Source organism: Streptomyces herbicida (assembly GCF_032656585.1).
Taxonomy (GTDB): domain Bacteria; phylum Actinomycetota; class Actinomycetes; order Streptomycetales; family Streptomycetaceae; genus Streptomyces; species Streptomyces herbicida.
Window position 1 is genome coordinate 283,378 of record NZ_JAUYWJ010000008.1, and the last position, 94,653, is coordinate 378,030.

A 94,653-nucleotide genomic window follows, 5' to 3' on the forward strand; every position below is an offset into this window, starting at 1 on the left:
CAGCGCGCCCAGCGCCACGGCGGCGGCCATCGGCAGCCCCGGCACGATCGCCCCCGCGACGGCGGCCACACTCGCCGTTGTGACGAACACCAGGGCCACGGCCAGCAGGAAGATCGGCCGCTTGTTGGCCGCGAACTGCCGCCACGAGGTCCGTCTCACCGCCGCGTACAGCAGGGGCGGCAGCAGCAGCGGCAGGATCAGCTCGGGCGGGAAGTCGACGTTCGGCACGAAGTCGGCCACCGCGAGGGCGATGCCGAGCAGCGTCATGAGCACCGGAGCGGGCAGGCCCAGCCGGTCACCCACCGGGACGCTCACCAGGGCCCCCAGCAGCAACACGAACAACAGGGCCAACTGATCCACGGCCGGCGCTCCGGGAGTCGACGATCACACAGCAGGCCTCAAGCCTGCCACGGCCGCCTTCCCACCGGCCTGTCGGCGGCCCCGGCCGCTACAGGGAGCGCCGCATCGCCCGGTGCGGGATCCCCGCCTCCGGATACTCCGGGCCGTACGCCTCGTACCCGAGGCGCTCGTAGAAGCCCAGCGCGTGCGTCTGGGCGTGCAGGTCCATCGCGGTCAGCCCACGCGTGCGTGCCGCCTCCTCGATGGCCCGCACGAGCGCGACGCCGACGCCGAGCCCGCGTGCCTTCCGGGCGACGGCGAGCCGCCCCAGGGAGCCCACCGCCGGGTCGGCGCCGGTCTTCGAGGCGGCCGCCTCGCCGGACAGCAACCGACCGGTGCCGAGCGGCAGGCCGTCCTCCCGGACCGCCAGCACGTGCACGGCCACGGCGTCGTACTCGTCGTACTCGATGTCCTGCGGGACGCGCTGCTCGACGACGAAGACCTCCTTGCGCACCGCGAAGCACGCCTCGCGGTCGGCGAGGTCGTCGGCGATCCGCACCACGTAGGGCGCACTCATGCCCAGGTCTCCTCGCGGACCTGTTCCAGGGCCTGCTGAAGGTCCTCGGGATAGTCGCACTCGAACTCGACCCACTGCCCGTCCCCGGGGTGCTCGAAGCCGAGCCGGACGGCGTGCAGCCACTGGCGGGTGAGCCGGAGACGCCTGGCGAGGGTCGGGTCGGCGCCGTAGGTCAGGTCGCCGACGCACGGGTGGCGGTGGGCGGCCATGTGGACGCGGATCTGGTGGGTGCGGCCGGTCTCCAGCTTCACGTCGAGCAGGGAGGCGGCGCGGAAGGCCTCGATGAGGTCGTAGTGGGTCACGGAGGGCTTGCCCTCGGCCGTGACCGCCCACTTGTAGTCGTGGTGGGGGTGGCGGCCGATGGGCGCGTCGATGGTGCCGCTGGTCGGGTCGGGATGGCCCTGGACGAGCGTGTGGTAACGCTTGTCGACCGTGCGCTCCTTGAACTGGCGCTTGAGCGACGTGTACGCGTACTCGGACTTGGCGACCACCATCAGGCCGGAGGTGCCGACGTCGAGGCGGTGCACGATGCCCTGGCGCTCGGCGGCGCCCGAGGTGGAGATCCGGTAGCCGGCGGCGGCCAGGCCGCCGATCACGGTCGGCCCGCTCCAGCCCGGCGACGGGTGCGCGGCGACACCGACCGGCTTGACGATCACGACCACGTCATCGTCGTCGTGCACGATCTCCATGCCCTCGACCGGCTCGGCCACCACCTGCACCGGCGCGGGTGCCTGCGGCATCTCGACCTCGAGCCAGGCGCCGCCGTGCACCCGCTCGGACTTGCCGACCACCGAGCCGTCGACCTGCACCTTGCCTGCCGCGGCGAGCTCCGCCGCCTTCGTACGGGAGAAGCCGAACATGCGGGAGATGGCGGCGTCGACGCGCTCGCCCTCCAGGCCGTCGGGCACGGGCAGGGTACGGATCTCGGGAATCGTCCTCACCCGTCGAGTATGCCGGACGGGTGAGACAGCCCCGTACGAGAGTCCTGCGGCCTCAGTCCTTGTGGACGGTGCCGTCCGGGTCCAGACCGCGGAAGGACAGGAGCACGATCAGGATGCCGCCGCAGACGATCGCCGAGTCGGCCAGGTTGAAGACCGCGAAGCCCTTGGGCGCGATGAAGTCGACGACCTCGCCCTCGAAGAGTCCCGGTGAACGGAAGATCCGGTCGGTGAGGTTGCCGAGCGCACCGCCCAGCAGCAGACCCAGCGCGATCGCCCAGGGCAGGCTGTAGAGCTTGCGGGCGAGGCGGATGATCACCACGATCACGGCGGCCGCGATCACCGTGAAGATGATCGTGAAGGCCTGCCCGAAGCCGAAGGCCGCTCCGGGGTTGCGCAGGGCGTTGAGCTCCAGCCAGTCCCCGACGAGCTTGATCGGCGCGTGGTGCTCCAGCCTGGCGACCACGAACATCTTGCTGATCAGGTCGAGGGCGTACGCGAAGGCGGCCACCGCGAACAGCACGGCGATCCGGCGCTTGCCCCGGGGCCGCTCGGCCACGGCCCCCCGCTCGTCCGCGCCGGACGCACCCGAGACGCCGGGCGCGTCGGCCGCTGCCGCCTTCTCGCCTCCGTCGTCCGGGGTGTCCGGCGTACCGATGATGCGCTCCGCCTCTGCCACGTGAGTCCCTCAACCTAGGTGCCTGACTGAGGACGAGACTACGGCACGCCTCGGACGACCCCTGTGCTCAGTAGCGGCGTTCCTGCTTCTGCTTGCACTCCACGCACAGGGTGGCGCGCGGGAAGGCCTGCATCCGGGCCTTGCCGATGGGGTTGCCGCAGTTCTCGCACAGGCCGTAGGTGCCCGCGTCCAGGCGTTCCAGGGCGCGCTCGGTCTGGACGAGCATCTCGCGCGCGTTGGCGGCCAGGGCCATCTCGTGCTCGCGCGTGATGTTCTTGGTGCCGGTGTCCGCCTGGTCGTCGCCCGCGCCGTCCCCGGAGTCCCGCATCAGGCCGACGATGGACTCCTCGGAGGAGGTGATCTCCGCTCGTAGCCGCGCCTCCTCGGACAGCAGCTCGGCGCGTGCCTCCTCGACCTCCTCCTTCGTCCAGGGGTCCTCGCCCGGGCGCACCGCGAGCTCGCCGGGCTCCACCGCGGCAACCCGCGCCTTGGGGACGGCGGTCTTTGCCGCCGTGGCCGTGCCAGGAGTCTTCTTCGCAACCACCGTCGTGGCTCCCGTCTGCTTCGCGGCCCGCGCCGCGCCCGCTTTCTTGGCCGTGCTCTTCTTGGCCGCCCCCCTGGTGGAGGTGCTCTTCCGGGACGCGCCCTCCGCGCCGGCGCTCTCCGCGCCCCCCTTGGCGACAGCCTTTTTGGCGTCGGCGGCCTTCCCGGCATCCGCCTTCCCCGCGACCGTCTTCTTTCCGACGGCCTTCTCGGCGACCCCCTTCTCGGTGGCCTTCTTCTCGGTGGCCTTCTTCTCGGTGGCCCTCTTCTTCGAGGTGGCGGCCTTCTTGACTGCCGTCCTCGCGTCGGCGTCGGCGATCTCCTCAACAGCCGTCCGATCGGCAATCGACGTCTTCACGGTCACCTTCTTGGCAGCGGGCTTCTCGGCGGAGGGCTTCTTGGTCCCCGTCGCCTTGGCAGCCGACTCCTTGCCGGCCGATTTCTTCGGGGCGGCCTTCTTGGAGGCTGCTTTCTTGGAGGCGGCCTTCCTGCCCGCAGCCTGCTCGGTGACTGCCTTGCCGGCCGCCGTCGTCCCGGTTGCCGCCTTCTTGCCCGCGCGTCTCCGGCCCCCCTCCCCCTCGACCGCCTTCTTCGAAGGAGCCGCCCTCCCAGCGGTCGCCTTCTTCGCGACGGATTCCTCGGCATCGGCCGACCGCACCGTCTTCACCGGGTTCACGGAGTTCGCAGTCCGCCTAGCGGTGCCCTTCTGCGTGCTCTTCTTCCCCCCTATGCCCTTGGCCGTACCGCCGGAGGCATCCGCGCTGCCGGAGGCCGCCGCGCCCCTGGAACTGCTGGACGCCGACTGCTGTACGGCGGTCTGTTTCACCACCATGGCCGCGGCCCCTTCACATATTGTGATCTTGCACGCGAATCGTGCTGGGACGATAAATCGACTTGAGTCCCGCGGCAACGGGGCACGCCGCCCGATTCGCCCGCCCCGCGCCCCCCGCGCAGCAGGTCTGCATGCGTTGTGCCCAGCTCCCCGCCAGGTAATCCGCCGGGCCGGGCATCCCGGGATCCGAACACGCGTACCTCGCCATTCGGGTCATCTCGCCATCGGCCGGTGCCCCTGCCCGGCCTCCGCGCAGGGGCACCGTAAATCCGGTCGGCCGCTGTCCCCGCGGCGCCGTACACTGGGCGGAGCGAAAAGCGTGGATGGGGACGAGTAGCGACGTACGCAGCCCAGAGCGACCCGGGGACGGTGGAAGCCCGGGGGCGAGCGCGACGTGAAGATCACCCCGGAGCCGTCGGAAGAAAGCCCCAGCGCAGGCCCAGGGGCCGGTAGAACCGGCATCGCGACCCCAATGAGGGGGCTCACCGGCGCATACGGCGCACGGGGAGCCAAGGAGGGTGGTACCGCGGGAGCGCGCCGCACACGGCGTACGTAGCACATACGGCTCTCGTCCCTCCGACGGAAGGCAGCAAGTCCGTTGGAGGAAGCTCGCAGATGACAGCGCCGACGTACCGCCAGGTACCCGCCCAGGTCGACCTGCCCGCGCTCGAGCACGCGGTGCTCGACTTCTGGCGCGAGCAGAAGATCTTCGCCAAGAGCCTGGAGCAGTCCGAGGGCCGCCCCGAGTGGGTGTTCTACGAGGGCCCGCCCACCGCGAACGGCATGCCCGGCGCCCACCACATCGAGGCGCGCGTCTTCAAGGACGTCTTCCCCCGCTTCCGCACCATGCGCGGCTACCACGTGGCCCGCAAGGCCGGCTGGGACTGCCACGGCCTGCCCGTGGAGCTGGCTGTCGAGAAGGAGCTCGGCTTCTCCGGCAAGCAGGACATCGAGGCGTACGGCATCGCCGAGTTCAACGCCAGGTGCCGGGAGTCCGTGCTCCGGCACACCGACGCCTTCACCCAGCTCACGACCCGCATGGGCTACTGGGTCGACCTCGACGACGCCTACGTCACGATGGACCCCGAGTACATCGAATCGGTCTGGTGGTCGCTGAAGGAGATCTTCAACAAGGGCCTGCTGGTCCAGGACCACCGCGTCGCCCCCTGGTGCCCGCGCTGCGGCACCGGCCTGTCGGACCACGAGCTGGCGCAGGGCTACGAGACGGTCGTCGACCCGTCCGTGTATGTCCGTTTCCCGCTCACCTCCGGTCCGCTCGCCGGCCAGGCCGCGCTCCTGGTGTGGACGACCACCCCCTGGACCCTGGTGTCCAACACGGCGGTCGCCGCGCACCCCGAGGTCACCTATGTCGTCGCGACGAAGGGCCCGGACGGCGCAGAGAAGCTCGTCGTCGCCGAGCAGCTCGTCGAGAAGGCGCTCGGCGAGGGCTGGGAGCGCACGGGCCAGACCTTCACGGGCGCCGAGATGGAGCGCTGGACCTATCAACGTCCGTTCGAGCTCGTTGAGTTCCCGGAGCCGGCCCACTTCGTGGTGAACGCCGAATACGTCACGACCGAGGACGGTACGGGTCTGGTCCACCAGTCCCCCGCCTTCGGTGAGGACGACCTCAGGGTCTGCCGCGCCTACGGCCTGCCCGTGGTCAACCCGGTCCGCCCCGACGGCACCTTCGAGGAGGACGTCCCGCTGGTCGGCGGCGTCTTCTTCAAGAAGGCCGACGAAAAGCTCACCGAGGACCTGGGGGACCGCGGCCTGCTCTTCAAGCACCTGCCCTACGAGCACAGCTACCCGCACTGCTGGCGTTGCCACACCGCGCTGCTGTACTACGCGCAGCCGTCCTGGTACATCCGCACGACGGCCGTCAAGGACCGCCTCCTCGAAGAGAACGAGAAGACCAACTGGTTCCCGGAGACGGTCAAGCACGGCCGCTTCGGCGACTGGCTGAACAACAACATCGACTGGGCGCTCTCCCGCAACCGCTACTGGGGCACCCCGCTGCCCATCTGGCGCTGCGAGGACGACCACCTCACCGTCGTCGGCTCCCGCGCCGAGCTCAGCGAGCTGACCGGCACGGACCAGTCCCAGCTCGACCCGCACCGCCCGTTCATCGACGACGTCACCTTCGACTGCCCGCAGTGCGCCAGGCCGGCCACGCGCGTGCCCGAGGTCATCGACGCCTGGTACGACTCGGGCTCGATGCCGTTCGCGCAGTGGGGCTACCCGTACAAGAACAAGGAGCTGTTCGAGAGCCGCTACCCGGCGCAGTTCATCTCCGAGGCGATCGACCAGACCCGCGGCTGGTTCTACACACTGATGGCAGTTGGCACGCTGGTCTTCGACAAGTCGTCGTACGAGAACGTCGTATGCCTGGGCCACATCCTCGCCGAGGACGGCCGCAAGATGTCCAAGCACCTGGGCAACATCCTGCAGCCGATCCCGCTCATGGATCAGCACGGCGCGGACGCGGTGCGCTGGTTCATGGCGGCCGGCGGCTCCCCGTGGGCGGCGCGCCGAGTCGGTCACGGCACCATCCAGGAGGTCGTCCGCAAGACGCTCCTCACGTACTGGAACACGGTCGCCTTCCAGGCCCTGTACGCCCGTACGTCGAACTGGGCGCCCAGCGCGGCCGACCCGGCCCCGGCCGACCGCCCGGTGCTGGATCGCTGGCTGCTGTCCGAACTGCACGCGCTCACCGACCAGGTGACGCAGGCGCTCGAGGCGTACGACACCCAGCGCGCCGGCAAGCTGCTGTCGGCGTTCGTCGACGACCTGTCGAACTGGTACGTCCGCAGGTCGCGCCGCCGCTTCTGGCAGGGCGACAAGGCCGCGCTGCGCACCCTGCACGAGGTCGTCGAGACGGTCACCAAGCTGATGGCCCCGCTGACCCCGTTCATCACCGAGCGGGTCTGGCAGGACCTGGTCGTGCCGGTGACCCCGGGCGCCCCGGAGTCGGTGCACCTGGCGTCCTGGCCGCAGGCGGACCTGTCCGCGATCGACCCGGAGCTGTCGAAGCAGATGGTCCTGGTCCGGCGCCTGGTGGAACTGGGCCGCGCCACGCGCGCGGAGTCGGGCGTCAAGACCCGACAGCCGCTGTCCCGTGCCCTGGTGGCGGTCGCGGGCTTCGAGTCCCTCGACCGGGAGCTGCACACGCAGATCACCGAGGAGCTGAACGTCAGCTCCCTGGCCTCGCTGTCCGAGGTCGGCGGTTCCCTGGTGGACACCACCGCCAAGGCGAACTTCCGGGCCCTGGGCAAGCGCTTCGGCAAGCGGGTCCAGGACGTGGCCAAGGCCATCGCGAACGCCGACGCGGCGGCGCTGTCCCTCGCCCTGCGCGAGGGCACGGCGTCGGTGGAGGTCGACGGGGAGACGGTTACCCTCGCTCCAGACGAGGTGATCATCACCGAGACCCCGCGCGAGGGCTGGTCGGTCGCCTCCGACTCCGGCGCCACGGTCGCCCTCGACCTGGAGATCACGGAGGAGCTGCGGCAGGCGGGCCTCGCCCGTGACGCGATCCGGCTGATCCAGGAGGCCCGCAAGAACAGCGGCCTCGACGTGGCCGACCGCATCGCGCTGCGCTGGACCTCCACGGACCCGGCGGTCATCGGGGCCCTGAGCGAGCACGCCGAGCTGATCGCCGACGAGGTCCTGGCGACCGACTTCGCCCAGGGCGAGGCGGACGACACCTACGGCGAGCCGTTCACCGACGAGGGCCTGTCGCTCACGTTCCGCCTGCGCAAGGCCTGAGCCACGCGGCTGGTCGGGGCCCGGTCTTCCCATGGGGGCCGGGCCCCCACCCCCCTCGGGCCCGGGCACCGCACCGTCCGCTCGCTCGGGCTCTCACCGATCACGAACCCGGCGGTCATCGCGGCACCGGGCGAGCACACCGAGCCGAGCGCCGACGACGGCCCGACGCTCACCGTCCAACTGCCTTCCAACTGCGTAACGCACGCGCCTACTCGAAGCCCGGTCCCCCCACGGGAGCCGGACCCCGGCCCATGTCGGGCACCCCCGGGCAGCACGGCGCCTCCAGGCCCAACGACTCCAGCAACCGCCGACGCGGAGGGCCGATCACCCAGACCGCGCCCTCCGCGACATCGCTCGGGCTCTCACCGATCACGAACCCGGCGGTCATCGCGGCACCGGGCGAGCACACCGAGCCGAGCGCCGACGACGGCCCGACGCTCACCGTCCAACTGCCTTCCAACTGCGTAACGCACGCGCCTACTCGAAGCCCGGTCCCCCCACGGGAGCCGGACCCCGGCCCATGTCGGGCACCCCCGGGCAGCACGGCGCCTCCAGGCCCAACGACTCCAGCAACCGCCGACGCGGAGGGCCGATCACACAGACCGCGCCCTCCGCAAAATCGTTCGGGCTCTCACCGATCACGAAGCCGCCCGCGGTGAGGACGGCGCGGATCGCCTCCGTCATCGCCTCGTCGATCGCGCGTATGTGCCCGAGCACCGGGTCGTCGGACCGCTGCGCCATGGCACAGCGCATCGCGGCCACCCGGAGCACCGGCGCCGGGCGCCAGCTGACGTAGACCCCGCCCGCCTCGTCCGCTCCCGGGTCGACCTCCACGACGGCGCCCGCTCCCACGGCCGGGTCCAGTCCGTGCGGTTCCACGGGCAGCCCCGCCGCCGCCAGCTGCGTTCGGGCCTCGCTCGCCCATGCCTCCCAGCGCCGCAGCGTCTCGGCGTCGGCCTGCCGGTACCCGGAGAACTCCAGATCTTCCACGGTGCGCACGCTACAGCCCCCACCGACATCACCGTCAACACGCGTAAACAGGGCGGGGCCCCGGATCGAAATCCGGGGCCCCGCCCTGTTGAACGCCGCCGACGCCTAAGGCGTACTACTGACCGTGCCGGCCGTCAGTTGTCGTCCTCGTCGATCAGGAACCCGCGCATCGGCGAGGGAGCCTGGCCCATCGGGCCGGGGCCCTGCGGACGGACGGGAGCCATCGGCTGGGTCATCGCCGGGGACATCTGCTGCTGGCCGCCGTAGGACGGGGCAGCGGGCGCCGGGGGACCACCCATGGGCTGGTTGCCGCCGTAGGACGGGGCACTCGCGCCTGCCGGAGCCATGGAAGGCGCCGGGGACGGCGGGAGGGAGGCCGTGGCCGGGGCGCGCGGCGGGGCGAGCGAGTCGTCGGCCTGGGTCTCCAGCTGGCGCAGCTGCGACTCCAGGTACGACTTCAGGCGCGTGCGGTACTCGCGCTCGAAGCCACGCAGGTCCTCGACCTTGCGCTCCAGCGTGGCGCGGGCGGACTCCAGGGAGCCCATCGCGACGCGGTGCTTCTCCTGCGCGTCCCGCTCCAGGGCGTCTGCCTTGGCACGGGCGTCACGCTCCAGACCCTCGGCGCGGCTGCGGGCCTCGCCGACGATCTTGTTCGCCTCGGAGCGGGCCTCGGCGATCGCCTGGTCGGCGGTCTGCTGGGCCAGCGAGAGGACACGGGCGGCGCTGTCGCCACCGGGGGCCTGACCGGGGCCGCCCATCGGGCCGCCCATGGGGCCGCCCATCGGGCCGCCCATCTGCTGCATCGGGGGCTGACCGCCCATAGGACCCTGTCCCATGCCCGGGCCCATACCCTGACCCATGCCGGGGCCCTGGCCCATCGGACCCTGGCCCATCGGACCGGGACCCTGCGGACCGCCCTGGCCACTGGGACCGGCCGGCAGCTGCGGAGCACCGCTGGGCAGCTGGGGCGGGCCTCCCATGGGGCCACCCATCTGCTGCTGCGGCGGGCCCGATATGCCGGCGGGTACCGGAGCGCCGGGACCTCGCATCCCCTGCTGAGGCATGCCGGGAGGCCCATCCTGCTCCGGAGGCTTGCGCATGTTCTGCTGGTTCTGGGCAGCAGCACGCGTCGCCGCGGCCAGTTTGGCGCGCAGGTCCTCGTTCTCACGAAGCAGTCGGGTCAGCTCGGCTTCGACCTCGTCGAGGAAGGCATCGACCTCGTCCTCGTCATAGCCTTCTCGGAGGCGGACGGTCGTGAACTGCTTGTTCCGCACGTCCTCGGGGGTCAACGGCATCTCTTCACCTCAACGTAGTCGTCGGCATTCGGCAAGACGGTAGTTCACATCGCTCACAGCCGGCTCACGATCGAGATCAGGATGTAGACGATGATCATCAGTACGAAGAAGGACAGGTCGAGCGCCACGCCCCCGAGACGCAGCGGCGGAATGAACCGCCGCAGAAGCTTGAGCGGTGGATCGGTGACAGTGTAGGTGGCCTCCAGAACGACCACCATCGCCTTGCCGGGTTGCCATGAGCGGGCGAACTGAAAGACGTAGTCCATGACCAACCGGAAGATCAGCACGATGAGGAAGCACATCAGCGCGATGTAGATCACGTCCAGGAACACGCTCATGATCCGTGCTTCCCTCTCCCCTGTTCCGTGCGTTTGACCGGTCTGCGTCTCAGCTCTGGTTGAAGAACCCGCCCTCTGCGATGCGGGCCTTGTCCTCCGCCGTGACATCGACGTTAGCAGGCGACAACAGGAACACCTTCTGCGTCACCCGCTCGATGCTGCCGTGAAGACCAAACACCAATCCCGCCGCAAAGTCGACAAGTCGCTTCGCATCTGTGTCATCCATCTCAGTCAGATTCATGATCACCGGGGTGCCCTCACGGAAGTGTTCCCCGATGGTACGGGCCTCGTTGTAGGTCCGGGGGTGAAGCGTGGTGATCCGGTACGGCTCTCGTTCCGACACGACCTTGGGCATGATCACCGGTGCGTTCTTCTCCAGGGACTGACGTTCTTGTGTGATGGACGCCACGGGCGCGATCCGCGCCGGGCGGCCGGATTCCGCGGGTAGCGAAGCCGCATGGGACACCGGTTCGCGTTGCGCGGGAGGCTGCACCACTCGCACCGCTTCGTCTCTTTGGGACTGATGTGCGGCGTGTGACTGATGTGACGGCTCGTGCCGCCGGTGGTCCCGCTCGGGCTCCGGGTCCAGTTCAGGCTCGAAGTCGTCGTCGGGATCGAATCCGCGGCCGTCGTACCCATCGTCCTCCACGAGGCCGAGGTAGACCGCCATCTTGCGCATCGCGCCGGCCATGCTCTGAGTCCTCCGCTCTGTGGTGGATCGACTGACGATTGCCAAGTCCTGCGATCCACGTGGTCGTTGTGCCCGCCTTCGGCGGCATTGACCATATTTTCTGCTGTGGTCCGACTTCCTGGCGACGTTACCCGAGCCTGGGGCGGACTCCGAGCACCGCGGTGCCGACGCGCACATGTGTCGCCCCGGCCGCCACGGCCTCCTCGAGGTCCGCACTCATCCCTGCAGAGACCATGTTCGCAGCCGGATGGGTTCGGCGCAGGTCAGTCGACAAATCCATCAACCGCTCGAACGCCGCCTGTTGACGCCCCGCATATTCGCCGGTCAACGGAGCGACGGTCATCAGTCCGTCGAGCCGCAGCCCCGGAGCACGGGCGACGAGGTCGGCCAACTCTTCGATTCCGCCGGGCGCCACGCCACCCCGCTCACCCCGGCCGGCCTCGCCCGCGTCCAGCGCGACCTGGAGGAGGCATCCCACCTCGCGCCCGGCCCGCTCGGCCTCGTTCGACAGAGCCGTGACGAGCCGGGAACGGTCGACGGACTGCACGACATTCGCGTAACCGACCACGGATCGCACCTTGTTGGTCTGCAATTGGCCGACAAAGTGCCAATTAAGGGGCAGATCCGCACAGGCGGCGGCCTTGGGGGCCGCGTCCTGGTCGCGGTTCTCGGCCACATGACGCACACCGAGTTCCGACAGCATCCGTACATCGCTCGCCGGATAGGTCTTGGTGACCACGATCAGGGTCACCTCTTCCCGCTTGCGCCCGGCGGCCGCGCACGCGGCGGCGATGCGTTCCTCCACCTTCGCCAGGTTTCGGGCGAGTTCAGTCTTACGGTCCGTCATGCCCCATCAGTCCAGCCACACATAGCCCGCGAGCCGTCCGGTGGTGCGGTCGCGGCGGTACGAGAAGTGGTCGCCCGACTCGAGCGTGCACACCGGCGACTGCTCCCGGTCGTGCACCCCGAGCCGTTCGAGCTGTGCGTGCACTCCGGCGCTCACATCGACCGCCGGTGTGCCCCAGCTCGTCTCGCAGTGCGCCGCCGGTTCGACGGCGGCCACCTCGGCGCGCATCGCTTCCGGCACTTCGTAACACCGGCCGCAGACGGCGGGCCCGGTGCGGGCGACGATCCGGGACGGCTCGGCGCCGAGTTCCACCATGGCCCGTACGGCGGCGGGGACGACCCCGGCGACCATCCCGGGGCGGCCCGCGTGGGCCGCGGCGACGATCTTGGCGACCGGGTCGGCGAGCAGCACCGGCACACAGTCGGCGGTGAGCACGGCCAGGGCGAGCCCGCGGCGGGCGGTGACGACCGCGTCGGCCGAGGGGATCTCCGCGGCGGAGCCCCAGGGCCCGTCCACCACGACCACGTCCGCGCCGTGCACCTGGTTCATCCAGACCACTCGGCCCGGGTCGATCCCCAGGGACTTGGCCGCGCGTTCGCGGTTGGCCCGGACGGCGGCGGGGTCGTCACCGACCGCCCCGCCGAGGTTGAGCTCTTCGTACGGAACGGCGCTCACCCCGCCCCACCTGTCGGTGAAGGCGAAGTGCGCGCCGTTCACGGTGTCGCGCTGTCCTATCACTTCAGGAAGTCCGGCACGTCCAGTTCCTCGGCCGCGCTGTCCGCGTAGGTCCGCGGCGCCGGCGTGATCGGCGGGACGGCCGGGGTCTCGTTCACCGGGGCGGGAGCGGGCTCCGGCTCCTCCTTCGGGGTCACGCTGCCGAGCGAACCGAAGGACGGGCGGCTCTCCGGCTGCCGCACCGGAGCGGGCTCGTCACGGCGGGCGGAGGCCGAGGCCGAGCCGAGGACGTTGTCCCGGCGGGCCGGCGGCTGACCGCCGTCGAAGCCGGCCGCGATCACGGTGACCCGGACCTCGTCGCCGAGGGCGTCGTCGATCACCGCGCCGAAGATGATGTTGGCCTCGGGGTGGGCGGCCTCGCTGACCAGCTGGGCGGCCTCGTTGATCTCGAACAGGCCGAGGTCGGAGCCACCGGAGATGGACAGCAGCACGCCCCGCGCGCCGTCGATGGACGCCTCGAGCAGCGGAGAGGAGATCGCCATCTCGGCCGCGGCCACCGCGCGGTCGTCGCCGCGGGCCGAGCCGATGCCCATGAGGGCGGAGCCGGCCTCGGACATGACCGACTTGACGTCGGCGAAGTCGAGGTTGATCAGGCCGGGGGTGGTGATGAGGTCGGTGATGCCCTGGACACCGGAGAGCAGAACCTGGTCGGCCGACTTGAAGGCGTCGAGCACCGAGACCTGGCGGTCCGAGATGGACAGCAGCCGGTCGTTCGGGATGACGATGAGGGTGTCGACCTCTTCGCGGAGCTCGGCGATGCCGTCCTCGGCCTGGTTCGCCCGGCGCCGTCCCTCGAAGGTGAACGGGCGCGTGACCACGCCGATGGTGAGGGCACCCAGGGAGCGCGCGATGTTGGCCACGACGGGCGCGCCGCCGGTGCCGGTGCCGCCGCCTTCACCGGCCGTCACGAAGACCATGTCGGCCCCCTTGAGGACCTCCTCGATCTCCTCGCGGTGGTCCTCGGCGGCCTTGCGGCCGACGGCCGGGTTGGCTCCGGCTCCGAGTCCGCGCGTCAGTTCGCGGCCGACGTCGAGCTTGACGTCGGCATCGCTCATCAACAGCGCCTGCGCGTCGGTGTTGATGGCGATGAACTCGACACCCTTGAGACCGACCTCGATCATCCGGTTGATGGCATTGACACCACCGCCGCCGACACCGATGACCTTGATGACTGCGAGGTAGTTCTGCGGTGCTGCCACGTCGAAGGCCTCTCGCCTCGAATTACGTTGCCGTCGTCTCGCGGGTCCGCCGCGCTCCGCCGACTGATGCCGAATGGGACGGTCCGAGCGCCGACCCGAACCCTAACGCTGAAGTTTAGGGTTACCAGTGTTTCCGTTCCTTGAAGTCTTCTGAACAGGACACTAAGTCGACAAGTGGCGCACGTTCAACGAACACGCCGAACCTCCCGTTTTTCTTTTCACCCTATGTGATCAGGCATAGCGGTGCCCAACCAGGGTGCTGGCCTGCACTGATATGCGTCAACTCCCCGCTGACGCAGGGGCGGTGGGAACACTGACATCGAAGTGCCGTGCACCGGACGAGGCTTTCATCAGGGCGGTGAGGGTGCGGGCCTTGGCGCGACCGCTCTCGGAACTGCCCCAGGCGACCGTGCGGCCGCCGGTCAACTCCAGCGAGATGTCGTCGTAGGAACGGACCTTGACGACCCGGGTGTCGCGCGCGACGGCGGCCGGAATGTCGCCGGCCACCCGGACCGCCTCGCGCACGAGCCGGTCCGGCCCGAATCGCCGCAGGCTCGCGGTGGCCGAACCCCGCCGGGACGCCGTCGATTCCAGCGTCGGAACGCCTTTCGGCGCCTGCGAAACCGTGGCGAAACGGACACCTTCGTCGTCCACTTCGACAAACTTTCCGCCCTTTCGGACAAGCAGGACCGGCGTGCGCTCGGTCACTTTCAGCCCGATTCCCCGGGGCCAGGAACGGATCACATCAACCGTGTCAATTCGGGGCAATTTCTTGCGAAGTCGGGCCCCGATCGCATCGGTGTCGACCGAAATCAGCGGTGCCCCGACCGGCACATCGGCGGCCTCGCGCACCTGTGCGGGCGTCAGGACGCGCGTCCCCGACACCGACACGTGTTGCACGCGCAGCCACTGCGAGCCGTACAACAGCCAGACGGAACCGGCACCGAGGAGCACGACGGCAGCGGCCAGGATGACGATCGTACGAACGCGGGGATTCCTCAACCGGCGGACGAGCGGCGGGCCGGACGACTCCTGCTGACGCTCACCACGCTCGGTGGTGGTCGGTCCGGCCACGCGCGCGCTCCTTTCACGGCTCGGTTGCCCTCCGGGGTGCCTCAGCCGGTGTCGAGAGCCCGACCGCGCTCAGCCCTCAGGGCCTCCGCGTGCTCGACCTCCCGGCACCGACGCGCCCCCTCGGATCACTCGCCGATGCTAGCGACGGTGCGAGGCGATCGCCTCGTACACCATGCCGACGAGCAGGTCGTCGGCATCCCGGCGGCCGAACTCACCGGCGGAGCGGGACATCTCGTACAACCGGTGCGGGTCGGCGAGCACGGGCAGGACGTTCTGCTGGACCCACTCGGGGGTCAGCTCCGCGTCGTCGACCAGCAGCCCGCCTCCGGCCTTGACCACCGGCTGAGCGTTGAGCCGCTGTTCGCCGTTGCCGATGGGCAGCGGGACATAGGCGGCCGGGAGTCCGACGGCGGAGAGTTCGGCGACGGTCATCGCGCCCGCGCGGCAGAGCATCATGTCGGCCGCGGCGTACGCGAGGTCCATCCGGTCCAGATAACTTACCGGGATGTAGGGGGGCATCCCCGGCATCTGATGCACCTGCGGAAGTTCATTCTTCGGGCCGACCGCGTGCAGGATCTGGATGCCTGCCTGCTGGAGCCAGGGAGCGACCTGCTGGACCACCTCGTTGAGACGGCGGGCGCCCTGCGAGCCGCCGGAGACGAGCAGCGTGGGCAGGTTCGGGTCCAGGCCGAAGCGGGCGCGCGCCTCGGGACGCGCGGCCGCGCGGTCCAGGGTGGCGATGGAGCGGCGCAGCGGAATGCCGATGTAGCGGGCGCCTCGCAGCTTGCTGTCGGGCGTGGAGACGGCGACCTGGGCGGCGTACCGGGAGCCGATCTTGTTGGCGAGCCCGGGCCGGGCGTTGGCCTCGTGGATCACGATCGGCACACCGAGGCGCTTGGCGGCGAGATAGGCGGGCAGGGCCACATAGCCGCCGAAGCCGACCACGCAGTCGGCTTTGGTGCGCTCCAGGATCTGCTCGGTCGCCTTGATCGTGCCGCGCAACCGGCCCGGCACGGTGATCAGCTCGGGCGTGGGCTTGCGCGGCAGCGGCACCGCCGGGATCAGCGCGAGCTCGTAGCCGCGCTCGGGCACGAGCCTGGTCTCCAGGCCGCGCTCAGTGCCCAGGGCCGTGATCCCCACGGTGGGGTCCTGCCTGCGCAGGGCATCCGCGAGGGCGAGCGCGGGCTCGATGTGGCCGGCGGTCCCCCCACCGGCGAGTACGACATGCACCGAAATTCACCGCTCTCCGGACGAGCGCGCCACCGAGGCACGCCGTCGCATCGTGTTCCATCTCCGGGGTCCCGGAGTACCCCCGGCCCGCTTTCTACCAAACCGAGGTTGCCGCATGGCAAGTGCCGCCCGTGCTGCGGGCTCGTCGCGCGCGAAGGCGATCAGCAGCCCGATGGCGAACATGGTCGGCAGCAGGGCGGAACCTCCGTAGGAGAACAGCGGGAGGGGGACGCCGGCGATCGGCAGCAGACCGAGCACCGCACCGATGTTGATCACTGCCTGGGCGGTGATCCAGGTGGTCACGCCTCCCGCGGCATACCTCACGAAGGGGTCCTCCGTGCGTCCGGCCACGCGGATACCCGCATAGCCTAGAGCCGCGAAGAGGGCCAGCACCGACAGCGTCCCGGCGAGGCCCAGTTCCTCACCGGTGACGGCGAAGATGAAGTCGGTGTGGGCTTCAGGTAGTTGGCCCCATTTTTCCACGCTCGCGCCGAGTCCGGAGCCGAAGAGTCCGCCGGAGGCGAGGGCGTAGATGCCGTGCACCGCCTGCCAGCAGTCGGTGACCCCGGAGCGCGGCTCGGTGGCGCCGATGCAGGCGAGCCGGGCCATGCGGTTGGGACTGGTCTTGATGAGGATCACACCGATCGCGGAGGCGACCGAGAGCACACCGACGAACAGCCGGGTGGGCGCTCCCGCCAGCCACAGCAGCCCGAACAGGATCGCGGTGAGGATGATCGCCGTGCCCATGTCGCCGCCGAGCATGATCAGCCCGAGCAGCAGGAAGGCGCCCGGGACCAGCGGCACCAGCATGTGCTTCCACTGGGTCAGCAGCTTCTTCTCCTGCTTGCGCGCGATCAGGTCCGCGCCCCACAGCACCAGCGCCAGCTTGCCGAACTCGCTCGGCTGGATCTGGAAGGAGCCGCCGAGGGAGATCCAGTTCTGGTTGCCGTTGACCGCCATCCCTATCCCCGGCACCTGCACCAGGACCATCAGGAACACGGCGCCGGCGAGGATCGGGTAGGCCAGCGCCCGGTGCAGTTTCACCGGCATGCGGGAGGCGGCGAACATCAGACCGCCGCCGATGACGGCGGCCAGGAACTGCTTGCGGAAGAAGTACGAGCCCGGCAGCGCAAGCTGGAGCGCTGTGATCTGGGAGGCCGAGTAGACCATCACCAGGCCGAGCACGGTGATCAGCAGGCTGCCGCCGACGATCAGGTAGTACGCGGTCAGCGGCCGGTCCCAGGCCTTCCGCGCGCGCGTGTAGAGCCGTCGTACGGGGTTCTCACGCGGGCCGCGGGGGGCCGTGGGCCGTCCGGCGGTCCGCCGAACCGGCGGACGCCCCGTACGGCTACCGGACATCCCCGGCTCCTCCCGGCCTGAGCCACATGCGAGTCACGCGTCCCTCCCAGGGTCCCGAAGCACCCGCTGTGGCCGAGACCCGCCGTCAGGCGCCCGCGCCGAGTTCGCGAACCGCCTCCGCGAACGCGTCACCGCGCTTGTTGTAGTTGGTGAACATGTCCATGGAGGCGCAGGCCGGGGCGAGGAGCACCGTGTCGCCGGGCCGCGCCAGCAGCTTCGCCTCCTGGACCGCCTGGAGCATCGCCCCAGTGTCGGTCCGGTCGAGGTCGACGACGGGTACTTCCGGGGCGTGTCGCGCGAGGGCGTCGCGGATCAGGGCGCGGTCGGCGCCGATGAGGACGGCACCGCGAAGTCGCTTCGCCGACTTGGCGACCAGCTCGTCGAAGGTCGCGCCCTTCGCCAGACCGCCCGCAATCCATACGATCGACTCATATGCCGCCAACGAGGCTTCTGCCGCATGCGTGTTGGTGGCCTTGGAGTCGTCGATGTACGCGACCCCGTCCACGTCGGCCACGTGCGCGATGCGGTGCGCGTCCGGCCGGAAGGCCCGCAGACCGTCCCGTACGGCCGTGGGGGGCACCCCGAAGGCACGGGCGAGGCCCGCCGCGGCAAGGGCGTTGGCGACGTTGTGCGGAGCGGGCGGGTTGACGTCGGAGACCTCCGCCAGCTCCTGCGCGTTCTTGTGGCGGTTCTCGACGAAGGCGCGGTCGACCAGGATGCCGTCCACGACGCCGAGTTGGGACGGGCCCGGGGTGCCGAGGGTGAAGCCGACGGCCCGGCAGCCCTCCTCGACGTCCGCCTCGCGCACCAGGTCCTCGGTGAGCTTGTCGGCCACGTTGTAGACGCAGGCGATCCGATTGCCCTCGTAGATACGGCCCTTGTCAGCCGCGTACGCCTCCATGGACCCGTGCCAGTCGAGGTGGTCGGGCGCCAGGTTCAGCACGGCGGCCGAGTGGGCGCGCAGCGACGGCGCCCAGTGGAGCTGGTAGCTGGAGAGTTCGACGGCCAGGACGTCGTACTCCTCCTCGCCGAGGACGGCGTCCAGCAGCGAGACGCCGATGTTGCCGACGGCGGCCGTGCGCAGGCCCGCCGCCTCGAGGATGGAGGCGAGCATCTGGACGGTCGTGGTCTTGCCGTTGGTACCGGTGACGGCCAGCCAGGGGGCGGCGTCCGGACCGCGGAGCCGCCAGGCCAGCTCGACGTCGCCCCAGATCGGCACGTCCGCCTCGGCCGCCGCCGTGAACAGCGGCTTGTCCGGCTTCCAGCCGGGTGCGGTGACGATGAGCTCGGTGCCCTCCGGCAGGCTCGCGCCGTCGCCGAGGCGCACGGTGATGCCGAGCGCCTCCAGGTCGGCCGCCTGGGCGCGGGCGCTCTCGTCGTCGCCGTCGTTGACGACCGTGACGAGGGCGCCGAGGCCGTGCAGCACCTTGGCCGCCGGGACGCCGGAGACGCCGAGCCCGGCGACGGTGACGTGCTTGCCCCGGAAGTCGGAGAACCCCGAAGGCACCGAAGAGGTCACTTGTCCGCTGCCCATCCCGCGTAGAAGAGGCCCAGTCCGACGATGACACAGATGCCCTGAATGATCCAGAATCGGACCACTACAAGGACTTCGGACCAGCCTTTGAGTTCGAAGTGGTGCTGGAGTGGTGCCATCCGGAAGACCCGCTTGCCGGTGAGCTTGAAGGAGCCGACCTGGATGACGACCGACATGGTGATGAGGACGAACAGACCGCCGAGGATGGCGATCAGCAGCTCGGTGCGGGAGCAGATCGCGAGACCCGCGAGCACGCCGCCGAGGGCGAGCGAGCCGGTGTCACCCATGAAGATCTTGGCGGGCGAGGTGTTCCACCACAGGAAGCCGAGGCAGGCGCCCATCAGCGCGGAGGAGACGACCGCGAGGTCGAGCGGGTCGCGCACCTCGTAGCAGGCGTTGGGGTTGGTCAGGGTCCCCGCGTTGGCGCAGGACTCCTGGAACTGCCAGACGCCGATGAAGGTGTAGGCGCCGAAGACCAGGACGGAGGCACCGGTGGCCAGGCCGTCCAGACCGTCGGTGAGGTTCACGCCGTTCGACATCGCCAGGATCATGAACAGCGCCCAGACCACGAACAGCACCGGGCCGATCGTCCAGCCGAAGTCGGTGATGAACGACAGCTTGGTGGAGGCCGGGGTGTTGCCGCGAGCGTCCGCGAACTGGAGCGAGAGCACGGCGAAGGCGATGCCGCCGAGCAGCTGGCCGGCCATCTTGGCCTTGGCCCGCAGGCCCAGCGAGCGCCGCTTGACGATCTTGATGTAGTCGTCGAGGAAGCCGACCAGGCCCATGCCGGTCATGAGGCCGAGCACCAGGAGGCCGGAGTACGTCGGCGCGTAGCCGGTGATCACCTTGGACAGGAAGTACGCGGCGATCGTCGCCAGGATGAAGGCGATACCGCCCATGGTCGGCGTACCGCGCTTGCTGGCGTGCTCGCGGGGGCCGTCGTCACGGATGTACTGGCCGTAGCCCTTGCGCGCGAGGAGCTTGATCAGCAGCGGGGTGCCGATCAGGGTGAGGAACAGACCAATGACACCCGCGAACAGGATCTGCTTCATCATCGGGCGGCAACCTCACCCTCGGCACCGGACTCGAGCAGCGCCTGGGCAACGCTCTCCAGCCCCACCGAACGGGACGCCTTCACGAGCACGACGTCCCCCGGGCGCAATTCGCTGCGCAACAGGTCGACCGCCGCCTGTGCGTCGGACACGTGCACCGACTCCTCACCCCACGAACCCTCGTTATATGCGCCCAGTTGCAGCCAGGACGCTTCCCTGTCCCCGACCGCGACGAGCTTGCTGACGTTGAGCCGGACGGCGAGCCGTCCGACCGCGTCGTGCTCGGCGAGCGCCTCGTCCCCGAGCTCGGCCATCTTGCCGAGCACCGCCCAGGTCCGCCGTCCCTTGCCCATGGCCGCGAGCGCGCGCAGAGCGGCTCGCATGGACTCGGGATTGGCGTTGTAGGCGTCGTTGACGATGGTCACGCCGTCCGGGCGCTCGGTGACCTCCATCCGCCAGCGGGAGAGGGAGCCCGCCTCGGAGAGCGCGGTGGCGATCTCTTCCGCGGACATGCCCAGCTCATGGGCGACGGCGGCCGCGGCGAGCGCGTTCGACACGTGGTGCTCACCGTACAGGCGCATGGTCACATCGCTTGCACCGGAGGGTGTGCGAAGTCTGAAGGAGGGCTGTCCGCTGTCCGTGAGTCGTACGTTCTCGGCGCGTACGTCCGCTTCGGCCGACTCTCCGAAAAGGATCACCTTCGCCTGGGTACGGGAGGCCATGGCCCGTACCAACGGATCGTCGGCGTTGAGGATCGCCGCGCCGTCCTCCGGAAGGGCCTCCACGAGCTCGCCCTTCGCCTGGGCGATCTGCTCGCGGCCGCCGAACTCACCAATGTGGGCGGTGCCGACGTTGAGCACCAGGCCGATCCTCGGCGGGGTCAGGTCGGTGAGGTAGCGGATGTGGCCGATGCCGCGGGCGCCCATCTCCAGCACGAGGAACTTCGTCTCCTCGGTGGCGCTGAGGGCGGTCAGCGGCAGCCCGATCTCGTTGTTGAGGGAGCCGGGGGTGAAGACGGTCGGCGCCTTGCTGCGCAGCACCTGGGCGACGAGGTCCTTGGTACTGGTCTTGCCCGCGGAGCCGGTGAGGGCCACGAGGGTCGCGCCGAGGCGGCCGACGACGTGCCGGGCCAGGGCGCCGAGGGCGGCCTGGACGTCCTCGACGACGATCGCGGGCACGCCGACCGGGCGCGACGCCAGTACGGCGACCGCGCCCGCCTCGACGACGGCCGCCGCGAAGTCGTGGCCGTCCACGCGCTCGCCGGCGAAGGCGGCGAAGAGGCTGCCGGGCACCACCTCGCGGGAGTCCCGGACGACCGGTCCGGTGACCTGGACGGACGGATCCGGTATGTCGTGCGTCTGCCCGCCGACGACTGCTGCGATCTCGGCGAGGGAGAGGGCGATCACAAGTTCATCCCTGGGTCTTCTGGATAGCTTCGCGGAGCACCTGGCGGTCGTCGAAGGGACGGACCACTCCGGCGATGTCCTGGCCCTGCTCGTGCCCCTTGCCCGCGACCAGCACCGTGTCGCCGGGCGCGGCACGGCCCACCGCTGCGGCGATCGCGGCGGCCCGGTCCTCGAAGAGGAGCACCTCACCGCGCTCGTGCACGGGTACGGAAGCCGCGCCCTGGAGCATGGTTGCGAGGATCGCCAGGGGATCCTCTGAACGGGGGTTGTCGGAGGTCAGTACGGCCGTGTCGGCGAGCCGGGCCGCGGCAGCGCCCATCGGGGCGCGCTTGGTCCGGTCGCGGTCGCCGCCGCAGCCGAGAACGACGTGCACCCGGCCCTTGGTGACCTTGCGCAGCGCCTTGAGCACCGATTCGACCGCGTCGGTCTTGTGGGCGTAGTCGACGACCGCGAGATACGGCTGTCCGGCGTCCACCCGCTCCAGACGGCCCGGCACGCCCGGTACGGCGGCGACGCCGTCGGCGGCGGTCTGCGGGTCGAGGCCCGCTGCGGCGAGGGCGACCACGGCGGCGAGCGTGTTCGCCACGTTGAACGGGCCCGGCAGCGGCGACTTCGCGTCGATCCGCTCGCCCTGGGGGCCGAGGACGGTGAACGTCGAGTCCATCGGGCCGATCCGGACGCCCTCGGCACGCCAGTCGGCGTCGGGGTGTCCCTCGGCGGAGTAGGTGACCACCGGGACGGAGGCCTCCTCGGCCAGCCGGCGGCCGTACTCGTCGTCGAAGTTGACCACACCGCGTTTGCTGCGCTCCGGCGTGAACAGCTGTGCCTTGGCCCGGTAGTAGTCCTCCATGTCGGAGTGGAACTCCATGTGCTCCGGGCTGAGGTTGGTGAAGACGGCGATGTCGAAGACGCAGCCGTCGACCCGGCCGAGGACCAGGGCGTGGCTGGAGACCTCCATGGCGACCGCATCGACGCCGCGCTCGCGCATGACGGCGAACAGGGCCTGCAGGTCGGTGGCCTCGGGAGTGGTGCGCTCGGACTTGATGCGCTCGTCGCCGATGCGCATCTCGACCGTGCCGACCAGACCCGTGGACTTCACCGTCCTGAGGCCGCCCTCGACGAGATAGGCGGTGGTGGTCTTGCCGGAGGTGCCGGTGATGCCGATCTGGAGCAGATCCTGGCCGGGACGGCCGTAGATCGTGGCCGCCAGCTCGCCCATCCGCCCGCGCGGGTCGTCGACGACCAGGACGGGCAGGCCGGTCGCGGCGGCGCGCTCGGCGCCCGTCGGGTCGGTCAGCACGGCCACCGCGCCGAGGCCGGCGGCCTGGGTGACGAAGTCGGCGCCGTGCAGCCGGGCGCCCGGGAGGGCGGCGTACAGGTCGCCGGGGCGGACGGCGCGCGAGTCATGGGTGATGCCCGTGACCTCGGCGGCATGTTCCGGAGTGGCGGCACCCAGCTGATCGGCGAGCTCCGCGAGGGGTGTGGCGGAGACGTGAACCGGTCGCGGCGGTCCCGGGTAGGTCACGGAAGCGCCCTTCTGGGTGGTTTGGGACTGATCAGCGTGTGGCACGGCGGTGAGCGTACCGGGCGCACCCGCCGCGGAGCGAAGCGAGGGGCCGGAGGGGCCGTGGTTCCCGGGATCTGGGGTGATCGTTCTCACGAGCTCGTTCCTGGTGGTCTGTGCGAGGTACCGGTGCAGGTCAGGGCTTGTAGGTGACCGGGAGATTCGCGGCCTTGGCCCCGGTCGGCGGGATCTGGAGGGTCTTCAGGGCGAACTCCATCACCTGCTTGTAGATGGGGCCGCAGATCTGGCCGCCGAAGTAGCTGCCGGCGGTGGCGTTCTGGATGGCGCAGTAGACGGTGATCCGCGGGTTGTCCGCGGGTGCGAATCCGGCGAAGGACGAGGTGTAGCCGCGGTACTTGCCGGTGGCCGGATCCACGCGGTTGGCCGTACCCGTCTTGCCCGCGACGCGGTAGCCGGGGATGCGCGCCCTGGTGCCGGTGCCCTCCCGGTCGTCCACGACGGACTCCAGCATCTGGGCGACGGTCTTCGCCGTCTTCTCGCTGATCACCCGGGTCTTCTCGGGCTTTGCGGCGGGGGTGAAGCGGCCGTCGGCGCCCTCGGTGCCGCGCAGCAGGGTGGGCTCGACACGGACGCCGCCGTTGGCGATCGTCGAGTAGACGGAGGCCGCCTGCATGGCATTGAGGGACATGCCCTGGCCGAAAGGAATCGTGTACTGCTGCGACGTCGACCACTTGTTCGCGGGCGCGAGGATGCCCTTGGTCTCACCGGGGAAGCCGAGCCCGGTGTAGCTGCCGAGGCCGAACTTCTTCAGATAGGAGTAGAGGACGTCGTTGGCCTCCCGCTGGGTCCTGCCGAGCTGGCCGGCGGCCAGGATGGTGCCGATGTTGCTGGACTTGGCCAGGACGCCGTTGAGCGTCAGGTACCAGGTCCCGTGGTCGACGTCGTCCTGGAAGAGGCGGTCGCCGCGGTGCAGCCGGTTGGGGACGACGACATGGGTGAGGGGGGTGGCTGCGTTCTCCTCCAGTACGGCCGACATCGACATCACCTTGGCGGTGGAGCCGGGCTCGTAGGCGTCCTGGAGGGCCGGGTTGCCCATCGCGGCGGAATCCGCCTTCGACAGGTCGTTCGGGTCGAAGCCGGGTGAGTCGGCCATGGCGAGGATCTCGCCGGTACGGGTGTCCTGCACGACGACATAGCCGCGGTCGGCCTTGGACTTCTTCACCTGCTCGGTGATGGCGTTCTGCGCCGCCCACTGGATGTCGCGGTCGATGGTGAGCTCGACGTCGGCGCCGGGCACGGCGGGGGTCTCGGTGGAGCCCGCGGTGGGCACCTCGCGGCCGCCGGACTGGGCGTAGCGGATCTTGCCGTCCGTACCGGTCAGCGTCTTGTTCAGCTGCTGCTCGATGCCGCCGCCGCCCTTGCCCTCGGCGTTGACCCAGCCCAGTATCCCGGCGGCGAGGTCACCGTTCGGGTACACGCGCTTGCTGCTGGGGTCGGAGAAGACGCCGGCGAGGACGTTGACGGTGGTCTTGTCGGTGTCCGCCTTCTGGGTGAGCGCGCTCCTCAGGTCCTTGATCTGGTTCCAGACCTGCGGGGTCTGGCGGCCGGCGAGCTTGACGTAGCGCAGGTCCCTGTTCGCGGGCCGCAGCTTGCGGACGAGCGTCTCCTGGTCCTGCCCGACGATCGGCGCGAGGAGCGCGGCCGCCCGCTCCGGGCCGTCGTCGATGCCCAGCTGCTTGCGCGTGAACATCGTCGGGTCGGCCGTGATGTCGTACGCGTCCTCGCTGATCGCCAGCGCCACCCCGTTGCGGTCGGTGATCCCGCCTCGCTCGGCGGCCAGGGTGTGGACGACGTACCGGTTCTGTTCGGCCTTGGCGGCGTACGCGCTCGCGTCGACGGCCTGCACCTGGAGCAGCCGCACCACGAAGGCGAGCAGCACCAGGGTCAGCGCGAGACTGACCATGCGCAGGCGGGGGCGGGGGCTGCCGAGCCGCAGCGGACGGGCGGCCGCGGGGCGGGCCTGCTGCGGGCGGCGAGCCGGACGGGCCCCGGGACCGGGTTGCCTACGGCCGCCGTTCCCGGGCCGGGGCGGCTTGGCGGGGCCGGGCACGCGGCGGCGCGGCGGTTGCCTTTCTCCAGAGCTGTCTGACACTTCCGTCACCTGCCGGGGGTCGGGGTCGTGGCGGCCTGGGGGGTGGAGACGGGCGTCGGTGGCGCCGGAGAAGCGTGGGTCGGGGAGGTGAGGGCCGGGGGGGTCGGGGTCGGGGAGCCCGGTGTCGGGGAGGCCGGTGTCGGGGAGGCCGGTGTCGGGGAGGCCGGTGTCGCCTGCCGGGCCGGGGACGCCGGGGCGGCCGGGAGGATCGCCTCGGGCGGGAGGGGCGCGGTCGTCCTGGTGGTGGGCTGCCGCAGGGCGGCCGGGCCGGGGACTCCCTTGACGGTGCCGTTGGGGTCGAGGAAGGCCGGGTCGCCGCCGGGCACCATGCCGAGTTCACGGGCGCGGCGCTGGAGGGCGTCGGGGGCGGAGTAGGCGTCGATGTCCCGCTGGAGGGCCTGTTGCTCGTCGGTGAGGTTCTTCGTCTGTTTCTGGAGGTCGTCCAGCCGGAACGAGCCTTCGCTGAGCGCGGAGTTCAGCACCAGGAGTCCGATGAGGCCACCGCCGAGGAGCAGGACGACGAGGAGGACGAACGGCGTCCGGGCCGCCTGCTTGCGCCCGGCCGGAAAGAGCCGTGCGAGCCGGGCGGCCCTGCCCCTCAGTTCGGGTTTCCTACTCACATGCCCTCCGGTGAGTTCGGGTACCCAACTCACTCACGCCCCTCATACGACGTCTTCCCTGATGCGCTGGGCCCCGCGCAGCCGCGCCGGAGCCGCCCGGCGGTTCTCGGCGACCTCTTCCTCGGTGGGAAGTTCGGCACCGCGCGTGAGCAGCTTGAGCCGGGGCTGGTAGCGCTCGGGCACGACCGGCAGTCCGGGCGGCGCGGTGTTCGCGGCACCGGCCGCGAACACCTGCTTGACCAGGCGGTCCTCGAGCGAGTGGTACGACAGCACGGCGATCCGCCCGCCCACGCCGAGCGCCTTGACGGCGGCCGGGATCGCCCGCTCCAGAACGGACAGCTCTCCGTTGACCTCGATCCGCAGCGCCTGGAAGGTGCGCTTGGCCGGGTTGCCGCCCGTCCGCTTGGCGGCCTGCGGCAGCGCGTCGCGGATCAGCTCCACGAGCCGGGCGCTGTTGCTGAACGGCTCCTTCTCGCGCTCGCGGACGATCGCGGCGACGATCCGCTTGGCCTGCTTCTCCTCGCCGTACGCCCGCAGGATCCGCACCAGCTCGCCCGCCGGGTACGTGTTGAGGACCTCGGCCGCGCTGATGCCGGTCGTCTGGTCCATGCGCATGTCGAGCGGCGCGTCCTGGGCGTAGGCGAAGCCGCGGTCGGCCTCGTCCAGTTGCATGGAGGAGACGCCGAGGTCGAACAGGACGCCCTGCACGCGCGCGATGCCTAGCCGGTTCAGTACGTCCGGGAGCTCGTCGTACACGGCGTGCACGAGGGTGGCCCGCTCACCGAAGGGCGCGAGCCGCTCGCCGGACAGCCGCAGGGCCTCCTTGTCCCGGTCGAGGGCGACGAGCCGGGCCTCGGGGAACCGGCTCAGCAGCGCCTCGCTGTGGCCGCCCAGGCCCAGGGTGCAGTCGACGACCACCGCTCCCGGCCGCTCCAGTGCGGGCGCCAGCAGATCCAGGCACCGCTGGAGCATCACCGGGACGTGTCGACTCTCGCTCAAGGGGGCCTCTCAGGTCCGGCGCGGGCCGTACGCACCGCCGGGTCCCCGCCCGCTCGTGAAGGGGAGGCCTGCCGGCGCCGGAAGCGTCAGCCGACCGGGAGCGGGAGGAGGCCGAGCCGTACGTACGCGCCGCGCACGTGGGGAGACGGTCCGGACGGGGCCGGGATCTCCGGGGGAATTCAGTCCAGCAGGGAGCGTCTCGCCTCCCGCTTCGCGTCACTTTAGTCCACCCTGTCTCGCGGTCAATCAACCGGCCTGCGCGTCGCGCACGGCACCTCGGGCAGGGGCGTATTTTGACGGTAATCACCCGTCCGGCGCCGGTTTGCCCTCCGTGTGGGTTAGCTCACAACAAGCCACGATGACGTTCTTTGTCCACTCTCACAACAGGCTCGGACCACTGGTGACCAGTAACGTCATGGGTATGACGACTTCCGCAGCAGTCCCCACTGGATCCGAAGGCGCCATAACCCACGGCGGCACCGTGACGGATCGCCTGGTCGAGGCCAACCGGCAGTACTCCGCCGCCTTCACCGACCCCGGCATGGACGCGCGCCCCGTCCTCCACGTCGCCGTCGTGGCCTGTATGGACGCCCGGCTCGACCTGCACGCCGCGCTCGGCCTGGAACTCGGCGACTGCCACACCATCCGCAACGCGGGCGGCGTGGTCACCGACGACGTGATCCGCTCGCTCACCATCAGCCAGCGCAAGCTGGGCACGCGCAGCATCGTCCTGATCCACCACACCGGCTGCGGCCTGGAGTCCCTCACCGAGGACTTCCGCACCGACCTGGAGATGGAGGTCGGCCAGCGCCCGGCCTGGGCCGTGGAGTCCTTCCGGGACGTCGACCAGGACGTACGGCAGTCCATGCAGCGGGTGCGCACCTCGCCGTTCCTGCTGCACACCGACGATGTGCGCGGCTTCGTGTTCGACGTCAGGACGGGTCTGCTGCGCGAGGTCGACCCGGCCTGACCGGCCCGCCGACGGCCCGCCCGCTCCGGAAAATCCCGCGCCCGGCATCGAAAATGCCGGTCGAAAGCGCCGTAAGACCGACATAGTGCAGGCAGTTGTCCACAGGCGAGTGACACGAATCGGTAACGGCAGCAAGAATGCGGGGTGTGGCGTCACGCGGAACCATTCACGCGTGGTGTCCGTGTTCCGGGGTGGGCCGGTCCGCAGCGCAGAGCGACGGCCCGGAGTAAGAACGGGCCGAGGAGGGCCGGGTGACGACCTATGACGATCGAGCGAGCCTCACTGATCTGACTGCCACTGTGGAGCGGGTCCGCAGTTCGGTGGAGGGAGTGATCGAGGGCAAGCCCGAGGTCGTACGGCTTTCGCTGACCGTGCTGCTCGCCGAGGGGCATCTTCTGATCGAAGACGTTCCCGGGGTGGGCAAGACAATGCTGGCCAAGGCGCTGGCGCGGTCCATCGACTGTTCGGTGCGGCGTATCCAGTTCACGCCCGACCTGCTGCCGTCGGACATCACAGGCGTGTCCATCTGGGACCAGCAGCGGCGGGACTTCGAGTTCAAGCCGGGCGCCATCTTCGCGCAGATCGTGATCGGCGACGAGATCAACCGCGCCTCGCCCAAGACCCAGTCCGCGCTGCTGGAGTCGATGGAGGAGCGCCAGGTCACCATCGACGGGCAGACCTATGAACTGCCCAGCCCGTTCATGGTGGTGGCCACACAGAACCCGGTCGAGATGGAGGGCACCTACCCGCTGCCCGAGGCCCAGCGCGACCGCTTCATGGCCCGGGTCTCCGTCGGCTACCCCAGCGTGGAGGCCGAGTTGCAGATGCTCGACATCCACGGCGGGGTGAGCCCGCTCGAGGACCTCCAGCCGGTGGCGCACGCCCACGACATCGTGAAGCTGATCGAGGCCGTGCGGGGCGTCCATGTCGCAGAGCCGGTCCGGCGGTACGCGGTGGACCTGGTCGCCGCCACCCGCACGCACCCCGACCTGAGACTCGGCGCCTCACCGCGCGCGACGCTGCACCTGCTGCGCGCGGCGAAGGCGTCCGCAGCCCTCAGCGGCCGGGAGTTCGCGCTGCCGGACGATGTGCAGGCCCTCGCCGTGGCCGTCCTGGCACACCGGCTGCTGCCGACGGCCCAGGCCCAGCTCAACCGTCGTACGTCGGAGCAGGTCGTCCAGGAGATCCTGCAGCACACTCCGGTACCCGCGGCGTCCCAGCAGCAGGCCGGCTTCGGCGGCCTGGTCCGGGGCACGCCCGCCTATCCCTCGCAGCCTCCGCGGAGGCTGTGATGACGGCCGGGGGGACCGGGCAGGCGGAGACCGAGCGCGACGAGAAGGGCGGCGTCCGTACCGCCCTGGCGGGGCTGACCACCCGCGGGCGGTCCTTCCTGGCCGCGGGCATCGCGGCCGCGATCTGTGCGTACGTCCTGGGGCAGAGCGATCTGCTCCGGGTCGGGCTGCTGCTGGCCGTACTGCCCTTGATCTGCGCGGCGGTGCTCTACCGCACCCGTTACCGGGTGGCCGGCAGCCGTCGGCTCGCCCCCTCACGGGTGCCGGCCGGCAGCGAGGCCCGGGTCCATCTGCGGATGGACAACGTCTCGCGGCTGCCCACGGGACTGCTGATGCTGCAGGACCGGGTGCCGTATGTGCTCGGCCCGCGGCCCCGCTTCGTCCTGGACCGGGTGGAGCCGGGCGGCCGCCGCGAGGTGTCCTACCGGGTCCGCTCGGACCTGCGTGGCCGCTACCCGCTGGGCCCGCTCCAACTGCGGCTGACGGACCCGTTCGGGATGTGCGAACTGACTCGTTCCTTCTCGACGTTCGACACCCTGACCGTGATCCCGCGCGTGGAGCCGCTGCCGCCGGTCCGGTTCAACGGTGAGGCGAAGGGGTACGGCGACGGGCGGCAGCGCTCGCTGGCCCTGGCGGGCGAGGACGACGTGATCCCGCGCGGATACCGGTACGGCGACGACCTGCGCCGCGTCCACTGGCGTTCCACCGCCCGCTACGGCGAGTTGATGGTGCGCAGGGAGGAACAGCCGCAGCGCTCCCGCTGCACGGTGCTGCTCGACACGCGCGGCATCGCCTTCGGGGGCGCGGGTCCGGACTCGCCGTTCGAGTGGGCGGTGTCGGGCACCGCGTCGGTCCTGGTCCACATGCTCGAACGCGGCTTCTCGGTGCGGCTGTTGACCGACACCGGCAGCGCGGTGCCCGGCGAGGGCACAGACGGGTTCGCGGGGGCCAGCCAGGAGACCGCGGACGCCGCCGGGCTGATGATGGACACCCTCGCCGTGATCGACCACTCGGACGGCACGGGGCTCTCCCGGGCCTACGACGTGCTGCGCGGCGGCAACGAAGGGCTGCTGGTGGCCTTCCTCGGCGACCTCGACGACGAACAGGCGGCGGTGGTGGCGAAGATGCGCCAGCGCAGCGGCGGCGCGGTCGCCTTCCTTCTGGACGGCGACGCGTGGATGCGCGAGCCGACCGATGTGCCCGGACCCACGGCGCAGCACGGGGAGCGACTGCGCATGCTGCGCGAGGCGGGCTGGACCGCCGTGAGCGTCCCCCGCGGCGCCTCACTGAGCGAACTGTGGCGCCAGGCGGACCGCGAACGTACGGGCGTCGCCGCGGTGTCCGGCAAAGAGGCACTGTCATGAGCGGGTGGGCAGGGATCCGCGCCGGCACGTCGGAAGGCCGGGCCGGGTTCACCGTCCCGGACCGGCTGATACCGGCGCGCGGCGCCCCGACGAGTGACCGGGAGGCACTGTCATGAGTGGGCGGGCGCGGCTGGCCCTGTGTGCCGCCGCGGCGACGTTGATGGCGGCGTGTGCGCTGCTGCCCCTGGTGGACAAACCCACGTGGCTGTTGCAGGCGATCTTCCTGGTGGCGGTGCAGACGGGGGTGGGCGCGGCGACCCGCCGGGTGCCGCTGGCCCGGCCGCTGACTGTGGCGGCACAGGCGCTCACCACGCTGATGCTGCTGACGCTGCTCTTCGCGCGGGAGCACGCGATCGCCGGGCTGATCCCCGGTCCGGACGCCATCCGGCACTTCGCCGATCTGTTCCAGCAGGGCTCGCAGGACGTCAACCAGTACGCGATCCCGGCACCGCTGTCCGACGGCATCCGGCTGATGCTCGTCGGCGGCGTCCTGGTGATCGGGCTGATCGTGGACACCCTCGCGGTGACCTTCCGCAGCGCGGCCCCGGCCGGACTGCCGCTGCTCGCGCTGTACTCGGTGGCCGCGGGGCTGTCCGACGGCGGCGCCGACTGGCTGTGGTTCCTGGTCGCGGCGGCCGGCTATCTGATGCTGCTGCTGGCCGAGGGCCGGGACAGGCTCTCCCAGTGGGGCCGCGTCTTCGGCGGTGCGCCGCGCGCTCCGGGCGAGCCCGCGGGCAGCGCGGTGGCACCGGTCCGCACCGGCCGCCGCATCGGCGCGGTCGCGCTCGGCGTCGCCCTGTTCGTGCCGCTCGCCCTGCCGGCGATGCAGGGCGGCCTCCTGGACGGCACCGGAACCGGCGTGGGCGCGGGCAACGGGAACGGCGGCACGATCTCCGCGGTCAACCCGCTGGTCTCGCTGCGCGACAGTCTGAACGTGGACCAGGACCGCCAGGTCCTGTCCGTGAAGACCGACACCAACGACATCTCCGACCTGTATCTGCGGATCGTCTCCCTGGACGACTTCGACGGAGTCACCTGGAAGCCGTCCCAGCGGCACATCGTCGGCGTGCCGGACCGGTTTCCCACGCCGATCGGCCTGGGTCCGGGCATCAAGCGCACGACGGTCACCACCACCATCTCGGCCGCGGACTGGTACGCCCAGGACTGGCTGCCGATGCCCTACCCGCCGAGCAGCGTGAAGGTCGGCGGCAGCTGGCGCTACGAACCCGTGGGCATGACGCTCGTCGGCGACCACGGCCAGAACACGCGCGGCGCGACCTACCGGGTGACCAGCCTGGACGTGCAGCCGACCGCGGACCAGTTGGCCACGGCGCCGGAGCCGTCGGCCGCATTGAAGCGCGACTACACCAAGGTGCCGTCCTCGCTCCCGTCGGTCGTGGCCAAGACCGCCAAGGAGGTCACCGACGGCGCGACGAGCCACTACGACCAGGCGGTCAAACTCCAGGACTACTTCGCCGTCACGGGCGGCTTCCAGTACGACACCCAGGTGGAGGTCGGCAGGGGCCGCAACGCCATTGCCAACTTCCTGCAGAAGAAGCAGGGCTTCTGCGTCCACTACTCCTTCGCGATGGCCGCGATGGCCCGCACGCTGGGCATCCCGGCCCGGGTCGCGGTGGGCTTCGCGCCCGGTTCCCCGCAGGCGGACGGCACGGTGTCGGTCGGTCTGAAGGACGCGCACGCCTGGCCCGAGCTGTACTTCGAGGGTGTGGGCTGGACCCGCTTCGAGCCGACCCCGACCCGTGGCACGACCCCCTCGTACACCCAGTCGGACTCGCCCGGCAGCTCCCTGCCGGACCAGGTGCGCCCGTCCAAGGCGGCGAGCGCGGTGCCCTCGACGGAGGCCTCGCCCAGCGAGAGCTGCACGGCCCAGCAGCGGAAGCAGGACGTGTGCTCCAGCCCGTCCGCGGCAGCCGTGCTGCACACGGACGACAACGGTCCCAGGTGGTGGGAGTACGCGCTGTGGGTCCTCGGCGCGCTGGCCGCCGCGGCGATCCCGCTGGCGCCGATGCTGTGGCGGATGCGGCTGCGTGCCCTGCGGCTGGGCGGGCATGCCCGTACCGACGAGGGCGTGGCGGCCCACGCGCTGGCGGCCTGGCAGGAACTGACCGACACCGCATGGGACTTCGGCATCATGCCGGACGACTCGCTGACCCCGCGCAGGGCGGCCGCCCGGATCGTCCGGCTCGGGCACCTCGACCCGGCGGTCGGAGCCGCGGTGCACCGGGTGGCCGACGCCGTGGAGCAGGTCCTCTACGCGCCCCGGCCGCGCCCGACGGCGGGGCTCGCCGAGGACGTGCGCCGAGCCACCGGCGGGCTGAGCAGCACGGTCGGCCGAGGGACGCAACTGCGCGCGCGGTTCGCTCCGCGGTCGAGCGTGCGGGTGCTGTGGGCCGCGTCGGCCCGGTGGGCCTCGCTCAGGGCCCGGACGGCGGCGGCCCGGCCCACCCTGCGCAGGCCGTCGGGCCAGCAGAGCTGAGGACAGAGTCGGGCCGGCGGGGCCGAGGACAGAACTGAGGGGTGACCACCCGGTGGGTGGTCACCCCTCAGTTCGTGTCGCCGGGATCTTTCAGCGACAGCGAAGAACTAGTGGCCCTGTTCGTCTCGGCGGCGCTGCCAGCGCTGTTCGATGCGGTCCATCATGGAACGCTTCGGCCGTCCCTGACGGCGAGCATGCGGGGTGGCCGCGGGCTGTTCACCCGGCTTGGGAGCCTTGCGCCACCCCGTTACGGCGAGTACCGCACAGCCCAGCATGACGAGGAAGCCCACCACACTGACCCAGATCTGCTGTGCGACCATTCCGGCCATGAGGAGCGCGATACCTACGAGGAAGCCCGCCACCGCCTGGTAGACCCGTCGCCGGGTGTACGTGCGCAGCCCGCTTCCCTCAAGCGCTGTCGCGAACTTGGGATCTTCGGCGTACAGCGCTCGCTCCATCTGCTCGAGCATGCGCTGCTCGTGCTCCGAGAGCGGCACGGAGTCCTCCTCATCGTGCAGTCGCCGGGGCGACCCGGGGGGTCCCTTCAGGATAGGCAGGGAATCGCCCCCGTGAAACCCGCCCCTCTACGCCAATTGGCCAACCGGAATCCCGCCATGGCCGACCCGGCTCGCTGAGGCTTCCATTCCCCGGCGGCCGACCCGTCATGCCGGGCAGTCTCCCTCGATCATACGGCGCAAACCGCTCGATCGGGGGGCCTGTGGCGTACTCCATGTGCGCCCCAAGCGCTGATCAGCAACGTGACCCGGGAGGCGGCTCAGGCCTCTGCCGCACCCCGCGTCTCGCCCAGGACGTGCAGCTGGGTGGCGACGGAGTGGAACGCGGGGAGCTCGGCCGCCGCGGCCTCCAGCTTGAGCAGGGCGTCCAGGGCGCCGGGCTCGGTGTCCACGAGGACGCCGGGTACCAGGTCGGCGAAGACCCGTACGCCGTGCACGGCGCCCACCCCGAGGCCCGCGGCCTCGACGAGCGAGGTGAGCTGCTCGGCGGTGAAGCGCCGCGGCATCGGGTCGCCGGTGCCCCAGCGGCCGGCCGGGTCCTCGAGCGCCTGCTTGGCCTCCTTGAAGTGACCCGCGAGGGCGCGGGCGAGCACGGCGCCCCCGAGGCCGGCCGCGAGGAGGCTGAGGACGCCCTCGGAGCGCAGGGCGGCCACCGCGTTGCGGACGCCCTCGGCCGGGTCGTCCACGTACTCCAGGACGCCGTGGCACAGCACCACGTCGTAGCCGCCGCGCTCGACCACGTCGAAGAGCCCGTGGGCGTCGCCCTGCACGCCCTGGACCCGGTCGGCGACCCCGGCCTCGGCGGCCCGGCGCTCCAACGCGAACAGCGCGTTCGGGCTGGGGTCGACGACGGTCACGCGGTGGCCGAGGCGGGCCAGCGGCACGGCGAAGTTGCCGCTGCCGCCGCCGGTGTCGAGCACGTCCAGCGAGTCCCGGCCCGTGGCCTTGATCCGACGGTCGAGGGCGTCCTGGAGGACCTCCCAGACCACGGCGGTACGGAGGGAGGAACGGGGGCGCATCGGATCCGACACGGCAGTTGACTCCTCGGCGCGGCACCGCCTGTTGCCCGGCGGCGCGAACGGGGTGCCTTCCCGGCCCGGGGTACGGGCGGAGGGAAGACTGCAGGCGCTCTCCACCCTATTGCCTCCGGTGCCGTACCTGGTCACCGCGATGGTGTAACGCCGCATGCGTCTCGCACGGCGGACATCCGTGGCGCCGGCCCGCTCTCCGGCGGGTGGTCAGCCCGCGTCCGGGAGCTCTCCTCGGGTGACCGGGCGGTCCGGCCCGTCCGTGTCCTGGCGGGGCTGTGGCAGGACCGGCTGGAGCACCAGCATCCGCTCGACGAGGCGGACGAACATCGCCACGTCCCGTATCAGGTCGTCGGCGTCCCGCCGGCTGACCGCCCCCTGGATGCCCGCCTCGGCCCGGGCGCGGCGGCGGGCGCCGGAGGCGAACAGCGCGCTCCACTCGGTGAGCTCGGGCGCGATCTCGGGGAGCACTTCCCACGCGCTCCTGATGCGGGCGCGGCGCCTGGGCGAGGGCTCCGGGCGGCCTCGCGCGGCAAGGACGGCGGCGGCCGTGCGCAGGGCGGCGAGATGGGCCGTCGCATAGCGCTCGTTCGGCGTTTCGAGGACGGTGGCCTCGTCGAGTCCGGCGCGGGCCTGGGCGAGCAGGTCGAGGGCCGCGGGCGGGGCCGTGGCCCGGCGGAGCACGGGGTGGACATCGCTCGCCGGGCCGGTCAGTGAGGGGGCAGGGCCGGTGGCGCTGCGCCGACGTGCGGCGGCTGCGGACGAGTTGGCCATGACGAACCTCCTGTCGTCTGGGTGACGGCACGACCTGTCCGGTGATGCCGTATGTGCCCATCGTGAGGTATGGCACTGACAATCCGTTCTGACCTGGGCTTTTGCGTCGATCGAGAGTTCGGGCTAGTTTTTGCACTGACCAGTCAGTTCAAATTGGGAATCGGCTCGGGGACGTGGGGGACATTCCCGGGCCCAGGGATGGGGGAGCTGTGAGCAGTCCGCCAGGACTCGCCGTCGCCGCCCGGGACTTCGGCCTCAAGGGCCCCCGGGGCTGGGCATTCCAGGGGGCCTCCGTCGACGCGGAGCCCGGCTCGCTGATCGCCGTCGAGGGACCGTCCGGCTCCGGCCGGACGTGTCTGCTGCTCGCGCTCACCGGCCGGATGAAGGCCACCGCGGGAACGGCCACCGTGGGCCCGGCCCACCTGCCGAAGCAACTCGCGGCGGTGCGCCGCCTCAGCGCGGTGGCCAACGTCGCCGGCGTCACCGACCTCGAACCGGCCCTGACCGTCGGGGAGCACCTGCGCGAACGGGCGCTGCTGCAGCGGCGGTTCGGGGACTCGCTGCGCGGGCTGATGCGGCCGCAGCGGGAGCGGACGCTGGAGGCGAGGCTGCGGATCGACGCCGCGCTCGGTGCCGCCGGGCTCGACCGGGAGGCCCTGCCCAAGGGCTCCCGCACCGCCGTACGCGACCTGGAGCGCCTGGAGGCGCTGCGTCTGTCCGTCGCCCTCGCGCTGATCGGCCGGCCCCGGCTGCTCGGGGTGGACGACGTCGACCTGAAGCTCTCGGACGCCGAACGGGCCGAGGTCTGGGCCCTTCTGAGGTCTCTCGCGGAAGCCGGGACGACGGTCGTCGCGGTGTGCAGCCAGGCCCCGGACGACGCCGTGGTCATCTCCACCGGGACCACGAACAAGACCGAGACCGGGACCAGGGCCAAGAGCGAGACCGAGGCCGAGGCCGGCACCGACATCGGCAGCGGCACCGACACCGACACCGACACCGACACCAAGATCGACGACCGAGCGAAGGAGGACGGCGATGCGCTCGCCGAGGCTGGCCGCGCTTGAGCTGAGGCGCTTCGGCCGGGGGAAGCTGCCGCGTGCCGCCCTGGTCGCGCTCCTGGTCCTGCCGCTGCTGTACGGCGCCCTGTACCTGTGGTCCTTCTGGGACCCGTACGGCCGTCTGGACCGTATCCCCGTGGCACTCGTGAACGACGACAAGGGGGCGACCGCCGGCGGGAAGAAGATCACGGCGGGCGACGACATCGTCGACGGGCTGCGCGACAGCAAGACCTTCGAGTGGCACGAGGTCGACGCGGCCGAGGCACGCAAGGGCGTCGAGAACGGCACGTACTACCTGTCGCTGACCATGCCGACCGACTTCAGCCGGCGCATCGCCTCCAGTTCGGGCGACGCCCCGGAGACGGGCGCCCTCCAGGTGCGGACGAACGACGCGAACAACTACATCGTCGGGCAGATATCCCGGACGGTCTTCAGCGAGGTGCGCACGGCCGCGTCCACCAAGACCTCCCGGTCCTTCCTGGACCGGATCTTCATCTCTTTCTCCGACATCCACGGGCAGACCGTGAAGGCCGCGAAGGGCGCCGACAAGCTCACGGGCGGCATCGGGAAGGCGGAGAAGGGATCCAAGGACCTCGCGGACGGTCTGACGGACGCCAAGAGCGGCAGCGGCAAACTGTCCAAGGGCCTGAAGAAGCTCAACACGGGCGCCGGCGACCTGGCGGACGGTTCGCAGCAGGTCTCCGAGGGCACGCAGACGCTCGCCGACAACGTCAACGGGGTCTACGACAAGGTCGGTCCGTTCCTCAAGGACAACGAGAAGACCATCGGTGACACGGCACAGCTGGTCGCCGACTCGGCCAAGGCGGTCAGCCACAACCTCGATGTCCTGGTGAAGGCCGCCCCGGGCGCCGCCAGGACCGCGCACGCGGCCTCCGAGGCGCTCGACGAGATCTACCGGACGCACTGCGAGGCAACGGTGCTGCCCGACCCGATCTGCCCCGACCTGAAGAAGGCCAAGGAGGCCGCCGCCGACGTGGCCACGGTGGCCGACGACCTCAACACGCTGATCGCCGACCAGGACGGCGACCTGAAGACGCTCCGCACCAACCTCGGCACACTCCAGAAGCAGGCCCAGGCCCTGGCCGACCGCTCGCCGCACCTCTCCGAGGACGTCGACGACGCCGTCAAGAAGATCAACAAGCTGAACGACGGCGCGGGCAAGGTCGCCGCCGGCGCCAAGAAGCTGCACACCGGGCTCGGCACGGCCGGGACCGGTGCCTCCGACCTGGACGAGGGCGTCGGCAAGCTCAAGACGGGCGCCGAGGACCTCAACGGCGGCATGTACAAGCTCGTCGACGGTTCGGGCAAGCTCGCCGGCGGACTGCACGACGGGGCCGGACGGATCCCCGACTACGGCAAGAAGGACCGCGACCAGCGCACCGAGGTGATGGCCGACCCGGTCCAGCTCGCCTCCAGGGACCTGCACAAGGCGCCCAACTACGGCACCGGGTTCGCCCCGTACTTCATCCCGCTGTCCCTGTGGGTGGGCGCGATGGTGGCGTACATGCTCATCCAGCCGCTCAACCGGCGTGCCCTCGCGGCCGGTTCCGCCGCCTGGCGGATCGCGCTGGCGGGCTGGCTGCCGGTGGTCGCGGTCGGCGTGCTGCAGACGGCGGCCCTGATGGCGGTGCTGCACTGGGCGATCGGTCTGCAGATGGCCCGGGCGGCCGGGACGGTGGGCTTCCTGTTCCTTGTTGCGGCGTGCTTCGGGGCGCTCGTGCAGTGGCTGAACGCACGCTTCGGGGCGGCGGGCCGGATCCTCGTGCTCGCCCTGCTGATGCTCCAGCTGACGTCGGCGGGCGGCACGTACCCCGTGCAGACCAGCCCGGGCTTCTTCAACGCGATCCACCCCTTCCTGCCGATGAGCTATGTCGTCGCGGCCCTCAGGAGGCTGATCACGGGCGGCGGCCTCGGCCCGGTGTGGCACGCGTGCGCCGTTCTGGTCGCCTTCACGGCCGGTGCCCTGGCGCTGACCGCCCTGTCGGCCCGGCGCCGCCAGGTGTGGACCCTGGACCGGCTGCACCCGGAGCTGAGCCTGTGACAACCTCGCGTTTGACCTCGGCTTCCGCGCCCTCCGGGGCCACGGTTCCTGTGACAATCGGGCCCATGGAAAGCAGCAGCACCACGTCGGGCGGCCGCACGCGCCGCGAGGCCACCCGGCAGAAGCTCTACGAGGCGGCCGTCACGCTCATCGCCGAGCAGGGCTTCTCCGCCACCACCGTGGACGAGATCGCCGAGCGGGCGGGGGTCGCGAAGGGCACGGTCTACTACAACTTCGCGAGCAAGTCGGTCCTCTTCGAGGAGCTGCTGCGGCACGGCGTGGGGCTCCTCACCGCCTCGCTGCGGGAGGCGGCCGAGCGGACCGAGCGCCAGGGCGGCAGCAAGGTCGACGCCCTGGACGCGATGGTCCGTGCCGGGCTCGTCTTCATCGACCGGTACCCGGCGTTCACCCAGCTGTACGTGGCCGAGCTGTGGCGCACCAACCGGGCCTGGCAGTCCACGCTGATGGTGGTCCGGCAGGAGGCCGTCGCGGTCGTCGAGGGCGTGCTGCGCGAGGGTGTGGCGAACGGCGAGTTCAGCGAGGAGATCGATGTCCAGCTGACGGCGGCCGCGCTGGTGGGCATGGTGCTGGTGGCCGCGCTGGACTGGAAGTCGTTCCAGCCGGAGCGGTCCCTGGACGATGTCCACGCGGCCCTGTCCCGGCTGCTCCAGGGACGGGTGAGCGGCAAGGGCTGAACGCGAAAACGCCGGTCCGATGCGGCCGCGTCCCCCGCGGGCCACCGTCGGACCGGCGCCTTCCGTGCTCCCCCGTTGGAACCCCCGTTCCGGTCTTCCCCGGGGTCTCCCCCTGCTCCCCCCGTGTCTCGCTTCCGCCGACGAATCGGCGGAAGGAGCGGACAAGGGCGCGATCGCCGTTCCGCCGCCCCGTGTCGGCGGTGCCGGACGTGGCGCCCTTTCCGTGGCTCCACTGTCTCGTTCGCGCCTGTCGGCCCCCATCCGCGCGCGTACTCATCTCACTCCCTAGGTACGCGTACTCAGACCTGTGTGCTCATGCCCAGGACGCGCTGATTTCGACTGGTTACGATCGCGTCCGTGTCCGTACTCCCTCTCGTCTTCACGAGCGGCTGGGCCAGCGGTGTCAACGCCTACGCCGTGGTGCTGCTGCTGGGTGTCTTCGGCGCGGCGGGGCTGAGCGACGACGTTCCCGAGACGCTGCAGCGGCCCGAGGTCCTGGTCGCGGCCGGCGTGCTGTTCCTGTGCGAGGCGGTCGCCGACAAGATCCCGTACGTCGACTCGGTGTGGGACTCCGTGCACACGGTGATCCGGCCGGTCGCGGGAGCCTGGGTCGGGGCGCTGCTCGCCGGGCACAGCGGTTCGCTGTCAGACGTGGCCGCGGGCCTGATCGGCGGCTCGACGGCACTCGCCAGCCATACGGTCAAGGCCGGCACCCGTATGGCGATCAACACCTCGCCGGAGCCCTTCAGCAACGTGATCATGAGCCTGGCCGAGGATCTCGGGGTGGCCGGCATCGTCACGTTCGCCATGTTCCATCCGGGGGCGGCTGCGGTGATCGCGGCGGTCCTGCTGGCCGCCGGACTGATCGCGCTGTTCTTCCTGGTCTCACGGATCCGCCGCTTCCTGCGGCGCAGGGCCCAACGGCGCGAGGAGCGGCGGCTGGCCGCGCACGAGCGCCGGCCGCCGGACTGACCGCCCGCGGGCCGGATTGTCGGTGGCGGTCGATAAAGTCGCAGGCATGGCACGGATTGCGGTGATCGGCGCCGGGATGGGCGCGATGGCGGCTGCCGCCCGGCTGGCCGTCGCGGGCCACCGGGTGGTGGTGTACGAGCGCACGGAGACATACGGCGGCGCGGTGCGCCGGTTCGAGCGGGACGCGTTCCGCTTCGACACCGGTCCCGGGCTGCTGCCCCTGCCCGCCGTCTACCGCGATCTGTTCGTCAAGACCGGCAAGGAGCCGCTGGAGGACCGCGTCGAACTGGTGCAGGTCGATCCGTCGTCCCGGCATGTGTTCGCGGACGGCACCGGGGTGTCCCTGCCCAACGCCTCGCGCGCGGGTGTCGTCTCCGCCCTGGACGAGGCCCTTGGAGCGGGCGCGGGGCAGCGCTGGGGCGACTTCCTCGTGCGGGCCCGGGAAGCCTGGGACCGCACCCGCCGGCCCTTGCTGGAGGAGCCCCTGTGGCCCAACTGGGCGGTGCTGGCGGAGCGTGAGCCCTATCCGTCCGTCCCCCACAAGCGTCTGCTGCGCACCCGCCGGGCCGGCACGCTCGCCGAGGTCGGCGCCTGGGAGCTGCGGGACCCGCGGCTCGCGGCACTCCTGGAGAGCCAGGCCCTCGCGTACGGCCTCGATCCCCGGGTGGCTCCGGCGAGCGCGGCCGTGCTGCCGTACATGGAGCACGCCTTCGGCACCTGGTATGTCCGCGGCGGGATGCGGGAGTTGGCGCGCGCGGTCCACGAGCGGTGCCTGGCCCGCAGGGTGGAGTTCGTCTTCGGCGCCGAGGTCACCGGGATCCTGGAGAAGGACGGCCGGGCGGCGGGGGTGGAACTCGCCGACAGGACGGTGGCCGAGGCGGACCATGTGGTGGCGGACGTGGATCCGGTACGGCTGCGGGGGCTGACGGGGCATCCCCTCGACACGGAGGGCGACGTACGCGCCGAGACCGCGGCCCCCCGGCCAGGACGGTTCACCGTGCTGCTGGCCCTGCGTGGCGCGCGCGAGGCCGGTGCCGCGCACCGCACGGTCGTGCACCCACCCGACCGGGACGCCGAGTTGGACTTCCTGGCCTCGCCCGGTGCCGGGCCCGCGCGCCCCACGGTGACCGTGCTGCGGCCCGACGACCCCGCCCTGCGCCCGGACGCGGACCACGAGTCGGTGGTCGTGTCGGCGACCGTGCCGACGGAGGCCGGCTGGGAGCGGGAGAGCACCGCCGAGGACTTCGCCGACCTGGTGGTGGAGGCCGCCGGGGCGGCCCTGCCCGGGCTGCGCGAGCGGCTCATATGGCGCGAGGTCCGTACGCCCGGCCACAGTGCGGACGAGACCGGCGCCGGGCCGGTGCCCGCTCCCGCGCTCGCCGCGGGCGGGGGACGCTTCCTGCATCCGGCGAACACCACGCGGCTGCCGGGCCTGTACAGGGTGGGCGGCTGGTCACACCCGGGCGGTGGACTCCCCCACGCGGGCATGTCGGGCGCGCTGGTCGCGGGACTGATCGTGGAGGGGCCGGACTTCCGGGGTTCCCGGTGAGACGCCGCTAGCCCTCAGAAACGGTACTGCTCGTCGTAGCCGTTGCCCGGCTGCTGCCCGTTGCCCTGCTGGTACGGGTACTGCTGCTCCTGCGGCAGCTCGCCGCCGTACGTCTCGTCGGTGCGCTGCTGCGGGACCCACACACCGTCGGCCGGGGTCTCGCCGTAGCCGCCGGTGGCGTACTGGTCCTGGCTGTAGCCCTGCTGGGGGTACTGCTGGCCGCCGTAGCCGTTGTCGTACGAGGCACCGCCGTAGGACTGGTTGCCGACGTACGGGTCGGAGTAGTTGGCGTACTGCTGCTGGCCGGTGGCGTCGTAGCCGTACTGCTGCTGGCCGTAGCCGGAGTAGTCGTACGCGTAGTTCTGGTCGGTGCCCTGGGCGGCGGTCGCGTAGCTCTGGTCCTGGGGCTGGCCTGCGGTCGCATAGGCGGGGCCGCCGTATATGCCGTACGAGCCCGTGTCCTCGGGGAGCGGCTGCGGCTCGTAGACGGCGGTCGTCTCGGCGGCGGTGGGCTCGCCGGACCGGGTCGGCGTGAACACGTCCTCGCGGTCGTAGTCGTCGCCGTACGAGACGTTGTCGCGGCGGTAGGCGCCGTCCTGGTCGTCGTCGCCCTCGGCGTCCTCCAGGTCGGAGACCTCGAGGACGGGGTCGGCCGGCTCGCCGCGGCGGCGCTTGCTGGTGCCGCCCGCGCCCGGGCCCGGGCCTCGGACCGCCCAGCCGGCCGCGAAGCCGCGGCGGAACGACAGCGTGACGTAGGTCTGGCCGATCGCAAAGGCGGCCGCGCCCAGGCCGATGACCACGACGGAGGGGATCAGGACGCCGAGCACGACGCCGAGAAAGCCGACGAAGGCGAGCAGACGCCAGCGCAGGCGCGCCTTGTACTGCAGCAGAACCTCGCCGAGCAGCCACAGCGCAACGATGCCGAACGCGATGTAGAGGACCGTCAAGCCCATGTACGCCCCTCTCCCAGTGACCGCTACGCAGTGTGTCGTATACCCGTGCGGCCGGTCTAGGCCTGCGGGGGGTGGTGCAGGCCCAGGTTCTCGTAGATTTCCAGCGTCGCCGTGGAGTTGTTGAGCGTGATGAAGTGCAGTCCGGGCACTCCCTCGGCCAGCAGCCGTGCGCAGAACTCCGTGGCGAATTCGATGCCAATGGAGCGTACCGCCGCCGGATCGTCTTTGGCTGTGAGGATCCGCTCTTTCAGGGCGTCCGGGAACACGGCGTTGCTGAGCTTGGGCAGTCGCTCCAGCATCTTCACGCTCGTGACCGGCAGGACCTCGGGGATGACCGGGGTCTCGCAGCCCGCGGCCGCGACCCGGTCACGCAGCCGCAGATAGGACTCCGGCTGGAAGAACATCTGAGTGATCGCGTAGTCGGCGCCCGCGCGGCACTTGTCGACGAAGTGCTCGACGTCCGTGTCCCAGTCGCCGGAGCGCGGGTGCATCTCCGGGAAGGCGGCGACGCCCACGCAGAAGTCGCCCGACTCCTTGATGAGACGGACGAGTTCGGCCGCGTAGGTCAGGCCCTGGGGGTGCGGCACCCAATCGCCCATCGGGTCGCCGGGCGGGTCGCCGCGCACGGCGAGCATGTTGCGGATGCCGGCGTCGGCGTACTGGCCGATGATGTTGCGCAGTTCGGCGATGGAGTGGTCGACCGCGGTGAGATGGGCGACCGGGGTGAGCGTCGTGTCGACGACGATCTGCTGGGTCTCCTTGACCGTGGTGGCCCGGGTGGAGCCGCCCGCGCCGTAGGTGACGGAGACGAAGTCCGGAGCCACCGCCTCGACCCTGCGGAGCGCGTTCCAAAGGCTCCGCTCGCCCTTCGGGGTCTTCGGCGCGTAGAACTCGAATGAGTACGTCGTCTTGCCGGTGCCAAGGATGTCGCGCACGGTGCGTGCGCGATCCGTCCTGGTCGATGCGGTTCCGAGGGCCATACCGGCAGGTTAGCCAGGGGTGGGCGGAGACCCAACCAAAGGCCGGGGAATTGCCCGTTTTGTCGACTTTCCGTCCACTCCTTGGACAGGAGAGGGGCGGGAACGCGGACAGTGACGGGTCCTACACCTGCCGCAGTCGCTTCTGGAACTCCGCGGCGGCCGCTCCCGGGTCCTCGGCCTCCGTGATCGCGCGGACGACGACCACCCGGCGGGCGCCCGCGTCGATCACCTGGTCGAGGTTGCCGAGGTCGATGCCGCCGATGGCGAACCAGGGACGCTCGGTGCCGAGGGAGGCGGTGTGGCGGACCAGGTCGAGGCCCGGGGCGTAGCGGCCGGGCTTCGTGGGGGTCGGCCAGCAGGGGCCCGTGCAGAAGTAGTCCACGCCTTCCTGCACCGCGGCCGCGGCGGCCTCCTGCTCGGCGTGGGTGGACCGGCCGATCAGCACCTCGTCGCCGAGAACGGCCCGGGCCGCGGGCACCGGGAGGTCACCCTGGCCCAGGTGCAGCACATCGGAGCCGGCGGCGTGGGCGACGTCCGCGCGGTCGTTGACCGCGAGCAGCTTGCCGTGCCGGGCGCAGGCCTCGGCGAACACCTGGAGGTGCTCCAGTTCCTCGGCCGCCTCCATGCCCTTGTCCCGCAGCTGCACGATGTCGACACCGCCGGCCAGGACCGCGTCCAGGAACTCGGCGAGGTCCCCCTGGCGCCTGCGGGCGTCGGTGCAGAGGTAGACACGGGCGTCGGCCAGACGGGCGCGTGCGCTGGCGGTGTCGGACATGGGTTGACTCCCCCGGTTGTCGGTGTGAAGCAAGGCGAAGCGATCCGATGCGACGACGGCGCAAGCACACACCACCGAGGGGCCGGGCCGGGCCACGGCCCCTCGGCGTACGTCGTTCCGGTATCGGTGTGTTGGGTCAGACAGCGAGCGCCTGGGCCCGGCGCTTCACCTCCGTGCCGCGGTTCTCACTGAGGGCCTGGGCCGGGGTGCCGGGCAGGCTCGGGTCGGGGGTGAAGAGCCACTCCAGCATCTCTTCGTCCGTGAAGCCGTCGTCCCGCAGCAGCGTCAAGGTCCCGGACAGGCCCTTGACCACCTTGTCGCCGTCGATGAAGGCGGCGGGGACGTGCAGCGCGCGGTTCTCGCCACGGCGTACGGCGATGAGCTGGCCCTCCTTGACCAGCTGCCGCACACGTGTCACCTCGACGCCGAGCTGTTCGGCGATGTCGGGCAGCGTGAGCCAGGCGGGGACGAGAGCATCGATCTTTGCGTCAATCTCGGTCACGGAAAACAGCCTGCCATCCCGGACTGACAGTCGGAAGCCGGGCCCGTCCGAGCTGGGCTTTTTCACTACCGTGCCGCGGCCTGCTTCAAGGGCCGGGCCGGATCCGTCAGCAGTTCGGCGACCACCGGCGTGCCGGACTCGATCAGCCGCCGCCCCTGGGCCAGGTCCCGCGGCCTGCCCACCGCCAGCAGGGCGACGAGCCGGTCCTCCCGCAGCCAGCAGACGGTCCAGGCGGGCCCGAGCGGGTCGCCGCGCCACAGCAGCGTGTCGGCGGACGCGTGATGACCGGCGTACTGGACGAAACGGCCGAACTGCTCGGACCAGAAGTAGGGGACGGGGTCGTAGACGACCGGGGTCTCGCCGATGATGTTGGCGGCCACCGTGCGCGGGCCCTGGAGGGCGTTGTCCCAGTGGTGGACGAGCAGCCGCTCGCCGTACCGGGCCGACGGGAAGGAGGCGCAGTCGCCGACCGCGTACACGTCGGGGGTGGAGGCGCGCAGATGGTCGTCGGCCACCACCTCGCGGTGCGCTCCTAGCTCGATGCCCGAGGCGGCGAGCCAGTCCGTGGCGGGACGCGCGCCGATGCCGACCACGACGGCGCCCGCGGGCAGCCGCGCCCCGTCGTCGAGCACCACCGCGCCCGGCTCGATGCGCTCCACGCGCGCGTGGGTGCGCAGCGCGGCGCCGCTGTCGGCGTACCAGGCGGTCATCGGCGCGGCCACCTCGGCGGGGAGCGCTCCGGCGAGCGGGCGGTCGGCGGCCTCGACGACCGTCACCGCACAGCCCGCCTCGCGGGCCGCCGTGGCGAACTCGGCGCCGATCCAGCCCGCGCCGACGACCACGATGTCGTGCTGCCGCGAGAGCACCGGCCGCAGCCGCTCGGCGTCGTCCAGGGTGCGCAGCAGGTGCACTCCGGGGACACCCTCCGTGCCGGGCAGGCGGATCGGTTCTGCGCCGGTGGCGAGGACCAGGACGTCGTACGGAACGGGCCCGGACTCGGTGTCCAGCTCGTGGTCGGCGGGGCGCACGCCGTCCGCCTCGCACCCCAGCTGCAGCTCGATGCCGAGCGACTCGAAGTCGACGTCGAAGGCGGAGCCCTCGGCCTTGCCGAGCAGCACGGCCTTGGACAGCGGTGGCCGGTCGTACGGCTGGTGCGGCTCCGCGCCGATCAGCGTGACGGTGCCGGTGAAGCCCTGTTCCCGCAGGGCGACCGCGGTCTGCACCCCGGCCATGCCCGCGCCGACGACGACCACGCGCCGCGCCTGTGACGTGCCCCGTTGCTGCGTCTGCTCGCTCACCCGATCACCATAGACAACTGACAAACTGTCAGTCAGGGGGCGTGCTGAGTGACCTGCTCCACAACGCTCGTTCCGCTGCCCCGCTGCGACTCCCACGCCCAGGTCTCCTCCAGGCGCACCCGGCCGTCCGGCAGCTCGACGACGGTCGACACGCAGTGGCCCGAGGACGTGGTGCCGTCGTGCTTCAGCTGCACGTACCGGAAGTCCAGCCGGTCGCCCTCCCGCGTGCCCACGAGACACCCGCGCACGACGTCGCCGCCCGCGTACTCGGCCCAGACCTCGCCGTCCTTCTCGTGGTACGCGAACCGGGTCCGGGTACCCACCTGGCCCGGGGCCTGGTCGGCGACGGGAGCGAGGATCAGACCGTCGAGCGATCGGGCCATGGGCGGAGGCTCCCTTACAAGGGCGAAGCTCTGCGGGCTAGGGTGGCCACCGTACAAGCACTCGCGGGAGCCCGGACGCACCGGGCTGAGAGGGAGGCTGGCGGCCTCCGACCGTACGAACCTGATCCGGGTCATGCCGGCGAAGGGAGGGGCTGGACGCCCATGTCGTCACGTACGTCAGACGTCCTCGTCGTGGGGGGCGGAATCATCGGCCTGGTCACGGCCTGGCGGGCCGCGCAGCGCGGGCTCGTCACTGCCGTGGTGGATCCCGAGCCGGGCGGCGGTGCCGCACAGGTGGCGGCCGGGATGCTGGCCGCGGTCACGGAACTGCACTACGGCGAGCAGACCCTGCTGGGCCTGAACCTCGCCTCGGCCCGCCGCTATCCGGACTTCGCGGCCGAGCTCACCGAGCTGACCGGCCACGACCTCGGCTACCGGCGCTGCGGCACACTCGCCGTCGCGCTGGACGCCGACGACCGCGCCCATCTGCGCGAACTGCACGCCCTGCAGCAGCGGTCGGGACTGGAGTCCGAGTGGCTGTCGGGGCGGGAGTGCCGGCGCCTGGAGCCGATGCTCGCGCCCGGTGTGCGCGGCGGGCTGCGGGTGGACGGCGACGATCAGATCGATCCGCGGCGGCTGACGGCCGCGCTGGTGGCCGCGTGCGAGCGCGCGGGGGTGGTGTTCCACCGCACGTGGGCGGAGCGGCTGTCCGTCGTACGGGGACGGGCCTGCGGGGTCGTCACCCGCGACGGAGACGTCCTGGGCGCGGACCAGGTGGTGCTCGCGGCCGGCAGCCTGAGCGGGCGGCTCGCGGGCGTGCCGGACGACCTGCTGCCGCCGGTGCGGCCGGTGAAGGGGCAGGTGGTGCGGCTTACGGTGCCCCGGCGGTATGCGCCCTTCCTGAGCCGTACCGTGCGGGCCGTGGTGCGCGGCGGGCACGTCTATCTGGTGCCCCGGGAGAACGGCGAGCTGGTCGTGGGGGCGACGAGCGAGGAGCTGGGCTGGGACACGACGGTGACCGCGGGCGGTGTGTACGAGCTGCTGCGGGACGCCCATGAGCTGGTTCCCGGGATCACCGAGCTGCCGCTGACGGAGACGCAGGCCGGACTGCGCCCCGGCTCCCCCGACAACGCGCCGATGCTCGGCCCGACCGCGCTCGACGGGCTGCTGATGGCCACCGGGCACTTCCGCAACGGCGTGCTGCTCACACCGGTCACCGGCGACGTCATGGCACACGTCCTGGTCACGGGGGAACTCCCGGACCTGGCCCGTCCCTTCACGCCGATGCGCTTCGGCGCCGCACTCGCCGTCCCCTCGGCCCCGGTCCCTTCGGAGCAGCCCGCATGAACATCTCGGTCAACGGGGAGCGCCGGGAGATCGCGCCCGGCACCGCTCTCGACACCCTCGTGCAGTCCCTCACCGCGGCACCGCGCGGAGTGGCCGCCGCGCTCAACGAAACCGTCGTCCCGCGCGCGCAGTGGTCCGCCACGGCCCTCGCCGAGGGAGACCGCGTCGAAGTCCTCACCGCCGTGCAAGGAGGCTGACCCATGGCCGACGATCCCTTTGTCCTCGGCGGTACGCCCCTCTCGTCCCGGCTGATCATGGGTACGGGCGGTGCGCCCAGCCTGGATGTGCTGGAGCGGGCGCTGGTCGCCTCCGGCACGGAGCTGACGACGGTGGCGATGCGGCGGGTCAACCCCGAGGTGCACGGCTCGGTGCTGTCGGTCCTTGAGCGGCTCGGCATCCGGGTGCTGCCGAACACGGCGGGGTGTTTCACCGCGGGTGAGGCCGTGCTCACGGCCCGGCTGGCGCGGGAGGCGCTGGGCACCGATCTGATCAAGCTGGAGGTCATCGCCGACGAGCGGACGCTGCTGCCGGATCCGGTCGAGCTGCTGGACGCGGCGGAGACGCTGGTGGACGACGGCTTCACGGTCCTGCCGTACACCAATGACGACCCCGTGCTGGCCCGGAAGCTGGAGGACGTCGGCTGCGCGGCGGTCATGCCGCTGGGCTCGCCGATCGGCTCCGGGCTCGGCATCCGCAATCCGCACAACTTCCAGCTGATCGTCGAGCACGCGCGCGTGCCGGTGATCCTGGACGCGGGGGCCGGCACGGCGTCGGACGCGGCGCTGGCGATGGAGCTGGGGTGCGCGGGTGTGATGCTCGCCTCCGCGGTGACGCGGGCCCAGGAGCCGGTGCTGATGGCGGAGGCGATGAAGCACGCGGTGGAGGCGGGCCGACTGGCACGGCGGGCGGGGCGCATCCCGCCCCGGCACTTCGCCGAGGCCTCCTCCCCCACCGAGGGGCGCGCGCACCTGGATCCCGAGCGCCCCGCGTTCTAGTCGCGCAACAGTCACAGCTCTGCTGCATTCCGTCCCCGGAACGGCGTAACCCCCGGCCCTGTCGGTCGCGGCTCGTACACTCACCTGCGTGGATACGACCCTTCAGGACCCTCTCGTCGGGCAGGTGCTCGACGGCCGTTATCGCGTCGAGGCGCGGATCGCGGTCGGCGGGATGGCCACGGTCTACCGGGCCCTGGACACCCGCCTGGACCGGGTGCTCGCGCTCAAGGTGATGCACCCGACGCTGGCGGCCGACGGGTCGTTCGTGGAGCGGTTCATCCGCGAGGCGAAGTCCGTGGCGCGGCTGGCGCACCCCAACGTGGTGCAGGTCTTCGATCAGGGAACCGACGGGTCGTATGTGTATCTCGCGATGGAGTACGTCGCCGGGTGCACCCTGCGTGACGTGCTGCGCGAGCGCGGTGCGCTGCAGCCCCGTGCCGCGCTGGACATCCTGGAGCCGGTGCTCGCCGCGCTCGGCGGCGCGCACCGCGCCGGGTTCGTGCACCGGGACATGAAGCCCGAGAACGTGCTGATAGGGGACGACGGTCGGGTCAAGGTCGCCGACTTCGGTCTGGTGCGGTCCGTGGACACGGTGACGAGCACCACGGGCGCCGTGCTGGGCACCGTCTCCTACCTCGCGCCGGAGCAGATCGAGCACGGCACGGCCGACCCGCGGGTCGACGTGTACGCCTGCGGTGTCGTCCTGTACGAGATGCTGACCGGCGAGAAGCCGCACGCCGGGGACCGGCCCGCCACGGTGCTCTACAAGCACATCCACGAGGACGTGCCGCCGCCCTCGGCCACCGTGCCCGGACTGCCGTACGAGCTGGACGAGCTGGTGGCCGCGGCCACCGCGCGCACCCCGGACCTCCGGCCGCAGGACGCCGTGGCGCTGCTGGCCCGGCTCCGCGAGGCCCGCGCGGGGCTCACCGACGAGCAGCTGGACGCCGTGCCGCCGCAGGCGCTCTCCGCGGAGCACGACATCGCCGAGGACCGTACGAGCGTGATCCCGCGCTCGCTGACCGTGCCCCGGCTGCTGCCCGTCAACGAGGACGACGACCGGGTGGGGGCTGCCGACCACACCAGCCGGCTGGAGGCGCCGCCCGTGCCGCCCCGGCGAGGCACGGGCCGGCCGCGGCGCACCGTGGTCACGGTCATCGCCGCCGTACTGCTGGTCTTCGGTGTCGGCGCCGGAGTCTGGTACATCAACTCCGGTCAGTTCACCCGGGTCCCGCCGCTGCTGGCGAAGACCGAGGCGGAGGCGAGAGCACGGCTGAAGGAGGCCGGGCTCGACGTCAAGATCGAGCACGCCTACGACGACACGGTGAAGCGGGGCACGGTGATCCGCACCGACCCGGCGGCCGGCACCCGGATCCGCGGCCACAACGCGGTGACGCTGACCATCTCGAACGGCCCGGAGACCGTGAACGTGCCCGACGTCCACGGCGTCCCGCTGGCGAAGGCCAGGGCCCGGCTGAAGGCGGACGCGCTGGAGCCCGGGATGGTGACCCGGGAGTTCAGTGACAGTGTCGCCAGGGGCTCGGTGATCAGCACCGACCCGACGGCCGGTACGAAGCGGCACGCGGGCTCGGCGATCGCGCTTGTCGTCAGCAAGGGCAGCCCGGTCGACGTCCCGGACGTCACCGGCGACGACCTGGACGACGCGAAGCAGGAGCTGGAGAACGCCGGCTTGAAGGTGGAGGTCGCCTCGCAGCAGGTGAACTCCGAGTACGACAAGGGCCAGGTCGCCCGGCAGACCCCGGCAGGCGACAGCCAGGCCGCCGAGGGTGACACGGTGACGCTGACGATCTCCAAGGGCCCGGAGATGATCGAGGTCCCGGACGTGGTCGGGGACAGCGTCGACGACGCGCACAAGGCGCTGGAGGGAGCCGGCTTCAAGGTCGACGAGGACCGCGGGCTGCTCGGGCTGTTCGGGGACACGGTGAAGAAGCAGTCGGTCCAGGGCGGCGACACGGCGCCCAAGGGATCGACGATATCGATCACCATCCGCTGACGGGAGCACGTGGACGGGGCGCTCCGGGGGCGTGACACCCTGAACGGGTGAGCAGTCAGCATTCCTCCGGTGCCGTCCCCGGCCCCTCCCGCAATCCGATCGGCGGCCATGTCCCCGTGGCCGGCGGCCTGCACTCCGTCGGCCTGACGTACGCCCGCGACCTCAAGGCCGAGACGGTGCAGGTCTTCGCCGCCAACCCCCGTGGCTGGGCCACCCCGGCGGGCAGCCCGCGACAGGACGAGGCGTTCCGGGCGGCGTGCGCCGAGGAGTCGATCCCCGCGTATGTGCACGCCCCGTACCTGATCAACTTCGGCTCGCACACCGAGGCGACGGTCGAGAAGTCGGTGGAGTCCCTGCGGCACTCGCTGCGGCGCGGGCGGGAGATCGGCGCGCTGGGGGTCGTCGTGCACACGGGCAGCGCGACCGGCGGCCGGGAGCGGGCGGTGGCGCTGGAGCAGGTGCGGGAACACATGCTGCCGCTGCTGGACGAGCTCACCCACGACGACGATCCCTTTCTACTGCTGGAGTCGACCGCCGGGCAGGGCGCCTCGCTCTGCTCCCGCACCTGGGACTTCGGGCCGTACTTCGAGGCGCTGGACGCGCATCCGAAGCTGGGCGTGTGCCTGGACACCTGTCACATCTTCGCCGCCGGGCACGACCTGACCGGCCCGGACGGCATGCACCGGACGCTGGATCTGCTGGTCGGCACGGTCGGTGAGGGCAGGCTGAAGCTGATCCACGCCAATGACTCCAAGGACGTGGTCGGCGCGCACAAGGACCGCCACGAGAACATCGGCTCCGGCCACATCGGCGAGGACCCGTTCCGGGCCCTGATGACCCACCCCGCGACCGAGGGCGTACCGCTGATCATCGAGACGCCCGGCGGGAAGGAGGGGCATGCGGCGGACGTGGAGCGGCTGAAGAAACTGCGCGACGGGTAGCTCCGCGACTGCCGCGGGAATACCCCAAGGGGGTATACGGTTCCCACTGCACGCAGGAGCCGTGACTCGACATTGGGGGATCTCATGCAGCACGAGGCACACGCGGACACGCACACGCGCGCCCACCACCACGCGCCGGCCGCGGCCACCTGGCCCGTCGCCGCCCAGGCCACCCTGCACTGCCTCACCGGCTGCGCCATCGGCGAGGTGCTGGGCATGGTCGTGGGAACGGCCTTCGGGTGGGGGAATCCGCCGACGACGGTCCTGGCGATCGTGCTGGCCTTCTTCTTCGGCTACTCGCTCACCCTGCGCGGGGTACTGAAGGCGGGCGTCGACTTCCGCACCGCCTTCCGGGTGGCGCTGGCCGCGGACACCCTGTCGATCGCCGTGATGGAGCTGATCGACAACGGCGTGATCGTGCTGTGGCCGGACGCGATGGACGCACAGCTGCACGACCTGCTGTTCTGGGGTTCGCTGCTGATCTCACTCGTGGTGGCCTTCGCGGTCACGACGCCGGTCAACAAGTGGACGATCGGCCGGGGCAGGGGCCACGCGGTGGCGCACCAGTACCACCACTGAGCGCATCGCCGGGAGGTGTCAGAGCTCGGGGCCGTCCCCGGGCTCCTCCTGGTAGGAGTAGCGCTGTTCCTTCCAGGGGTCGCCGAGGTTGTGGTACCCGCGCTCCTCCCAGAAGCCGCGGCGGTCGGCGGTCATGTACTCCACGCCGCGCACCCACTTGGGGCCCTTCCAGGCGTAGAGGTGGGGCACCACGAGGCGGACCGGGAAGCCGTGCTCGGCGGTGAGGAGTTCACCGTCCTTGTGGGTGGCGAAGATCGAGCGGTCGGAGGCGAAGTCCGGCAGGCGCAGGTTCGAGCTGAAGCCGTACTCCGCCCAGACCATCACATGGGTGACGTTGGGTGCGGGCGGGGCGATCTCCAGGATGGTCCGGGCGGGGATACCGCCCCATTCCGCGCCGAGCATGCTGTATTTCGTCACGCAGTGCAGATCGGCCACGACGGTGGTGTACGGCAGGGCCGTGAACTCCTCGTGGTTCCAGCAGTGCTTCTCGCCGTCGGCGGTGGCGCCGAAGACCCTGAACTCCCAGCGCTCGGGCCGGAACTTGGGCACCGGGCCATAGTGCGTGACCGGCCAGCCACGCTGCAGTCGCTGCCCCGGCGGAAGCTCGGATCCTGCCGCTTCTCCAGATTCGCGCTCCACCGGATGACCCATGACTCCATCCTGACAGACCCGGAGCAGTGCACTTGACCAGCCCTGCCCTAAATCAGACAACTAGTGTCAAGCCTGCACTTACTTACTAAGTACGCACTTACTGGACGATCTTCGACACCGGTGCAATCATGCGCCCGCAACCTCCCCATTTCCCCCATGCGGAAGGAGCCCGTGCGATGCAGGGCGATCCCGAGGTCATCGAATTCCTCAACGAGCAGCTCACCGGTGAGCTCACCGCGATCAACCAGTACTTCCTGCACGCGAAGATGCAGGAGAACTTCGGCTGGACGAAGCTCGCCAAGTACACGCGGCACGAGTCGTTCGACGAGATGAAGCACGCCGAGGTGCTCACCGACCGCATCCTGTTCCTGCAAGCGCTGCCGAACTACCAGCGGCTGTTCCATGTCCGGGTGGGACAGACCGTCCGGGAGATGTTCGAGGCGGACCGGGAGATCGAGGTGGAGGCGATCGACCGGCTCAGGCGCGGGATCAAGGTGATGCGCGAGAAGGGCGACATCACGTCCGCGAACATCTTCGAGGACATCCTCGCCGACGAGGAGCATCACATCGACTACCTGGACACCCAGCTGGAACTGGTGGAGAAGCTCGGTGAGGCGCTCTACATCGCGCAGCTGATCGAGCAGCCGGAGAGCTAGGCGGCTTCGTCCAGCCCGGCCAGGATCGGCTTGCCCTGGTCGGCCAGCTCACGGCGCGGGCATGCGCCACGGCCGAGGATGGACTGGATGCGCCGTACGCACGAACCGCAGTCGGTGCCCGCCTTGCAGGCCGAGGCGATCTGGCGCGGGGTGCACGCGCCGTCCTCCGCATGCTTCTTGACCTGCGCCTCGGTCACACCGAAGCAGCTGCACACGTACACGCGGATTCACCTCCCGACGGGATCGCTGACTGGTGCCGTCCCGCTTGATCGGTGAGGCAAACCTAACCTTACCCATCACTTGGGAACCGCAAAAGTGGGAAGGGGCGCGGATCGTATGTGATCCGCGCCCCACTTCACTTGTCCCTGACCGGCAGACCCGTCACTGGTCCCGGTACATCTCGGCGACGAGGAACGCCAGGTCCAGCGACTGGCTGCGGTTCAGGCGCGGGTCGCAGGCCGTCTCGTAGCGCTGGTGGAGGTCGTCCACGAAGATCTCGTCGCCGCCGCCGACGCATTCGGTGACGTCGTCCCCGGTGAGCTCGACGTGGATGCCGCCCGGGTGGGTGCCCAGCGCCTTGTGGACCTCGAAGAAGCCCTTGACCTCGTCGAGCACGTCGTCGAAGCGGCGGGTCTTGTGACCGGAGGCCGCCTCGAAGGTGTTGCCGTGCATCGGGTCGGTCACCCAGGCAACCGTCGCGCCGGACGCCGTGACCTTCTCGACCAGCTCGGGGAGCTTGTCGCGGATCTTGTCGGCGCCCATGCGGACGATGAAGGTGAGGCGGCCCGGCTCGCGCTCGGGGTCGAGGCGGTCGATGTACTGCAGCGCCTCCTCGGCCGTGGTGGTCGGGCCGAGCTTGATGCCGATCGGGTTGCGGATCTTCGAGGCGAACTCGATGTGCGCGTGGTCCAGCTGCCGGGTGCGCTCACCGATCCACACCATGTGCCCGGAGACGTCGTACAGCTTGCCGGTGCGGGAGTCGACCCTGGTCAGGGCGGACTCGTAGTCCAGCAGCAGCGCCTCGTGCGAGGAGAAGAACTCGACGGTCTTGAACTCCTCCGGGTCCGCGCCGCAGGCGTGCATGAAGTTCAGCGCGTTGTCGATCTCGCGGGCCAGCTGCTCGTAGCGCTGGCCGGACGGGGACGACCGCACGAAGTCCTGGTTCCAGGCGTGCACCTGGCGCAGATCCGCGTAACCGCCGGTGGTGAAGGCGCGCACCAGGTTCAGCGTCGAGGCGGACGCGTGGTACATCCGCTTCAGCCGCTCGGGGTCCGGGATCCGGCTCGCCTCGGTGAAGTCGAAGCCGTTCACGGAGTCGCCGCGGTACACGGGCAGCGTGACGCCGTCGCGGGTCTCGGACGGCTTGGAGCGCGGCTTGGAGTACTGGCCGGCGATACGGCCGACCTTCACCACGGGCACCGAGGCGGCGTACGTCAGCACGGCGCCCATCTGGAGCAGCGTCTTGAGCTTGTTGCGGATGTGGTCGGCGGACACCGCGTCGAAGGCCTCGGCGCAGTCGCCGCCCTGGAGGAGGAACGCCTCTCCCTTGGCGACAGCAGCCATCCGGGCGCGCAGCTGGTCACACTCGCCCGCGAAGACGAGCGGCGGATACGACTCGAGGTCCGCGATCACTGCGCGCAGAGCCTCGGCGTCGGGGTACTCGGGCTGCTGCGCCGCGGGCAGGTTTCGCCAGGTGTTGCCAGCGCTCGCGCTGGTCTTAGCGTTCACGGTCACGCACTCAACACTACGGGGTCGTGTCGAGTCGTTTTCTCCCGGCTCGACAGGTGAGACGGTCATGCGCTCACCTGTGGACGCACGGGCGATCGGGTAGGGTGCACCGCATGTTCGCGCTTTCGACCCAGAACTGGTGGTGGACCGCTCATCCGGCGGCCCACTGACTGCGCGTACGCAAGACTTCGCGAAGGCCGCCCGAGGGGCGGCCTTCGGCGTTTTTGGGGCCGTTCCTCTCCGTCAAGAAGACCGAGAAGGATCACCGACCCATGAATCTGCTGGACCTGCTGACCGACCCACGCCCCTTCGCCCTGCTCCGCCGCCGCACCCCGGGCCACGACGAGAACACCGTGGAGGTGTTCCTGGGCCCCGTCACCACGTACGACCGGCTCGCCGACCTGCCCGACGAGGGCCTCGCCCTCGTCCCCTTCCGGCAGATCCGCGAACGCGGCTTCGACGTCCGCGACGACGGGACACCGCTGGCCGTGCTGATCCCCGAGGAGACCCGCACCCTCCCCCTGGCCGACGCCCTGGCGCAGCTGCCCGCGCACGACGTGCGGGTCGAGGGCGGTGGCTTCGACGTGGGCGACGAGGAGTACGGCGAGATCGTCGGCCGCGTGCTGCGCGACGAGATCGGGCGGGGCGAGGGCGCGAACTTCGTCGTCCGGCGGACGTACGAGGGTGAGATCCCCGGCTTCGGCCGCGCGGACGCCCTCGCGCTGTTCCGGCGGCTGCTGGAGGGCGAGCGGGGCGCGTACTGGACCTTCGTCGTCCACACCGGCGACCGGACGCTGGTCGGGGCCAGCCCCGAGGTGCACGTCCGGATGTCCGGCGGCACGGTCGTCATGAACCCGATCAGCGGCACGTACCGCTATCCGGACGGCGGCCCGACGCCCGAGCACCTGCTGGACTTCCTCGCCGACGGCAAGGAGATCGAGGAGCTGTCGATGGTGGTCGACGAGGAGCTCAAGATGATGTGCACGGTCGGCGACATGGGCGGGGTGGTGATCGGCCCGCGGCTGAAGGAGATGGCGCACCTCGCGCACACCGAGTACGAGCTGCGCGGCAAGTCCTCCCTGGACGTGCGGGAGGTCCTGAAGGAGACCATGTTCGCCGCCACGGTCACCGGCTCGCCGGTGCAGAACGCGTGCCGGGTCATCGAGCGGCACGAAGTCGGGGGCCGCGGCTACTACGCGGGCGCGCTGGCCCTGATCGGCCACGACTTTGGCGGTGCCCAGACGCTGGACTCCCCCATCCTCATCCGCACCGCGGACATCGACGCGGCGGGGCGGCTGCGCGTACCGGTCGGCGCCACCCTGGTCCGGGGTTCGGACCCGGCGGGCGAGGTGGCGGAGACCCATGCGAAGGCGGCGGGTGTGCTGGCGGCTCTCGGCGTACGGCCCTCGCGGCCCCGCGGGGAGCACGCGCGCCGCCGGCTGGCCGACGACCCCCGGGTGCGGGCGGCGCTGGACGGGCGCCGGGCCTCGCTCGCGCCGTTCTGGCTGCGGATGCAGGAGCGCTCCGAGGCCCTCGCGGGCCATGCGCTCGTCGTCGACGGGGAGGACACCTTCACGGCGATGCTCGCGCATGTGCTGCGGTCGAGCGGTCTGGCGGTGACCGTCCGGCGCTACGACGAGCCGGGGCTGCGCGAGGCGGTGCTCGCGCACGAGGGCACGGTCGTCCTGGGCCCCGGACCCGGTGACCCCGCGGACCTCACCGATCCGAAGATGCGCTTCCTGCGGGGGCTCACCGCCGAGGTGATCCGGGGGCACCGGGACGGCGTCCTCGGCGTCTGTCTCGGGCACGAGCTGATCGCGGCCGAGCTGGGGCTGGAGATCGTACGCAAGGAGGTGCCGTACCAGGGGGCGCAGACGACGGTCGACCTGTTCGGGCGGACCGAGACGGTCGGCTTCTACAACAGCTTCGTGGCGCGCTGCGACGAGGAGGCCGCCCGGGAGCTGGCGGCACACGGCGTCGAGGTGAGCCGGGCAGCCAACGGGGAGGTGCACGCGCTGCGGGGTCCCGGGTTCGCCGGTGTGCAGTTCCACCCGGAGTCGGTGCTGACCCTGAACGGGGCGGTGATCGTGCGGGAGCTGATCGGCCGGCTGCGAGGGACGAGCACAGCGCCGGACGGACCGGGTTTCGCCGACCGGCGCTGAGAAGCGAGCCCTGGGTCGGATCACCCGGGTCGGCCACGGTTCCCCGTGCCCAGTTCCGCCCCGATTCGGTCCTCACCCTGAACGGTGCCCCCCGTGCACACGAAGAACGCCGCCACGGATGCCGCGGCGGCGTTCGCATGTCGGGCAACCCCCGTCGGGAGGCTGGGGAGTTCGGGGTTCAGCCGAAGAACACGCCGACTTCCTCGTACAGCTTGGGGTCCACGGTCTTGAGCCTGGCAGTGGCCTCGGCGATCGGGACGCGGACGATGTCGGTGCCGCGCAGCGCGACCATCTTGCCGAAGTCGCCGTCGCGGACGGCGTCGATGGCGTGCAGCCCGAAGCGGGTGGCGAGCCAGCGGTCGAAGGCGCTCGGGGTGCCGCCGCGCTGGATGTGCCCGAGGACGGTGGTCCGCGCCTCCTTGCCGGTGCGCTTCTCGATCTCCTTGGCCAGCCACTCGCCGACACCGGAGAGCCGTACGTGCCCGAAGGAGTCCAGCGACCCGTCCTTGAGCACGACGTCGCCGTCCTTCGGCATGGCGCCCTCGGCGACGACCACGATCGGGGCGTAGGACGCCTTGAAGCGGGAGGTGATCCAGGCGCACACCTGGTCGAGGTCGAAGCGCTGCTCGGGGATGAGGATGACGTTCGCGCCGCCCGCGAGCCCGGAGTGGAGGGCGATCCAGCCGGCGTGCCGGCCCATCACCTCGCAGACCAGGACCCGCATATGGGACTCGGCGGTGGTGTGCAGCCGGTCGATGGCCTCGGTGGCGATTCCGACGGCGGTGTCGAAGCCGAAGGTGTAGTCGGTGGCGGAGAGGTCGTTGTCGATGGTCTTCGGCACGCCGACGCAGGGCATGCCGTACTCGTCGGACAGCCGCGCGGCCACGCCCAGGGTGTCCTCGCCGCCGATCGCGATGAGCGCCCCGATCTCGTGCTTGGCGAGGTTCTCCTTGATCCGGCGGATGCCGTCCTCCTGCTTCAGCGGATTGGTCCGCGAGGAGCCGAGGATCGTCCCGCCGCGGGGCAGGATGCCGCGCACGGCCGGGATGTCGAGGCGGACGGTGTCGCCTTCGAGGGGGCCCCGCCAGCCGTCCCGGAAGCCGACGAAGTCATAGCCGTACTCCTGCACGCCCTTGCGCACGATGGCCCGGATGACGGCGTTGAGCCCCGGGCAGTCGCCGCCTCCGGTCAGTACTCCGACCCGCATGGAAAAGTCCCTTCGCCGCGGTTGCCTGATGCAGGTCACGCTAATGGTGATCCCGGTCACACAGGGATGGGCGGGAAAGGCAATTCCGGTGAAATGTCAGGCGGTTGGTTGACGGTGCCGGTCAGGCGTCGTCGAGCCCGCGCTCTATCGCGTACCGCACCAGCTCGACCCGGTTGTGCAACTGGAGCTTGCCGAGGGTGTTCTGGACATGGTTCTGGACCGTGCGGTGGGAGATGACCAGGCGTTCGGCGATCTGCTTGTAGCTCAGGCCCTTGGCGACCAGCCGCAGCACCTCGGTCTCGCGCTCGGTCAGCCGGGGCGCCCCCGGCTCGTCCGCGTCCGGGGCGGGCGCGGGCTCGGAGGCCAGCCGGCGGTACTCGCCGAGGACCAGACCTGCGAGGCCGGGGGTGAACACCGGGTCGCCGACGGCCGTACGGCGCACGGCGTCCAGCAGTTCCTCGGTGGAAGCCGACTTGAGGAGGTAACCGGTCGCGCCGGACTTCACGGCCTCCAGCACGTCGGCGTGCTCGCCGCTCGCCGACAGCACCAGGACGCGCAACGCGGGGTTGACGCCGACCAGTTCCTTGCACACCTGGACGCCTGGCTTGGCGGGCAGGTTGAGGTCCAGGACGAGGACGTCCGGGGCCGCGGCCCTCGCGCGGCGCACCGCCTGCTCGCCGTCCCCGGCGGTGGCGACCACCTCGAAGCCGGACTCGGCCAGGTCGCGGGCGACCGCGTCGCGCCACATGGGGTGGTCGTCGACCACCATCACCTTGATCGGGCCCTGCTGCTGCGTCATCGCTTCTCCGCCTTCCCCCGGGAGACGTCCGGGTCCTTCGGGACCTTGGGTACCTTCAGCTCGACTTCTGTGCCCTGCCCCGGAGTCGAGACCAGTTCGGCGCTGCCGCCGAGATCGCGCAGCCGCCCCCGGATCGACAGGGCCACCCCGAGCCGCCCCTCGCCCTCGGCCTGCGCGAGCCGCCCCTCGGGGATGCCGGGTCCGTCGTCCCGGACGGTCACCACGACCTCGTCCGGCTCGTCCTCGACCAGGATCCAGGCCCGCGCGTCCGGACCCGCGTGCCTGCGCACATTGTCCAGGGCCGCGCCGACGGCGGCCGCCAGCTCCCGGGCGGCGCCGGGCGGCAGCGGCACCGGGGCGCCGGGCTCGGCGAAGCTGACCCGGGCACCGGCGTACGGGACGAGCAGGGTGCGCAGGTCGACCGGCCCCGCGGTGTCGTCGGGCTCCTCCACGGTCCGTACGACCGCCCCCTCGGCCGCGTCCTCGGACACGCGCGGGAGGGGCAGCAGACCGCCGGAGACGAGCGCGCGCAGCGCCACCTCCTGCTCCCCCGCCATACGGCCCAGCTCGGCCGCCTCCCCGCCGATGACCGCGCCGCGCCGCTGCACCATCGCCAGCACCTGCAGCACACTGTCGTGGATGTCCCGGGCCAGCCGCTCCCGCTCCCGGGTGGCGGCCTCGATCTCCAGGGCGCGGGCGAGGGTGCGCTCGGAGGCCCGGGCGACCTCGACGACGTATCCGATGGCGATGGAGGCGACCCAGACGAGGATCACGTTGTGGACGGTGTCGCGGGCCGGGTGGCCGCGCTCGATCAGGTTGGCGACGGCGACGGGTGTGGAGGCGAACGCGGCCCAGCGCCAGCCGCCCTTGAGGGCGAACGCCAGGACCGAGCCGGCCGTCCAGATCGACGGCAGGGTGGGGCCACCGCGGTCGATGTGGTAGTCGGTGACGACCCACGGGGTGAGGACTATGCCGGTGAGCGCGATCGCGAGGTCCACGGCGAGGAAGCGCTTGGTGCAGGCCACCGCGTTGCGCACCCGGGGCAGCGTGGCAAGCGCCCAGACGCACAGGACGACGTAGTAGGCGATGGCGACGACGGGGCGGTCGTACTCGTCGTAGGCGGAGGCGAACAGGCCGACCGCATACAGCATCGTCAGGACCCGGTAGCCGGCGAGCGCACGCCACAGCGGCAGCTCGACCGACATCGTCATGACCTTTTCGCGCTTCGGCACGACCCCCACCCCCCGGTCCCGGACTGCCCCGCTCAGGGCCTCGTCCAGGACTCCGCCTTCTCCCCGTCTAGGACTCCGCCTTCTTCTTCTCCGCCTTCTCGGCCTCCTTCGAGGCCTTCGCCGCCTCCGCGATCTGCCGCTTGGCGGCGGTCGCGTAGATGTCGACGTACTCCTGGCCGGAGAGCTTCATGATCTCGTACATGACCTCGTCGGTCACCGCGCGGAGCACGAAGCGGTCGTGCTCCATGCCCTGGTAGCGGGTGAAGTCCATCGGCTTGCCGATGCGGATGCCGGGCCGCATCAGCTTCGGGACGACCTTCCCGGGCGGCTGGATCTTCTCGGTGTCGATCATCGCGACCGGGATGACCGGAGCTCCGGTGGCGAGGGCCACACGGGCGAGGCCGCCGGGCTTGCCGCGGTAGAGGCGGCCGTCGGGCGAGCGCGTGCCCTCCGGGTAGATGCCGAACAGCTCACCGCGCTCCAGAACCTCTATGCCGCTCTTGATCGCCGCCTCGCCCGCGCCGCGCGCGCCGGAGCGGTCCACCGGGAGCTGGCCGACGCCCTTGAAGAAGGCCGCCGTCAGCCGTCCCTTCACACCGGGCGTCGTGAAGTACTCCGCCTTCGCGATGAAGGTGACCTTGCGGTCGAGGACCGCGGGCAGGAAGAACGAGTCCGAGAACGAGAGGTGGTTGCTCGCCAGGATGGCGGCGCCCTCGGCGGGAATGTTCTCAAGGCCTTCCACCCAGGGTCTGAAGGCGACCTTCAGCGGTCCCCCGATGGCGACCTTCATCGTGCCGTACAACAACCGAGTGCCTCCTGTTTCCGTCGATGAGACCTTAACCCGGAGCGCTGGCAAAGGGACCGACGACCCTGGTCGGTGTCAGTGCGGTCGCGTACGGTGAAGCACACCGGAGTCGTTCACGCCCTTCTCATGGACAGGAGACCGAAAGGTGCCGGTTCTCCCCGGAGCCGAGCCGTACCGCCACGAGGGCGGGGAGGTGGGTGTCCTCCTCTGCCACGGCTTCACCGGCTCGCCCCAGTCACTGCGCCCCTGGGCGGAGCATCATGCCGAGCACGGCCTGACCGTGTCGCTGCCGCTGCTGCCCGGGCACGGCACGCACTGGGAGGACTTGCAGCTCACGGGCTGGCAGGACTGGTACGCGGAGGTGGACCGCGAGCTGCGCGTGCTGCGCGAGCGCTGCGCGCGGGTGTTCGTGGCAGGCCTGTCGATGGGCGGCGCGCTCGCCCTGCGGCTGGCCGCGAAGCACGGGGAGGCGGTCGACGGCGTGGTGGTCGTCAACCCGGCCAACAAGGTGCACGGCCTGTCCGCGTACGCCCTTCCGGTGGCCAGGCACCTCGTGCGGACGACGAAGGGCATCGCCAGCGACATCGCGAAGCCGGGCGCCGCCGAGACGGGCTACGACCGGGTGCCGCTGCACGCGGCGCATTCCCTGCGCACCTTCTTCCGCCTGCTGGACGGCGAGCTCCCGCAGGTGACCCAGCCTCTGCTGCTCCTGCGCAGCGCCCAGGACCATGTGGTGCCGCCGGCCGACTCGGCCCGCATCCTGAGCCGGGTGTCCTCCCTGGACGTAACGGAGGTCGTGCTGGAACAGAGTTACCACGTGGCGACGTTGGACCACGATGCGGACCGGATCTTCGAGGAGAGCCTCGCCTTCACCGGCCGGCTCGCACCCAGTGTCGGCAAAGAAGGGACGGCCTCAGTTGGCTGAGCACGACTCCGACCGCGAGGACCGCGAGCCGGACGAGAAGGGCGTGCCCTTCGACGAGGAGGCCGCCTGGGCGGCGATCGTCGCCGGATACGGCGACGAGCCGCCGGACCCGCCGGGCGCCAAGCCCTTCAAGTCGATCGAGGATCTCGCGCTGCCCGAGACCGGGCCGAACGAGGACGACGACTCCGAGGCGGAGCAGCCCGCGAAACCGCTGGGCAGCTCCGTTTCCTTCGCGCCCGGCATCGGGCCGCGTGACTACACGGCGCCGGAGCCGTCCGAGGACGACTTCGACGAGGACGACGAGGGCCACTTCGTGCCGCCCGAGCCGCCGCCGCTGCCCACCGCCGACACGACGGCCAAGTTCGCCTGGCTGGGCGTGGTCGGCGGCCCGATCCTGCTCCTGCTGGCCGTGCTCCTCGGCTGGGAGATGACGTGGTGGCTGGCGACGCTCGGCATCGGTGGTTTCCTCGGCGGCTTCGTCACGCTGGTGACACGGATGAAGACGGACGACGACGAGGACGGCGACCCGGGGCGGGGCGCGGTCGTCTGAGCGACGCGCGGCCCGCTACGCCGACGGGATTCTGAGGGCGGCCAGGACCGGAAGGTGGTCCGTGGCCGCCCTCAGGTCTGCCCGGGTCACTCCGGGGTGGCCGAGGGGCACCCCGCAGCCGAGGACCTCGATGCCCTTGGTCGCGAAGATCGCGTCGATGCGCTGGTGGGGGTCGGTGGGGGTGGAGGTGTATTCGCTGCCCCAGGGTGCGGTGGCCCAGCAGTCCCGCAGTCCGTCGGCCAGGCGCCGGAAGGTGCGTCCACCGGGGCGTTCATTGAGGTCGCCGCCCGCGACGGCGTGCTCCACGCCCATCCCGGCCAGCCGGTCGAGGAGCATGCCCGCCTGCTCGTAGCGCTCGTCCTGCTGCAGGCTGAGGTGACAGCTCAGGACGCCGAGCCGGGTGCTGCCGAACTCCACGACGGCGGTGGCAAAGCCCCGCCTGTGCAGTCCCGGCGTGAGCGGGAGGAGTACGTCCTCCGTCCGCTCGACGGTGGCCCGCAGGCTGCACAGGATCGCCGGTCCTGCCGCGGTGGCGCCCCCGGTGAGGATCACCTGCCCGGACGCGGCCGCGAGCCGGGCCAGCTTCTTGCGCCAGCGGAAGAAACGGGGGGCTTCCTGGACGAGGACCAGGTCGGGGGCGCAGGCGGTGATCACACGGGCGAGGGCGGCGGTGTCGTCCCTCATCGAACGGATGTTGTAGCTGAGGACGCGGATCACGGCCGAACCGTCCGGCTCGGTGCGGGAGTTGGGGAGCGGCACCATGTGGATCAATGTACGCCGAACAACTCGGGGCGCGAGGTGCGTGCGCGGCTGCCGGTGGTTCGTGGCTTGTCGCGCCTACGCGGCGGGGCCGCACATCGATGCAGCCCCGCGCCCCTTGGTAGGCACAGTCGCCCTACCCCGAAAGTGAACGTCACATGATCGGGTCCGGCTCCCGGGCCAGGTCCGCGGCGCCCACCAGGCCCGCCTTGTTGCCCAGCTGGGCGGCGATCACGTCGGCGACCGGGCGCCAGTTGCCGCCGACCAGCCAGCGCTTGTAGGACTTGCGGATCGGGTCGAGGACCAGCTCGCCCTCGTCGGAGAGGCCGCCGCCCACGATGAACGCGGAGGGGTCGAAGAGGGAGGCCAGGTCGGCCAGGCCCGCGCCGGCCCAGCGGGCCAGCTCGCGGTAGGAGTCGACGGCGACCGGGTCGCCCTGGCGGGCGGCCATGGAGATGTGCTTGCCCTCGATGCCGTCGGGGGTGCCGTCGCCCATGCCGAGCAGGATCTCGGCGCTCTCCGGGGTGGCGTTGGCGCGCTGCTTGGCGTACCTGACCAGGGCACGTCCGGAGGCGTACTGCTCCCAGCAGCCCTGCGAGCCGCAGCCGCACAGCAGGCCGTCCGGGACCATCCGGATGTGGCCGAACTCGGCGGCCACGCCGAAGTGGCCGCGGCGCAGCTTGTTGCCGATGATGATGCCGCCGCCGAGGCCGGTGCCGAGCGTGATGCAGATGACGTTGCGGTGGCCCTTGCCCGCCCCGAACTTGTACTCGCCCCACGCGGCCGCGTTGGCGTCGTTCTCGACGACGACCGGGAGACCCACGCGGGCCTCGACCTCCTGCTTCAGCGGCTCCTGGCGCCAGTCGATGTTGGGGGCGAAGTAGACGGTCGAGCGCTGCCGGTTCACGTAACCGGCCGCACCGATGCCCACGCCGACGATGTCGTGACCGGCATGTGCGCCCTCCACCGCCGAGGCGATGGCGTCCACGATCGCTGCGGGCGTGCCCGGGGTCGGCACCTTGTGGGTCGAGAGGATGTTGCCTTCCTCATCGACCACGCCGGCCGCAATCTTCGTGCCGCCGATGTCGACGCCGATGGTGAGTCCCATGAATCCCTCAGTTTCGGTCGAGCCCCGCTACGGCCAACCGTACCCGAGGCCCTACCGGCGGGGGCTGTCAGTCCAAGTCGATGCGTTCTCCTGAGCCGGTGCCGTCGCCCCGGTCCTTCAGGTCTTCCGTACGGGACGTCCAGCGCTGTTCCTGTGCCTGGACGGCGGAGCGGTACGCGGCCAGCAGTTCGTTCCCGGCCGCCGCGAGGTGGTCGAAAACATCCGGGTTGCGCTCTATGACGGGCTCGACGGCGGCCTTGGCCTGCTGGACCACCTGCCGCACCACCTGCTGGGCGGCGGGCCCGGCGACCGCCCCGAGGAGCGGGGACTGGAGGCCGGACAGCTTGTCGGCGACGGCGTCGACGAGTTTGCGCAGTTCCTCGGCGGCCGAGCCCTGCGGAGAGCCGTACTGGGCACGACGGCGGGCCCGCTCGGCCTCCAGGTCCTCGGCGCAGGCCTTGGACCAGGCATCGGCGTCGGTCGCCCGAACCTCTTCGTCCGCCTCGGGGGCGTCAGGTGTGGGGCGCTCTTCGCTCATGACGGACTCCTGACTACGGTTCGTCTCTACGACGTTACCCGAATGGGCGTGCGGGGTTCACCGTCGGCGCGGCCGGATCGGCCGTCGCTCCGGTGCCGGGCGAGCGGGAATCACTTTTCGCGCGGCCACAGGTCCGGATCCGGCGCGAACCGGATGCGCAGCTCGCCCTCGCGCAGGGCCGCGCCGGCGACGCTGCAGCGGCGCAGGGCGGACGGGAGCGCCACGATCCGGCGGAACCGGCCGGCCGTGATCACGATCTCGTCGCCGCGCCGGACGAGGTCGAGTTCGTCGCGTATCGCGCCGGGCAGCGGGACGGTCCAGACGAGCACGCCGTCCTCGGCGATCCGGTCGGTGACGGGCCACTCGACGGGGGTGGGCGCCGGGTTGACGGCGGGCACGTGGAGCGCGGCGAGGTCGTCGTGGCCGTGCGGATCGCGGCCGAGGTGGGCGACCGGGTGGACGTCGTAGGACTCCTCCCAGTCGGCGAGGGCCTTGCGCTGCTGGGCGACGAGTCCGGCGAGCCAGGTGTCGGACGCGGTCTCGGGCAGCACGCGGTTGGCGACCAGCGTCTCGGTGCGCAGGCCGCGCAGGGCGAGGGCGAGGGTGGCGGCGCGGACGGCGTCGGCGCCTGCCGGTCCCGGTTCGGCGACCAGCAGTACGGATGTGGCGCGGTCGGCCATGACGGCCTCGACGGCGGCCAGTTCGACGTCCCAGCGGGCGGCCGTCTCGTACAGCCACTGGGCGGGCATGGGGACTCCGGCGAGCCGGCCGAGGACGGGGCGCAGGGCGCGGGCGGCCTGCCGCTCGGGCGGCAGCAGCCTGCGCAGGTAGCGGCGCAGCTCCTCGGGGAGGGCGAGGAGGGCGAGTGCCTGCGGGATGGGCGGGAGGTCGACGACCAGGAGGTCGTAGCGCTCGGACAGGGCGGCGTCCCGCAGGGCGCGCAGGAAGGACAGCTCCTCGGCGCCGGGCAGCGGGGTGACCTCCTCGCCGTCGAGGCGGGCGGCGCCGAGGAGGTCCAGGACGTTCGCGGCGCGGGTCTGGAACGCGGTGAGGTCCTCGCGGAAGCGTTCCACCGCGTCGGGGCGCCAGGCGGTGAGGTGCGGCGCGACCCGCACCGGGGCCGGTCCCGTCGCCGTGCCCAGCGCCGCACCGAGGGTGTCGGTGCGGTCCGCGCTCAGCACGAGGGTCCGACTGCCGGTGCCCGCGGCGCGCAGAGCGGTGGCGGCGGCGAGGGTCGTACGTCCACAGCCGCCCGGGCCCGTGATCAGGATGGTGCGCATGAGGGTGAACGGTACCGCCGCGCGCCGCCCCGGAACGTCGCGCCTACTTCTCGGCCGACTCCACCCGCTTCTTCAGCCCCGCCAGCGCCCGGTCGATGATGACCTTCTCGGCCTTGCGCTTGATCATGCCGAGCATGGGGATCTTGACGTCCACGGTGAGCTGGTACGTCACCTCGGTGGCGCCCGCGCCGGCCGGCTTGAGGAGGTAGGAGCCGTCCAGGGAGCGCAGCATCTGGGACTTCACCAGGGTCCAGGAGACCTCGTTCTCCCCGGTCCAGGTGTAGCCCAGGGTCTGGTCGTCCTTGATGGCCCCGGCGTCCATGACGAGGCGGACCTGCTCGGCGCGGCCCCGGTCGTCGGTCTTGAGGACCTCCGCCTCCTTCACCTCGCCGGTCCAGTCCGGGTAGCGGGCGAAGTCGGCGATCACCGCCATGACGTCGGCCGGAGCCGCCTCGATCGTGATGCTCGAACTGGTGTGTTCCGCCATCGCCGTGGCTCCTCCAGATGCGGGCCGTTAGTCGGGTGCGCCGTGCGCGGGCGTGCGCACGTGTGTGCAGCGTGAAGGCTACCGCGCGCCCGACCAGGCGCCTTCACCCCATCTGAGGTCGTTCACCATTCCAGTACCCAGGGCCGTCCCGTCCCGGCGAAGTGCCCCACGTTCACGCACTCGGTCGCGCCGATCCGCATGCGCCGTACCAGCGGCTGGTGGACGTGCCCGAACAGGGCGTAGCGGGGTCTGGTGCGGCGGATCGCGTCCAGCAGGGCGCGGCTGCCGCGCTCGAAGCGGCGCGCGACGGTGTCGTACACCAGTTCCGGGACCTCCGGGGGGATGTGGGTGCACAGCACGTCGACCTCGCCGACCGCCTCGATCTTCGCCGCGTACTCCTCGTCGCTGATCTCGTACGGCGTCCGCATCGGGGTGCGCAGGCCGCCGCCGACGAAGCCGAAGGTCCAGCCCCCGATCTCCACCCGCTCGCCGTCCAGGACCGTGGTGCCCGGACCGGCGTACTCCCGCCACAGGGGCGGCATGTCGACATTGCCGTACGTCGCGTACGTCGGTGCCGGGAACACCGCGAACATCTCGGCGTACTGCTTGCGCACCGCCTTCTCGATCGCGGAGCCGCGGTCGCTGCCTATGCCCGCCCACAGCCGGGCCCCGAACTCCCGCGCCTCCTCAAAGCGGCGGGAGGTGCGCAGCTCGACGATACGGTCCGCGTTCGCCACGCCGAACAGGTCGGGGAAGATGCCGCGCGAGTGGTCGGCGTAGTCCAGGAAGAGCACGAGGTCGCCCAGACAGATCAGGGCGTCGGCGCCGTCGCCGGCTCTGGCCAGGTCACGGGCGTTGCCGTGCACGTCACTGACCACATGGACGCGCGTCCTTCGGTTACCGGCGGGTGTGGGTGCCATGGTGATCAAGGGTAGGCGTGTGCGGCATACGTGAACAGTGGCGGTCGGACCTGCGGTTACTGGCCAGTCAGTAAAGGGGTGGACTACCGTACGCGAAGGAACACCAGCTTGTGTGACGCAGCGAACATCTCGCCGGGAACCCCTGTCGAAGAAGCCATACCGACGGGTAACGTCCGGGCAGTCCAGTCGTGCTCTGGATTTCAACCAACGATCCTCAAGGCTCGTGGTGGACAACCGGAGTACCTGCCCGAGCCTTGGACCGCACCGTCGCATCGCACAACGTCGTGGCGCCGGCGCCCTATGAGGAGCAGCAGTCTTGCGCGAGTTCAGCCTTCCGGCTTTGTACGAGGTCCCTGCGGACGGCAACCTGACCGACATCGTCCGCAGAAACGCCGCGCAGCATCCCGACGTCGCCGTCATCGCCCGCAAGGTCGGCGGTGTCTGGCAGGACGTGACGGCCACGGCATTCCTGGCCGAGGTGCGCGCCGCGGCCAAGGGACTCATCGCCTCCGGTGTGCAGCCCGGCGACCGGGTCGGCCTGATGTCCCGTACCCGCTACGAGTGGACCCTGCTCGACTTCGCGATCTGGAGTGCCGGCGCGATCACCGTGCCGGTGTACGAGACCAGCTCGCCGGAGCAGGTGCAGTGGATCCTGAGCGACTCCGGGGCCACCGCGTGCATCGTCGAGCTCGACAACCACGCGGCCGCCGTCGACTCGGTGCGCGACCGCCTGCCCGCCCTCAAGCACGTCTGGCAGATCGAGGCCGGCGGCGTGGAGGAGCTGGGCCGGCTCGGCCAGGACGTCACGGACGCCACCGTCGAGGAGCGCAGCTCGCTCGCCAAGGCGGACGACCCGGCGACCATCGTCTACACCTCCGGCACCACAGGGCGGCCCAAGGGCTGTGTCCTGACCCACCGCAGCTTCTTCGCCGAGTGCGGGAACATCGTGGAGCGGCTGCGGCCGCTGTTCCGCACCGGCGAGTGCTCCGTCCTGCTCTTCCTGCCGCTCGCGCACGTCTTCGGCCGGCTGGTGCAGGTCGCGCCGATGATGGCGCCGATCAAGCTGGGCAACGTCCCGGACATCAAGAACCTCACCGACGAGCTGGCCGCGTACCGGCCGACCCTGATCCTGGGCGTCCCGCGCGTCTTCGAGAAGGTCTACAACTCGGCTCGCGCCAAGGCGCAGGCGGACGGCAAGGGCGCCGTCTTCGACAAGGCGGCGGACACCGCGATCGCGTACAGCAAGGCGCTGGACACGCCGTCGGGCCCGTCCTTCGGTCTGAAGATCAAGCACAAGGTCTTCGACAAGCTCGTCTACAGCAAGCTGCGCGCGGTGCTCGGCGGCCGGGGCGAGTACGCCATCTCGGGCGGCGCCCCGCTGGGCGAGCGTCTGGGCCACTTCTTCCGCGGCATCGGCTTCACGGTCCTGGAGGGCTACGGCCTGACCGAGTCCTGTGCGGCGACCGCGTTCAACCCCTGGGACCGGCAGAAGATCGGTACGGTCGGCCAGCCGCTGCCCGGCTCGGTCGTGCGGATCGCCGACGACGGCGAGGTGCTGCTGCACGGCGAGCACCTGTTCAAGGGCTACTGGAACAACGAGGCCGCGACCGCCGAGGCGCTGGCCGACGGCTGGTTCCACACCGGTGACATCGGCACCCTCGACGAGGACGGCTACCTCAAGATCACCGGCCGCAAGAAGGAGATCATCGTCACCGCGGGCGGCAAGAACGTCGCCCCGGCCGTGATCGAGGACCGCATCCGGGCGCACGCGCTGGTCGCGGAGTGCATGGTGGTGGGCGACGGGCGGCCGTTCGTGGGCGCGCTGGTCACCATCGACGAGGAGTTCCTGGGCCGTTGGGCCGCCGAGCACGGCAAGCCGGCGGGCTCCACCGCGGCGTCGCTGCGCGAGGACCCGGATCTCATCGCTGCGATCCAGGACGCGGTCGACGACGGCAACGCCGCGGTGTCGAAGGCGGAATCGGTGCGGAAGTTCCGCATTCTGTCCTCCCAGTTCTCGGAGGAGTCGGGCCACCTGACGCCGTCCCTGAAGCTCAAGCGCAATGTGGTGGCGAAGGACTACGCGGACGAGATCGAGGCGATCTACCAGAAGTAGTACGGCCCCTGACGGTGCATCATGGCGCGGTGTCCTCGGCGAGGACCCGCGCCATGGTGCGTTCGGCGAGCGCGGTGATGGTGACGAAGGGGTTCACGCCGATCGACCCGGGCACCAGCGAGCCGTCGGTGATGTACAGCTTCGAATAGCCCTTCACCCGGCCGTAGTCGTCGGTGGCCTTCCCCAGCACGCAGCCGCCCAGCGGGTGGTACGTGAAGTCGTCGGCGAAGACCTTGCTGGTCGAGCCGAACAGGTCGTACCGGTAGATCGTGGCGTTGGCCAGGTTGATCCGGTCGAACAGCTTCTTGGCCATGCCGACCGACACCGCGCTCTGGGCGGCGGTCCAGCCGAGCTTCACGGAACCGGAGGCCGCGTCGTAGGTGAATCTCGCCCGCTCCGGGTTCTTGGTGATCGCCAGATAGAGGCTGACCCAGTGCTCGAAGCCCATGGGCAGCGGGGCGATCTCGGCGAAGACCGGGTTGTCGGCGTTGGCCCAGTCGTCGATGCCCAGGACGGGCATGGTCGCCTGGTTGGCGCCGACCGTGTCCCAGATGTGGTTGGCGCGCCCGAGCATGGTGTTGCCGTTGGTGCCCCAGCCGGCGCCCACGCTGGAGTTCAGCTCGGGCAGGGTGCCGGTGTCCCGGGCGCGGACCAGGAGTTCGGTGGTGCCCAGGCTGCCGCCGCCCAGGAAGAGGTAGGTGCAGCCGTACTGCTTGGTCTCGACGACCGCGCCCGTGTTGTCGATCCGGTCGGCGGTCAGGACGTACGTCCCGTCGCTCGCCCGGCTGACGGCCTTCACCTTCTCCAGCGTGTGGATGGTGACGTTGCCGGTGCCGAGCGCGGCGGCGAGATACGTCTTGTCGAGGCTGCGCTTGCCGTAGTTGTTGCCGTAGATGACCTCGCCGGCGAGCGCGGACTTGGTGGCCGTGCCGGCCGCCTCGCGCTGCATGTAGCCGAAGTCGTAGACATTCGGCACGAACGTGGTCTTCAGGCCCGCGTTGGAGGCGGCCTTCCGGGAAGTGCGGGCGAACTTGTACCACTCGGTCGACTCGAACCAGGCGGGTTCGATGGTGTTGACGCCGAGCATGGAACGGGCGCGCGGGAAGTACGTGCCGTACATCTCCGTGGCGTCCACGGTCGGGAACTGCTCGGTGAAGTAAGACTGGAGCGGGGTGACCGCCATCCCGCCGTTGACCAGGGAGCCGCCCCCGACGCCCCGCCCGACGAACACGGACATGTGGTCGTAGTGCACCCGGTCCAGGACGCCCGGGTAGGAGTTGATGTTCTTGTTGACGAGGTCCAGCCACAGGAACGTGGCCAGTGGCGCCTCGGTGCGCGTACGGAACCACATGGAGCGCTCGTCCGGGGCGCTGGTGGAGCAGAAGACCTTGCCGTCGGAGCCGGTGGTGTTCCACAGCCGGCCCATCTCGATCACGAGGGTGCGGATGCCGGCCTGGCCGAGGCGGAGGGCGGCGACGGCGCCGCCGTAGCCGGAGCCGACGACGATCGCGGGGGCGCTCTCGGCGGCGGCCGGTTCGGCGGCTCGGGCGGACTGGAGACCGATGCGGGTGAGACCGGCCGTGGCGGCGGTCTGGAGGGCGACCATGCCCAGGATTTGACGTCTCGTCAGCTGACGCTGCATCAGTTTTGCTGTCATGCGCGCAGCATGTGCGGATTTTCCGGTTCCGCCTAGAGTCCCGGCAAGGTCTGAATCGAACCTTTGCAGCAGCTTTTTACAGGCGAGCAGCCTTTTACAGCAGCGCCTTGAGCCGCTCGGCGAGCAGGTCCCAGCGCCACTTCTCCTCGACCCACTGCCGCCCGCGCTCGCCCATCCGGCGGCGCAGTTCGGGGTCCCCGAGGAGCGTGGCGATCCGGTCGGCGGCGTCCTCGGGGGAGCCGCCCCGCACGACCCATCCGGTCTCCCCGTCGAGCACCGCGTCGGGCGCCCCGCCCGAGTCGCCGGCGACGACCGGCAGCCCCGTGGCCGAGGCCTCCAGATAGACGATCCCGAGCCCCTCGACGTCGAGCCCGCCGCGCCGGGTCCGGCACGGCATGGCGAAGACGTCCCCGGCGCCGTAGTGGGCGGGCAGCTCCGCCCAGGGCACGGCGCCGGTGAAGCGCACCGAGTCGGCGACCCCGGTCTCCCCGGCGAGTCGACGCAGATCCTTCTCGTACGGCCCGCCGCCGACGATCAGCAGCACGGCGTCCGGCTCCTTGGCGAGGATCCTCGGCATGGCCCGGATCAGTGTGTCCTGGCCCTTGCGCGGCACGAGGCGCGAGACGCAGACCACCACGGGCCGCTCGGTCAGGCCGAGCCGCGCCCGGACCTCGTCTCCGCCCGACGCCGGGTGGAAGGTCTTCTCGTCGACGCCCGGGGGCAGCTGGGCCATCCGTCCGGCCGCCTCCGGCGTCAGCGCGCCGGCGATGCGCGAGCGCGTGTACTCGCCGAGGTAGGTGATCGTGTCGGTGGACTCGCCGATCCGGCGCAGCAGCTGCCGTGCGGCGGGCAGCTGGGCCCAGCCGGCCTCGTGCCCGTGGGTGGTGGCCACCAGCCGCTCGGCGCCAGCCCTGCGCAGCGCCGGCGCCATCAGCCCGAGCGGGGCCGCCGCCCCGAACCACACCGAGGTGCACCCGTGCTCGCGCAGCAGCCCGACCGCCCGCCGGGTCGCCCCCGGCGTCGGCAGCAGCATCGTCGTACGATCGCGCACGACGGTGAAGGGCTGGTCGGCGTCGAAGGCGGCGGTCGCCTCGACACCCTCCCGGCTCCGCTTCCAGGTGGAGGCGTAGACGACCAGCCGGTCGGGGTCCAGGCGCAGCGCCATGTTGTGCAGGAACGCCTGGATGCCGCCCGGCCGGGGCGGGAAGTCGTTGGTCACGATCAGGGTCTTGTGCATCGCCGCCGACCCTACCCAACCGGCGTACGACGGGCACGGGCGCCCGCGGCCGTGCTTCATGGCACTTGCACAGGCCGGCGGGGGATCATGGGTCCGCACCCACCGCAGGCGGACGAACAGGGGCTCAGGTGAACAGGACGGGCGCGGGGCGGTCCCCGGCGTGGCTGCTGGGCGCCTGGGGCGTCACCCGGCTGGTGCTGCTGCTCTTCGTGGTGCGCCTGTTCGTCGTCCCGGGGGTGGACGTCACGACCGACGTGTCCGTGATCTACCACGGCTGGTACGAGGTGCTGCGCCACGGCAGCTTCCCGGTGGGCGACGTGACCTGGCAGTACCCGCCCGCGGCGGCACTGGCGATCCTCTCCCCCGGTGTCCTGCCCTTCCTCGGCTACACCACCGCCTTCTTCGTCCTGTCCTGTCTCGCCGACCTGAGCGTCCTTTCCCTGCTGCTGTACGCGGGCCGGCGTCCCGGCGCCTCGCTGCGCGGTGCCTGGGTGTGGGTGGCCGGTGTCCCGCTGCTCGGCCCCACGGTGTACGCGCGCTACGACCTGATGGTGACCGCGGTGGCGGTCGCCGCGCTGCTCGCGGGGGCCCGGCATCCCCGGGTGATGGGCGTGCTGGCGGGCTTCGGGGCGATGATCAAGGTGTGGCCGGTGCTGCTGCTCGTGGGGGCCGTGCGGCGCCGGGCGTGGGCCGCGGCGGCGGTGACCGCGGGCGCGCTGGCGGTGCTGTTCTCGGTGGCCATGCCCGGTGCCTTCACCTTCCTCACCGCCCAGCGCGGGCGGGGCACCGAGGTGGAGTCGCTGGGCGCGCTGGTCTTCCATGTGGCGCGGCACTTCGGCTGGCGCGGCCAGGTGCTGCTGAACTACGGCTCGGTGGAGTTCCTCGGGCCGTACGTCGGCGTGGTGAGCACGGCCGCCCTGGCGCTCAGCGGCGCGGCCTTGGGCTGGCTGGTGCTGTGGCGGCTGAGGGCGGCCCGCTTCCCGCCGCAGACGCTCGCGGAGGCGGCCTTCACGGCGGTGCTGATGTTCACGGTGACCAGCCGGGTGATCAGCCCGCAGTACCTGGTGTGGCTGATCGGCCTGGCCGCCGTCTGTCTGTGCTTCCGGCAGAGCCGCATGGGGCTGCCCGCCCTGCTGCTGGTGGCGGCGGCCTTCGTCACGCTCCTGGAGTTCCCGATCGGCTTCGCCCACGTCGTGGCCAGCGACCTGCACGGCACGGCCCTGCTGTTCCTGCGCAACGGCCTCCTGCTCACGGTGACGCTCCTGGCCGCCCGCACCTTGTGGCACACCACGGCCTCCGAGGCCCCCACCACGCAGGTACCGACCCAGGCGACCCGAACGAAGGGGTCCCCGGTCTCGTCCTGAGCCGGGAGCGCCGGCCGGGGACCGGGCGGAGACCCGCGACGGGGCAGGCACGCGCCCGAACTCCTCGCCCCCAGGCCCCGCCGCCGTCGTCACGCCTCAACCGCTGCCGCCGACCGCACCGCACGCACGAGGGCCCCGGGCGGTGCCCGCACGCCCCCGGACTCCTCGCCCTCGGGCCGCCGCCATCGCCCCGGACCGCTCCCGCCGACTCGCGATCCTGGCTTCCTGGCCGAGCAGCCCCTGCGTGATCACCCGCCTGGTGGCGGCGGGCAAGCTCGACCGGCACATGGAGGAAGGCGCGAACACGGTGCCGGCCTTCCTGCGGTACCTGCCGGACCGGGCGGAGCAGGCGGCCGTGCTCCGCCGCCGCCTGGACTTCCTGGAGACCCCGGCGAGCTTCTCCGGCAGGGCAGGCTGCGAGTGGCGCGGGCGACGGGCCGGGCGGAGCGCGAGTGGCTGCGCGAGGCCCTCGACCTGCTCTCTCAGGCGAGCTGGGCCCGCACGTAGTCCTGCCACTGCGCGGTGAACGCCTCCGGGGTCGTGCCGAGCACCTTGCGCAGCGCGTCCCGGACCGCGCCCGCCCGCTTCCCGTGCCCGCCGACGGCCCGGTAGAACTCGCCGAGGCGGACCTCGCCCCAGCGGTCGGCGATCATCCGGCAGGCCAGCCAGCCGCCCTCGTAGGCCTGGGCGAGCCTGGTGGGGTCGCTGTCGAAGCCGAAGTCCTTGTCGACGGGCAGATCGGCCGGCACCCGGTCATCCTGGACGGCCCGCGCCAGCTCCGGCGCCGCCTCACCGGGCGCCCGGCCCGTGCCGAGGTAGCCGATCCAGTCCGCGTAGCCCTCGGAGAGCCACAGCGGCGTGGCCGGGGTGGTGTCCGCACGGGTCGCCACGTGGGTCGTCTCATGGGTGAGCACGACCTGTTTGCCGACGTTGCCGAGAAGGGCGTACGCCTCCGGGTTGATCACGACCCGGTCCGCGGGCGCCTTGCCGGAACCGCCCGCCTCGCCGGTGGTGACGGCGGCGATCCCGCGGTAGGAGGAGGCGGGTGAGCCGAGGACACCCGCCATGCCCTCCAGGGACTGCGGTACGAGCACGACGAGCTGCCGCGTCCAGTGCGTGCCCCACGCCTGGGAGACGGCGGGCACCGCGCGGTCGGCGAGCCTTGCGTACGTGTGCAGCGTGGCGGCCGGCTGCCCGACCCCGAGGATCAGGCTGCGCCCGCCCCTGACGGCCCTCACCTCGCCCTGGTCCCACAGCTGCTGGGCCGCCTTCTTGGCGGGCCTGTCCGCGGCGACGTACCACTGCCCGTCGGCGGTGCGCCGGAGGGCGAGCGTGCGGCCGGTGGTCACGGGGGCCTTGTCGATGCCGCGCAGCCGGTAGCGGAGCTCGGCGGCGGCGGTGGCCGTGGAGCCGGTGCGGTGCAGGGCGGTCAGCCGGTAGGTCCAGGAGGCCAGCGGGACGGTGCGGAGGTTCTCGTACGGCGTGCGCGAGCCCGTCCTGCCGTACGCCGTCTCGTCGTGGCCGAGCAGCGCCGCCGCCCGCCGGTCGAGCACCTGCTGCACCTCGGTGCGCGCGGAGTCGGCCGCCGTCCGGCCACCGCCGCACCCGGTCAGGGGAACGAGCAGCAGACAGAGTCCCACCACTCCCGAGCGCCACGCCCGTCTGCGACCAGCCACTTCCCGATCGTAAGGCCCGATGCGCCGAGTCAGACCCGGGTGACCGAGGAGATGGGCATCATCCCGACCGGGTCGTAGCGCACCGGCGCGCCGGGGTGGGGGGCGTGGATCACCTGGCCGTTGCCCACGTACATCGCCACATGACCGGCGTCGGAACGGTAGACGACCAGGTCACCGGGGCGCACCTGGGAGAGCGGAATCCGCCGGCCGGCGTAGCGCTGCTCCTGCGAGGTGCGCGGCAGATGGACCCCGGCGTGCGCGTACGACCACTGCATCAGGCCCGAACAGTCGAAGCCGGAGGGCCCGTTGGCGCCCCAGACGTAGGGGCGGCCGAGGGCGGAGCGGGCGGCGGCGAGGGCCGCGGCCGCACGGCCGGCCGGGGCGGCGGCGCCGGAGAGCTCCGGCATGTGCTGGCGAGCGCCGCGGGTGGCCCGTTCGTAGGCGGCGCGCTGCGCGGCCGGCAGGGAGTTGAGCAGCTTGCGGGCCTCGGCGAGCTTCTTCTCGATGGTCCGCTTGTGCGAGGCGACGACCTTGCGGCTCCGCTCCAGCTCGGTGAGCTTCCCGACCGTCTCGGTGCGCTCCTGGGCGAGTTCGCGCAGGGCCGACTGGAGCTCCTTGAGCCGGCCCGCCTGATGGGCACCGATCCGGTCGAGCGTGGCCGCCTTGTCGAGGTAGTCGGCCGGGTCGTCGGAGAAGAGCAGGGCCACCGTGGGGTCGATGCCACCCGAGCGGTACTGGGCGCCGGCCAGCGAACCGAGCTCGTCCCGCATGGTGTTGATGCGCTCCTGCTGACGGGCGATGTGGTCCCGTGCGTCGCTCACCTGCCTGCGCAGCACGCCCACGCGTTCGCCGGCCTGGTCGAAGGCCTCGGTCGCCTTCTCCGCCTCCTGGTAGAGGCGGTCCACCTCGGCGCGGGGGTCGCCGTGCGGCGCGGCGGCCGCCGGTACGGCGCCGAGGGCCGCGGCAGCGGCGGACAGGACGCACAGGACGACGGCGCCCCGGTTGAACCCGGACGGTACAAGGCGGCGATGGGACCCCACGGGAAGCCGCGCTCCTTCCGCTGGCGGACGGCTGACTGTTCGGAAACTCGCCAGACAGTAGCCGCGCGGACACGCAGCGTCCAAAGCCCGCCGACCTGCCACGCACCGGCCACGCAACGCGACGACCCGCCGCCGACGCAGGTCAGCAGCGGGTCGGGGGGTCAGTTTCCGGTTGTCGCGAATCGCCCGTTCGGGCGGCAGCCGCAGGGTCAGACGCGGACGCCGAACTCGAAGGTCATGTTGCCGATCGACTCGTACCGCACCACGGCGCCGGTGTGCGGGGCGTGCAGCACCTGGCCGTTGCCCGCGTACAGGCCGACATGGTGATAGTCGCCGTAGAAGATGACGAGGTCACCGACCTGCAGGTCGCTCTGATTGTAGATCCGCGTGCCGGCGCTGGCCTGGGCCTCGGAGGTGCGCGGGATGGAGACGCCGGCCTGGGCGTAGGCCCAGGAGGTCAGGCCCGAGCAGTCGAAGGAGGACGGGCCGGAGGCACCGTAGACATACGGCGAGCCGAGCTTGCTCTTGGCGGCGGCGAAGGCCGCGGCGGCCCGGCCGGAGGCGGGGGTGTCGTTGCCGAGGTCCACGCGCTCGCTGGCGGAGCGACTGGCGCGGGCCTGGTCGGCGGCGAGCGCCGCCTTCTCCTTGGCCGTCAGGGTGTTGAGCAGCTTCTGCGCCTCGGCGAGCTTGCCCTGGACTTCCTTCTTCTTCTTGCCCAGCTCGGTGCGGGTGGAGGCGAGGTCCTTGAGCTTGTCCGTGGCCTCTGCCCGCTCCTGGGCGAGTTCGCGCTGTTTGTCCTGAATCTTCTTCAGGGCCTCGACCTGCTGACTGCTCAACTGGTCGAGCGTGGACGCCTTGTCGAGGTAGTCGTCCGGGTTCGAGGAGAGGAAGAGCTGGACGGACGGGTCTATGCCGCCCGAGCGGTACTGGGCGGTGGCCAGCGAACCCAGGCCGTCGCGCAGCTTGTTGAGGTCCTCCTGGCCGCGGGCGACGTTGTCCTGGATGGTGGAGATCTCCTTCTGGAGCTTCTCCTGCTTCTCCTTGGCCCCGTTGTACTTCTCGGTGGCCTGCTCCGCCTGCTCGTAGAGCTTGTCGACCTTCGCCTTGACCTCGTCCTTGCTGAGCTTCTCGCTCGGTGCCGCGTTGGCGGCGTTCGCGCTCAGGGCGACGGCAGCGGCGGCTGCGGTGGTCAGCACGGTCACGCGTGTGCGGCTCGGCTGCTTGGGTCGACGGTGGGACGCCACGGAGACGGGCTCCTTCTTTTGAGTGATCACCCGTGTGGAGGTTCGAGCCCAGACCCTAGTGACCTTGCTGTGATCAGTTCAAATCCTCACACCAAAAAATCCCACCCCGCAATGCATTCTTTGCACACAACTCACATGCTGTGATCCCCGATTGACGCTAGGTTGAGTGACAGTTCGGTCAATTCGGGCATTGCATATGTGTGTTGAATGTTCAGGACAGTCGCTTCAGAAGCACCGCAGACGCGACGGGTCGGGCACCTGCCTTGGCGACCCCGTCGGCCACCTCGCGGTCGGTCGAGGCGACGATGACCGGACGGCCCGGCGGCTCCGCGCGCACCAGCTGGCGGATGAGTTCGTCGGCCGTGACACCCGGCTTGGAGAACAGCACCCGGACGCCGCGCGGCGGGGCGAGCAGGACGGGCGCGGCCAGTTCGGCGCCGTCGAAGACGCAGGTCACCTCGGCGCCGGTCTGCGCGGCGAGCTGCGAGAGCTGGCCGAGCAGCCGCAGGCGCTGCTTCTCCAGCGGCATCTGCGGATAGCCGGTCTTGGTGACGTTGTAGCCGTCGACCACCAAGTGCGCCTGCGGCAGGGCGAGAAGCTGATCGAGAATGGCCGGATCGCTGTCCGACAAGGCCCGAGCCGCGATGTCCTTCGGGGTCATTCGTCCCGGTTCGACCGCATCCACGGTCTCGGCCGGGCGGACGGAGACGGGCGGCAACGCCAGTTCCCGGCGCAGCCCTTGGGCCGCTTCCAGCACGGTGTCGAGCAGCAGCCGTACCCGCATGTCCTCGACGCTGCGCCCCTCCCGGGCAGCCCTCCGGGTGGCCTCCAGGGCGGCCTCGGCCTCCCCAAGGCGGGCCTTGAGGCGCCGGGTCTCGCTCTCGGCGGCGGACACCTGGGCGTGCCCGTCGGTGCGTACGGCCTCGATCTCGCCCTGGACCTTGCGCAGGGCCGCCTCGCCGCGCTTGACGTCGCTCAGGGCAGCCCTGAGCTTGCGGTGAAGCGATTCCGCTTCCTTCTTCGCCGTCTCCAGCTCGATACGCAGCCGCTCGGTCTCGGCCCGGGTCTGCTCCCGGGCCCGGTCGAGGTCCTCGCGCAGCCGCTCCAGTTCGGCCCGGCTCTCCTCGTCCGCGCGCTCGGCGTCCGCCCGCTGGGCCTCCTCGCCGGCCGCGGTCACCAGCTTCACCCAGCCCGTGGGGCGCAGTACATAGGCCGCGGCCGCCACGTCGAGCGGGTCCGCGGCCGGGGGCGGCGAGCCGGAGTCGAGGGCGCCGGCGAGTTCCGGCTGGGCCTCTCTCAGCTTCTCGCCGATGCGCTGCCGGAACAGGGCATCGGTCTCCAGGGCGGCCGCCATGGCGTTCCCGGCGAACTTCGCCCGGCGGTTCGGGGCGAACCGGGCGTACTGCCGCAACTGGGCGGGCAGTTCGCCGACGGTCAGCCCGCCGAAGCCGTCCGAGACGATCTGTACGACACGGCGTCGCACGCCGTCGGGCAGCGGACGGTCAAGCACCTCAGCGGTGCCGTCGCCCGGCCCCCCGCCTGTGGTCTCCACCATCCGTCACACCCCAATATCCGTACGGGGCCGCTCCCGGTCAGGAGTCGGCGCCCGGCCTGTCCACCAGTTCCACCTGGTCCACCGCGTTGCACCAGCGGCAGCGGACCGACTCGATGGTCTCACTGACCACCTCGCGCTCCTCGATCTTCGGCTCTCCGGCCAGGTCGAGATGGACGTACTCGACGACCTTCGAGGCACGCGTCACGTCGAAGCGCGTGAGGTTGCCGCAGAGGGTGCAGCGCCACCGCGTCGTGGCGGTAGGCAGGGGAACCGGCATCGTGGCTGTTCGCTTCCTTCTAGTGTCCGTGACGCGCCATCTGCCCGACGCGTGTGGCTCGTAACCCTACGGCCTGCTGGGGACTCGCCGCTGGTGCGTCCACGGCGGCGAGGCGGTCTGTGTGAGTGCGTCCCCTTACGTCATGCTCTGTGTCCATGATCAGCAACTGGAGCGCGGTGGCCGCGAGGACCTTCAGAGCGGTTCGGAGCACGCCGGCGCCGATGACGTACACCTTCATCGCCCTGTGCTGCCTGATCTTCGTGATGGGTCCGGCGTCCGGGCTCAATCCGGCGTACGGCACGGGGGACGCGCTGCTCGCCGTGCAGCGGGCGTACTTCCGGCACTGGGGAGTGATCCCCGCGAAGCTGTTCGAGCAGCCGGCGCAGGAGGCCCTCACCCCCGCCACTGCCCTCTTCGTGCACGGCAGCTGGGTGCATCTGCTCGGCAACATGCTCTTCCTCTACGTCTTCGGCGCGATGACCGAGGAGCGGATGGGCCGCGTGCAGTTCACCCTGTTCTACGTCGGCAGCGGCTATCTCGCGCTGATCGGCTACGCGGCCGCCAACGCCTCGTCCCAGCAGTCGCTGGTGGGCGCGTCCGGGGCGATCTCAGCGGTACTCGGAGCGTTCCTGTACCTGTTCCCCGATGCCCGTGTCACCAGTCTCCTCCCCTTCCTGTTCTTCCTCCCGCTGCGCTTCCCGGCCTGGGTCGTCCTGCCCTTCTGGGCGGCGATCCAGTGGCTGGCGGCGGGCCGCGCCTCCCAGGGGCCCGGGGTGGCCTATCTGGCCCATCTGGTGGGCTTCTCGCTGGGCTTCGTCTTCGCGTGGGTGCGGTTCGGGCGGACGACTGCCGTGTCTTGCCGGGGGGCAGCCCCCGGACCCCCGGCAGAACGACCAAGCCGGCTGGACCGCGAGTAGGGTGAGAGCCCCAGCGAGGCCCCCGAGGAGAGAAACAGCCGTGATCACCGCGATCGTCCTCATCAAGACCAGCGTGGACCGGATCCCCGAGATCGCGGAGCAGATCGCTTCGCTGGACTCGGTGAGCGAGGTCTTCTCCGTCACCGGTACGTACGACCTGATCGCGATGGTGCGGGTCAAGGAGCACGAGGAACTGGCGGACGTCATCCCCGGCCGGATCAGCAAGATCCCCGGGGTGGAGGGGACGGACACGCACGTGGCCTTCCGCACGTACTCGCAGCACGACCTCGAGGCGGCGTTCTCGATCGGGCTGGACAACTAGGACCTGTCCGGCCGGGGCCTGTCCTAGACGGTCACGTCGACCGCCGCGATCCCGGTGCCGGAGGGGACGTAGAGGCGTCCGGCGCGGATGACCGGGGTGTGCTGGTCGTCGCCCCGGGTCTGGCCGATGTCCGCGCTCCAGCGCGGTCTGCCGTCGCTCAGGGCCAGGGTCTGGATGCGGTTGCCGACGCGGGCGTACACGGCGTCGCCGGACACCACGGCGCTGGGAAGCGAGGGGGTGCCGTCGCCGACTTCGCGCGTCCACGCCTTGGTGCCGTCGGCGGCCCGCAGCGCGTAGACGCCGCCGTTCTCGGTGGCGACGGCGACGGACCGGTTGCCCGGGACCGGGTTCGCCGGGCTGCTGTCCGGGTTCCGCCACAGCCGTTTGCCGTCCGTGCTCCGGAAGCCCTGCAGGCCGGGGGCGGAGTCGGCGAGCAGCGTCGTGCCGGCCAGCACCGACACCGTCACGTCGGCTCCTCCCGGCACGGACCACTTCATGGAGCCGTCCGTGGCCTCCAGCGCCAGCAGCCGGTCTCCGTAGCTCCCGGTGTAGACCACACCGCCCGCGACCAGCGGGATACCCGTGGGACCGGCGGGGGTCGTCACGAGCCAGCGCTCGCTGCCGTCGGGGGCGACGCAGCGCAGGCCGCCGGCGTCGGTGCTGCCCATGACGACGAGCACGTGGTCACCGAGCAGGACCGGGATGCTGTAGCCGTGGTCGCCGAGGGTCTGCTGCCACTTCGGGGTGCCGTCGAGGGCCACGGCGCGCAGGCGGCGCAGGTTGCGGTCGTGGTCCCAGGTCACGCAGAAGACGCCGTCCGCGGTGACCACGGGAGTCGAGACTTCGTCACCGAGTTTGATCTTCCAGCGGCGGCTTCCCGTGCGGGAGACGGCGTGCAGGGTGCCGCTGGAGCTGCCGATGCAGACGGCGGAGCCGTCCGGGGCGAGGGCGACGCAGGGACCGTCCAGCCCGCCGAGGCCACCGACGTCGTACTGCCACCGCAGCACGGCGGGCCCGCCGGTACGTTTCCCGCCGGCGCGGGGCGCCCCCACGGACTTGTCGCCCCCCTCGCCTTCGCTCCCCGCCCCTTGCTGCCAGAGCCCCCCTCCGACCCCGGCCCCCGCGGCAACCACGGCGCCACCGGCCAGCACCTTCAACAGCCGCCGTCGCCCGGGAGCCACCACACCGGCCGGGGCGACGGCGGTCACGGCTCCGGAGGCCCGGTTCCCGGGTGCGGCAACGGGGGTCGCATTCGCATCGGGCACGGGGGCTTCGGCCTCGGGCGCGGCAGCGGCGCTCACGTACACGTCGACATCGGTCCCGGGTGCAACAGCCTCGGCCTCGGGCGCGACAGGGGCGATCACGGAGACGCCCGATTCGACCCGGGCCGCGTAGGCATCCGCCACCGGTGCGGCGCCGTCGGTCACGGACGCGGTGACAGCGACGACCGGCAGGGCATTTCCGGTCGCGGACTGATCGGCATCGGTTACGGGCGCGGTGCCGCCGGTCCCCGGCGCACCGGCGTCGGTCAAGGACGCGGCAATATCCGTGCCGGGTATGGCAGCGGCCGACGCAGATGCGCCGGTATCGGTCGCAGGTGTGGCAGCGCCGGACGCGGGGTCGTCGCCGTCAGGCTCGGGCACGGTGGGTCCGGTCCCCGGCGCGACGACATCAGGCGCAGACTCGGCGGTGGTGGTGGCGATGGCGGTGCCGGGCGCGGCCGCTCCCGTCACTGGCGCGGCAGCGGGCGGCGCGGAGGTGTCGGTGCCCGGTGCGGTGGTCGCGGGGGTGTGGGGGGCCGCGTACTCCACGCCGCTCGCGCGGTCGGTCGGGATCCAGTGGGGTGCGGCGTGGCGCGGTGTGGGGTCGGGTGTGCCCGCGTACCAGCCCGGGCGGATGCCGGCGCGCAGTGAGGTCGGGCTATGGCCGGTGGACGCCAGCAGGTCCGCCGGGGTCGGGCGCTCCAGTGGGTCCTCTCGCAGGCAGGCCGCCACCAGCGGGCGCAGCTCCTCCGGCACCCCGGACAGGTCGAAGTCGCGGGTCAGGATGCGCAGCAGGACGACCGAGTCCTGGCCCTCGCCGAAGGGCTCGCGTCCGGCCGCCGCGTAGGCCAGGACCGCGCCCAGGGAGAAGATGTCGCTCGGCGGTCCCACCTGGCCGCCGTTGCGGATCTGCTCGGGCGAGACGTACCCGACCGAGCCCACCACCGCGCCGGTGCGGGTCAGTGACGTGGCCTCCAGGGCCCGTACGATCCCGAAGTCGATGACCCGGGGGCCGTCCGCGCCCAGCAGGATGTTGGAGGGCTTCAGGTCGCGGTGGACCATCCCCTTGGCGTGGATGGCGGCGAGCGCCTCCCCGAGCGCCCCCGCCAGGACCCGCACCGCCGACCGGGGCAGCGCGCCCCCGTCCAGCACCGCGTCCCGCAGGTTCGGGCCCTCGACGAACTCCGTGGCCATCCAGGGCCGTTCCGCCCCGGTGTCTGCGTCCACCACCCGCGCGGTGTACGTGCCCGCGCCGCCGACGGTCTGCGCGGCCCGCACCTCATGGCGGAACCGGGCCCGGAAAGTGCGGTCCTCGGCGTGCTCGGCCCGCACCACCTTCACCGCGAGCCTGAGTCCGGTGCGCGACTCGGCGAGATACACCTCGCCCATCCCGCCCGCGCCGAGCCTGCCCAGGACCTCGTACGGCCCGATCCGCCGCGGATCCGCCGCGCGCAGCGCGTCCACCCCGTGCTCCCCCGTCAAGAGTCCGGCTGACAGGGGGAGCGTATACCGCGGTGACGTACGGCGATCAGACGGCCGGGACGCAGCGCCCGTCCTCGGTGCGGTACTGCCACTTGGCGCCGTCCCGGACCAGTTCCTTCACCGCGTTCACGAACCGCTCGACGTGCTCGTCCGGCGTGCCCGCGCCGAAGCTGACGCGGACGGCGTTGAGGGACTTCTCACCGGGCGCGGCCTCCGGAGCGCCGCACTCGCCCTGGGTCTGCGGGTCACTGCCCAGCAGGGTGCGCACGAGCGGGTGCGCGCAGAACAGGCCGTCGCGGACCCCGATGCCGTACTCGGCGGAGAGCGCGGCGGCGAAGTGCGAGCTGTTCCAGCCCTCGACGACGAAGGAGATCACACCGACGCGCGGGGCGTCGTCGCCGAAGAGGGAGAGGACGCGGACCTCCGGGACCTCGGCCAGGCCCTCCCGGACCTTGCGGATCAGGTACTCCTCACGCGCCACCAGGGTGTCGAAACCGGCCTCGGTGAGGGCCTTGCAGGCGGAGGCGATGGAGTAGACGCCGATGACGTTCGGGGAGCCAGCCTCGTGGCGGGCGGCGGTCTCGTGCCACTCGACGGCCACTCCCCCGTCCGTACGGCGGCTGACCTTGCGGCTGGCGCCGCCGCCCGCGAGGTACGGCTCGGCCGCGCGCAGCCAGTCGGCGCGGCCGGCCAGGACGCCGGAGCCGAACGGGGCGTACAGCTTGTGGCCGGAGAAGGCGACCCAGTCCACGTCCAGGTCCTGGACCGACACCGGGTGGTGCGGGGCCAGCTGGGCGGCGTCCAGGACGATCCGGGCGCCGTGCGCATGGGCAGCGGCGGCCAGTTCGCGGACCGGCCACAGCTCGCCGGTGACGTTGGAGGCGCCCGTGACACAGACGAGGGCCGGGCCGTGGCCCCCTTCAGTGGACGCAGTGCGGTCGGCGAGGGCCCGCTCCAGGGTCTCGACCGCCTCTCGCGGGCTGCGCGGGGCGTCGAGGTAGCTGACCCGGGCGTCCTTCCAGGGCAGCAGCGAGGCGTGGTGCTCGGTCTCGAAGACGAAGACCTGGCAGTCGGCGGGGAGCGCGGCGGCGAGCAGGTTCAGGGAGTCGGTCGTGGACCGGGTGAAGATCACCTGGTCGGCGTCGCGGCAGTCGAGGAACTCGGCGACCGTCTTGCGGGCGTTCTCGAAGAGGTCGGTGGAGAGCTGGGAGAGGTAGCCGGCGCCGCGGTGGACGCTGCCGTAGTAGGGGGCGTAGGCCGCCACGTCGTCCCAGACGCGCTGGAGGGCGGGGGCGCTGGCCGCGTAGTCGAGCGCGGCGTAGGTGACTTCGCCGCCCGTGACGAGCGGGACGGTGACATCCCCGCCCAGAACGGGCAGCGGCCCCGGAATGTCACTGCAAACGGTCCGGGCGGCGGCAGCGGTGGAGACGGACATGGTGAACTCCCGTGAGAGGCAAGGCGGAACCACCACGCGAGCGCGCACGGCTCGAGCGTGGGGAAGGTGAAAGGGGTACGCGGAGGCGGGGCTCTACGCCCTATCGCATTCGCTTGCTCACAGAAGGCTCCCTCGACGACCAGGACCCCTGGTGTACGAGGGGTCCGCGCTTGCCGTAGACCTCGCTGCCTACGACCTGGTCCTCACCCGGGGCACCCCGCCACGGACGGAGGGTTGCCGGACAGTCGGCCGGGGCCTCATGACTGTCACTCATGACCTGAACAGGAAAGTACGTGAAGTGATCGCGGTCCCGCAACCCGTGTCCGGATCGCGGGACCGCCGACCGGTCGTGTCAGGCGTTGCTGGCGGCCACCCACCGCTCCAGCACCCGCTTGGCCGAGCCCGAGTCGATCGACTCCGCGGCCTTGGCCATCCCGGCGCCGATCTGCTCGGCGAGGGTGCCGGCGCCCGGGTCGAGGGCCAGCAGGGCCGCCGCCGAGTTCAGCAGCACCGCGTCGCGTACGGGGCCCGGCTCGCCGTCCAGCAGCCGCCGGGCGACCTCCGCGTTGTACGACGGGTCGCCGCCCCGCAGCGCCTCCACCGGCACCAGCTCGATGCCGACGTCCCGCGGGTCGAAGCTCTCCTCGGTGACCTTGCCGTCCCGGACGACCCAGACATGGGAGGTGGACGTCGTGGTCAGCTCGTCGAGCCCGTCGTCGCCGCGGAACACCAGGGAGGAGTTGCCGCGCTCGGCCAGGACGCCCGCGATCATCGGCGCCAGCCGCGGGTCCGCGACACCGACCGCCTGGGACTTGACCTTGGCCGGGTTGGTCAGCGGGCCGAGGGCGTTGAAGACCGTACGGATGCCCAACTGGCCGCGGGCCGCGGCGACATGGCGCAGCGCCGGGTGGAACTTCACGGCGAAGCAGAAGGTGATGCCCGCCTCCTCCGCGACCTCGGCGACCCGCTGGGGCGTCAGGTCGAGATTGATGCCCAGCTTCTCCAGGACGTCGGAGGAGCCGGACGCCGACGAGGCGGCCCGGTTGCCGTGCTTGACGACCTTGGCGCCCGTGCCGGCCACCACCAGCGCGGACATCGTGGAGATGTTCACCGTCTTCGCGCCGTCGCCGCCCGTGCCGACGATGTCGACCGTGCGACCCGACACCTCGATCACCTTGGCGTGCTCGTACATCGCCCGGACGACGCCGGTGATCTCCTCGACGGTCTCGCCCTTGGCCCGCAGTGCCACCACGAAGCCGGCGATCTGTGCGTCGGTCGCCTCGCCGCGCATGATCCGGTCCATCGCCCAAGCCGTCGCGTCGGCGCTCTGGTCACGGCCGTCCAGCAGGGCGTTCAGTACCTCGGGCCAGGAACGGCCCGCCGCGGTGTCGCCTCCAGCGGGGGTCACAGCGCTCATAAGCCGCTCCTGGATGAGGTCCCGGCATCCGGGACGCGAATCTCAACAAGGTCCACCCTATCCAGCCGCCGGGCATGGCGAAGGGCCCCGTCCGAACACCGGACGGAGCCCCTGCCGTGGCGTGGCGTGCGCAGCGATCAGTGGTGGCCGTGGCCGCTCGTGATCTCCTTGTACTCCTCGACGGTGGCCTTCGGGATCTGGGAGTCCTCGCCGTAGAGCGCGTCGCTGAGCTTGGCGCGCAGCTTCTGCGTGCCCGCCACCTTGCGCTCGACACCGTTCTCGTCGACCGTCGGGCCGATCTCGGCCGGCGCGTACTGCTCGTGCGCCGTGAGCGTGTGCAGCTGCTCCTGGCTGAGCGGCTCGTGGATCTCGATGAACTCACCGTGCGGCAGGCGCTTGATGATGCCGGTCTCGCGACCGTGCAGCACCTTCTCCCGGTCCCGGCGCTGCAGGCCGAGGCAGATCCGCTTGGTGAGGAGGAAGGCCAGGACCGGTCCGACGAAGACGAAGATCCGGACGAACCAGGTGACCGCGTTGATCGACAGGTTGAAGTGCGTGGCCCACAGGTCGTTGCCTCCGCCGACCAGCAGCGTCAGGTACACCGTCATCCAGGCGACACCGAGCGCGGTGCGCGTCGGGGCGTTGCGCGGGCGGTCCAGGATGTGGTGCTCGCGCTTGTCGCCGGTGACCCAGGACTCGATGAACGGGTAGACCGCGATCGCGACCAGGACCAGCGGGAAGATCACCAGCGGGATGAACACGCCCAGGACGAGCGTGTGACCCCAGAAGTTGACCTCCCAGCCCGGCATGAAGCGGATCAGACCCTCGGAGAAGCCCATGTACCAGTCGGGCTGGGCGCCGGTGGAGACCTGGTCCGGACGGTAGGGGCCCATGGCCCAGATCGGGTTGATCTGCGCGACCGCGGAGATGGCCGCGATGACACCGAAGACCAGGAAGAAGAAGCCTCCGGCCTTGGCCATGTAGACCGGCAGCAGCGGCATGCCGACGACGTTCTTGTTGGTCTTCCCGGGACCCGCGAACTGCGTGTGCTTGTGGTAGAAGACCAGGATCAGGTGGCCCACGACCAGGCCGAGCATGATGCCCGGCAGCAGCAGGATGTGGATCGAGTAGAACCGGGCCACGAAGTCGTGGCCGGGGAACTGCCCGCCGAAGAGGAAGAACGACAGGTACGTGCCGACGATCGGCACGGACAGGACCGCGCCCTCCATGAAGCGGACACCGGTGCCGGAGAGCAGGTCGTCCGGGAGCGAGTAACCGGTGAAGCCGGTGAACATGCCCAGGACGAACAGCAGGAAGCCGAACAGCCAGTTGATCTCACGCGGCTTGCGGAACGCGCCGGTGAAGAACACGCGCATCATGTGCACGAACATGCCGGCGAGGAAGATCAGCGCGGCCCAGTGGTGGATCTGCCGGATGAGCAGACCACCGCGCACGTCGAAGGAGATGTGCAGGGTCGAGCTGAACGCCTCGGACATCAGCTGGCCCTGCAGCGGGACGTAGCTGCCGTGGTACTCCACCTCGTTCATCGACGGGTGGAAGAACAGCGTCAGATACACACCCGTGAGGATGATGATGATGAAGCTGTACAGGCACACTTCGCCCAACATGAACGACCAGTGGTCGGGGAAGATCTTGCGCATGTTGGACTTGGCCAGGGAGTAGATCCCGAGCCGGCCGTCGGCCCAGTCGGCGACGCGCTCGCCGGCGGGCGCCTTGCCGCGTCGCTCGTTGTTCTCGTTGGTGCTCATCCGCGCTCCCAGAATGCAGGACCGACGGGCTCTTCGAAGTCGCCGAGCGCCTCGAGGTAGCCCTCGTCGTTCACGCCGATGCGGAGCTGCGGCAGGGCGTGACCGGCGGGGCCGAAGATCACCCGGGCACCGTCGGAGAGGTCGAAGGTGGACTGGTGGCAGGGGCACAGCACGTGGTGCGTCTGCTGCTCGTACAGCGAGATCGGGCAACCGACGTGGGTGCAGATCTTCGAGTACGCCACGATGCCCTCGTGCGACCACTCGAGCTCGCGCTTGTCCTTGATGTTGTCCGGCTGGAGCCGGACGATCATCAGGGCCGCCTTGGCGATCTCGACCTGGAACTCCTCGTCGGTCTCCTCCAGGCCCTCGGGCTTGGCGAAGGTCAGCGAGCCGACGGCGACGTCCTCGGGACGCAGCGGCTCGTTGGTGTTCATGTTGACGAGCAGCTTGCCCTTGGCCCACAGGGTGTGGCGGAGCGAGGTCCCGGGCAGCGGGCCGAGGTCACGCAGCAGCATGACGCCGGAGAGCGGCACCAGGGCGAGCGCACCGAACATGGTGGTGCGGATCAGCCCACGGCGGCCGATCGCCGACTCCTTGGCACCCTGCTTGAAGTCGGCGATGACCTTCGCCTTGACCTCCGGCGGCGCCGAGATCGCGTGACGCTCGTCGGCGACCTCCACGTCCGACATCAGCGTGCGGGCCCAGTGGACCGCGCCCGCGCCGATGCAGAACAGCGCCGTGCCGAGGGTCAGGCCCAGCGCGAAGTTCAGCGCGCTGAGGTGGCCGATCGGGAAGACGAAGATCGACTTGTCGTGCGGGATCGCCACGTACGAGGCGATGAAGCCGACGGTCGCCAGCATCGAGACCGTGAACAGCAGGGCGACGACGCGCTCGGACCGCTTGGCGGCCCGCTCGTCGATGTCCTGGATCCGGTGCTCGTGGGGCGGCAGGCCCGGGTCCGCGAACGGGTCCTTCTCGTCCGCGATGCTCACCGCGCCGTGCGCGGCCTCCTGCTCAGCGGGCAGGTTCTCTTCTGGAATGTCTTGGCTACTCATGACTTCTTGGCCTTTGCGGTCCGAGCGGCGACCCAGACGGCGACCGCGATCAGTGCGCCCAGACCGAAGATCCACGCGAACAGGCCCTCGGTGACCGGCCCGAGGCCGCCCAGTTCGAGACCGCCGGGGTTCTCCGTCTTGTCGCTGTCGACCGCGTTCAGGTACGCGATGATGTCCTTCTTGTTCTTCTCCGACAGGGTCGTGTCGGGGAAGGACGGCATGTTCTGCGGGCCGGTGAGCATGGCCTCGTAGATGTGCCTCGGCTCGACGCCCTCAAGAGTCGGCGCGTACTTGCCATCGGTCAGCGCACCACCCTTGCCGGTGAAGTTGTGGCACTGCGCGCAGTTGGTGCGGAACAGTTCACCGCCCTTGGAGATGTCCGCGCCTTCGGGGCTGTACTGCTCACCCGTCGGCACCTGCGGACCGGCACCCAGCGAGGCGATGTACGCCGCGAGCAGGTCGATCTGGGCCTGCGTGTAGACGGGCTTCTTGCGCGGGACCTGGGCGCCCTGGGAGGTGGCGGCGGGCATACGGCCGGTGCCGACCTGGAAGTCGACGGCCGCGGCGCCGACGCCCACCAGGCTCGGCCCGTCGGAGGAGCCCTGGCCACCGGTGCCGTGGCAGCTGGCGCAGCCGACCGAGTAGAGCTTCTTGCCCTGCTCGATGGTCAGGGACTGGGCGGTTTCATCGGCCTGCGCCTTGCTCGCGGGCGCGAACGCGGAGTACAGCCCCCCCGTGGCCGCCAGCGCGAGGAGTAGGACGACGACCGCCGCCAGCGGATGGCGTCGTCGTGCGGAGAGCTTTTTCACGGATTACCCCGGTGTCAGGATCTTCTGCGTCGATGCTTCTGGGAAGTGCGTTACGCGAACGCACGTGGGATCGGGCCCGGCTACTTGATCATGTAGATCGTGGCGAAGAGGCCGATCCAGACGACATCGACGAAGTGCCAGTAGTAGGACACGACGATGGCCGCGGTCGCCTGCTCGTGGGTGAACCTCTTCGCCGCGTAGGTGCGGCCGAGGACGAACAGGAAGGCGATGAGGCCGCCCGTCACGTGCATGCCGTGGAAGCCGGTGGTCAGGTAGAACACCGAGCCGTACGGGTCGGAGGAGAGCGAGAGCCCGTCCTTCTTCACCAGCTCGGTGTACTCGTAGATCTGACCGCCGATGAAGATCGCACCCATGATGAAGGTGACGATGAACCAGGCCCGGAGCTTCTTCACGTCACCGCGCTCGGCGGCGAAGACGCCCATCTGGCAGGTGAAGGAGGAGAGCACCAGGATCGTGGTGTTCGTCGCCGAGAACGGGAAGTTCAAGGCCTCGGCCATGTGCTTCCAGTGCTCGGGACCGGTCACCGATCGCAGGGTGAAGTACATCGCGAAGAGGGCCGCGAAGAACATCAGCTCGGAACTCAGCCAGATGATGGTTCCGACGCTGGTGAGGTTCGGCCGGTTGACCGACGGGTGCGCGTGCCCGGTATCTACTGTCGTTGCTGTCGCCACGACCGACATTATGTCGGTCGCTTATCCCGCCCTCACTCCGGGGGGTGCCGTTCGGAGTGTCCGTACCGTGTGTACTGCCCGGATGGCCCATCCGGCGGTCTTTCGAAGTCCTGTCCGAGCCAGTGTTGACACGGTGTCGGAAGGGGTAGCATCCGGCGCATCGGTCCTGTCCGTACGACGCCGACGTCTCGGAGGAACAATGCAGCCGACCGCCACGGTGCTGGTCTACAGCGACGACTCCAACACCCGCGAGCAGGTGCGGCTAGCCACCGGGCGCAGGCCGGCCCCGGACGTCCCCGTGGTGGAGTTCGTGGAGTGCGCGACGCCCGCCGCCGTTCTCACGGAACTGGACAAGGGTGGCATCGACGTCTGTGTGCTGGACGGCGAGGCCGTGCCCATGGGGGGCATGGGCATGTGCCGCCAGATCAAGGACGAGGTGTTCAACTGCCCGCCGGTGCTCCTGCTGATCGGGCGCCCCCAGGACGCGTGGCTGGCCACCTGGAGCCGTGCCGACGCGGCCGTGACGCTCCCTGTGGAGCCGGTGGAGTTCGCGGGTGCCCTGGCGTCCCTGCTGCGGCAGAAGAGGCTCCAGAGCGCCTAGGAGGCCGGGGGCGGGGCGCGGGGTGTGTACGGCCCGCGCCGCACCCCGAGTGGTCACACCGCGGTCGGCCGGAGCCGGTCCGCGTCCTGCGGCTTCGGGCCGTCCTGTTTGCCGTTGGTCAGGGCGCTGCCCGTGCGCCACTTGGCCCAGTCGAGGTTCCAGTCACCGAAGCCGTTGCCGAACGGCTCCATCTCGTGCCCGTTGGAGTTGACGACCTTGACCAGGTCGCCGGGGTGGAACGTGTCGAAGAACCACTCGGCGTTGCTGGTGTTCATACCGGTGCAGCCGTGGCTGACGTTCGCGGACCCCTGGGAGCCCACCGACCAGGGTGCCGCGTGCACGTACTCGCCGGACCAGGTGACGCGGGTCGCGTAGTACACCGGAAGGTCGTAGGAGTCGGAGCTGTCCTCGGAGATGCCGACGGTGGTGCCGCGCATCCGTACGAAGTACTGCTTTTCCAGCACCACCTTGACGCCGTTGCGGGTCTCGAAGCCGGGCTTTCCGGTGGTGACCGGGATCGTGTTGATCAGCGCGTCGTTCTTGTAGACCGTCATGGAGTGCGCCGAGGCGTCCGTGACGGCAAGGATCTTGTCGCCCGTGGTGAGGGTCAGCGGCTTGGCCTTGCCGCCCCACAGCCGGTCGCCGACCTTCACGCCCTCCAGGTTGCTGTGCACCAGGATGGTCGCGTGGGCGGGCCAGTAGTCCTTGGGGCGGAAGTGCAGTTGCTTGTCGTTCACCCAGTACCAGGTGCCGTCCGCGGCGGGCGTGGAGTCCACCCTGAGGGCGCGCTCGACGACGGCCCGCTGGGCCTTGTCCTTGATGGGCTGGTTGAGGTCGGCGGTGATGGGCTGCCCGACACCGTACTGGCCCGCCTTGGGCCCGAAGGTGACGTCCAGGGTCTTCTTGGTGGAGGGCTTGCTGGTGTCGAAGGTGAGGACCTTGCGGCCGGGGGCCCCGTCCTCGTCCTCGGTGCTGACCCGCACCGTGTAGTGGGCGTCTGCGGCCAGCGGGGAGGTGCTGTGCCAGCGGCTGCCGTCGGCGGCCAGTTCGCCCGCCACATAGCGTCCCGTCGAGTCGGTGGCCGTGACGTCCGTGATGCGTCCCTCACCGTCCTCTGCGGTGACCTCCAGGGGCTTGTCCGGGTCGACCTTCTTCCCTGCGCCGGTGGGGCTGTTGAAGGAGATCTGGTCCGCTGCGTCGTACGGCTCGTCCGCCAGCGGGTTTCCGTCCGAACCACACGCGGTGGCGCCGGCGCCCAGGGCGGTCACCAGCAGCGTGCAGCCGACGACGACGGTGCGGGTGCGCGGAGAGGTTCTCATGACCTCACGCTAAGAAGCTTCGTCGGCCGCGGCGCGGTGGGTGAGGCGGACGGGGGACGGGCCCGGGGCGCCCCCGGACCGCAACGGAAAGAGCCCGGACCTCCTTACGGAGTGTCCGGGCTCCCCTGTTGGCTCGGCGCCGTGCTACTGGGTGCGGTTCTCACCGTGGTAGTACTCGAAGACCCAGCCGAACAGGCCGATCAGGATGATCGGTGCCGAGAAGTACAGCAGCCACCAGCCGACCGCGACACCGAGGAAGGCCAGCGCGCCACCGATGCCGAGGGCGAGCGGCTGCCAGCTGTGCGGGCTGAAGAAGCCCAGCTCGCCCGCGTCGTCCGCGACGTCGGCCTCCTTGTTGTCCTGGGCACCCGCGTCGACCCGCCGGGCGGTGAAGCCCAGGTAGAAGCCGATCATGATGCTCAGGCCGAAGGCCAGGAAGAGCGCCGTGGTACCGGCCGGCTCCTTCGACCACACGCCATAGACGATCGCCATGACGAGGAGGAAGGCGCTCAGCCAGATGAACAACCGGCCCTGGATCTTCACTTGCCGGCCTCCTTGTTGCCCGCGATGGCGCTGCTGCCGTGACCGGCCAGCTCCAGCTGCTCCATGGCGGCGATCTCCGGGTGGTGCAGGTCGAACGCCGGGGATTCACTGCGGATCCGCGGCAGGGTGAGGAAGTTGTGACGCGGCGGCGGGCAGGAGGTCGCCCACTCCAGCGAGCGGCCGTAGCCCCACGGGTCGTCGACACCGACCGGCTTGCCGTACTTGGCCGTCTTCCACACGTTGTAGAGGAACGGCAGGATCGACAGGCCGAGCAGGAACGAGCCGATCGTCGAGATCGTGTTCAGCGTGGTGAAGCCGTCGGCCGCGAGGTAGTCCGCGTAACGACGCGGCATGCCCTCGGCGCCCAGCCAGTGCTGCACCAGGAACGTGGTGTGGAAGCCGATGAACAGCGTCCAGAAGGTGATCTTGCCGAGCCGCTCGTCGAGCATCTTGCCCGTCATCTTCGGCCACCAGAAGTGGAAGCCGGAGAACATCGCGAACACCACGGTGCCGAACACCACGTAGTGGAAGTGCGCCACCACGAAGTACGAGTCCGAGACGTGGAAGTCCATCGGCGGCGAGGCCAGGATGACACCGGTCAGGCCACCGAACGTGAAGGTGATCAGGAAGCCGGTCGCCCAGAGCATCGGCGTCTCGAAGGACAGCGAGCCCTTCCACATGGTGCCGATCCAGTTGAAGAACTTCACCCCGGTCGGGACCGCGATCAGGAAGGTCATGAAGGAGAAGAACGGCAGCAGCACACCGCCGGTGACGTACATGTGGTGGGCCCACACCGTCACG

At 71.0% G+C, this 94,653-nt stretch carries 88 protein-coding genes, 1 pseudogene and 2 riboswitches (1 of these 91 only partly in view); of the genes and pseudogenes, 27 read left to right on the plus strand and 62 right to left on the minus strand.

The annotated features are described in order from the left end of the window. The 5 genes from Q8A52_RS19130 to Q8A52_RS19150 form a co-directional block, all read right to left on the minus strand. Nucleotides 1-360: the 5' end (the start) of a Na+/H+ antiporter gene (locus tag Q8A52_RS19130; RefSeq protein WP_316753748.1), read on the minus strand. 1,227 nt of this gene lie to the left of the window's left edge; 360 of the gene's 1,587 nt are visible here — the first part of the coding sequence; it begins with the start codon at nucleotides 358-360; its stop codon lies beyond the left edge, outside the window. Nucleotides 361-448: 88 nt separating this feature from the next. Further along, nucleotides 449-916, minus strand: coding sequence for a GNAT family N-acetyltransferase (locus Q8A52_RS19135; protein WP_316753750.1), 468 nt, complete (start codon nucleotides 914-916; stop codon nucleotides 449-451). Next, nucleotides 913-1,857: an RluA family pseudouridine synthase gene (locus Q8A52_RS19140; protein ID WP_316753752.1), complete on the minus strand. Its 945-nt coding sequence runs from the start codon at nucleotides 1,855-1,857 to the stop codon at nucleotides 913-915. Before Q8A52_RS19140 ends, Q8A52_RS19135 begins: the two co-directional genes overlap by 4 nt. Before the next feature lie 52 nt (nucleotides 1,858-1,909). Then, nucleotides 1,910-2,533, minus strand: coding sequence for a signal peptidase II (gene lspA, locus Q8A52_RS19145; RefSeq protein WP_316753754.1), 624 nt, complete (start codon nucleotides 2,531-2,533; stop codon nucleotides 1,910-1,912). Nucleotides 2,534-2,600: 67 nt separating this feature from the next. Beyond that, on the minus strand, nucleotides 2,601-3,908 hold the full coding sequence (locus Q8A52_RS19150) for a TraR/DksA family transcriptional regulator (RefSeq protein ID WP_316753755.1): 1,308 nt from the start codon (nucleotides 3,906-3,908) through the stop codon (nucleotides 2,601-2,603). Nucleotides 3,909-4,523: 615 nt separating this feature from the next. Between Q8A52_RS19150 and ileS the strand changes: the two genes are divergently transcribed. Then, nucleotides 4,524-7,670, plus strand: a complete 3,147-nt coding sequence (gene ileS, locus Q8A52_RS19155; protein ID WP_316753757.1) for an isoleucine--tRNA ligase — start codon at nucleotides 4,524-4,526, stop codon at nucleotides 7,668-7,670. Between the two features lie 208 nt (nucleotides 7,671-7,878). Here ileS and Q8A52_RS19160 read toward each other — a convergent pair whose 3' ends face one another. From Q8A52_RS19160 to rsmH, 18 genes are all read right to left on the minus strand, one after another. Continuing rightward, nucleotides 7,879-8,112: a hypothetical protein gene (locus tag Q8A52_RS19160; RefSeq protein WP_316753759.1), complete on the minus strand. Its 234-nt coding sequence runs from the start codon at nucleotides 8,110-8,112 to the stop codon at nucleotides 7,879-7,881. Between the two features lie 35 nt (nucleotides 8,113-8,147). Beyond that, nucleotides 8,148-8,660 (minus strand): hypothetical protein, encoded by a 513-nt coding sequence (locus Q8A52_RS19165; protein ID WP_316753761.1) that lies wholly within the window; start codon nucleotides 8,658-8,660, stop codon nucleotides 8,148-8,150. Nucleotides 8,661-8,794: 134 nt separating this feature from the next. Continuing rightward, entirely contained in the window at nucleotides 8,795-9,955 is a 1,161-nt protein-coding gene (locus tag Q8A52_RS19170) for a DivIVA domain-containing protein (protein ID WP_316753763.1), read from the minus strand. A 53-nt stretch (nucleotides 9,956-10,008) separates the two neighbouring features. Further along, entirely contained in the window at nucleotides 10,009-10,293 is a 285-nt protein-coding gene (locus Q8A52_RS19175) for a YggT family protein (RefSeq protein ID WP_263207749.1), read from the minus strand. 49 nt (nucleotides 10,294-10,342) lie between these two features. Next, nucleotides 10,343-10,984, minus strand: a complete 642-nt coding sequence (locus Q8A52_RS19180) for a cell division protein SepF (RefSeq protein ID WP_263207751.1) — start codon at nucleotides 10,982-10,984, stop codon at nucleotides 10,343-10,345. Between the two features lie 127 nt (nucleotides 10,985-11,111). After that, entirely contained in the window at nucleotides 11,112-11,831 is a 720-nt protein-coding gene (locus tag Q8A52_RS19185) for a YggS family pyridoxal phosphate-dependent enzyme (RefSeq protein ID WP_316753768.1), read from the minus strand. A gap of 6 nt (nucleotides 11,832-11,837) precedes the next feature. Then, nucleotides 11,838-12,569 (minus strand): peptidoglycan editing factor PgeF, encoded by a 732-nt coding sequence (pgeF, locus tag Q8A52_RS19190; RefSeq protein WP_316753770.1) that lies wholly within the window; start codon nucleotides 12,567-12,569, stop codon nucleotides 11,838-11,840. Beyond that, nucleotides 12,566-13,765, minus strand: coding sequence for a cell division protein FtsZ (gene ftsZ, locus Q8A52_RS19195; protein WP_316753772.1), 1,200 nt, complete (start codon nucleotides 13,763-13,765; stop codon nucleotides 12,566-12,568). Before ftsZ ends, pgeF begins: the two co-directional genes overlap by 4 nt. A gap of 279 nt (nucleotides 13,766-14,044) precedes the next feature. Further along, complete coding sequence (locus Q8A52_RS19200) at nucleotides 14,045-14,839, minus strand: cell division protein FtsQ/DivIB (RefSeq protein WP_316753774.1); 795 nt, start codon at nucleotides 14,837-14,839, stop codon at nucleotides 14,045-14,047. A 138-nt stretch (nucleotides 14,840-14,977) separates the two neighbouring features. Then, a complete protein-coding gene (gene murG / locus Q8A52_RS19205) occupies nucleotides 14,978-16,069 on the minus strand; it encodes an undecaprenyldiphospho-muramoylpentapeptide beta-N-acetylglucosaminyltransferase (protein WP_316753775.1) in 1,092 nt (363 codons plus the stop codon). A 6-nt stretch (nucleotides 16,070-16,075) separates the two neighbouring features. Next, the gene (ftsW, locus tag Q8A52_RS19210) at nucleotides 16,076-17,428 is read right to left on the minus strand and encodes a putative lipid II flippase FtsW (RefSeq protein ID WP_316753778.1); all 1,353 of its coding nucleotides are present in this window, start codon (nucleotides 17,426-17,428) and stop codon (nucleotides 16,076-16,078) included. Nucleotides 17,429-17,513: 85 nt separating this feature from the next. Further along, the gene (gene murD / locus Q8A52_RS19215; protein ID WP_316753780.1) at nucleotides 17,514-18,962 is read right to left on the minus strand and encodes a UDP-N-acetylmuramoyl-L-alanine--D-glutamate ligase; all 1,449 of its coding nucleotides are present in this window, start codon (nucleotides 18,960-18,962) and stop codon (nucleotides 17,514-17,516) included. Then, nucleotides 18,944-20,014, minus strand: a complete 1,071-nt coding sequence (gene mraY / locus Q8A52_RS19220; RefSeq protein WP_263216381.1) for a phospho-N-acetylmuramoyl-pentapeptide-transferase — start codon at nucleotides 20,012-20,014, stop codon at nucleotides 18,944-18,946. The genes murD and mraY overlap by 19 nt, the downstream gene beginning before the upstream one ends. After that, a complete protein-coding gene (locus tag Q8A52_RS19225) occupies nucleotides 20,014-21,420 on the minus strand; it encodes a UDP-N-acetylmuramoyl-tripeptide--D-alanyl-D-alanine ligase (protein ID WP_316753782.1) in 1,407 nt (468 codons plus the stop codon). Before Q8A52_RS19225 ends, mraY begins: the two co-directional genes overlap by 1 nt. A 4-nt stretch (nucleotides 21,421-21,424) precedes the next feature. Then, complete coding sequence (locus Q8A52_RS19230) at nucleotides 21,425-23,080, minus strand: UDP-N-acetylmuramoyl-L-alanyl-D-glutamate--2,6-diaminopimelate ligase (RefSeq protein WP_316753783.1); 1,656 nt, start codon at nucleotides 23,078-23,080, stop codon at nucleotides 21,425-21,427. A 40-nt stretch (nucleotides 23,081-23,120) separates the two neighbouring features. Beyond that, on the minus strand, nucleotides 23,121-25,097 hold the full coding sequence (locus tag Q8A52_RS19235) for a penicillin-binding transpeptidase domain-containing protein (protein WP_316753785.1): 1,977 nt from the start codon (nucleotides 25,095-25,097) through the stop codon (nucleotides 23,121-23,123). Between the two features lie 5 nt (nucleotides 25,098-25,102). Next, nucleotides 25,103-25,717 carry an FtsB family cell division protein gene (locus tag Q8A52_RS19240; RefSeq protein WP_316753787.1) on the minus strand — a complete coding sequence of 205 codons (615 nt, stop codon included), beginning with the start codon at nucleotides 25,715-25,717 and terminating at the stop codon, nucleotides 25,103-25,105. 42 nt (nucleotides 25,718-25,759) lie between these two features. Further along, nucleotides 25,760-26,716, minus strand: coding sequence for a 16S rRNA (cytosine(1402)-N(4))-methyltransferase RsmH (rsmH, locus tag Q8A52_RS19245; protein WP_316753789.1), 957 nt, complete (start codon nucleotides 26,714-26,716; stop codon nucleotides 25,760-25,762). A 358-nt stretch (nucleotides 26,717-27,074) separates the two neighbouring features. Here rsmH and Q8A52_RS19250 point away from each other — a divergent pair, with 358 nt between their 5' ends. From Q8A52_RS19250 to Q8A52_RS19265, 4 genes are all read left to right on the plus strand, one after another. Further along, nucleotides 27,075-27,686: a beta-class carbonic anhydrase gene (locus Q8A52_RS19250; RefSeq protein ID WP_408649215.1), complete on the plus strand. Its 612-nt coding sequence runs from the start codon at nucleotides 27,075-27,077 to the stop codon at nucleotides 27,684-27,686. Between the two features lie 251 nt (nucleotides 27,687-27,937). Further along, a complete protein-coding gene (locus tag Q8A52_RS19255) occupies nucleotides 27,938-28,978 on the plus strand; it encodes an AAA family ATPase (RefSeq protein ID WP_316753793.1) in 1,041 nt (346 codons plus the stop codon). Further along, on the plus strand, nucleotides 28,978-30,342 hold the full coding sequence (locus tag Q8A52_RS19260; RefSeq protein WP_316753794.1) for a DUF58 domain-containing protein: 1,365 nt from the start codon (nucleotides 28,978-28,980) through the stop codon (nucleotides 30,340-30,342). The genes Q8A52_RS19255 and Q8A52_RS19260 overlap by 1 nt, the downstream gene beginning before the upstream one ends. A 112-nt stretch (nucleotides 30,343-30,454) precedes the next feature. After that, nucleotides 30,455-32,839, plus strand: coding sequence for a transglutaminase TgpA family protein (locus Q8A52_RS19265; protein WP_316753797.1), 2,385 nt, complete (start codon nucleotides 30,455-30,457; stop codon nucleotides 32,837-32,839). Between the two features lie 107 nt (nucleotides 32,840-32,946). On the opposite strand, the gene Q8A52_RS19270 is transcribed toward Q8A52_RS19265, so the two are convergent. From Q8A52_RS19270 to Q8A52_RS19280, 3 genes are all read right to left on the minus strand, one after another. Next, nucleotides 32,947-33,336 (minus strand): DUF3040 domain-containing protein, encoded by a 390-nt coding sequence (locus tag Q8A52_RS19270; RefSeq protein WP_316753799.1) that lies wholly within the window; start codon nucleotides 33,334-33,336, stop codon nucleotides 32,947-32,949. Between the two features lie 278 nt (nucleotides 33,337-33,614). Further along, nucleotides 33,615-34,385: a methyltransferase gene (locus Q8A52_RS19275; RefSeq protein WP_316753801.1), complete on the minus strand. Its 771-nt coding sequence runs from the start codon at nucleotides 34,383-34,385 to the stop codon at nucleotides 33,615-33,617. Nucleotides 34,386-34,592: 207 nt separating this feature from the next. After that, entirely contained in the window at nucleotides 34,593-35,156 is a 564-nt protein-coding gene (locus Q8A52_RS19280) for an SAV_6107 family HEPN domain-containing protein (protein ID WP_316753803.1), read from the minus strand. Nucleotides 35,157-35,365: 209 nt separating this feature from the next. On the opposite strand from Q8A52_RS19280, the gene Q8A52_RS19285 reads away from it, so the two are divergent. The 5 genes from Q8A52_RS19285 (at nucleotide 35,366) to Q8A52_RS19305 (ending at nucleotide 41,492) form a co-directional block, all read left to right on the plus strand. Continuing rightward, entirely contained in the window at nucleotides 35,366-36,220 is an 855-nt protein-coding gene (locus tag Q8A52_RS19285; protein ID WP_316753805.1) for an ATP-binding cassette domain-containing protein, read from the plus strand. Next, nucleotides 36,192-38,276: a YhgE/Pip domain-containing protein gene (locus Q8A52_RS19290; RefSeq protein WP_316753807.1), complete on the plus strand. Its 2,085-nt coding sequence runs from the start codon at nucleotides 36,192-36,194 to the stop codon at nucleotides 38,274-38,276. Before Q8A52_RS19285 ends, Q8A52_RS19290 begins: the two co-directional genes overlap by 29 nt. Nucleotides 38,277-38,341: 65 nt before the next feature. Beyond that, the gene (locus Q8A52_RS19295) at nucleotides 38,342-38,971 is read left to right on the plus strand and encodes a TetR/AcrR family transcriptional regulator (protein WP_316753808.1); all 630 of its coding nucleotides are present in this window, start codon (nucleotides 38,342-38,344) and stop codon (nucleotides 38,969-38,971) included. Nucleotides 38,972-39,328: 357 nt separating this feature from the next. After that, nucleotides 39,329-39,943 (plus strand): DUF4126 domain-containing protein, encoded by a 615-nt coding sequence (locus Q8A52_RS19300; RefSeq protein WP_316753811.1) that lies wholly within the window; start codon nucleotides 39,329-39,331, stop codon nucleotides 39,941-39,943. A gap of 46 nt (nucleotides 39,944-39,989) precedes the next feature. Continuing rightward, complete coding sequence (locus Q8A52_RS19305; RefSeq protein ID WP_316753812.1) at nucleotides 39,990-41,492, plus strand: phytoene desaturase family protein; 1,503 nt, start codon at nucleotides 39,990-39,992, stop codon at nucleotides 41,490-41,492. A gap of 14 nt (nucleotides 41,493-41,506) precedes the next feature. Here Q8A52_RS19305 and Q8A52_RS19310 read toward each other — a convergent pair whose 3' ends face one another. The 6 genes from Q8A52_RS19310 to Q8A52_RS19335 all read right to left on the minus strand — a co-directional run bounded on the left by Q8A52_RS19310 (nucleotide 41,507) and on the right by Q8A52_RS19335 (nucleotide 46,383). Beyond that, on the minus strand, nucleotides 41,507-42,445 hold the full coding sequence (locus tag Q8A52_RS19310; RefSeq protein WP_316753813.1) for an SCO2102 family sporulation regulator: 939 nt from the start codon (nucleotides 42,443-42,445) through the stop codon (nucleotides 41,507-41,509). 56 nt (nucleotides 42,446-42,501) lie between these two features. After that, complete coding sequence (gene metF / locus Q8A52_RS19315; RefSeq protein ID WP_316753815.1) at nucleotides 42,502-43,425, minus strand: methylenetetrahydrofolate reductase [NAD(P)H]; 924 nt, start codon at nucleotides 43,423-43,425, stop codon at nucleotides 42,502-42,504. Nucleotides 43,426-43,546: 121 nt separating this feature from the next. After that, the gene (gene thiE, locus Q8A52_RS19320) at nucleotides 43,547-44,200 is read right to left on the minus strand and encodes a thiamine phosphate synthase (RefSeq protein ID WP_316753817.1); all 654 of its coding nucleotides are present in this window, start codon (nucleotides 44,198-44,200) and stop codon (nucleotides 43,547-43,549) included. Between the two features lie 136 nt (nucleotides 44,201-44,336). Then, nucleotides 44,337-44,702, minus strand: coding sequence for an Rv2175c family DNA-binding protein (locus tag Q8A52_RS19325; protein WP_053671919.1), 366 nt, complete (start codon nucleotides 44,700-44,702; stop codon nucleotides 44,337-44,339). A gap of 65 nt (nucleotides 44,703-44,767) precedes the next feature. After that, complete coding sequence (locus Q8A52_RS19330) at nucleotides 44,768-46,000, minus strand: NAD(P)/FAD-dependent oxidoreductase (protein ID WP_316753822.1); 1,233 nt, start codon at nucleotides 45,998-46,000, stop codon at nucleotides 44,768-44,770. A 32-nt stretch (nucleotides 46,001-46,032) separates the two neighbouring features. Next, nucleotides 46,033-46,383, minus strand: coding sequence for a hypothetical protein (locus Q8A52_RS19335; RefSeq protein ID WP_316753823.1), 351 nt, complete (start codon nucleotides 46,381-46,383; stop codon nucleotides 46,033-46,035). Between the two features lie 53 nt (nucleotides 46,384-46,436). Then, nucleotides 46,437-46,548, plus strand: a riboswitch (TPP riboswitch). On the opposite strand from Q8A52_RS19335, the gene thiO reads away from it, so the two are divergent. The 6 genes from thiO to Q8A52_RS19365 all read left to right on the plus strand — a co-directional run bounded on the left by thiO (nucleotide 46,546) and on the right by Q8A52_RS19365 (nucleotide 52,259). Continuing rightward, entirely contained in the window at nucleotides 46,546-47,730 is a 1,185-nt protein-coding gene (gene thiO, locus Q8A52_RS19340) for a glycine oxidase ThiO (RefSeq protein WP_316753825.1), read from the plus strand. Its footprint overlaps the riboswitch before it by 3 nt. Next, a complete protein-coding gene (thiS, locus tag Q8A52_RS19345) occupies nucleotides 47,727-47,927 on the plus strand; it encodes a sulfur carrier protein ThiS (protein WP_316753827.1) in 201 nt (66 codons plus the stop codon). The genes thiO and thiS overlap by 4 nt, the downstream gene beginning before the upstream one ends. A 3-nt stretch (nucleotides 47,928-47,930) precedes the next feature. Next, nucleotides 47,931-48,725 (plus strand): thiazole synthase, encoded by a 795-nt coding sequence (locus tag Q8A52_RS19350; protein ID WP_316753829.1) that lies wholly within the window; start codon nucleotides 47,931-47,933, stop codon nucleotides 48,723-48,725. Nucleotides 48,726-48,813: 88 nt separating this feature from the next. Beyond that, complete coding sequence (gene pknB, locus Q8A52_RS19355) at nucleotides 48,814-50,739, plus strand: Stk1 family PASTA domain-containing Ser/Thr kinase (RefSeq protein WP_316753831.1); 1,926 nt, start codon at nucleotides 48,814-48,816, stop codon at nucleotides 50,737-50,739. Nucleotides 50,740-50,786: 47 nt separating this feature from the next. Further along, entirely contained in the window at nucleotides 50,787-51,680 is an 894-nt protein-coding gene (locus tag Q8A52_RS19360; protein WP_316753833.1) for a deoxyribonuclease IV, read from the plus strand. A gap of 84 nt (nucleotides 51,681-51,764) precedes the next feature. Continuing rightward, nucleotides 51,765-52,259, plus strand: coding sequence for a DUF4396 domain-containing protein (locus Q8A52_RS19365; protein ID WP_316753835.1), 495 nt, complete (start codon nucleotides 51,765-51,767; stop codon nucleotides 52,257-52,259). A gap of 18 nt (nucleotides 52,260-52,277) precedes the next feature. Here the strand turns inward: Q8A52_RS19365 and Q8A52_RS19370 are convergent, their stop codons facing one another. Further along, nucleotides 52,278-52,910 carry a sulfite oxidase-like oxidoreductase gene (locus Q8A52_RS19370; RefSeq protein WP_316753836.1) on the minus strand — a complete coding sequence of 211 codons (633 nt, stop codon included), beginning with the start codon at nucleotides 52,908-52,910 and terminating at the stop codon, nucleotides 52,278-52,280. 176 nt (nucleotides 52,911-53,086) lie between these two features. Here Q8A52_RS19370 and bfr point away from each other — a divergent pair, with 176 nt between their 5' ends. Continuing rightward, the gene (bfr, locus tag Q8A52_RS19375) at nucleotides 53,087-53,566 is read left to right on the plus strand and encodes a bacterioferritin (protein WP_316753838.1); all 480 of its coding nucleotides are present in this window, start codon (nucleotides 53,087-53,089) and stop codon (nucleotides 53,564-53,566) included. Here bfr and Q8A52_RS19380 read toward each other — a convergent pair. Together Q8A52_RS19380 and Q8A52_RS19385 are read right to left on the minus strand one after the other, a co-directional pair. Next, nucleotides 53,563-53,787: a (2Fe-2S)-binding protein gene (locus Q8A52_RS19380; RefSeq protein ID WP_316753840.1), complete on the minus strand. Its 225-nt coding sequence runs from the start codon at nucleotides 53,785-53,787 to the stop codon at nucleotides 53,563-53,565. The genes bfr and Q8A52_RS19380 overlap by 4 nt on opposite strands. 160 nt (nucleotides 53,788-53,947) lie before the next feature. Further along, on the minus strand, nucleotides 53,948-55,300 hold the full coding sequence (locus tag Q8A52_RS19385; protein ID WP_316753842.1) for a class II 3-deoxy-7-phosphoheptulonate synthase: 1,353 nt from the start codon (nucleotides 55,298-55,300) through the stop codon (nucleotides 53,948-53,950). 107 nt (nucleotides 55,301-55,407) lie between these two features. Here Q8A52_RS19385 and Q8A52_RS49070 point away from each other — a divergent pair, with 107 nt between their 5' ends. Beyond that, nucleotides 55,408-55,464, plus strand: a complete 57-nt coding sequence (locus tag Q8A52_RS49070) for a trp operon leader peptide (protein WP_078912442.1) — start codon at nucleotides 55,408-55,410, stop codon at nucleotides 55,462-55,464. Between the two features lie 102 nt (nucleotides 55,465-55,566). After that, nucleotides 55,567-57,456 carry an anthranilate synthase family protein gene (locus Q8A52_RS19390; protein ID WP_316753844.1) on the plus strand — a complete coding sequence of 630 codons (1,890 nt, stop codon included), beginning with the start codon at nucleotides 55,567-55,569 and terminating at the stop codon, nucleotides 57,454-57,456. Nucleotides 57,457-57,634: 178 nt separating this feature from the next. Here the strand turns inward: Q8A52_RS19390 and Q8A52_RS19395 are convergent, their stop codons facing one another. The 4 genes from Q8A52_RS19395 to Q8A52_RS19410 all read right to left on the minus strand — a co-directional run bounded on the left by Q8A52_RS19395 (nucleotide 57,635) and on the right by Q8A52_RS19410 (nucleotide 61,496). After that, on the minus strand, nucleotides 57,635-58,663 hold the full coding sequence (locus Q8A52_RS19395; protein ID WP_316753846.1) for a 6-phosphofructokinase: 1,029 nt from the start codon (nucleotides 58,661-58,663) through the stop codon (nucleotides 57,635-57,637). 121 nt (nucleotides 58,664-58,784) lie between these two features. Beyond that, nucleotides 58,785-59,462 (minus strand): response regulator transcription factor, encoded by a 678-nt coding sequence (locus tag Q8A52_RS19400; RefSeq protein WP_316753847.1) that lies wholly within the window; start codon nucleotides 59,460-59,462, stop codon nucleotides 58,785-58,787. Beyond that, a complete protein-coding gene (gene macS / locus Q8A52_RS19405; protein ID WP_316753850.1) occupies nucleotides 59,459-60,694 on the minus strand; it encodes a MacS family sensor histidine kinase in 1,236 nt (411 codons plus the stop codon). Before macS ends, Q8A52_RS19400 begins: the two co-directional genes overlap by 4 nt. A gap of 67 nt (nucleotides 60,695-60,761) precedes the next feature. Further along, nucleotides 60,762-61,496 (minus strand): lysophospholipid acyltransferase family protein, encoded by a 735-nt coding sequence (locus Q8A52_RS19410; protein ID WP_316753852.1) that lies wholly within the window; start codon nucleotides 61,494-61,496, stop codon nucleotides 60,762-60,764. A gap of 148 nt (nucleotides 61,497-61,644) precedes the next feature. Between Q8A52_RS19410 and Q8A52_RS19415 the strand changes: the two genes are divergently transcribed. Together Q8A52_RS19415 and Q8A52_RS19420 are read left to right on the plus strand one after the other, a co-directional pair. After that, a complete protein-coding gene (locus tag Q8A52_RS19415; RefSeq protein ID WP_316753854.1) occupies nucleotides 61,645-62,424 on the plus strand; it encodes an alpha/beta hydrolase in 780 nt (259 codons plus the stop codon). Then, nucleotides 62,417-62,974 carry a hypothetical protein gene (locus tag Q8A52_RS19420; protein ID WP_316753856.1) on the plus strand — a complete coding sequence of 186 codons (558 nt, stop codon included), beginning with the start codon at nucleotides 62,417-62,419 and terminating at the stop codon, nucleotides 62,972-62,974. The genes Q8A52_RS19415 and Q8A52_RS19420 overlap by 8 nt, the downstream gene beginning before the upstream one ends. A 15-nt stretch (nucleotides 62,975-62,989) precedes the next feature. On the opposite strand, the gene Q8A52_RS19425 is transcribed toward Q8A52_RS19420, so the two are convergent. From Q8A52_RS19425 to Q8A52_RS19450, 6 genes are all read right to left on the minus strand, one after another. Then, a complete protein-coding gene (locus Q8A52_RS19425) occupies nucleotides 62,990-63,736 on the minus strand; it encodes an endonuclease/exonuclease/phosphatase family protein (protein ID WP_316753858.1) in 747 nt (248 codons plus the stop codon). A gap of 151 nt (nucleotides 63,737-63,887) precedes the next feature. After that, on the minus strand, nucleotides 63,888-64,841 hold the full coding sequence (locus tag Q8A52_RS19430) for an ROK family glucokinase (protein WP_316753861.1): 954 nt from the start codon (nucleotides 64,839-64,841) through the stop codon (nucleotides 63,888-63,890). Nucleotides 64,842-64,908: 67 nt separating this feature from the next. Then, a complete protein-coding gene (locus tag Q8A52_RS19435) occupies nucleotides 64,909-65,379 on the minus strand; it encodes a DUF5304 domain-containing protein (protein ID WP_316753863.1) in 471 nt (156 codons plus the stop codon). A 110-nt stretch (nucleotides 65,380-65,489) separates the two neighbouring features. After that, complete coding sequence (locus Q8A52_RS19440) at nucleotides 65,490-66,659, minus strand: ArsA family ATPase (RefSeq protein ID WP_316753865.1); 1,170 nt, start codon at nucleotides 66,657-66,659, stop codon at nucleotides 65,490-65,492. Nucleotides 66,660-66,702: 43 nt separating this feature from the next. Beyond that, entirely contained in the window at nucleotides 66,703-67,146 is a 444-nt protein-coding gene (locus Q8A52_RS19445) for an SRPBCC family protein (RefSeq protein WP_316753866.1), read from the minus strand. Nucleotides 67,147-67,268: 122 nt separating this feature from the next. Then, complete coding sequence (locus Q8A52_RS19450) at nucleotides 67,269-68,066, minus strand: metallophosphoesterase family protein (protein WP_316753868.1); 798 nt, start codon at nucleotides 68,064-68,066, stop codon at nucleotides 67,269-67,271. Between the two features lie 316 nt (nucleotides 68,067-68,382). Between Q8A52_RS19450 and Q8A52_RS19455 the strand changes: the two genes are divergently transcribed. Then, nucleotides 68,383-70,179 carry an AMP-dependent synthetase/ligase gene (locus tag Q8A52_RS19455; RefSeq protein ID WP_316753870.1) on the plus strand — a complete coding sequence of 599 codons (1,797 nt, stop codon included), beginning with the start codon at nucleotides 68,383-68,385 and terminating at the stop codon, nucleotides 70,177-70,179. Between the two features lie 19 nt (nucleotides 70,180-70,198). Here the strand turns inward: Q8A52_RS19455 and Q8A52_RS19460 are convergent, their stop codons facing one another. Next, a complete protein-coding gene (locus tag Q8A52_RS19460; protein ID WP_450818100.1) occupies nucleotides 70,199-71,836 on the minus strand; it encodes a GMC oxidoreductase in 1,638 nt (545 codons plus the stop codon). A gap of 94 nt (nucleotides 71,837-71,930) precedes the next feature. After that, a complete protein-coding gene (locus Q8A52_RS19465) occupies nucleotides 71,931-73,073 on the minus strand; it encodes a glycosyltransferase family 4 protein (RefSeq protein ID WP_316753873.1) in 1,143 nt (380 codons plus the stop codon). Between the two features lie 128 nt (nucleotides 73,074-73,201). Here Q8A52_RS19465 and Q8A52_RS19470 point away from each other — a divergent pair, with 128 nt between their 5' ends. Together Q8A52_RS19470 and Q8A52_RS19475 are read left to right on the plus strand one after the other, a co-directional pair. Continuing rightward, nucleotides 73,202-74,437, plus strand: a complete 1,236-nt coding sequence (locus Q8A52_RS19470; RefSeq protein WP_316753875.1) for a glycosyltransferase family 87 protein — start codon at nucleotides 73,202-73,204, stop codon at nucleotides 74,435-74,437. A 247-nt stretch (nucleotides 74,438-74,684) separates the two neighbouring features. Continuing rightward, nucleotides 74,685-74,944 (plus strand): annotated as a pseudogene (locus Q8A52_RS19475) (PadR family transcriptional regulator); the annotation flags it as partial. Here Q8A52_RS19475 and Q8A52_RS19480 read toward each other — a convergent pair. The 5 genes from Q8A52_RS19480 to Q8A52_RS19500 all read right to left on the minus strand — a co-directional run bounded on the left by Q8A52_RS19480 (nucleotide 74,920) and on the right by Q8A52_RS19500 (nucleotide 80,229). Beyond that, entirely contained in the window at nucleotides 74,920-76,113 is a 1,194-nt protein-coding gene (locus Q8A52_RS19480; protein ID WP_316753877.1) for a hypothetical protein, read from the minus strand. The pseudogene Q8A52_RS19475 and the gene Q8A52_RS19480 sit on opposite strands and share 25 nt — an antisense overlap. Nucleotides 76,114-76,142: 29 nt before the next feature. Next, nucleotides 76,143-77,153, minus strand: coding sequence for a C40 family peptidase (locus Q8A52_RS19485; protein ID WP_316753879.1), 1,011 nt, complete (start codon nucleotides 77,151-77,153; stop codon nucleotides 76,143-76,145). 209 nt (nucleotides 77,154-77,362) lie between these two features. Continuing rightward, nucleotides 77,363-78,397 (minus strand): C40 family peptidase, encoded by a 1,035-nt coding sequence (locus Q8A52_RS19490; RefSeq protein ID WP_316753881.1) that lies wholly within the window; start codon nucleotides 78,395-78,397, stop codon nucleotides 77,363-77,365. 211 nt (nucleotides 78,398-78,608) lie between these two features. Beyond that, entirely contained in the window at nucleotides 78,609-79,952 is a 1,344-nt protein-coding gene (locus Q8A52_RS19495) for an NYN domain-containing protein (protein WP_316753882.1), read from the minus strand. A 37-nt stretch (nucleotides 79,953-79,989) separates the two neighbouring features. Continuing rightward, a complete protein-coding gene (locus tag Q8A52_RS19500) occupies nucleotides 79,990-80,229 on the minus strand; it encodes a hypothetical protein (protein WP_316753883.1) in 240 nt (79 codons plus the stop codon). A 155-nt stretch (nucleotides 80,230-80,384) separates the two neighbouring features. Here Q8A52_RS19500 and Q8A52_RS19505 point away from each other — a divergent pair, with 155 nt between their 5' ends. After that, nucleotides 80,385-81,146 carry a rhomboid family intramembrane serine protease gene (locus Q8A52_RS19505; RefSeq protein ID WP_316753885.1) on the plus strand — a complete coding sequence of 254 codons (762 nt, stop codon included), beginning with the start codon at nucleotides 80,385-80,387 and terminating at the stop codon, nucleotides 81,144-81,146. A gap of 40 nt (nucleotides 81,147-81,186) precedes the next feature. Continuing rightward, entirely contained in the window at nucleotides 81,187-81,468 is a 282-nt protein-coding gene (locus Q8A52_RS19510) for an Lrp/AsnC family transcriptional regulator (protein WP_316753888.1), read from the plus strand. A 23-nt stretch (nucleotides 81,469-81,491) separates the two neighbouring features. Here Q8A52_RS19510 and Q8A52_RS19515 read toward each other — a convergent pair whose 3' ends face one another. The 7 genes from Q8A52_RS19515 to ctaE all read right to left on the minus strand — a co-directional run bounded on the left by Q8A52_RS19515 (nucleotide 81,492) and on the right by ctaE (nucleotide 91,398). Then, nucleotides 81,492-84,194, minus strand: a complete 2,703-nt coding sequence (locus Q8A52_RS19515; RefSeq protein WP_316753890.1) for a protein kinase domain-containing protein — start codon at nucleotides 84,192-84,194, stop codon at nucleotides 81,492-81,494. 64 nt (nucleotides 84,195-84,258) lie between these two features. Beyond that, on the minus strand, nucleotides 84,259-85,647 hold the full coding sequence (locus tag Q8A52_RS19520) for an aminotransferase class V-fold PLP-dependent enzyme (RefSeq protein WP_316753892.1): 1,389 nt from the start codon (nucleotides 85,645-85,647) through the stop codon (nucleotides 84,259-84,261). Nucleotides 85,648-85,808: 161 nt separating this feature from the next. Continuing rightward, nucleotides 85,809-85,925, minus strand: a riboswitch (SAM riboswitch). A gap of 74 nt (nucleotides 85,926-85,999) precedes the next feature. Next, a complete protein-coding gene (trpD, locus tag Q8A52_RS19525; protein WP_316753894.1) occupies nucleotides 86,000-87,064 on the minus strand; it encodes an anthranilate phosphoribosyltransferase in 1,065 nt (354 codons plus the stop codon). A gap of 137 nt (nucleotides 87,065-87,201) precedes the next feature. Continuing rightward, entirely contained in the window at nucleotides 87,202-88,833 is a 1,632-nt protein-coding gene (gene qcrB, locus Q8A52_RS19530) for a cytochrome bc1 complex cytochrome b subunit (protein WP_316753896.1), read from the minus strand. Next, nucleotides 88,830-89,888 (minus strand): cytochrome bc1 complex Rieske iron-sulfur subunit, encoded by a 1,059-nt coding sequence (gene qcrA, locus Q8A52_RS19535; RefSeq protein ID WP_316753898.1) that lies wholly within the window; start codon nucleotides 89,886-89,888, stop codon nucleotides 88,830-88,832. The genes qcrB and qcrA overlap by 4 nt, the downstream gene beginning before the upstream one ends. Further along, nucleotides 89,885-90,697: a cytochrome bc1 complex diheme cytochrome c subunit gene (qcrC, locus tag Q8A52_RS19540; RefSeq protein ID WP_316753900.1), complete on the minus strand. Its 813-nt coding sequence runs from the start codon at nucleotides 90,695-90,697 to the stop codon at nucleotides 89,885-89,887. Before qcrC ends, qcrA begins: the two co-directional genes overlap by 4 nt. An 80-nt stretch (nucleotides 90,698-90,777) precedes the next feature. Then, nucleotides 90,778-91,398: an aa3-type cytochrome oxidase subunit III gene (ctaE, locus tag Q8A52_RS19545; RefSeq protein WP_316753902.1), complete on the minus strand. Its 621-nt coding sequence runs from the start codon at nucleotides 91,396-91,398 to the stop codon at nucleotides 90,778-90,780. Nucleotides 91,399-91,588: 190 nt separating this feature from the next. Here ctaE and Q8A52_RS19550 point away from each other — a divergent pair, with 190 nt between their 5' ends. Beyond that, nucleotides 91,589-91,990, plus strand: a complete 402-nt coding sequence (locus Q8A52_RS19550) for a response regulator (RefSeq protein ID WP_316753904.1) — start codon at nucleotides 91,589-91,591, stop codon at nucleotides 91,988-91,990. A gap of 53 nt (nucleotides 91,991-92,043) precedes the next feature. On the opposite strand, the gene Q8A52_RS19555 is transcribed toward Q8A52_RS19550, so the two are convergent. The 3 genes from Q8A52_RS19555 to Q8A52_RS19565 all read right to left on the minus strand — a co-directional run. Beyond that, nucleotides 92,044-93,309: a L,D-transpeptidase gene (locus Q8A52_RS19555; protein WP_316753906.1), complete on the minus strand. Its 1,266-nt coding sequence runs from the start codon at nucleotides 93,307-93,309 to the stop codon at nucleotides 92,044-92,046. A 144-nt stretch (nucleotides 93,310-93,453) separates the two neighbouring features. Further along, nucleotides 93,454-93,852, minus strand: coding sequence for a cytochrome c oxidase subunit 4 (locus Q8A52_RS19560; protein ID WP_316753908.1), 399 nt, complete (start codon nucleotides 93,850-93,852; stop codon nucleotides 93,454-93,456). Then, a partial coding sequence (locus Q8A52_RS19565; RefSeq protein WP_316753910.1) for a cytochrome c oxidase subunit I occupies nucleotides 93,849-94,653 on the minus strand: 805 nt, incomplete at its 5' end. The genes Q8A52_RS19560 and Q8A52_RS19565, both read right to left, overlap by 4 nt.

Coding starts and splice junctions, on each gene's coding strand:
- thiE (WP_316753817.1), bottom strand. CDS start 44,200: ATGTCCGACACCGCCAGCGCACGCGCCCGTCTGGCCGACGCCCGTGTC.
- ileS (WP_316753757.1), top strand. CDS start 4,524: ATGACAGCGCCGACGTACCGCCAGGTACCCGCCCAGGTCGACCTGCCC.
- Q8A52_RS19180 (WP_263207751.1), bottom strand. CDS start 10,984: ATGGCCGGCGCGATGCGCAAGATGGCGGTCTACCTCGGCCTCGTGGAG.
- mraY (WP_263216381.1), bottom strand. CDS start 20,014: ATGAAGCAGATCCTGTTCGCGGGTGTCATTGGTCTGTTCCTCACCCTG.
- Q8A52_RS19400 (WP_316753847.1), bottom strand. CDS start 59,462: ATGACGCAGCAGCAGGGCCCGATCAAGGTGATGGTGGTCGACGACCAC.
- Q8A52_RS19365 (WP_316753835.1), top strand. CDS start 51,765: ATGCAGCACGAGGCACACGCGGACACGCACACGCGCGCCCACCACCAC.
- Q8A52_RS19450 (WP_316753868.1), bottom strand. CDS start 68,066: ATGGCACCCACACCCGCCGGTAACCGAAGGACGCGCGTCCATGTGGTC.
- trpD (WP_316753894.1), bottom strand. CDS start 87,064: ATGAGCGCTGTGACCCCCGCTGGAGGCGACACCGCGGCGGGCCGTTCC.
- Q8A52_RS19335 (WP_316753823.1), bottom strand. CDS start 46,383: ATGGCCCGATCGCTCGACGGTCTGATCCTCGCTCCCGTCGCCGACCAG.
- Q8A52_RS19555 (WP_316753906.1), bottom strand. CDS start 93,309: ATGAGAACCTCTCCGCGCACCCGCACCGTCGTCGTCGGCTGCACGCTG.
- Q8A52_RS19430 (WP_316753861.1), bottom strand. CDS start 64,841: ATGGGACTCACCATCGGCGTCGACATCGGCGGCACGAAGATTGCGGCC.
- qcrA (WP_316753898.1), bottom strand. CDS start 89,888: ATGAGTAGCCAAGACATTCCAGAAGAGAACCTGCCCGCTGAGCAGGAG.
- Q8A52_RS19390 (WP_316753844.1), top strand. CDS start 55,567: ATGAATCTGCTGGACCTGCTGACCGACCCACGCCCCTTCGCCCTGCTC.
- Q8A52_RS19310 (WP_316753813.1), bottom strand. CDS start 42,445: ATGGGCTTGACGGTCCTCTACATCGCGTTCGGCATCGTTGCGCTGTGG.
- metF (WP_316753815.1), bottom strand. CDS start 43,425: ATGGCCCTCGGAACCGCATCGACCAGGACGGATCGCGCACGCACCGTG.
- Q8A52_RS19425 (WP_316753858.1), bottom strand. CDS start 63,736: ATGGTGCCGCTCCCCAACTCCCGCACCGAGCCGGACGGTTCGGCCGTG.
- qcrB (WP_316753896.1), bottom strand. CDS start 88,833: ATGAGCACCAACGAGAACAACGAGCGACGCGGCAAGGCGCCCGCCGGC.
- ftsW (WP_316753778.1), bottom strand. CDS start 17,428: ATGTCCGGTAGCCGTACGGGGCGTCCGCCGGTTCGGCGGACCGCCGGA.
- Q8A52_RS19495 (WP_316753882.1), bottom strand. CDS start 79,952: ATGGTGGAGACCACAGGCGGGGGGCCGGGCGACGGCACCGCTGAGGTG.
- Q8A52_RS19350 (WP_316753829.1), top strand. CDS start 47,931: ATGGCCGACGATCCCTTTGTCCTCGGCGGTACGCCCCTCTCGTCCCGG.
- Q8A52_RS19500 (WP_316753883.1), bottom strand. CDS start 80,229: ATGCCGGTTCCCCTGCCTACCGCCACGACGCGGTGGCGCTGCACCCTC.
- Q8A52_RS19505 (WP_316753885.1), top strand. CDS start 80,385: ATGATCAGCAACTGGAGCGCGGTGGCCGCGAGGACCTTCAGAGCGGTT.
- Q8A52_RS19280 (WP_316753803.1), bottom strand. CDS start 35,156: ATGGCCAACTCGTCCGCAGCCGCCGCACGTCGGCGCAGCGCCACCGGC.
- thiS (WP_316753827.1), top strand. CDS start 47,727: ATGAACATCTCGGTCAACGGGGAGCGCCGGGAGATCGCGCCCGGCACC.
- Q8A52_RS19440 (WP_316753865.1), bottom strand. CDS start 66,659: ATGCGCACCATCCTGATCACGGGCCCGGGCGGCTGTGGACGTACGACC.
- Q8A52_RS19135 (WP_316753750.1), bottom strand. CDS start 916: ATGAGTGCGCCCTACGTGGTGCGGATCGCCGACGACCTCGCCGACCGC.
- Q8A52_RS19290 (WP_316753807.1), top strand. CDS start 36,192: ATGCGCTCGCCGAGGCTGGCCGCGCTTGAGCTGAGGCGCTTCGGCCGG.
- Q8A52_RS19460 (WP_450818100.1), bottom strand. CDS start 71,836: ATGACAGCAAAACTGATGCAGCGTCAGCTGACGAGACGTCAAATCCTG.
- Q8A52_RS19185 (WP_316753768.1), bottom strand. CDS start 11,831: ATGACGGACCGTAAGACTGAACTCGCCCGAAACCTGGCGAAGGTGGAG.
- Q8A52_RS19175 (WP_263207749.1), bottom strand. CDS start 10,293: ATGAGCGTGTTCCTGGACGTGATCTACATCGCGCTGATGTGCTTCCTC.
- Q8A52_RS19150 (WP_316753755.1), bottom strand. CDS start 3,908: ATGGTGGTGAAACAGACCGCCGTACAGCAGTCGGCGTCCAGCAGTTCC.
- Q8A52_RS19395 (WP_316753846.1), bottom strand. CDS start 58,663: ATGCGGGTCGGAGTACTGACCGGAGGCGGCGACTGCCCGGGGCTCAAC.
- Q8A52_RS19250 (WP_408649215.1), top strand. CDS start 27,075: ATGACGTTCTTTGTCCACTCTCACAACAGGCTCGGACCACTGGTGACC.
- Q8A52_RS19305 (WP_316753812.1), top strand. CDS start 39,990: ATGGCACGGATTGCGGTGATCGGCGCCGGGATGGGCGCGATGGCGGCT.
- bfr (WP_316753838.1), top strand. CDS start 53,087: ATGCAGGGCGATCCCGAGGTCATCGAATTCCTCAACGAGCAGCTCACC.
- Q8A52_RS19260 (WP_316753794.1), top strand. CDS start 28,978: ATGACGGCCGGGGGGACCGGGCAGGCGGAGACCGAGCGCGACGAGAAG.
- Q8A52_RS19370 (WP_316753836.1), bottom strand. CDS start 52,910: ATGGGTCATCCGGTGGAGCGCGAATCTGGAGAAGCGGCAGGATCCGAG.
- Q8A52_RS19465 (WP_316753873.1), bottom strand. CDS start 73,073: ATGCACAAGACCCTGATCGTGACCAACGACTTCCCGCCCCGGCCGGGC.
- Q8A52_RS19265 (WP_316753797.1), top strand. CDS start 30,455: ATGAGTGGGCGGGCGCGGCTGGCCCTGTGTGCCGCCGCGGCGACGTTG.
- Q8A52_RS19170 (WP_316753763.1), bottom strand. CDS start 9,955: ATGCCGTTGACCCCCGAGGACGTGCGGAACAAGCAGTTCACGACCGTC.
- Q8A52_RS19435 (WP_316753863.1), bottom strand. CDS start 65,379: ATGAGCGAAGAGCGCCCCACACCTGACGCCCCCGAGGCGGACGAAGAG.
- Q8A52_RS19550 (WP_316753904.1), top strand. CDS start 91,589: ATGCAGCCGACCGCCACGGTGCTGGTCTACAGCGACGACTCCAACACC.
- Q8A52_RS19445 (WP_316753866.1), bottom strand. CDS start 67,146: ATGGCGGAACACACCAGTTCGAGCATCACGATCGAGGCGGCTCCGGCC.
- ctaE (WP_316753902.1), bottom strand. CDS start 91,398: ATGTCGGTCGTGGCGACAGCAACGACAGTAGATACCGGGCACGCGCAC.
- Q8A52_RS19520 (WP_316753892.1), bottom strand. CDS start 85,647: ATGTCCGTCTCCACCGCTGCCGCCGCCCGGACCGTTTGCAGTGACATT.
- Q8A52_RS19295 (WP_316753808.1), top strand. CDS start 38,342: ATGGAAAGCAGCAGCACCACGTCGGGCGGCCGCACGCGCCGCGAGGCC.
- murD (WP_316753780.1), bottom strand. CDS start 18,962: ATGGGCAGCGGACAAGTGACCTCTTCGGTGCCTTCGGGGTTCTCCGAC.
- thiO (WP_316753825.1), top strand. CDS start 46,546: ATGTCGTCACGTACGTCAGACGTCCTCGTCGTGGGGGGCGGAATCATC.